This window comes from Bradyrhizobium neotropicale, assembly GCF_001641695.1.
GTDB lineage: Bacteria > Pseudomonadota > Alphaproteobacteria > Rhizobiales > Xanthobacteraceae > Bradyrhizobium > Bradyrhizobium neotropicale.
This window is the reverse complement of the sequence record NZ_LSEF01000032.1, coordinates 1-90,000: the sequence shown is the minus strand read 5'-3', so window position 1 is coordinate 90,000 and position 90,000 is coordinate 1. Positions and strand designations below refer to the sequence as shown.

75 protein-coding genes, 2 tRNA genes, 1 rRNA gene and 1 pseudogene are annotated in these 90,000 nt (G+C 62.2%); 23 read left to right on the top strand and 56 right to left on the bottom strand.

Annotated elements, in window-relative coordinates; genetic code table 11:
* Nucleotides 1–292: 292 nt before the first annotated feature.
* From AXW67_RS08100 to AXW67_RS45005, 16 genes and pseudogenes are all read right to left on the bottom strand, one after another.
* Nucleotides 293–368: transfer RNA gene (locus AXW67_RS08100), tRNA-Ala, on the bottom strand.
* A 33-nt stretch (nucleotides 369–401) separates the two neighbouring features.
* A tRNA-Ile gene (locus AXW67_RS08095) sits at nucleotides 402–478 on the bottom strand.
* Nucleotides 479–707: 229 nt separating this feature from the next.
* Nucleotides 708–2,198: ribosomal RNA gene (locus tag AXW67_RS08090) — 16S ribosomal RNA — on the bottom strand.
* Between the two features lie 1,023 nt (nucleotides 2,199–3,221).
* Nucleotides 3,222–4,700, bottom strand: a complete 1,479-nt coding sequence (locus AXW67_RS08075) for an aldehyde dehydrogenase (RefSeq protein ID WP_063677438.1) — start codon at nucleotides 4,698–4,700, stop codon at nucleotides 3,222–3,224.
* A gap of 67 nt (nucleotides 4,701–4,767) precedes the next feature.
* Nucleotides 4,768–5,571: an N-acyl homoserine lactonase family protein gene (locus AXW67_RS08070; protein WP_063677437.1), complete on the bottom strand. Its 804-nt coding sequence runs from the start codon at nucleotides 5,569–5,571 to the stop codon at nucleotides 4,768–4,770.
* Between the two features lie 8 nt (nucleotides 5,572–5,579).
* The gene (locus AXW67_RS08065; protein WP_063677447.1) at nucleotides 5,580–6,536 is read right to left on the bottom strand and encodes a Bug family tripartite tricarboxylate transporter substrate binding protein; all 957 of its coding nucleotides are present in this window, start codon (nucleotides 6,534–6,536) and stop codon (nucleotides 5,580–5,582) included.
* A 108-nt stretch (nucleotides 6,537–6,644) separates the two neighbouring features.
* Nucleotides 6,645–7,532 (bottom strand): NAD(P)-dependent oxidoreductase, encoded by an 888-nt coding sequence (locus tag AXW67_RS08060; RefSeq protein ID WP_063677436.1) that lies wholly within the window; start codon nucleotides 7,530–7,532, stop codon nucleotides 6,645–6,647.
* 35 nt (nucleotides 7,533–7,567) lie between these two features.
* Nucleotides 7,568–8,275 (bottom strand): ABC transporter ATP-binding protein, encoded by a 708-nt coding sequence (locus AXW67_RS08055; protein ID WP_063677435.1) that lies wholly within the window; start codon nucleotides 8,273–8,275, stop codon nucleotides 7,568–7,570.
* Nucleotides 8,268–9,023, bottom strand: a complete 756-nt coding sequence (locus AXW67_RS08050; RefSeq protein ID WP_082907825.1) for an ABC transporter ATP-binding protein — start codon at nucleotides 9,021–9,023, stop codon at nucleotides 8,268–8,270. Before AXW67_RS08050 ends, AXW67_RS08055 begins: the two co-directional genes overlap by 8 nt.
* 2 nt (nucleotides 9,024–9,025) lie before the next feature.
* On the bottom strand, nucleotides 9,026–10,012 hold the full coding sequence (locus tag AXW67_RS08045) for a branched-chain amino acid ABC transporter permease (protein ID WP_063677433.1): 987 nt from the start codon (nucleotides 10,010–10,012) through the stop codon (nucleotides 9,026–9,028).
* Nucleotides 10,009–10,878 (bottom strand): branched-chain amino acid ABC transporter permease, encoded by an 870-nt coding sequence (locus AXW67_RS08040; RefSeq protein WP_063677432.1) that lies wholly within the window; start codon nucleotides 10,876–10,878, stop codon nucleotides 10,009–10,011. Before AXW67_RS08040 ends, AXW67_RS08045 begins: the two co-directional genes overlap by 4 nt.
* Before the next feature lie 69 nt (nucleotides 10,879–10,947).
* Complete coding sequence (locus AXW67_RS08035) at nucleotides 10,948–12,105, bottom strand: ABC transporter substrate-binding protein (RefSeq protein WP_063677431.1); 1,158 nt, start codon at nucleotides 12,103–12,105, stop codon at nucleotides 10,948–10,950.
* Between the two features lie 125 nt (nucleotides 12,106–12,230).
* Entirely contained in the window at nucleotides 12,231–13,169 is a 939-nt protein-coding gene (locus AXW67_RS08030) for an MmgE/PrpD family protein (RefSeq protein ID WP_245315474.1), read from the bottom strand.
* 14 nt (nucleotides 13,170–13,183) lie between these two features.
* A complete protein-coding gene (gene tcuA / locus AXW67_RS08025) occupies nucleotides 13,184–14,704 on the bottom strand; it encodes an FAD-dependent tricarballylate dehydrogenase TcuA (RefSeq protein ID WP_063677429.1) in 1,521 nt (506 codons plus the stop codon).
* A 207-nt stretch (nucleotides 14,705–14,911) separates the two neighbouring features.
* On the bottom strand, nucleotides 14,912–15,370 hold the full coding sequence (locus AXW67_RS08020) for a GntR family transcriptional regulator (RefSeq protein WP_245315472.1): 459 nt from the start codon (nucleotides 15,368–15,370) through the stop codon (nucleotides 14,912–14,914).
* Nucleotides 15,371–15,394: 24 nt separating this feature from the next.
* Nucleotides 15,395–15,604, bottom strand: a pseudogene (locus AXW67_RS45005) (GntR family transcriptional regulator); the annotation flags it as partial.
* Between the two features lie 260 nt (nucleotides 15,605–15,864).
* Here AXW67_RS45005 and AXW67_RS08015 point away from each other — a divergent pair.
* The 6 genes from AXW67_RS08015 (at nucleotide 15,865) to AXW67_RS07990 (ending at nucleotide 24,684) form a co-directional block, all read left to right on the top strand.
* Nucleotides 15,865–17,043, top strand: coding sequence for a 2-methylaconitate cis-trans isomerase PrpF family protein (locus tag AXW67_RS08015; RefSeq protein ID WP_063677427.1), 1,179 nt, complete (start codon nucleotides 15,865–15,867; stop codon nucleotides 17,041–17,043).
* A gap of 21 nt (nucleotides 17,044–17,064) precedes the next feature.
* Complete coding sequence (prpB, locus tag AXW67_RS08010; protein WP_063677426.1) at nucleotides 17,065–17,985, top strand: methylisocitrate lyase; 921 nt, start codon at nucleotides 17,065–17,067, stop codon at nucleotides 17,983–17,985.
* A gap of 1,031 nt (nucleotides 17,986–19,016) precedes the next feature.
* Entirely contained in the window at nucleotides 19,017–20,186 is a 1,170-nt protein-coding gene (locus AXW67_RS08005; protein ID WP_063677425.1) for a saccharopine dehydrogenase family protein, read from the top strand.
* Between the two features lie 393 nt (nucleotides 20,187–20,579).
* Nucleotides 20,580–21,332, top strand: a complete 753-nt coding sequence (locus AXW67_RS08000) for a cupin domain-containing protein (protein ID WP_145927481.1) — start codon at nucleotides 20,580–20,582, stop codon at nucleotides 21,330–21,332.
* 125 nt (nucleotides 21,333–21,457) lie between these two features.
* Nucleotides 21,458–22,813 carry an acetamidase/formamidase family protein gene (locus tag AXW67_RS07995; RefSeq protein WP_145927480.1) on the top strand — a complete coding sequence of 452 codons (1,356 nt, stop codon included), beginning with the start codon at nucleotides 21,458–21,460 and terminating at the stop codon, nucleotides 22,811–22,813.
* A gap of 89 nt (nucleotides 22,814–22,902) precedes the next feature.
* Nucleotides 22,903–24,684 (top strand): Rieske (2Fe-2S) protein, encoded by a 1,782-nt coding sequence (locus tag AXW67_RS07990; protein WP_245315470.1) that lies wholly within the window; start codon nucleotides 22,903–22,905, stop codon nucleotides 24,682–24,684.
* Nucleotides 24,685–24,785: 101 nt separating this feature from the next.
* On the opposite strand, the gene AXW67_RS07985 is transcribed toward AXW67_RS07990, so the two are convergent.
* The 21 genes from AXW67_RS07985 to AXW67_RS07885 all read right to left on the bottom strand — a co-directional run bounded on the left by AXW67_RS07985 (nucleotide 24,786) and on the right by AXW67_RS07885 (nucleotide 48,986).
* Nucleotides 24,786–26,069, bottom strand: a complete 1,284-nt coding sequence (locus tag AXW67_RS07985) for a S41 family peptidase (RefSeq protein WP_161491239.1) — start codon at nucleotides 26,067–26,069, stop codon at nucleotides 24,786–24,788.
* 229 nt (nucleotides 26,070–26,298) lie between these two features.
* The gene (locus AXW67_RS07980) at nucleotides 26,299–27,165 is read right to left on the bottom strand and encodes a hypothetical protein (protein ID WP_245315468.1); all 867 of its coding nucleotides are present in this window, start codon (nucleotides 27,163–27,165) and stop codon (nucleotides 26,299–26,301) included.
* Nucleotides 27,166–27,236: 71 nt separating this feature from the next.
* Nucleotides 27,237–27,704 carry a metallophosphoesterase family protein gene (locus AXW67_RS07975; RefSeq protein ID WP_063677420.1) on the bottom strand — a complete coding sequence of 156 codons (468 nt, stop codon included), beginning with the start codon at nucleotides 27,702–27,704 and terminating at the stop codon, nucleotides 27,237–27,239.
* 776 nt (nucleotides 27,705–28,480) lie between these two features.
* Entirely contained in the window at nucleotides 28,481–28,699 is a 219-nt protein-coding gene (locus tag AXW67_RS07970; protein ID WP_245315466.1) for a hypothetical protein, read from the bottom strand.
* A gap of 26 nt (nucleotides 28,700–28,725) precedes the next feature.
* The gene (locus AXW67_RS07965; RefSeq protein WP_063677418.1) at nucleotides 28,726–29,841 is read right to left on the bottom strand and encodes a WD40 repeat domain-containing protein; all 1,116 of its coding nucleotides are present in this window, start codon (nucleotides 29,839–29,841) and stop codon (nucleotides 28,726–28,728) included.
* Between the two features lie 24 nt (nucleotides 29,842–29,865).
* Entirely contained in the window at nucleotides 29,866–30,174 is a 309-nt protein-coding gene (locus AXW67_RS07960; protein WP_063677417.1) for a hypothetical protein, read from the bottom strand.
* A complete protein-coding gene (locus tag AXW67_RS07955; protein WP_063677416.1) occupies nucleotides 30,171–30,617 on the bottom strand; it encodes a hypothetical protein in 447 nt (148 codons plus the stop codon). Before AXW67_RS07955 ends, AXW67_RS07960 begins: the two co-directional genes overlap by 4 nt.
* Before the next feature lie 14 nt (nucleotides 30,618–30,631).
* A complete protein-coding gene (locus tag AXW67_RS07950) occupies nucleotides 30,632–32,674 on the bottom strand; it encodes a sigma-54-dependent Fis family transcriptional regulator (protein ID WP_245315464.1) in 2,043 nt (680 codons plus the stop codon).
* A 118-nt stretch (nucleotides 32,675–32,792) separates the two neighbouring features.
* Nucleotides 32,793–33,287 (bottom strand): hypothetical protein, encoded by a 495-nt coding sequence (locus AXW67_RS07945; RefSeq protein WP_063677414.1) that lies wholly within the window; start codon nucleotides 33,285–33,287, stop codon nucleotides 32,793–32,795.
* A gap of 133 nt (nucleotides 33,288–33,420) precedes the next feature.
* On the bottom strand, nucleotides 33,421–34,101 hold the full coding sequence (locus AXW67_RS07940; RefSeq protein WP_063677413.1) for an MIP family channel protein: 681 nt from the start codon (nucleotides 34,099–34,101) through the stop codon (nucleotides 33,421–33,423).
* Between the two features lie 149 nt (nucleotides 34,102–34,250).
* The gene (groEL, locus tag AXW67_RS07935; RefSeq protein WP_063677412.1) at nucleotides 34,251–35,882 is read right to left on the bottom strand and encodes a molecular chaperone GroEL; all 1,632 of its coding nucleotides are present in this window, start codon (nucleotides 35,880–35,882) and stop codon (nucleotides 34,251–34,253) included.
* An 84-nt stretch (nucleotides 35,883–35,966) separates the two neighbouring features.
* Nucleotides 35,967–36,803: a metal-sulfur cluster assembly factor gene (locus tag AXW67_RS07930; RefSeq protein WP_063677411.1), complete on the bottom strand. Its 837-nt coding sequence runs from the start codon at nucleotides 36,801–36,803 to the stop codon at nucleotides 35,967–35,969.
* A 5-nt stretch (nucleotides 36,804–36,808) separates the two neighbouring features.
* On the bottom strand, nucleotides 36,809–37,831 hold the full coding sequence (locus AXW67_RS07925) for an amidohydrolase family protein (protein ID WP_063677410.1): 1,023 nt from the start codon (nucleotides 37,829–37,831) through the stop codon (nucleotides 36,809–36,811).
* Between the two features lie 119 nt (nucleotides 37,832–37,950).
* On the bottom strand, nucleotides 37,951–38,322 hold the full coding sequence (locus tag AXW67_RS07920) for an MmoB/DmpM family protein (RefSeq protein ID WP_027550986.1): 372 nt from the start codon (nucleotides 38,320–38,322) through the stop codon (nucleotides 37,951–37,953).
* A 6-nt stretch (nucleotides 38,323–38,328) separates the two neighbouring features.
* The gene (locus AXW67_RS07915) at nucleotides 38,329–39,399 is read right to left on the bottom strand and encodes an aromatic/alkene monooxygenase hydroxylase subunit beta (protein ID WP_063677409.1); all 1,071 of its coding nucleotides are present in this window, start codon (nucleotides 39,397–39,399) and stop codon (nucleotides 38,329–38,331) included.
* A 56-nt stretch (nucleotides 39,400–39,455) separates the two neighbouring features.
* Nucleotides 39,456–40,496: a 2Fe-2S iron-sulfur cluster-binding protein gene (locus tag AXW67_RS07910; protein WP_063677408.1), complete on the bottom strand. Its 1,041-nt coding sequence runs from the start codon at nucleotides 40,494–40,496 to the stop codon at nucleotides 39,456–39,458.
* An 82-nt stretch (nucleotides 40,497–40,578) separates the two neighbouring features.
* A complete protein-coding gene (locus AXW67_RS07905) occupies nucleotides 40,579–42,249 on the bottom strand; it encodes an aromatic/alkene/methane monooxygenase hydroxylase/oxygenase subunit alpha (protein ID WP_063677407.1) in 1,671 nt (556 codons plus the stop codon).
* Nucleotides 42,250–44,126: 1,877 nt separating this feature from the next.
* On the bottom strand, nucleotides 44,127–45,179 hold the full coding sequence (locus AXW67_RS07900; RefSeq protein ID WP_063677445.1) for an NAD(P)-dependent alcohol dehydrogenase: 1,053 nt from the start codon (nucleotides 45,177–45,179) through the stop codon (nucleotides 44,127–44,129).
* A gap of 781 nt (nucleotides 45,180–45,960) precedes the next feature.
* On the bottom strand, nucleotides 45,961–47,064 hold the full coding sequence (locus AXW67_RS07895) for an ABC-type transport auxiliary lipoprotein family protein (RefSeq protein WP_063677406.1): 1,104 nt from the start codon (nucleotides 47,062–47,064) through the stop codon (nucleotides 45,961–45,963).
* 3 nt (nucleotides 47,065–47,067) lie between these two features.
* Nucleotides 47,068–47,847: an ABC transporter ATP-binding protein gene (locus AXW67_RS07890; protein WP_063677405.1), complete on the bottom strand. Its 780-nt coding sequence runs from the start codon at nucleotides 47,845–47,847 to the stop codon at nucleotides 47,068–47,070.
* 2 nt (nucleotides 47,848–47,849) lie between these two features.
* Complete coding sequence (locus AXW67_RS07885) at nucleotides 47,850–48,986, bottom strand: ABC transporter permease (protein ID WP_063677404.1); 1,137 nt, start codon at nucleotides 48,984–48,986, stop codon at nucleotides 47,850–47,852.
* A gap of 166 nt (nucleotides 48,987–49,152) precedes the next feature.
* Here AXW67_RS07885 and AXW67_RS07880 point away from each other — a divergent pair, with 166 nt between their 5' ends.
* The 3 genes from AXW67_RS07880 (at nucleotide 49,153) to AXW67_RS07870 (ending at nucleotide 50,949) form a co-directional block, all read left to right on the top strand.
* Nucleotides 49,153–49,428, top strand: a complete 276-nt coding sequence (locus AXW67_RS07880; RefSeq protein ID WP_063677403.1) for a hypothetical protein — start codon at nucleotides 49,153–49,155, stop codon at nucleotides 49,426–49,428.
* Nucleotides 49,429–49,890: a phage holin family protein gene (locus AXW67_RS07875; protein ID WP_063677402.1), complete on the top strand. Its 462-nt coding sequence runs from the start codon at nucleotides 49,429–49,431 to the stop codon at nucleotides 49,888–49,890.
* Between the two features lie 75 nt (nucleotides 49,891–49,965).
* On the top strand, nucleotides 49,966–50,949 hold the full coding sequence (locus AXW67_RS07870) for a zinc-dependent alcohol dehydrogenase family protein (RefSeq protein WP_063677401.1): 984 nt from the start codon (nucleotides 49,966–49,968) through the stop codon (nucleotides 50,947–50,949).
* Between the two features lie 9 nt (nucleotides 50,950–50,958).
* On the opposite strand, the gene AXW67_RS07865 is transcribed toward AXW67_RS07870, so the two are convergent.
* Nucleotides 50,959–52,785, bottom strand: coding sequence for a PHA/PHB synthase family protein (locus AXW67_RS07865; protein ID WP_063677400.1), 1,827 nt, complete (start codon nucleotides 52,783–52,785; stop codon nucleotides 50,959–50,961).
* A 143-nt stretch (nucleotides 52,786–52,928) separates the two neighbouring features.
* Here AXW67_RS07865 and AXW67_RS07860 point away from each other — a divergent pair, with 143 nt between their 5' ends.
* Together AXW67_RS07860 and AXW67_RS07855 are read left to right on the top strand one after the other, a co-directional pair.
* The gene (locus tag AXW67_RS07860; protein WP_347336746.1) at nucleotides 52,929–53,780 is read left to right on the top strand and encodes a universal stress protein; all 852 of its coding nucleotides are present in this window, start codon (nucleotides 52,929–52,931) and stop codon (nucleotides 53,778–53,780) included.
* On the top strand, nucleotides 53,780–54,130 hold the full coding sequence (locus AXW67_RS07855) for a c-type cytochrome (protein ID WP_035684245.1): 351 nt from the start codon (nucleotides 53,780–53,782) through the stop codon (nucleotides 54,128–54,130). The genes AXW67_RS07860 and AXW67_RS07855 overlap by 1 nt, the downstream gene beginning before the upstream one ends.
* Nucleotides 54,131–54,196: 66 nt before the next feature.
* On the opposite strand, the gene AXW67_RS07850 is transcribed toward AXW67_RS07855, so the two are convergent.
* On the bottom strand, nucleotides 54,197–56,890 hold the full coding sequence (locus tag AXW67_RS07850) for a bifunctional acetate--CoA ligase family protein/GNAT family N-acetyltransferase (protein WP_063677399.1): 2,694 nt from the start codon (nucleotides 56,888–56,890) through the stop codon (nucleotides 54,197–54,199).
* 64 nt (nucleotides 56,891–56,954) lie between these two features.
* Entirely contained in the window at nucleotides 56,955–57,779 is an 825-nt protein-coding gene (locus AXW67_RS07845) for a universal stress protein (RefSeq protein WP_063677398.1), read from the bottom strand.
* Nucleotides 57,780–58,028: 249 nt separating this feature from the next.
* On the opposite strand from AXW67_RS07845, the gene AXW67_RS07840 reads away from it, so the two are divergent.
* From AXW67_RS07840 to AXW67_RS07830, 3 genes are all read left to right on the top strand, one after another.
* A complete protein-coding gene (locus tag AXW67_RS07840) occupies nucleotides 58,029–59,561 on the top strand; it encodes a bifunctional aminoglycoside phosphotransferase/ATP-binding protein (RefSeq protein WP_063677397.1) in 1,533 nt (510 codons plus the stop codon).
* 10 nt (nucleotides 59,562–59,571) lie between these two features.
* Complete coding sequence (locus AXW67_RS07835) at nucleotides 59,572–60,555, top strand: CHAD domain-containing protein (RefSeq protein ID WP_063677396.1); 984 nt, start codon at nucleotides 59,572–59,574, stop codon at nucleotides 60,553–60,555.
* Between the two features lie 161 nt (nucleotides 60,556–60,716).
* Nucleotides 60,717–61,445, top strand: a complete 729-nt coding sequence (locus AXW67_RS07830) for a CBS domain-containing protein (RefSeq protein WP_063677444.1) — start codon at nucleotides 60,717–60,719, stop codon at nucleotides 61,443–61,445.
* A 14-nt stretch (nucleotides 61,446–61,459) separates the two neighbouring features.
* Here the strand turns inward: AXW67_RS07830 and AXW67_RS07825 are convergent, their stop codons facing one another.
* From AXW67_RS07825 to AXW67_RS07815, 3 genes are all read right to left on the bottom strand, one after another.
* The gene (locus AXW67_RS07825; RefSeq protein ID WP_063677395.1) at nucleotides 61,460–61,921 is read right to left on the bottom strand and encodes a RidA family protein; all 462 of its coding nucleotides are present in this window, start codon (nucleotides 61,919–61,921) and stop codon (nucleotides 61,460–61,462) included.
* 15 nt (nucleotides 61,922–61,936) lie between these two features.
* Entirely contained in the window at nucleotides 61,937–63,628 is a 1,692-nt protein-coding gene (locus tag AXW67_RS07820; RefSeq protein ID WP_063677394.1) for a benzoate-CoA ligase family protein, read from the bottom strand.
* Between the two features lie 149 nt (nucleotides 63,629–63,777).
* Nucleotides 63,778–64,269: a MarR family winged helix-turn-helix transcriptional regulator gene (locus tag AXW67_RS07815; RefSeq protein ID WP_063677393.1), complete on the bottom strand. Its 492-nt coding sequence runs from the start codon at nucleotides 64,267–64,269 to the stop codon at nucleotides 63,778–63,780.
* 277 nt (nucleotides 64,270–64,546) lie between these two features.
* On the opposite strand from AXW67_RS07815, the gene AXW67_RS07810 reads away from it, so the two are divergent.
* Together AXW67_RS07810 and AXW67_RS07805 are read left to right on the top strand one after the other, a co-directional pair.
* The gene (locus AXW67_RS07810; protein ID WP_063677392.1) at nucleotides 64,547–65,722 is read left to right on the top strand and encodes an ABC transporter substrate-binding protein; all 1,176 of its coding nucleotides are present in this window, start codon (nucleotides 64,547–64,549) and stop codon (nucleotides 65,720–65,722) included.
* A 33-nt stretch (nucleotides 65,723–65,755) separates the two neighbouring features.
* Nucleotides 65,756–66,211, top strand: coding sequence for a cupin domain-containing protein (locus AXW67_RS07805; RefSeq protein ID WP_027551008.1), 456 nt, complete (start codon nucleotides 65,756–65,758; stop codon nucleotides 66,209–66,211).
* Nucleotides 66,212–66,298: 87 nt separating this feature from the next.
* Here the strand turns inward: AXW67_RS07805 and AXW67_RS07800 are convergent, their stop codons facing one another.
* From AXW67_RS07800 to AXW67_RS07785, 4 genes are all read right to left on the bottom strand, one after another.
* Nucleotides 66,299–67,549 carry a flavin-dependent oxidoreductase gene (locus AXW67_RS07800; protein WP_063677391.1) on the bottom strand — a complete coding sequence of 417 codons (1,251 nt, stop codon included), beginning with the start codon at nucleotides 67,547–67,549 and terminating at the stop codon, nucleotides 66,299–66,301.
* Nucleotides 67,550–67,600: 51 nt separating this feature from the next.
* Nucleotides 67,601–69,952, bottom strand: a complete 2,352-nt coding sequence (locus AXW67_RS07795) for a bifunctional salicylyl-CoA 5-hydroxylase/oxidoreductase (protein ID WP_063677390.1) — start codon at nucleotides 69,950–69,952, stop codon at nucleotides 67,601–67,603.
* A gap of 101 nt (nucleotides 69,953–70,053) precedes the next feature.
* A complete protein-coding gene (locus AXW67_RS07790) occupies nucleotides 70,054–70,890 on the bottom strand; it encodes an enoyl-CoA hydratase family protein (RefSeq protein WP_063677389.1) in 837 nt (278 codons plus the stop codon).
* Nucleotides 70,891–70,932: 42 nt separating this feature from the next.
* Nucleotides 70,933–71,694: an SDR family NAD(P)-dependent oxidoreductase gene (locus tag AXW67_RS07785; RefSeq protein WP_063677388.1), complete on the bottom strand. Its 762-nt coding sequence runs from the start codon at nucleotides 71,692–71,694 to the stop codon at nucleotides 70,933–70,935.
* A gap of 216 nt (nucleotides 71,695–71,910) precedes the next feature.
* On the opposite strand from AXW67_RS07785, the gene AXW67_RS07780 reads away from it, so the two are divergent.
* The 5 genes from AXW67_RS07780 to AXW67_RS07760 are packed head-to-tail and all read left to right on the top strand — an operon-like array spanning nucleotide 71,911 to nucleotide 77,627.
* Entirely contained in the window at nucleotides 71,911–72,723 is an 813-nt protein-coding gene (locus AXW67_RS07780) for an alpha/beta fold hydrolase (protein ID WP_063677387.1), read from the top strand.
* Nucleotides 72,720–74,009, top strand: coding sequence for an acyl-CoA dehydrogenase family protein (locus AXW67_RS07775; protein ID WP_063677386.1), 1,290 nt, complete (start codon nucleotides 72,720–72,722; stop codon nucleotides 74,007–74,009). Before AXW67_RS07780 ends, AXW67_RS07775 begins: the two co-directional genes overlap by 4 nt.
* A gap of 2 nt (nucleotides 74,010–74,011) precedes the next feature.
* Nucleotides 74,012–75,547, top strand: a complete 1,536-nt coding sequence (locus tag AXW67_RS07770; RefSeq protein WP_063677385.1) for a class I adenylate-forming enzyme family protein — start codon at nucleotides 74,012–74,014, stop codon at nucleotides 75,545–75,547.
* Nucleotides 75,544–76,638 (top strand): NAD/NADP-dependent octopine/nopaline dehydrogenase family protein, encoded by a 1,095-nt coding sequence (locus tag AXW67_RS07765; RefSeq protein WP_063677384.1) that lies wholly within the window; start codon nucleotides 75,544–75,546, stop codon nucleotides 76,636–76,638. The genes AXW67_RS07770 and AXW67_RS07765 overlap by 4 nt, the downstream gene beginning before the upstream one ends.
* Entirely contained in the window at nucleotides 76,635–77,627 is a 993-nt protein-coding gene (locus tag AXW67_RS07760) for a 3-hydroxybutyryl-CoA dehydrogenase (protein WP_063677383.1), read from the top strand. The genes AXW67_RS07765 and AXW67_RS07760 overlap by 4 nt, the downstream gene beginning before the upstream one ends.
* On the opposite strand, the gene AXW67_RS07755 is transcribed toward AXW67_RS07760, so the two are convergent.
* The 6 genes from AXW67_RS07755 to AXW67_RS07730 all read right to left on the bottom strand — a co-directional run bounded on the left by AXW67_RS07755 (nucleotide 77,624) and on the right by AXW67_RS07730 (nucleotide 83,979).
* Nucleotides 77,624–78,670 (bottom strand): 2,5-dihydroxypyridine 5,6-dioxygenase NicX family protein, encoded by a 1,047-nt coding sequence (locus AXW67_RS07755; RefSeq protein ID WP_027551018.1) that lies wholly within the window; start codon nucleotides 78,668–78,670, stop codon nucleotides 77,624–77,626. The genes AXW67_RS07760 and AXW67_RS07755 overlap by 4 nt on opposite strands.
* Nucleotides 78,671–78,708: 38 nt before the next feature.
* Nucleotides 78,709–79,476, bottom strand: a complete 768-nt coding sequence (locus AXW67_RS07750; RefSeq protein WP_063677382.1) for an ABC transporter permease — start codon at nucleotides 79,474–79,476, stop codon at nucleotides 78,709–78,711.
* Nucleotides 79,473–80,258: an ABC transporter permease gene (locus AXW67_RS07745; RefSeq protein WP_063677381.1), complete on the bottom strand. Its 786-nt coding sequence runs from the start codon at nucleotides 80,256–80,258 to the stop codon at nucleotides 79,473–79,475. Before AXW67_RS07745 ends, AXW67_RS07750 begins: the two co-directional genes overlap by 4 nt.
* On the bottom strand, nucleotides 80,255–81,100 hold the full coding sequence (locus AXW67_RS07740; protein ID WP_063677380.1) for an ABC transporter ATP-binding protein: 846 nt from the start codon (nucleotides 81,098–81,100) through the stop codon (nucleotides 80,255–80,257). Before AXW67_RS07740 ends, AXW67_RS07745 begins: the two co-directional genes overlap by 4 nt.
* Nucleotides 81,101–81,227: 127 nt before the next feature.
* Nucleotides 81,228–82,922, bottom strand: a complete 1,695-nt coding sequence (gene ilvD / locus AXW67_RS07735; RefSeq protein WP_063677443.1) for a dihydroxy-acid dehydratase — start codon at nucleotides 82,920–82,922, stop codon at nucleotides 81,228–81,230.
* Between the two features lie 76 nt (nucleotides 82,923–82,998).
* The gene (locus AXW67_RS07730; RefSeq protein WP_063677442.1) at nucleotides 82,999–83,979 is read right to left on the bottom strand and encodes an ABC transporter substrate-binding protein; all 981 of its coding nucleotides are present in this window, start codon (nucleotides 83,977–83,979) and stop codon (nucleotides 82,999–83,001) included.
* 156 nt (nucleotides 83,980–84,135) lie between these two features.
* Between AXW67_RS07730 and AXW67_RS07725 the strand changes: the two genes are divergently transcribed.
* Nucleotides 84,136–85,044 carry an NAD(P)-dependent oxidoreductase gene (locus tag AXW67_RS07725; protein ID WP_063677379.1) on the top strand — a complete coding sequence of 303 codons (909 nt, stop codon included), beginning with the start codon at nucleotides 84,136–84,138 and terminating at the stop codon, nucleotides 85,042–85,044.
* A 26-nt stretch (nucleotides 85,045–85,070) separates the two neighbouring features.
* Here the strand turns inward: AXW67_RS07725 and AXW67_RS07720 are convergent, their stop codons facing one another.
* The 3 genes from AXW67_RS07720 to AXW67_RS07710 all read right to left on the bottom strand — a co-directional run bounded on the left by AXW67_RS07720 (nucleotide 85,071) and on the right by AXW67_RS07710 (nucleotide 88,251).
* Complete coding sequence (locus tag AXW67_RS07720; RefSeq protein WP_063677378.1) at nucleotides 85,071–85,634, bottom strand: flavin reductase family protein; 564 nt, start codon at nucleotides 85,632–85,634, stop codon at nucleotides 85,071–85,073.
* Nucleotides 85,635–85,643: 9 nt separating this feature from the next.
* Nucleotides 85,644–86,873, bottom strand: coding sequence for an acyl-CoA dehydrogenase family protein (locus tag AXW67_RS07715; protein WP_063677377.1), 1,230 nt, complete (start codon nucleotides 86,871–86,873; stop codon nucleotides 85,644–85,646).
* Between the two features lie 109 nt (nucleotides 86,874–86,982).
* Nucleotides 86,983–88,251 carry a CaiB/BaiF CoA transferase family protein gene (locus AXW67_RS07710; RefSeq protein WP_063677441.1) on the bottom strand — a complete coding sequence of 423 codons (1,269 nt, stop codon included), beginning with the start codon at nucleotides 88,249–88,251 and terminating at the stop codon, nucleotides 86,983–86,985.
* A 239-nt stretch (nucleotides 88,252–88,490) separates the two neighbouring features.
* Between AXW67_RS07710 and AXW67_RS07705 the strand changes: the two genes are divergently transcribed.
* Nucleotides 88,491–89,696 (top strand): integrase core domain-containing protein, encoded by a 1,206-nt coding sequence (locus AXW67_RS07705; protein ID WP_063677366.1) that lies wholly within the window; start codon nucleotides 88,491–88,493, stop codon nucleotides 89,694–89,696.
* The last annotated feature ends 304 nt before the right edge of the window (nucleotides 89,697–90,000 follow it).

Below are 90,000 nucleotides of genomic sequence, written 5' to 3'. Positions count from 1 at the left end.
CATTGACTAGAAAGACCAGCTTGCTTCGTAAGATCGTTCCGATAGCGAGGCGGTCAAGCTTCGCTAAAAGGATCATTTACAACTCGCAACCAACCTCACGGCCGGAAGCGAGCGCCGAAATGATCCGGAGATAATGAAGGCTCGCGCAACAATTGCTGCACGACCCAACTCGGATCGATCTCCTCTTTACGATGTCAGAAAACACGCACGTCACTGTCCATCCGGACTAGTGGGTGCGAAGTGATGTTTCGCGGACGATTTCGGTACAAGCTGCGCCGGCAATCAAACCATCTGGTGGAGCCAGACGGGATCGAACCGACGACCTCATGCTTGCAAAGCACGCGCTCTCCCAGCTGAGCTATGGCCCCGTAACCAGAAGACGAATGCTCACTCGATGAAAGTGGTGGGCCTGGGAAGACTTGAACTTCCGACCTCACGCTTATCAAGCGCGCGCTCTAACCAACTGAGCTACAAGCCCCTAACGCATATCCTTCGGAGGACAAGGGATCTTGCTCGCGTGCAGCCGGCCACTAGCGCCGAATGCAACCGCACAGCGCAGCCCCTGGCGCGTGTTCGTCCGCGAAGAAAGAGAAACGTAGACGGCGAAATCCCGCCAATGGAGCTCAACGATCTGGCGATCTGTTGGCCCCTGATGTTTCTAAAACGGTCCGATAGTGAGCGTGAGCTCTCTGAAGGACCATCCTTAGAAAGGAGGTGATCCAGCCGCAGGTTCCCCTACGGCTACCTTGTTACGACTTCACCCCAGTCGCTGACCCTACCGTGGCCGGCTGCCTCCATTGCTGGTTAGCGCACCGTCTTCAGGTAAAGCCAACTCCCATGGTGTGACGGGCGGTGTGTACAAGGCCCGGGAACGTATTCACCGTGGCGTGCTGATCCACGATTACTAGCGATTCCAACTTCATGGGCTCGAGTTGCAGAGCCCAATCCGAACTGAGACGGCTTTTTGAGATTTGCTAGGACTTGCGTCTTCGCTTCCCATTGTCACCGCCATTGTAGCACGTGTGTAGCCCAGCCCGTAAGGGCCATGAGGACTTGACGTCATCCCCACCTTCCTCGCGGCTTATCACCGGCAGTCTCCTTAGAGTGCTCAACTAAATGGTAGCAACTAAGGACGGGGGTTGCGCTCGTTGCGGGACTTAACCCAACATCTCACGACACGAGCTGACGACAGCCATGCAGCACCTGTCTCCGGTCCAGCCGAACTGAAGAACTCCGTCTCTGGAGTCCGCGACCGGGATGTCAAGGGCTGGTAAGGTTCTGCGCGTTGCGTCGAATTAAACCACATGCTCCACCGCTTGTGCGGGCCCCCGTCAATTCCTTTGAGTTTTAATCTTGCGACCGTACTCCCCAGGCGGAATGCTTAAAGCGTTAGCTGCGCCACTAGTGAGTAAACCCACTAACGGCTGGCATTCATCGTTTACGGCGTGGACTACCAGGGTATCTAATCCTGTTTGCTCCCCACGCTTTCGTGCCTCAGCGTCAGTATCGGGCCAGTGAGCCGCCTTCGCCACTGGTGTTCTTGCGAATATCTACGAATTTCACCTCTACACTCGCAGTTCCACTCACCTCTCCCGAACTCAAGATCTTCAGTATCAAAGGCAGTTCTGGAGTTGAGCTCCAGGATTTCACCCCTGACTTAAAGACCCGCCTACGCACCCTTTACGCCCAGTGATTCCGAGCAACGCTAGCCCCCTTCGTATTACCGCGGCTGCTGGCACGAAGTTAGCCGGGGCTTATTCTTGCGGTACCGTCATTATCTTCCCGCACAAAAGAGCTTTACAACCCTAGGGCCTTCATCACTCACGCGGCATGGCTGGATCAGGGTTGCCCCCATTGTCCAATATTCCCCACTGCTGCCTCCCGTAGGAGTTTGGGCCGTGTCTCAGTCCCAATGTGGCTGATCATCCTCTCAGACCAGCTACTGATCGTCGCCTTGGTGAGCCATTACCTCACCAACTAGCTAATCAGACGCGGGCCGATCTTTCGGCGATAAATCTTTCCCCGTAAGGGCTTATCCGGTATTAGCACAAGTTTCCCTGTGTTGTTCCGAACCAAAAGGTACGTTCCCACGCGTTACTCACCCGTCTGCCGCTGACGTATTGCTACGCCCGCTCGACTTGCATGTGTTAAGCCTGCCGCCAGCGTTCGCTCTGAGCCAGGATCAAACTCTCAAGTTGGACTTGAACTTTGAACCGGCTGATCACAACGTTTGACGAGGTCCCACCATTGTCGACCGAAATCGACTTGCTGTCTGCGATTCACATCGCGGACAACGATGGTGTTTCCTTTGAAACGTGTACCGCCGAAGTCTTTCGTCCTCTCTCAGTACTCAAAAGCCGAAGCTCTTAAGTGGTCCGAGAGGCGCAAGGACTCCGCCGTCCACGTTTCTCTTTCTTCATCTTCACTTGTCAAACAGCCCGGGACCGGAGAGGTCCCAACCTTCCTGAGAGGAAGGGTTCCGACACCCTTACCGACGATGAATGACTCCAACCGACTGGTGTCGATTGTTGTGTCACTCAACAAGGTGAGGAGCATCAGTGACGCGTTCGCTCGCCTTTGCCTCAAAGCCAAGGGAGCGCCCGACAGGCGGGCAACGCGGAAAAGGCTTTAGATGCTCACTCACCTGACTGCAAGCAGAAAAGTGAAATTTTCACTGCGCTAATTTTCTGGCGTCCGCGGAGTGCCCCATGTGAAGCATTTTCGACTTCCCCCGACCAAAGCCCGGCCCGTCATCTACGACAATGCGATCACGCAACTTGGGAAAGGCAAATTGGCGTCGCGCCGCTCAGCCTGATCGACGTCCAGTCCGCTGGCGCCGTTCGACGCAACTTGTCGATATCGTCATCCCGGTAAAGGTTGCTCGCGGCTTAGTTCAATCAGCAGTTGGCGCAAGTGGCTCGTCAGCTGCCGCTTTCGCTCGCTCTCCATGAAACCGATTTCCCGCCTCCCGTCGGGAAAGCCGAGACGCTCGATCCTGAGCCTGGGATTCTCCTCAAAGAGAGACCCACCTTCTCCGCTGCGGCAGCGAAACTGCCGTACTGCGATACGCATATGAATGTTCGCAGAGCCCGGATCGTCGCCATGCTTGCCCATCGACATATTTGAATTGTTTACTTGACAATAACTTCTAGTTTTTCTTTCGACGGCGCAAGCGCTAGCAACGCGCAGGACGACGAGACGCGGCTGGATCTGGCACCACCTCACATCTTGAGGGCAAACGGATCACGCTCTTCGTTTGAAAAATCGATCATCACGTTCTTGGTCTGCAAGAACTCATCCAGCGCCGCGACGCCGCGCTCCTTGCCGAAGCCGGACTCCTTGAATCCGCCGAACGGCGCCATCGCACTAGAGGCGCGGTAGGTGTTCACCCAAACCGTTCCGGCGTGGACAGCCCGCGACACGCGCAAGGCGCGCGACAGGTTCGTCGTCCAGATTCCGGACGCGAGGCCATATTTGCTGTCGTTGGCGATGCCGATCGCTTCATCCTCCGTGTCGAAGGGAATGATCGAGAGCACAGGTCCGAACACTTCTTCCTGGGCAATCGCCATCTTGTTCTCGACGCCGGTGAAGATAGTCGGCTCGATGAACAGGCCGTTGCCAAGGCCGTCGCCGGTCGCGGGCTTTCCGCCACACGCGAGAACCGCCCCTTCCTTCTGCGCATCGCCGATGCATTTGAGGATGCGCTCGAACTGCAGCTCGTTCGCCACCGTCCCCATGTCCGTCGTCTTGTCCAATGGATTGCCCAGCCTGATCTTGTGCGCCCGGGCAACGAGACGTTTCACGATGTCATCGTGAATGGAACGCTGAACCAAGAGCCGCGAGCCCGCGATGCATGTCTGCCCGGTTGCGCCAAAAATGCCGGCGAGAGCCCCGACAGTCGCCTTGTCGAGGTCGGCGTCCTCGAAGATGACATTGGGAGACTTGCCGCCCAACTCCAGCGTGACCGGGACAAGAGACCGGCCCGCTTCCGCCGCGATCTGGCGGCCGACATTCGGGCTTCCCGTGAAACTGACACGGTCAATTCGGCCGCTCGAGAGCAGCGCCTGCCCCGTCCTGTAATCGCCGGTGACGACGTTGACCACGCCTGCGGGGAAGCCCGCCTCGCGGACCAGCTCGGCGAATTCCAGCGTCGTCACCGACGCATGCTCGGACGGCTTGATGACGACGCAATTGCCCGCCGCCAGTGCCGGCGCGAGCTTGTTGGCGAGCAGCCCCATCGGCGAATTCCAGGCGGTGATGAGCACAGCGACGCCGATCGGCTCCCGGCGAGTGAAGTCGAACACATCGCGCTGGTCCAGCGGAATCGTATCGCCGAAGATCTTGTCGGCGCAGCCCGCGAAGAACCGGTAGGCACGTGCGGCAAAGTGCATCTGCCCGTGCGTCTCCCGGATGATCTTTCCGTTGTCGGTGCTCTCCATGATGGCGATGCGTTCGGCCTGCGCATCGAGCAGATCGGCGAGCTTGTTCAGCAAATTCGCGCGAGCCAGACCAGTGGTTTTGCCCCAGACGGATTCATAGGCTCGTCTCGCCGCCGCGATCGCATCGGCGACCTGCGCGGGCGTTGCCTGCGGCACCAACGCCCAATCCTCGCGGCTATAGGGGTTTATGGCGGCAAACCATTCCTGGTTCGGTGCACTCACCGTTTCGTTGGCAATGGCAATTCCGTACTTCTTCGGCATGGTCGATGGTCTCCGCAACTGGCGAATTGTGTGTCTGATCCGGATGGTGCGTCTGGCGGCTGGTGCTTTAGGCGGGGCTTCCGCGGGGATCGGCGTCCAATCGCGCAATCCCGTCGATCCCCTCGCGCGCGGCGGGAAACAGCGAGAGCACCTGCCGGTCGTGACCCGGAACAATGTGCGACGGGCTATCGGCCAGTTTCCGGATGACCGCAAAGCCGTTCAGCATCTGGTTCGTGTCGAACAACACCGGGAATGGCCGGCGTTGCAAGATGTTGGCGTAGTAGTGCGAGGCGTCCGAGGCCAGCACCACGTAACCGCGGCGCGTCTTCACCCTCACGACCTGAAGTCCCGCGGTATGGCCGCCCAGCCAGTGCAGGGATATTCCATCGTCGAAATCGGAGTTAGGATCGTGAAGGGTCGCGCGCCCTTCGAAGTTTCGCCTGACGATATGGCTGACGTCCTCTGCGTTGTAGGCCTTCTTCTGCTCGGCGTCGCACATGCAGCGGCCCGTGCAGAAATGCATCTCGCGCTCCTGCACGTGATACCGCGCCCGCGGAAACAGGTCGTGGTTGCCGGCATGATCCCAATGCATGTGAGTGAGTATGACGTCCTTGACGTTATCGGGGTTGATGCCGATCTGCTTGAGGCCTTCGGCGACCGGCCGTGTGACGGCATAATTACGCGGCCTACCCGCCTTCTCGTCGAAGCCGGTATCGACGATCACCGTGCGGTCCTGACCAACCAGCGCCCAGACGAAGAAATCCAGCGGCATCGGCGTATCCGGCACATCGCTGTTGTCGATGAAGTTCTCCGATGCGCGGCGCTCGTCTTTCCTGGCGTATCGGATCGCATAGATTTCATACTCGGACATGTCGGTACCTACTGGCGTTCGATGCCAGCTTCCTTCGTTGTCGTGGCCCACAATTCGATGTCGTCCTTGACGTGTTTGGCGAAATCCGCCGGGCCGATCCATTGGGCTTCGAAGCCGATATCGGCGAGGCGGCTCCGGATCTCGGGTTCTGCAAGGACCTCGCGCACCCCTTCCGAGAGCTTCGCGACGATTTCCGGCGGCGTGTCCTTTGGTGCGAACAGCCCGGACCATGCGGAGATATTGATGAACGCGAGCCCGCCCTCCTTCATGGTCGGAATGTCAGGGAATTGCGAACTGCGGGCCGGGTTCGTGGTTGCGATCGCACGCGCCTGGCCTGCCTCCACCTGCGAGACCGCAGGCGCCATATCCATGAACGTCATCGATACACGCTGCGCGATGATGTCGGTGACGACCTGCGGGCTGTTCCGGTAGGGCACGGCGGCGATATCGATGCCCGCGCGGCGCTTGAACGCCTCGCCGGACAATTGGCCAAGCGCGTTGGCATAGCCGAACGTCAATGTGCCCGGCTTGCTCTTGGCCAACGCCACGAGATCGGCAACGCTTTTGACGGGCAGGCCGGGATCGACAATCAGGAAATAGGGAAACAAGCCGAACTGCGAAATCGGAACGAAGTCGGCGATGGGATCGTACTGGATCGACTTCAGAATGCTGGGATTGGCAGCATGCGTGGAGGTGCCGCCGACCAGCAAGGTGTATCCGTCCGGCGCCGAGCGTGCCGCGGCCGTCGCGCCCAGCGCTCCATTAGCGCCGACGCGATTGTCGATGACGATCGTCGTCTTTAACAGCTCGGACAGCCGCTGAAACACGATCCGCGCAACGCCATCGGTCCCGCTGCCGGGCGCAAACGGCGCGATTACCGTAATGCGTTGCGAGGGATAGTTTTCCGCCGCTGCGTGGCTCCAGCCTGAAAGAAGCAGCGCGATCGTTAACACCAACACCCGCACGAATCCCTCCCCTTGATTATCTATCGCTCTTGCGTCGACCCTGATGTCGGCGCCGGGATGGCCGGTCGGCAAGCATTGCCGCAGGCCATCTTCACGCATCCGTCGTCGCTATTTGGAAGAACGCTCGATGATCTTCACGATCACCGGCCAGTAGTTCGCTCCGAAACCGCTCCGCGAGGCCTCGGTCAGAAGACTGGCGCCGAGCGCGGCTTCTTTCGCGTCGATTCCGGCATCCCGCGCCATGTCGAGCGCGTAGGAGATGTCCTTTTGCATGTAGTCGGTCGAGAAGACCCGCTCGGGAAATTCGCGCGCGGCAACCGCCTTGTAGCCGTGATTGCGCAGCGCAAAGCTGTCCGCGGAGCCCTTGGAGAGCGCATCGAACAGGGTCTTGGTCGACACGCCGGCCGATTCCGCGATCGCGGCGGCCTCGCACAGCGCGGTCACGGTCCCCACGACCACCATGTTGTTGAGGATTTTTACGACCTGCCCCGATCCGACCTCGCCGCAATGCGTGACCTCGCTGGCAAAGCAGCGGAGCAGCGGCTCGATGCGGGTGAACACCTCCGGTGTCGCCCCGACCGAAATCGCAAGTGTGCCCGCCTCGGCCGCCGCGCGGGTGCGGGCAACCGGGGCATCCGCATAGTCAGTTCCCTTCACGGTGAACCTGCCGGCGAGTTCCCGCGTCAATTTCAGCGGGCTGGTGGAGAGATCAACGATGGTCTGGCCAGCGCGCGCGGACTCGAGCAGCCCACCGGGCATCTCGCATATCTTCTTGAGGTGCTCGCCGCTGGGCATCGAAATGAAGACGATGTCGGCTTTCGCCACCGCGGAGACCGACCCGACATCGACCGCACCGACCTGAACCAGGCGCGCCACAGGTTCGGCGTTGATGTCGTGGATCAGCACTTTCTGCTTCGTTTTCTGCACGAGGTGCCGGCACATGGGTTCACCCATGACGCCCAAGCCGATGAAACCGAAGGTGAAAGAGGCAGTCATGTCGTTACTCCGGGATTTCCAGACAGAGAAAGCATTCAGATACCGAGATAGGCGCGCCGCACATAGTCGCTGGCCAGCAGGTCTTTGCCCTTTCCGCTCAGCGCGACCGCGCCGGCTTCGAGCACGAAGGCCTCGTTGCAGAGATTGAGTGCCAGCTTTGCGTTCTGCTCGACCAGGATGATCGACATGCCGATATCGCGATTGATCTCAACGATGATGCGCGCAATCTCGTCGACGATGATCGGTGCAAGCCCCAGCGAAGGTTCATCCAGCAGCAACAGGCGTGGCCTCGCCATCAGGGCGCGGCCGATGGCAACCATCTGCTGCTCGCCCCCCGACAACGAGCCCGCCATTTGGGTGCGTCGCTCCACGAGGCGCGGAAAATATCCGTAGATCTGGTCCAGCGTCTTCTTTTGCTGTGTCGCGTCACGCTGCGAATAAGCCCCCACCAGGAGATTGTCGAGCACGCTCATCTGCGGGAAGACGCGCCGTCCTTCTGGCGAAAGCGCGATACCGCGGCCAACGCGCTGCGGCGCCGGGACGCCGTCAACGCGTTCGCCGTCCAGATAGATCTCACCGGAGCTGACCGCCTTGAGACCGATGATGGCCTTCATCGTGGTGGTCTTGCCTGCGCCGTTCGAGCCGATCAGGGAGACGATGGCGCCATTGGCGACGGTCATGCTCAGATTGCGGACCGCCGAGAGGGCGCCGTAGGCGACGCTGATACCACGAACCTCAAGCATCGACCGCCTCCTTGCCGAGATACGCCTCGATCACGAGCGGGTTCGACACGACGTCCGCGGGAGTTCCGTCAGCGATCAACGTGCCATGATCCAGCACCACGACGCGATTGCACAGGCCCATGACGGTACGCATGTGATGTTCAACCATCACCATGGTGACGCCGCGCTCCGACTTGACCCGGCGAAGAACCGAAGCAAGTTCTGCTGCCTCCTCGGGATTGAGTCCCGCGACCGGCTCATCCAGCATCAGGAGCTTCGGTTCGCTGGCAAGGGCAATCGCGACGCCGAGGCGGCGCTGCTCGCCGTAAGAGAGTTCGCGCGCCTTCAGATCCGCACGGCGCCTCAGCCCGAACAGGTCGAGAACATGATACGCCTTCTCTTCGGCCGCGACCCGCCATTTGCGCGAGAGAAACCCGCTCCACAGGCCGGTCAGGCTTGTGCCCAAGGTGCCGCGAGCGACATTTTCGATGACGGTGGCTTCCGGATAAACGGTTGCGGCCTGGAAGGTCCGCGACAGACCTTGGCGAACCGTTTGATTGGCCGGTTGCCCCGAGATGTCGCGGTCCAGAAACCGGACCGTCCCTGCCGACGGTCTCAGCACGCCCGAAATCACATTGAACAACGTGGTCTTGCCCGCGCCGTTCGGACCGATCAGGCCAAGAAAATCTCCCTCGGAGACTTTGAAGGATACGTTGCGGACGGCGACAAGCCCGCCAAAGGACCGCTTCAGGCTCTCGACTTCGAGCATGCTCACGTCACTTCCTCCGCCACGACCGCGGCGCTGGTCCTCGCCACCCGCTGGCGCGAGCGCCAGGTCTGGACGAGGCTTGCCAGACCGTTCGGCACGAACATCAGGCAGAGCACGAGCATGGTCCCGTAGATGATGTGCTGCAGCCCTTCGGTGGATCGCAGCAGCTCCGGCAAGGGTGTCAGGACGAGCACGCCAACAACCGGTCCCAGCACACCGTCACGCCCGCCGACGACCAGCATGGTCAGGTAGGATACGGACTCCCAGAACGTATATGAATCCGGCGAAATGAAGCGGAGATAATGCGTGGACAAGGCTCCGGCGAAGCCCGCGATGCCCGATCCGATCGTAAAGGCGATCACCTGGACCCGATGCGTGTCGATGCCGCTCGATTCCGTGAGGCGCTGGTTCTCGGCGGTCGCCGCCATCATTGTGCCCAGCGGCGAGCGGTAGAGCAGCCAGGTCAGGAGCAGCGTCGTCAGAGCGCAAGCGAGCGCAAAGGGATAGAATTGCGGCTTGGCGCGAAGAACGCAGCCGAAGATCGAGATCGGGGGCACGCCAACGAGCCCGTTCGCGCCGCCCGTGATCGAGCTCATGTCCAGCGCCAGCAGCACTACAATCTGGCTGAACGCAAAAGCCACCAGCACGAAGTACACGCCGCGCAAACGCAGGATGATCCAGCCAAGGGCGGCGGCGATGACGGCTGCGGTCAGCCCTGCGATGAACAGGGTCAGCAGAGGCGGCCATCCCTTCATCGACAATAGAGCCGAAACGTATCCGCCGACCAGCGCAAAACCGCCATGGCCCATGGATAGCTGCCCCGCGCGCGCAATGATGGCGAGGCCCAGCACGAGCATGAGGTTGATGCAGCCGACTGTCGCGAGGTGGATGTAGAATTGGTTCGGCGCGAACCAGGGCAGCAGCACGGCAAGAAAGACCGCCACCGCAACCGCGACGTAAGACATCGGCTTTGTCGTGGACGGATTCATGCCTCGCGCTCCTTTCGACCCAACAAGCCTTGCGGGCGCAGCAGCACGACGCCGATCACGACCAGGAATTGCAGGATCTCGGAGAGCGAGGCGCTGACGAAAGTGCCTGCGAAGCTTTCGATCAAGCCGATGAGCAGTCCGCCAACCACCGCGCCGGGAACACTGCCAAGCCCTCCGATGACGACGATCACGAAGGCTTTCAACGTCGGCGCCAGACCGATGAACGGCGAAACCGAGAGGACCGGCGCCATGAGAACGCCGGCGAATGCCGCAAGGCTGACGCCCAGCACGAACGCGGCGGGAAAGATCACGTCGACGCGAATGCCCTGCACCTGGGCAATCTCGGCGTCCTGGGCCACGGCCCGCATCGCGCGGCCAATTCGGGTATGCCCGATCAACAGGTTGAGCAACACGACGGCGACGATCGCCCCGATGATGACAACAAGCCGTGACCAGGGGAATACGATGCCGCCGACGGACAGAACCCCGGAGAGGACAGGCGGCACCGTGCGGGCCGAGGATCCCCACAACAGCAACGCGCTATTCTGCAGGATAAGCGCGACGCCAACGGACGCAATCATGCCGTTCAGCTCGTTGCCGCGAAACCGGCGAAAGACAATTCGCTCCATCAGCAGCCCGAGCAAGGCCGTGGCGCCGATCGCGAGCAAAACGCTGACGGCGAACGGCATGCCGTTGCTGCCGTAGAGAATGGCGAACAGGAAAGCGCCGACCATGTAGAACTCACCATGCGCAAAATTGACGATGCGCATGATGCCGAACACCATGGTGAAGCCTATGGCCATCAACACATAGATCATGCCGACCATAAGGCCGTTGACGACCGTCTGGGCCAAAATGATGTCCATGCTCACGGGATGACGACTCCAATCATATCGGCGAGGCGCGGAAAGCGCCTCGCCTGTTTCAGCGATCGCTTACCGGCACGCGTTGACGTCGCAGGTCGCCACCTTCGTGACAACGCCGTCCTTGATCTGTCCCACGTAGAACGGAAGATCGATCTGGTGCTTGATTCCGTATTTCTGCTGACCAGTCCAGCCGGCCTTGCCCATCGCTGTCGGGACGTCTGACAGTCCATCGAGCGTCGTTGCGATCTTCGTCGTGTCGTCCACGGTGGCGGCCTTCTTCATGGCCGTGAACAACATCTGCAGGCCGGCATAGAAGAATGGGCTGAAGCCGTTCATGTTCTGCCCATACTTGGCCTTGAAGCGGGTCACGTAGGCCGCCGTATCTGGCAGGCTGGTGTCGATGGGCAGATGAACGTAGGTGCCTTCGGCCGCATCCTTGCCAGCGACCTTCAGCATTTCGGCGGCGACATCGCCGCCGGTGACGAATACCGGACCGCGGTATCCGAGCTCGCGAGCCTGCTTGAGAATGAGGCCGGCGGTGGTCGGCGAGTTGCCGCCGAGCTCGAGGCCGTCGGCCTTCATCAGGATGCGCGTGAGGATGGGCACGAAGTCGACGCGCTCGCGCTCGAAATACTCGACCTGCAGCTTGGCTCCGGCCTTGGCGTAGGAATTGAAGTTCGCTACACCGATTTGCTGCCCGGTCTCATCATTCGGAAGCAGCGACACGACCTGCTTGGCTGCTGTATTCTTCGCAAGCCAGGCAACCTGTGGGTCAGAGAACTCGCCGGTGGTGATCACGGGCCGATAAGCGAACGGCGCGTCGGCCCCAAGAGCGCGCGGCGTGAAAGCCAGCGTCATGGTGATGACTTTCCCGGAGGTGGTCTGGTCCTTCGTCGCCACTGCCGCCGCCGAGCCCATCGGACCGACCACGAAGTGAATTCCGTCCTGGATCATGAGGCGATCCATGGCCGTGACCGCGTCCGCAGCGCGATAGCGGTCGTCATATTGCTTGATCAGGATCTTGTAGCGCTTGCCAGCGACCTCGAGGCCGCCGTCCTTGTTGACGTCTTCGGCGGCAAAATCAGTGGCAGCGAGCATACCTTCGGCAAACGCGGCGCCTGCACCGGAAAAGCTGGCATGCACGCCAATCGTGACACTGTCTTCGGCCCGGGCGGCGGAACAGACGACCGACGCGGCCAGCACGGCAACCAACTCAAAACGCTTCATTCCAATCTCTCCCCAGATGTTGCTCTTGTCTGCCTTGCTCGTTTCTTTTCAGGCTCGGCTTTTTGTTGTCAGGTGATGCTTGTCATTTGCGATGGCGGCTTGACGCCATCGTCCTCATTCGCGGGTCAAGGAACCCAGTTGGTCTCCTCCGGCTCATGCGTTCCGCGCGGCGCGAAGACGACCTTCTTTGGCGCTGCTCGGGTGCCGCGTCCCTGTAACAGACGCGAAACCGTCGCGAGATCGTTCACCTTATCGATCGTCTCGAGCCGCTCGAACAGCGGAGCGACGTCATCGCGCCGCAAGACGGCACCGGCCTGCTGATCGAACTGATCCCAGAGATCGGCTCCCGGTGGCGATTGGACCGCAAGAAGATCGAAAGCTTCCGCTCCCGGCAGACCGTCGCCAGCGGCGCGCTGGTCGCCTCCGATCATCTCGTGGCAGGACGCCTCGTCCATCGCTTCGGCCAGCAACGCGGCGAGCAATCCATTTCTCAGGCTTTGGCCGACCATGAGTGCTTCAGGTCCGCCCTGTCCGGCCGCGGAATTGCCGGCATTTGCCACCCCGGCCATGAGCAGCGCGGCTGCAATCTTCGGGCGGCTCAATTCGAGCAATCGGGCCGCGGCTGCGACGCTGCCCAGCAAGGCGGATCCGAGCTGGCCGGCTGACGGCGGTAGCGCGAGCGAACGCGAAATGTCAGCGCCTGAAATCACTGCGTCAATGAACTCTTGTCCGGTTTTCCCGCGCTCCTCGCAGAGCCCGAACAGGGAAACAACAAAGGCTCCGTTCGCAGCATCGGGTGATGCTTCGGATCCGGCTACGGCTGCCGTGGCGTTGATCAACGCGGCATCGACCGCGCTCGTGCGCCGTTCGGTACCGAACACAAGCGACGGGCCGCCGGGCATGGCAACACCGGGGTTCGCCAGCAATGCCGTCGTGATGGCGGCCGGCGCGCCGGACAGCGTCCGGCCAAACGCCGTGATGACTGCTGCCCGCGCTCGTCCCAGGGCCTTCGCATCTCGCGGCTGCGGATCGTAGGCACTGATCCGCTCCGCCAGGCTCGACATCGTGGCGCTGACGCTCATCGCGACGCCACCGCTTTGGCCGGCGCCACGCTCTGCTGGCTCGCAGCGTTTCGTCCGGCGATCCTGCCGAACGTCGCACCCGAGACGAGGCCGGTGCCCGCGGGATAGTTGTCGTAGAACAGGCCGCCGACCAGTTCGCCGCAGCAATACAATCCCTTGATCGGGCGCCAGTCGGTACCGATCACCTCGGCATTTTCGTTGATCTTCAGGCCGCCGAACGTGAAGGTGATTCCGCCGGTCGCGCTGTAGGCGTAATAAGGCGGCTTGTCGAGACGGAGCGCCCAGTTGGTCTTTTCGAGATCGAGGCCGTTGGTCGAGAGGCCGTCCTTTTTCGTGGGATCGAAGCCTTCGTCCGACGCGCGAGCGTGATGGTTGTAGTGCTGGACGGTCTTGAGCGCCTGCACCTTGTCGTCGATATCGAGTTGCGCGATCAGATCTTCGAGCGAATTGGCCTTGATCGGATCGCTGGTCGAATAGCGCGGCTCGAGCAGGTGGATGACCTTGCTGTCGAACAGCTGATACGCCTTGGCACCCGGCTCGGCCAGGATCGCGCGACCGAATTTGGCGTAGGTGAAGAGCGCACCGTCTTCGCCCTCATCGACGAAGCGCTTGCCCTTGCGGTTGATCATCACTGAATAGACGTAGGACAGACGGTTGCTGCGGTCGGTCATCTCACGCGGCGCGAAATCGCCCCAGTCCGCGCTGATCGGGGTGGCGTGGCAGCCGCTCCATTGTCCCCACGGCATCGCGCCGATGGCGAGCGCCATCCGCAGCCCATCGCCCTGATTGTGAGGGGTGCCGCGAACCTTCGCGGCGCCGACCAGCGGGCCGATGTGCTGGGTGCGCATCTGGACATTGGCTTCAAAGCCGCCGCAGCCGAGGACGACGGCCTTTGCACCGAGCGATCGAACGCCCTCCTCGTCCTTGGTCTTGACGCCGACGACGCGGCCATTGTCGTCGACAAGCAGCTCCGAGACGGCATTGCCGTATCGCACCTCGATGCCCATGCGCTCGCAGGTCGAGAACCAGCTGCGCGAAAGGCCGACGCCCTCATGCGCCGCGCGCACCACGAGCCCGCGCGCCCAGACCATGACATTGTCTTTCTTGACGGCGGACAGGCTGATCGCCGGCTCCATCTTGATGGCTCCGGTGTCCTTCATCCAGCGAACGGTCGCCTGCGAGTTCGACACGAGAAGACGGGACAGGATCGGATCCGTGCGCCCGTTGGTGACGCGCATGAGGTCGCCGTGAAAGTCTTCCTGCGTGTAGGGCGAAATGCCGTCGTAGAAATTCTCGAATTCGTCCTCGATACCCGGCAGCAGGGCTCCGATCTCGCGCGGCTCGTCATAGGCAAAGCGCAGGACACCACCACTCCAGTGGGTGTTCCCGCCTCGCATTTCGCGGGGAGCCTTTTCGAGAACGACGACACGATCCGCGCCGTTTTCCTTCGCCGAGACCGCCGCAGCCAAAGCAGCGTTTCCAGCGCCAACGACGATCACATCGAACTCTTCGTGCATTTCCGTTCCTTCCCGCCTGGCCTGCGCCTTCTGCGCTTCTGTATTCTTTTGGATACCGATGTATACATCAGAATGCAAGATAATTCGGACGCAGCCGTTTTCAGGAGAAACCTCCATGAAAACAGTCAGATGCAGAAATTAGTGGGTTGGGGGCAGCAATCGGCGTCGCGCCGTGAGCTGCGGCTGAGGTGCAGCTCGCACGTCGACTTAGGCGCCGCCTTGCTCGTGGCGGGCCTCTAGTTCGCGCTCCTTCGCCAGGATGACCCGACGGGTCTCGAGCGCGCTGAGAACGTGCGCCCGCGCCAGGCGATCGGCCTTCTCGCCTTCTCTTTGCGAAATGGCTTGCACGATCGCCGCGTGCTCCGCCTGAGCGACAGCAAACCGGCCCTTCGCGGCCAATGTTGTAGGACCTAGAAGCGCGATCGCATCTTGCAGCGCTGACAGGCTCTTTTCGAGATAGCGGTTGTGAGCGGCGACCTGAATCGCGTCATGCAGCTCCCTGTTGTGCCGATAGAGCTTAACCGGATCGCGATCGAGCTTTTCACCCTCGGCGACAAGCCGGGCCAGTGCGGCAAGATCTTTCGGACTTGCATGCTTTGCCGCCATCGCGGCCGCGGTGCCTTCGAGAACCGCGCGCATCTCGTAGAGCTCGTCGACCGCATCCATGTCGAGAACCGAAACGACGAGCCCCGTTCGCGGCCGAAGGTCGAGCAGGCCCTCGAGCTCGAGCCGTGTCAAAGCCTGACGCGTCGGCGTTCGGCTGATGCCGAGGTGTTCCGCCAATTCGACTTCGCGCATGCGCCGGCCTGGAGCAAAGCGCCCTTCGACGATCTCACGCCGCAACGCCGCGTAAGCGTAATCGGCGGCAGATGCGAACTTCGTACGATCCGGCAACACCATCTCGTCGTTCATAAAGTCATCCCGATCTCATTCGGCAGGAGCCACCTCGTACGAGCGTGACGCGCCAAGCTGTCCATCATTGATTTGCGTCTGATCCTTCCGACCGCACGAAGCACGTAATCGACGCAAGATATTCGGCGTCGCGCCGCCTGTCTGGAACGAGGCCATTGCGTCCACCGATTAGAATAGGGTAGCAGGCCGCCCCAAGAATGTATACACTGGTATCCAACGTTTACAACGGTATGCAATAGAGACGCGTAATGGCACAGAACAAGCTCAAAGCCACTTTCATGCGCGGCGGCACGTCGAAAGCGGTCGTGTTCAACAGACAAGACTTGCCGGAAGATCCCGCGCAATGGGATCCGATCTTCCTGTCCGTGATGGGCTCGCCCGATCCCAATGGCCGTCAACTGGATGGAATGGGTGGTGGCCTGTCATCTCTCTCGAAAGTCTGCGTCGTCGGCTCGCCTACGAGGCCGGACGCCGACATCGACTATACGTTCGCGCAGGTCTCGGTGAAGAGTGCCGAAGTCGACTACAGCGCAAATTGCGGCAACATGTCTTCCGCGATGGGACCGTTCGCGGTCAGCGAAGGGCTGGTGAAGGCGCCCGCCAACGGCGAGGCCGTCGTGCGCATCCACAATACCAATACCGGCAAGATCATCGTGTCTCGCTTCCCCATGAGCGATGGGGAGGTAGAAACCGAGGGCGACATGAGCATCGATGGCGTTGGCGGACAGGGCGCGCCCGTCCGGCTTGAATTCATCGATCCCGGCGGCACCAGAACCGGACGCGTGCTGCCGACGGGACGCGCCTGCGATCATTTCGATATCCCCGGCCTTGGCTCGGTTGAGGCGTCTCTCGTCGATGCCGCCAACCCTTGCGTCTTTATCGCGGCCGCCTCGGTCGGCAAGGACGGCAGCGAGATGCCCGAAGCGCTCGAGGGCGATCCAATTTTCCTCGCGCGGATGGAGGCGATTCGCTGCGCGGCCTCGGTGGCGATGGGCCTTGCGCCTGACGTTGCGGAAGCCGCCAAAATCCCGAGCGTTCCCAAGGTCGCGATGATCGTGCCGCCGCGTCAGATGACGACGCTGTCGGGTCGCCAGCTCGAGCCCTCGGAGATGTCGCTCGGCATCCGGATGATCTCGATCGGTCAGCCCCATCGCGCAGTCCCGATCACCGGCGCGACTTGCCTCGCCATCGCGGTGCGCATCGATGGCACGCTTGCGAACCGGATGGCACGCCCTGGCGATGGCCCGATCACCATCGCCCACCCCTCCGGCACGACCGTGGTCGATGCCGCCGTCGAACAATCCGATGATTCCGCCAAAGCGCGCGCCATTCATGGCGCGGTCTATCGCACAGCGCGGCAGCTGTTCGAGGGGAACGTCTTCTACCGTCCTGTCAAATCCACTGCGCAAGCACGGCGCAGCGCTTAAACGTCCCCGGAGCTATTCACGATGACTTATCTCGTTGCCGCCGACCTTCCCCGCGAATCCGCCGGCCGGCGCTTTCGCGCGCTGTTGAAGCGGCCCGGCATTTTGCAGTTGCCGGGCGCTCACAACGGCATGGCGGCGCTGCAAGCCAAAGCGGCCGGCTTCGAAGCGCTATATCTGTCGGGCGCGGCGATGACCGCGTCGATGGGCCTCCCCGATCTCGGCATCATCACTGTGGATGAGGTCTCTTTCTTTGTTCGCCAAATCACCCGCGCGTCGGGACTTCCGCTGCTCGTCGACGCCGACACTGGCTATGGCGAGGCCTTGAACGTGATGCACGCGACCCGCGTGTTTGAAGATTCCGGCGCGGGCGCGCTTCACCTCGAGGACCAGATCCTGCCCAAGAAGTGCGGCCATCTCAACGACAAGAAGATTGCTGACGCGCATGACATGGCGGCAAAGGTCTCGGCCGCGGCGAAAGCGCGGCGCGATCTCGTGATCATTGCCAGGACTGACGCCGCCGCGAGCGAAGGCCTCGACGGCGCAGTCGCCCGCGCAAAGCTCTACAAGGCCGCGGGTGCCGACGCGATCTTCCCGGAAGCTCTCAACACGGCCGAGATGTTCCGCGCTTTTGCCGAACGCATGCCGGGCGTCCCCCTACTCGCCAATATGACAGAGTTCGGCAAGACGCCGTTCTTCACGGCCTCAGAGTTCGAGGCGATGGGCTATTCGATGGTGATCTGGCCGGTCTCTTCCTTGCGAATGGCCAACAAAGCACAGGCCGAGCTTTACGCGGCGATTGCGCGTGACGGCGGCACGCACAAGGTCGTCGAGCGGATGCAGACGCGGGCGGAGCTCTACGAAACAATCGGCCTGCACGATTATGAAGCGTTGGATTCATCGATCGTTCAAACCATCGTTCCGGCTGGCATGCCGCAACGGTAAGTCAACGCTGCGACTTCGCTTTGGTCCGAAGCGCAACGGGCGTGTGCAATCGCAGAAAACCGTAGTTTGGCCTGTAAAATGGTGGGATTGGTTGCGGAGGAGCCACTCGAACCCCCGACGTCATTTTTGTCCTCACGTCAGATAGCAGCGATATCGACGGTAAGTCGAAGAGAGATCTCGGCTCGTGACGAGCATCATTAGCCTTGCGTCGCCCGCACTTCCCTTGACCTAAAGGCCTGCATCACTCCAAAAAGGCGACCGCTCACGCTTGCCAACAGTAGATTTTTCTTGATCTCCCGGTGCACACATCGTGCACACGCCGTCTTCTAACCGTTTGAAAAATTTTAACTCTCGCTCCAATCCATCATGGGCCAGTTTGAGCGTGCTTGAGCCCACCAGCGGCAATTCGAGCAAGCTCCAAGAAACGACCGAGCGGTCCTGCGCTCATAACGGTCTGGTTGCAGGTTCGAGTCCTGCCGGGCCCACCAATGAGATCAGGGGCTGGAGGCCCCTACCGCCGGAAGCCAAAGGGGCTTGCCACAGTTATCGCCACAGGACGTGCTGTGTCTGCTCCAGCGACATGCCTGGACAAGCCTAGTTGGACGGTTCTTGCTTTTCGATCTCGCGGGCTCCCACGACGCTGAGCAACGCCATAACCATGGCCGTGGCGCGCCATTTCGAAATGCGCTATCGCCGCCTACTCGATAATCTTCATTGCAGCTGATCTCCCCAAGTTCTTGTCGGGCAGTTGCTTCAGCCAACTGCATTTGGGACCAACCAAGCAGCCCTCTCGCCGCTCTGATTTGCTCGACAGAAATCATCAGAAAACTGCTTGACACTTTTTGGATCATTACCGAACCAAGTACTTCGCCCGTGGGATCCAAGGCGGGAACTGTGATATCCTCCGTCAAACGGTTCGATGAACCGGCGGGCTCTCAAATGGCACTTGCGGCTCGTGCTAAGCGTCCTCGTGTCCTGCGATTGCACACGGATCTGAATAGCGCTCCCGAGTCTCGAGGAGGACCAACGTCGTGAAGCGGGACTTCGACCTCATCGTCTATGGCGCGACGGGTTACACCGGCCGTCTCATCGCCGAATATCTGGCGACCTCCTATCGCGACGACGATGCTCCGTCCTGCGCGATCGCGGGACGCTCGACCGACAAGCTCCAGAAGGTGCGTGCCGACATCGGCGCACCAGAGGATTTGCCTTTGATTAAGGCGGATGCCGCCGAGCCGGCCAGCCTGCGTTCGATGTGCGAGCGCACCGCCGTGATCATCACGACGGTCGGACCTTACCAGCTTCACGGTGCCGAGCTTGTGGCAGCCTGCGCGGCCACGGGCACGGCGTATGTCGATCTGTGTGGCGAACCGGCCTGGATGCGGCGCATGATCGACGCCTATCACGAAGAGGCGAAACGGACCGGCGCGCGCATTGTTTTCTCCTGCGGCTTCGATTCCATCCCGTTCGATCTCGGCGTGCTCACGTTGCAGGAGGAGGCGCGTGGGAAATTCGGACGCCCGGCGCGACGGGTCAAAGCCCGCCTGCGCAAGGTGAAAGGCGGCATGTCTGGCGGCACCGCGGCGAGCGCTCAAGCGACGTTGGCCGCGGCCACGCGCGACCCTGCCCTGATCCGGCTGCTGACCGATCCCTTCGCGTTGACGCCAGGATTCACCGGGCCCTCTCAGCCGTCCGGCCTCATCCCCGAATACGACCCGAGGATGAATGTGTGGCTCGTGCCGTTCCCGATGGCGCCGATCAACACCAAGAACGTGCACCGCACGAATTTCCTGTTGGGTCATCCCTACGGCACCGACTTCGTCTACGATGAGATGATGGTCGCACCCCGATTTGGGGAAATCGCAAGCGTGACGACGGAGACGTTCGCCACGATGGTTTCCTTGTTCCGGACCGGCGGTCTCAAACCCGGCGCCGGCCCTACTCGGGAAGAGCGCGAGAAGGGCTTCTACGACATCCTCTTTCTGGGCGAGCTGCCGGACGGCAGACACGTCGAGGCGGTCGTCACAGGCGACCGCGATCCGGGCTACGGCTCGACCAGCAAGATGATCGCCGAGAGCGCTCTCTGCCTCGTGCGCGACGTGGAGGGCGAAGGCGGCATCTGGACGCCGGGCGCGCTGATGGGTCCGGCGTTGCGCAAGCGTCTGAAGGAGCGCGCCGGCCTCACCTTCAGCGCACGTTGAGGGAACGCTCAGAACTGCAGCGGCGTGCTGGAATATGTGGATCGTAACCAACGAAAGTGCGGCTTGGCGAGCGCGAGCCTCAAATCCGGTTCAATGGGGCCCTAACGTGACGAACCCGACCCATGTCCCTGCGTCGGCTCTCAGGGGCTGACCGGAAACGGTCGGGGCGCGACTAAATCGACGCGAATGGAGCTGCCGAGTTCATCGCCTACGGTTTGTCGTCTGGTATCGAGGGCTAAGCTGATAGCCGAGCCCGCGACTTCGGCCGAAGGGCGACGCGATCCCGAATATGCGCATTGATCCGGCCAACAGCAGCTCAAGGCCGCCGGCCATTCCAAGAGGCGCCGGAAGAGCGTATGCTGGTTCGATGATCCCTTGAACTGGGAGGCCGTCATGCTGTCCTTGACGAGAGCACTCCTGCTGCTCGGCGCAATGGCACTGCCCGCTCCCGGAGCAGCACAAACGACGCCCGCCCCATCGGCAATCACCCGGACCGTTATCGCTGCGACCACACTGCCGATTGTGGTGGACGCGCCGCTCCATTTCAAAGCCGTCATTGTCATCCTGCAGCCAGGCGAGAAGGGCAGCATGTCAGAGGCCGACGGCATCCTTTACCAGATGTCGGGATCGACCGAGGTGTTGCTCGATGGCGAGACCAAAATGCTCAACACCGGAGAGGGGCGATTTATCGCCAACGGAAAGACAGCAGCACTCACAGCGGGCACCGGGGCGCCGTCGACTTTCCTCCACTTCTTTCTTGTCTCCGCGGCCGACTTGGGTCGACCTGCCGAGACGCCACCTACCGCCGTAAAAGAACTGTATCGTACGGTGCAGCCCATTCCCGACTTGAAGCCGGGCAGCTATGAGCTCAATCTCACCCGCGTAACATTTCCGGCACAGATGCCGTCCAACCCACCACACCATCGGTCGGGCGCGGCTCTTTATTTCATCATTTCAGGCACCGGGGCGAACACGGTCGACGGTAAGACTGAAACCAGGGGACCGGGTTCCTTGATCTATGAGCCGCACACCCTCGTCCACCAATGGGGAAACCCGGGCAACGAGCCGTTGGTCTTCTTGGCCTTCAACATCAATCCGGAAGGTGTGGCAGCCGTGCTTCCGGTGGCGCCGGCGGAGAAGCAATAAGCCGACGGCGCGGCCCGCGGCATCAGGAGGACCATTCGATTCCAGAATTTCCGAGAAGCGTTCGACTGTGCTCGGAGGGTCGGTCAGGGAGACGAAGACGATAACTTCGTAATGGCGAGCACGAATTGATCGATGTCGCGAGGGGCTCTATTGCGAGGATCATCATGTCAGAACTCGAGCACGCGCACCAACACGCTCACGATCACCATCACGCCTGCGCCAACCTCTTCGGCTGCGGCGAGGAGAAGGGAACGGGTATCATCCGCGAGGATATTAAGGACGCTGCCTTTGACGATCGCGCCTCCGATCGCCTCCTCCATATGGACCACGTCGATCAGGGCACTTTTGATGGCTATTTGTCGACCCGTGGCCGCTGGCGGCGGAAGTTCCTGCAAGCGAGTAGCTTCATGGGTGTGCTCGCTGCTGTCGAGCCGTGGTTCACGAGCCTTGCGCAGGAGTCCGGCGCCGGGCCTATGCGCCTTTCCCAGCCCGACGGTCGCGTACACGTGGTTCCCTCGACCAGAGAAACGGTTCGGCTCGGGGTATTCGACGCCACCCTGCCACCCATTCTCACCATCGAGTCGGGCGACATCATCAGCTTCCCCGATACTTGGTCGCACTTCCTGAATGAAATGCAGCCGGGAGTGCCGGTCGATACCCTGGCGCAGCTGCGCGTGAGCAATCCGGGCCGGGGGCCACATTCGATCATCGGACCGATCGCTGTGGCTGGCGCCCAACCGGGCGACGTGCTGGAAGTCCGGTACCAGTCGATCCGACCCTACGAATGGGGCGCGGTGTTCAACAACCCGGGGGCGCTCGGCACGGGCCTGCTTCCGCAGGACTACGCGCAGGGGCAGATCAAGTATGTCGATCTCGACCTCGGCGCCATGACGGGCAAGTTTATGCCCAACATCAGCATCCCATTGAAGCCGTTCCAGGGCACCTTGGGCGTTGCGCCGCCCGACGGCTATTTCCCGCCCTTGAGCCCCGGCGTGACCAGCTCGGTGCCTCCGGGCCCGCACGCCGGCAATCTCGATCTCAGCGAGCTGTCCGAAGGCTCGACGCTCTACATCCCGGTGTGGAAGCCGGGCGCCCTCATCTATACGGGCGACAGCCACGCGGTGCAGGGGGACGGCGAGATTTCCCTCACCGCGCTGGAGACGCGGCTGAAAGAGCTGCGCATCCAGATCATCCTGCACAAGCAGAAGAACCTGGCCTGGCCGGTGGCGGAAACAGATACACACTGGATCGTCATGGGACTCGACAAGGACCTGAACGCGGCGATGACGCTTGCGGCGCGCAATGCAATCAAGTTTCTGGCGACGCGGGCGAAGATCAGCGAGCTCGACGCCTACGCCCTGTGCAGCATCGCCACGAGCTTCCGCGTGACGCAGGTGGTGGACATCGTGCGCGGCGTTCACGCCCTGATCCCGAAGGCCATCTTCGCTTCCGATCTCAGGCGCGAGATGACCGTGGTGTGAGCTCGCCTGCGCTCTCGCCTTTGCGCGAGAGACTGCCTATGTGATGGAGTACCTGCAGCGCCCCCAAAACGACAATGGGAGGTAAGCTCGTGGACGCGCCCAGCAAGGAATTTGCGCTGGCGGGCAGCCTTGAGGAGCTGAAGCTCAAGGGACGGCTCGTTGTGCGTGGTGACCATCGTCCGATCCTGGTCATCTACGACCGCGGGCGCGTCTTCGCGCTCGACAATCGGTGCCCGCACATGGGCTTCCCGCTCGAGCGCGGCAGCGTCGAAGACGGCATCTTGACCTGTCACTGGCACCACGCTCGCTTCGAGCTCGAAAGCGGCTGCACCTTCGACTTGTGGGCGGACGACGTGCCGATCTGCCCGGTCGAGGTGCGCAATGGTGGCGTCTGGGTGAAGACCACATTCACGCAAGCCGATCTCGCCGCGCACTGGCATCAGCGGCTTGCGAACGGCCTCGCCCATGACCTTGGCCTCGTCATTGCCAAGGCCGTGCATGGTCAGGTTGCGGCCGGCGTGCCGCGGGCCGAGATCGTCCGGCAGGCAGCGCTGTTCGGGGCGCAAAATCGCGACGGCTGGGGCGTCGGTCTTACCATCCTGACGGCACTCGCCAATCTCCTGCCTGTGCTGCCGGAGGAGGAGGCCTATCTCGCCCTCTTTCATGGCGCACGCCGCGTGGCGGCGGACTGCGACGGCGAGGCGCCGCGGCGGGAACGTGCACCGCTTGGAAGCCGGCCGGATGCGGCCGCGCTCAAACGCTGGCTACGGTGTTGGACACACGTGCGCCATAGGGAGGCGGCCGAACGCACCCTGATCACGGCGATTGCGACCGGCTTCTCGCCGGCTGAACTCGCCGATGCCCTGTTCGCCGCCGCGACCGAGCGGGCGTTCGCCGACACCGGGCACTCGCTCGACTTCATCAACAAGGCGTTCGAGTGCCTCGACCTGGTCGGCTGGCAACACGCGGCGGCTCTGCTACCAACTGTCGTCGGTCAGCTGGTAGCGGCCCGTGGCGCCGAGGAATCGACGGCCTGGCGCCAGCCCGTTGACCTTGTCGCGTTGTGCGAGGGATCAACCAGCGAACTTGCGGACCTGTTCGCTGCCGGACCCGGCGTGCGGGACTGGTCGGGCCACGCTGCCCTTGCTCAGGAGCTGCTCGGTGACGATCCGGCTGGGATCGTTGACGCGCTCAAGGCGGCGATCCGCGCCGGTGCCGCGCCTGCGGATCTTGGCCAATCCCTTGCGTACGCGGCAGCGCTCCGGGTGGCGCGCTTCGGCAATGCCAACGAGCACGCCGACTGGGAGACGGCGCATCACGTCTTCACCCACGCCAACGCCGTGCACCAGATGCTGAGGCGCATCGGGACGGCCGACATCGACACTCAAGGCACAGCCGTCCGGGGCGTGTTGCATGGAGCGATGGCGCTCTACCTTGCTCGCTATCTCAATGTGCCGCCGGCGCGTATCCCGGGCAACGGCGGCGAACGGCTCGATGATCTGCCTGCGGATCCAGAGACGATCAGCGCCGCATTGCTCGACGCCTTCGACCGACAGAGACAGGTCGATCTCGCCGCGCGCCTGGTGGCACGGCATCTCACGCTCGGCCATTCGCCGCGCGCGCTGATCACCACGCTCGTACACGCGGTGCTGCGCGAAGATGCCGGCTTCCATGCGTATCAGATGCTGGAGGCGGGAGCCCGGCAGTTCGGCGCCTGGGGCGACACGGCCGAGGGCCGGCACATCCTCATCGCGGTTGGCCGCTATTTGGCGGCCCATTTCCCGACGGAACGCGCGGCGCTGCAGACAGCCGACGTCGCCCGCCGCTTGATGCGTGGGGCCGAGCTGCATCAAGAGGCTGGATCGTCCTGACGTCACGCGCTCAGGGTGCGCTAAGGGTGCCGGCGACCGAGCAGCACTTCCGATCACCACTTTCGCGTTGCCTCCGCTCTGGAATGAACATGACGCCGGGATCAGGCCCCGGACAAAACCGCGACAGCACGGCTCATTTGGGGGTCGTCTGCCCCGGCGGAGGCCGCGCCTGCCGGGACCTCGATCGTCGGCGTCACGCCCACGCCCTCCAGGCGCTCGCCATCGACCAGGACATCTTCGACTGCGAGCAGCAGCAAACCGCTTCCGATGAGAAATGCGGTGGCGGCAAGGACCGCGCCCTCTGTCCGGGTACCGATGAGCTCGCCCAACCTGTACTTTTTGAAGCCATAGGCAAGCACCTCCTTGCCGCTGCGCGTACCGCCGTTGATGAGCATCGCAACGGGCTTGCGCCATTTCACATTCACGAATTCGCTCCTGCCGCTTTTGTCGGTGACCTGCATTGTGGGCGCCCGGGCGTTAAACAGGTCGAGGTATTCGGGTCGCGCGCCGCCCCAGCCATCCCGCAAATCCCAGATCAGCGCATCCGCGTCTTTGAGCGCCCCTTGCGACAGCAGGGCTTCAAGAGCGCGTTGGTAGATGGAGCCGGCGTAGCACCAAACATGCACATAGCCGATGCGTCGTCCGTTGGACTCAATAATCCGCGCGCTCGACTCCAACCCACGCAGGAACATTTTGGTGGGCTCGAGGTCGACCGGCACCACCGGGATTTGCAGCACCGAGGCGCCCCGATGGACCTCCAAGACAACGGCTTTGCCAACCTTCCCTTGGAAGGACCCGACCGGCTCAAATGCGGTCCCGTCAGCCGCAATGATTTCGTCACCGGCACGGAGGCCGGCCTCCTGTGCCGGCGTTCCATCGATGACGCCAGTGATCGCGTTGCGACCAGTCCCTTCGTAGCCTGAAATGATACCGATGCCGGGGTACGAAATGCGGCCGTCTGGAAACGCAGGGTGCAGCCCCCGGCGTCGCAGTGCGCCGGCAAAGATGTCTGCAAGTTGATAATATTCCGGCTCATCCGGCGTATAAAAACGCGTGTGCGAAGCGTGCAGCTCAGACAGCATGGCATTGATGACGCGCGCCAGAGAGTCTAGGGAAGCTGCCCGCTGAACGTCTGGAAGATATCTCTCCCGAACCTCCGGCCAGTCCAGTCCGTTGTGGCGCGGATCGTAAAAGCGATCGCGCACGGTCTGCCAAACGCTCTCGAAGGTCGCGACGCCATCAGCGGAAGCGTAGGAGTCGTTGGCCTCTCCCTTGAGAGGCGCCGCGGCACTCGGGGCCTTCGCAGCCACGGCACACGCCGTCACCATGGCTGCCAGTCGCAACACTTGGCGACGCGAAGGCGATGGATCGATAGCCTCTTTCATCGTCTGATCTCGCGGTGAAGCGCCTGCCGGGCGCATTCGCCGGCGGTACGATGCCGGCGCGTTGCCGAATGCTCGCGCTCCGCTGACGAAAGGAGGCGGTCATTGAGATCAGATCACGATAGCGATCCTGCCACCACGAGGCTACTCCCGCAGAACTTTCGCCTGGGGCTCACGCCCTGTTGAGGATGAAATCGCGGTCAGGACGGGCGTCATGGCGGCGGTTGCGGAATCAATCGTCCGCGATGGCCGCCAAATCCGTCCTCGCATCGAGAAATCGCCCAACCAGCACTGCCCCCCGAACGGTCCGGCTCGAGCTTAAGAGGGAGACGAGCCCCAGCACCATCAGCAGCACGCCGAGCCAGGTTGCCGTCCACCCTCTCCCGCCGTCGCCCGCCTCGGCGATGAGAACGGCGACCGGGGTCGTGGGAGGCACGGAGGCGGTAACCGCGTCGCTGGCCGCCGGAGCGGCCGCCAGAAGCGTCTCCACGTCGACTTGGCGTGGCGTCGGATGGTCGGGCGTGAGCCGATCGCTCGCGGGCTTGGCGACGATGGGTGCCGGCGGCACGAGCGCCGCGGCCGCCATGGCGGAGACGGGAGCGGCATCCGCCACCTGGAGCTCGGGCGCGGGCGGCGTCGGGTGGGGCGCTTCCGCCGGCGCGGAGCGCAGTAGCTCCGCACGTGCATCCAGGATCGCCTTCCGCTTGCGCAGCGCGGTCGCGTTCTCCTCGCGAGTGGCTCCATGATGCTTCGCGGCGTGACGATGAACCGGCTTCTTCACCGTCGCGATCCCCTCGGCGGCGTGGAACCAGCATTTGCGGTTGCCGTCGAAACGATAGACCCAGTGCTGGCCATCGGCCGTCGACTTGCCGGGTTGCGAGAGGCACCCCTCTGCGGCAGGAGCGGGCGCAGTGGCTTGTTCGGGAGACGCATTGAACAAGTCGGCGAAGGGATTCGAAGACGCAGGCGATGTAGAGAGAGCTGCCAAAAGGAGACAAGCGGTGAAGCAAAATCGCAAATGACCGGACATGGAAACCCCGGTGTTGCGCCCCGCCCCGGCACGACCTTTGGCCGCGACCTGGGTCGCAATGCGGCTCAAATCCGGCATCGCGGTGGATTCATTCTGGCCCGGAACTGGGATCCGGGTGCCGACGGCGCGCCTGACTGCACTTATCCACTATCGATCAAATGATGAAGCAGACCCTTGGGACCGCTTGCGGTCAAATCCAACGTCGCCAGCGTGATAGGCAGGTTGAAACGGCGTGGCCCAGCACTTCCAGGATTGAGATAGAGCACCCCACTCGTTGTCTCAATCAGCGGCCGATGCGAATGGCCAGAAATAACCACGTTGATCCCACAGGCCGCCGGGTCGAGTTGCAGGTCGTGGATGTCATGAACGATATAGATCGAGTGGTCGCCAAGCCTGACCGTCTCTGTATCAGGATAATTTTCCGCCCACGGCCCGTTATCGACGTTCCCCCTTATTGCGATAACAGGCGCAATCCGGCGGAGTCTGTCGATGACTTCAGGGCGGCCGATGTCACCGGCATGGATGATATGGGCCACCCCGGCCAGCCGTTGCTCGGCTTCGGGACGCAGGATCCCGTGTGTATCCGAGATGACTCCGATTCTAAGCACGGCGCGTGGTCCCGATCGTTAGAACGGCCGTTTGAGGATTTACGAACAACCTCTGTTTGGTGAATACGCGGTAATCAATCTCAGTCGTGTCGCACCTTCCCGATCCTGCATTAATAAGCCGCTTCGCGCCAACAGCTGCCGCTCTGCTTGTACGCAATTAGCAGAGGCCCTTCCTAGCGAAGAGCGCTGCTCGTGGCGAGCACGAATGCCCGGCCCTTGCGAGTTCATTCTCAAGATCGTCCCATCTTCAGGGGATTACATCGCTCCAATGAGAGGCCGCCCATGCTTGCCGTCTTTGGATTTTTCTTGATCTCCCGGTGCACACGTGGCGCACACGCCGACCTCTAACCAGTTGAAAAACTTAAATTCTCGCTCCAATCCACTAGACGCCACGGAAACGCGATAGCCTTGATATTCCAACAACTTAATCCTGCGTCGCGATCGAAAAAACCATGTCCCTCTTGAACCGGCTCGCTCGTATCATTCGCCCGAATACGCCTGCCATTCAACTACAATAAAGATGAGGGCGAGCCAGGAAGCTCAATGCCGAGCACGAATGCGCTAACGAGATGGATCTGGGTCTAGCGTCGGCACGGATGGTCCAACACTCAACAGAGTGTGAACGACCGGATCAAACTGGACAAACCTTCAGATCGAGCTGACCGGAAGCCCCAAACAGGGCATTGAAGCGCAGAACGCCCGCAGGAAGGTTCATCGTCCCTAAAAAGTCTCTTTAACACATCGTCCCCCTTAATAGCCCACTATAACTTTCACCTTCAGCAGAAGCCCTGCGTTGCTGCGCTTCGCTCGAAGGGCTTGTTTTCAGCGATGAACCTCGCGGCCAGCACCAAAGCGCCCATCGAAAATTCCTTTCCATGCGCAGCGATCATGCGCTCCGAGAGTTCCGCCAACTCCTGAAAGAATTGATCCTTGCTTTCGGCTTCGTTGAGCGATCGAGTGGCTGTCATAACTTTGTCTCCTGATGATGCTGGCAACGCTCTCTGGCGTGGCACCGGGTCAACTATTTGAAAATGTACGGAGGAAACGTCACGATCGCCGCTTCCCCGTCGCTTGTTCCGAATGCAAGATGCTGGCCATCGCCAGACCAACGCAGGGTCTGGACGGCGCCTCTACCAGGCGACCTGACGACCAATTCGTCGGATTGTCCGATCCTCGCGACCGCGACCATGCCGTCGGCATAACCTGCCGCAACCAGGCGACGCTCTGGGTGAATATCCACCGTCTCGACGAGGACGAACCGGGCGCGACCCGTAGCGAGGTTCGTTGGCTGATCGCTTTCGCTATCAAGGCTTGAAACGTCCCATGCGATCATCCGATAGGCCCCACTCGTAACAAGGACGCGGGAGTCCGCGCTCCACGAAAGAGAGGCAACGGTTGCGGGATAGGTCGGAATCCGGACGGTTCGCGCATCGGCAAGACGCACCAGAACAATGCCTGTCTTGCCGGCTGACACGGCCAACCAGCTGCCATCGGGGCTCCACGACAAGGCCGAGACTGAGCCCAATTCAAATGAGGCGGAGGGCTCGGGTCGTGGCCCGAAGCTCCGGACGAGCAGACGACCGTCGGCTGCAATCGCAAAGCGCCGGCCGTCCGGCGATACAGCCAGTGCCGACGCACGCCCTCCGACCCGCTCTTGCAGCCAGGCGACTTCGCCATTGGAATCGTAAAATATGATTGATCCGCCCGAAGCTGTCAGGATGCCTCCCGCCGGTACCGGGGCAATGAGATCGATAGGCGCCTCGTGGCTCGACACCACACGCGTGACGCCGGACGCCGACACACGAAGCAGTCGGCCGTGATCCGTGGCAACAAAGTCCGAGGTCCCGAGTGCAGTAAGATGGGGCGGGCCATCGCTGATGATCACTTTCGTCAATGGCGGCACCGGCTTCCGTCGCGGTGAAATCGTCGTCCGGCCCCCATCGAGCGCCACGCGACAGCGATCTTGCGCCGGCTCGACGTCAGTCAACGGAGCTATCGCCAGCGCGCCATCGGCGAGCGCGAACGCTACACCCTGTCCCGCAGGATCGAAGACCGTATTCGTAACGGCCGTACCCACCGTCCAATGCCGCCCAAGCAATTCATAGAGCGTCGCGCTCTCTGCTTCCATCGTATCCATCGGTCGCCTCACGTTCGGGTAGTCTCATCTACCGGCGGCAATCCGCCTGTCTAGTTCTTCAAGGCGTTGCTCCAGCGCGGCGCATTGAGCGTTACATTCTGCCATTTCGGCATTTGCCATCCGAAAGCGCTCACGCGCATCGGCGAGCGCCTTGGCCAGTTCATGCGAGGCACCGATGGTCGCGATCTCTTGCTCGATGCCCTGAATCTCAAATTCGGCGCCGCCGCTAAGGTGACAGTTGAGCAGGTTGCGCGATTGAACGGCCGATATCTCCTGAACGACCTGCAGCCGCCGGGTCAGCAATTCGACAACGATCAGGGGACCGGCACTCATGCACCGTTCTCGATCTGGAGCAGGATCCGCTGCAAGCCGCCCACACCCGATACAAAGTGTCGCTGCGCATCATTGATGTGACATTGCAGCGAGTCCCATAGATCGACCCTCAACAACCGCGATGGATCGCCGGCCAGGGTCTCGAGCGCCCGCAGACCGAACTGATGCCGCAAACCGATGCCTTGCAAGACGAAGTCCGTCAGTTCGCGTGCATGCGTTTCGATGAATGGACGCAATAGCGGATGCACGCCATAGCTGATGCCGCGCTTCGCAAGTTCGGTCTCGATGAACACTACAAAATGCCTAACCAGCAGATTTTGGCTTTCGCCAACCAGGTGCACCATGAACGTTACGTCGCGGTCCGCACGCGAAAGGATCTGTGACGCGAGCACCGCGGCAGCAGGCTCCTCGCCCTCCTTCCGCCCGTCCCAGAGCGTCGCCATGCCAGATCCCGTCCTCAGTTCCGCGAACGATACTGATGCAATTTGCGATACAGCGTGGCCCGCGAAAGCCCCAGCTTCTCGGCGGCGGCCGCAATGTTGCCGCCAGCGTTTGCGACGGCCCTCTCGATGGCGCGACGCTCCATGTCGTCGAAGCGCGCGATCTCGTCACCTGCCGGCGTCGAACCATGCCCCGTTGGCAAGGGCATCGAGGGTGGCGGAGCCTCCGCCTCCACGAAATCCTCGGGCAAGTCCCTGGGCGTAACCACGCCGGTGAGCGTCATCAGCACGAGGTTCTCAATCAGGTTGCGCAGTTCGCGGACATTCCCGGGCCAGCTATAGCGCCGCAACAATTCCATCGTAGCTGCCTCGAAGCGCAGCGGTTGGGTGCTATAGGTGTCCGCGAATTGTCGATTGAAGTGGTCGATCAGGATTTCGACGTCGCCCAGGCGCTCCCGGAGCGGCGGAATGGTGATCTTGACGACGCCGATCCGGAAATAGAGGTCCTTACGGAAACGTCCCTCCACCACTTCCTGCTTTAAATTCCGATTGGTGGACGCTACGAGCCGGACGTCTACCGGACGCGGCTTGTTGTCGCCAAGGCGGTACACCGCACGCTCTTCCAGCACGCGGAGCAGGTACGGCTGAAGATCCAGCGGCATCTCGCCGATCTCGTCGAGGCTGAGCACGCCACCATTGGCAAATTCAAAGCGGCCGGGCTTCCCCTCTCGCGTGGCGCCGGTGTAGGCGCCCGGCGCATGTCCGAACAGCTCACCGCCAAGAAGCTCTTTCGAGACCGCACCGCAATTGAAGGCGACGAAAGGCTCCTTGCCGGTCTTCTGGCTGGCAGCGTGAACGAGACGAGCAAACAGCTCCTTGCCAACTCCCGTCTCGCCCTCGAGCAGAATAGCCGTCCGGCCGAGTGCCGCGCGTTCAACCTTTTCGACCACATCCTGCAATGCTTCGCTGCATCCGATAATCGCTTCCTTCGCCGACATGAGGGCTGCGCGCGCTATCGGCGAAACTTGGGACGCCGCGGAATTTATCCGCGGCCTCGATGCGAGCACGAGCATTGCCCCCTTCACAATACCGTCGACGAGCAATGGCTCAATCCGCTGTTCGCGCAATTCCTCCGGCAGCCCATTGGCCAGGTCTTGAGCCAAACGACCATCGCTGCTCGGTAGAATCCGATTTCCGATGCTCAAGTCGCCGGACTGCGCGATCCGTCGCCAGCGAACCGACGCCATGTCATTGTGATGAACAACCCTGCCGAACCGGTCGAGAATCACGACTCCGTCGCTGCTGCCCGTTCCCGGCATCCGCGAAATGCTCGCCTCGAGCAGCCGTATTCTTTCAAGGCGGATCTTTTCCGAGAGCGCGAGCTCGATGTGATTGGCCGCAATCACCGCCAGTGCGACGTTGTGCCGGTGAAAGATCGCCTGAGGTCCAGAAAAATCAATGATGCCGATGATGCTGCCGTCGATAGGGCTGCGAATGGGGCTACCGACGCAAGTCCAGGCTTTGATGCCTTCGGAAAAATGCTCGGCAGCATGGACATGGACCGGTTTTCCCGTGATGAGCGCAGTGCCGATGCCGTTAGTGCCGGTCACCGTCTCACCCCAGGCAGCGCCAACCTCGAGGCGAATATCGTGCCCTGCATCAATCGTCCGCTGATCGCCGCCAACATCGAGCACGACGCCGTTCCTGTCGGTGATGACCAGCATGGTCGCGGCGTCGCCGAGCACTTCCGCGACGCGGCGAAAGGTCTGAGCGCTCGAACCCAGCAAGTCATCGTTCTTCAGACGCAGCTCGTAGAGATCATCCGGCGAGGCCACGAGGTTGCTGCCCTTGCAATGCGCATTGACCCCGGACTTGACGCTGCGCTGCCATGATTCCTCAATGATACCGCGCACCAGCGAATTCTCGCGCCTGAGGTCGCCGGACGTCAGGAAGTCTTCCCACGCCCTATTGGTCTCTCGCTCATCATATGGCTGCCCCTGCTCGCCATCCGTGACGCCCGGAACCTTGTAACCTTCCAGGGAAAACGGCGGCTTAGCCATGAGCGTTTCCGTCAGCATTGGAGCACCATACGTAAGTTGGCAAACAACCCGATCGGCAGAAACGACCTGAACCAGGCCTGATCGGGATCGTCACCCCCACAGGCCCGGCTCACGGAGATCATTCGGCCCTTTTGGCGACGGCATCCAAGCCGAGACGGCCCGCGATGACTTGTTCCAGGCGCTGCTCGGACGTCTCGTCGGGCACGCTCGCCCCCTCAAGATCGGCGAGGACTTTCCGGATTCCCTCATCGAGCGGATCGAAGAGCCCGTTCTCCCGCGTTGCCAAGGCGAAGTATCGCGATTGGCCCTTTCCACGCAATTCGCCGACAAAATGGAGTTGCCGTCCCGACGCGAGATCTGCGATCACGACACGGCCGTTGAGGCTGATCCGCACGTAGGGTTCCGCCTCTCTCGGACGGCCCGGCGGCGTGTACCACAGCTTGCCTGATGGCTGGGGCTGAGGAGGAGGCGTGGGATTGCGCAACTCCTGCCAGCGCCCACCGGTCAGATGATTGGCGACCGCGTCGATCTTCGTGCGGTTCTTCTGAATGAAGTCCTTCGCCGCGGCCTCCTCGCGGTGCGGGCCATCGCGCTTTGAAATGATGTGGACCATGGTCTCCTCCTCACCCGATCAGTCGGATGGCCGTGGGGGCTTGTTGTACCGCCTCCTTCGGCGCATGCCGGAGCTTTCAAGATTGTAGCCCGTTCTAGATCATTGTCACCGTCCAATCACGCGATCGCGGAGCTCAAGCTGTCGCCACCATCTCGCGCGTCACGCCGGCCTTGAACGCGTAACCGGACACTGCGGCGCCGACGCACGGCGCCACGAAATAGAGCCACACCTGCGATAGCGCATCAGGGCCGGCGAACAATGCGGGGCCGAACGAGCGCGCCGGATTGACCGATGCGCCCGATACGGCGATGCCGGCGAGATGAATCGCAACCAGGGTGAGACCGATCACCAAACCCGCGTAGATCGACGCCGCACCCTTTTGCGTTGCACCAAGGATCACCGTCAGGAACAGAAAAGTTGCTGCGGCCTCGAACACGAACGCGGAGAGCACACCATACTGACCCCAGCCATTCTGGGCAAAACCGTTCGCCGCAACGTCGTAGCCTCCGACCTTCCCTTCCGCGATCAGATACAGCACGGCTGCGGCCGCGATTCCGCCCATGAACTGCGCGACGATGTAGCCGGAGAAATCCCGCGGCGACATGCGGCCGGCGACGAGCACGCCGAGGCTGACGGCCGGGTTGAGGTGCGCGCCAGAGATATGCCCTATCGAATAGGCCATCGCGACCACCGACAGGCCGAATGCGAACGCCACGCCCAACAACCCGACCTCGGTCCGCATGAAGATCACGGTCGCGCAGCCGAAGAACACGAGTGCGAACGTGCCGATGAATTCCGCAACATACTTACGCATGATTTCCCCTCCTTGATGACGATTTCGATGCCGTGGCGGTTGATCCGCCCGTCTCCGCACGCTCAGGTCGGCAATTGATCCGAGTATCCGGCCACGGTATCGCGCTCGCCGGATCCGGCGCGGCGGAATACGGACCGCATACGCATGCCTCATGCGCGCCCAAGCTTCTCTGCCCCGCCGCCCAGCGCTGGTCCCTGTGTCGGATCGATGTACTCCGGCACGTCTGCAACCAGCGTGTTTGTGGTCAGCACTAGCGTGGCCACGGAAGCCGCGTTCCGAAGCGCCGTATATGTCACTCGCACCGGGTCGACGATGCCGGCCGAGACCATGTCGAGGAACTTGCCGTTGGCAGCGTCGAAGCCGACGCCCGCCGGCGCGCCCTGCAAGTCGGCCACGACCTTTGCCGCATCGTGGCCCGCGTTCCGGGCAATGAACGCGGCGGGACGGGACAGTGTCTCGCGTACTAGTTTGATGCCCTCGCCCAGGTCGCCATTGATGTTGCCGAGCGTGCGGGCGACCACCGGCGCGCATTGTGCCAATGCGGTGCCACCACCCGGCACGATGCCCTCTTCGGCTGCGGCACGTGCCGCACTGAGCGCATCGTCGATCAACTGGATCGTACGCTTTTGCTCGACCGGCGTGACGCCCCCCGCGAAGATCACGGCAGTGCCACCTGAGAGCTTCGCCAGCCGCTCCTTGAGCTTGTCCTGTTCGATGTTCGGTGGTGCCAGATCGTATTGCTTGCCGACCTGCTGGCGCCGCGCTGCGATCGCCGCATTGTCGCCCCCGCCGCGGATGATCACCGTTTCGCGGGCACTGGCCCGAACTTGGCGGGCGGTGCCGAGATCGGCAAGGCCGGCCTCTTCCAGCCTGCCGCCAAGCTCGCGAGCGATCACTCGTCCCCCCGTTATGATGGCGAGGTCGTCCATCATGGCCTTACGCCAGTGACCATAGTCGGGCGGATTGACGACCAGCACCCTGCCGCGGTTGCCGTCGCCAAGCAGCGTCGGCACGACTTCTGGCGCTATCTCTTCCGCGACGATGACAAGCGGCCGCCCGGTCGAAGCGACCGCTGCGCGCACCGCCGACAGCTCGCCTGGCGTCCTAATTTTCAGATCCGTCAGAAGAATGTAGGGCTGATCGAGCACCACCTCCATCTTCTCGACATCGGTCACCATATGGTGTGAAATGTAACCACGGTCGAACGACATGCCTTCGACGACCTCGAGCGTCGTATTCGTCGTCAGCCCGTAATCGGAACTGATGATGCCATCCTTGCCGACGCGCTCCACGGCCTCCGCAATCAGCCCGCCGAGATGTGCATCGGTCGACGCAATCGTCGCTACCGCCTGGAGCGTCTTGCGGTCAGAGACGGCAATTGCCGCGCTCTTCAGGGTCTCGACGACGACCTCGACGGCCCGGTCGATACCTTTGCAGAGATCCACAGCCTTGGCACCGCGCTCCAGGGCAGCAACCCCTCCTTGAATGAGACCGTTTGCAAGCACCATCGCCGTCGTCGTACCGTCCCCCGCGACTTCGTTGGTCTGCATCGAGACCTCGCGCACCACCTGGGCGCCCATGTTCTCGAAGCGATCGGGCAGTTCGATTTCGGACGCGATGGTGACGCCATCGCGTGACACGATCGGCGTACCGATCGGCCTGTCGACCATCGCGTTCATGCCCTTCGGACCAAGGGTCGATTCGACGGCAGCGGCGAGCTTCTGGACTCCACGCGCAAGGGCGCGACGGGCCTCTATGTCATGCAGCAGGACTTTTGGCATTTGCGTTTACTCCCCAGTGGTCTCGTGTTTGTCAGGTCGGGCGGACTTGCTGACCGCTCCATTGTCGGCAGTCGTAGACGCGTCTCACGCGGGCGCGATGGTATGTTTTTCGGCGGCTGCCGCCAGTTTGATGGTCGAGCCGGCACAACCGCTGCCACATGCACCGCAGGTGGATGCCCGTTCCGGACTACCACCATCGAATTCGCGATAGCGGGCGGCTAGAAGGCCCCTGCACAACGAGCTGTTGAACTCCATATTGATCCGTACCCCCCGCAACCGCTGGAGATACGAGACCAGCTCGTGACGTCTGATGGCGAAGCCCTCGTAAGTGACGAAGGCGCGATCGTCGGGGAGATTGGCCAGATGCCGTTCAACCAGGAGCTCACGGTAGCGCAGCTTCTGGCGCGCGACTTCTCCCGGCCCGAAGTCGACCTCGTCGTAGGCGCCTAAGGTCATCCGGCAGATCGCCGAATCCTCATAACCCAGGCCGCGCAACGCCAGCATCATGAACTCCTGGCGCCGCTCGAACGCCTTCCGGCGGAATTTCTCGCGCAAGTCGTCAAGAGATCCTCCAGGCGCAAAGTCCTTGAGTGCTTCGGCGAATGACTTCCCCTCGCTGACGCCACGATTGATCTCCTGGGCGACCATGTGATCCCGGAGCTGCGGTCGCGCTTCGCGAACCCACGGCAACGCCGACACCGCCTGACGCATGTCGTCCGCCATGAGGAACGCGAAGTTCGCCGAACACCAGTAGGTCGGCAGGCGAAAGACGATGTCGACTCCGCCATCGTCATGAACAGTGACGCGCTCGACGAACCCGAGGTCGGTCACGGACTCGTCCAGTTCAGGATCCGTGACCGTTGCGAGGCGCGTCCACACCTCGCTGGTTCTTCGGTCGCGATGTGGAAGGACCTCGTCCATCCTCCTCACTCCGCCGCGATCGCGTGAGCTGTTTTCCCAAGCTTCGCCTTCTGTGCTTCGACGTCGACGCCATAGAGGCGCGCGGCGTTGAGGCCCAGGATCTTCTTTTTCGCCTGCGGGGTGAGATCGACGCCGTGCTCCTGCTTCAGATCCTCCGGCAGCTCGAAGTTCCAGAACTTTTCGACCAACCAGCGGGGCGTCCAGATTGCGTAGTCGCTGCCGAACAGAAGCTTGTCTTCGCCGACCCAGAACAGCAGTTCGCTGATCACTTCGGCGAAATAGCGCGGGCGGCCATGGATGAACGGCAACGCCACCGCCAGGCCACCGTAGACATTGGTCTCCTGAACCGCGATCCAGCAGAAATCGTCAAGCCGCGGCAAGCCACAATGCTCGATGATGAAATTGAGGCCCTGGAAGTCGGTCGCCGCGTGATCCACGTCGTGAACGTCGAACGCATCCTTGTCCAGCGGGATGATCGTCGGCCCCTTGTGGACGTGAATGTTCTTGATACCAAGCTTCTCGCAAAGTTCGAAGCACCGATAGGCATTGGGGTCGGTGAGCTTCCAGCCGCGCGAGTCGCCCTTCCACTCCGCCGTATAGAGCTTGACGCCCTTGATACCGAACGTCTCCTTCATGTAGTGAATGTATTCAAGCGCCCGCTCGCCATCGCGCGGATCGAACGCGCCATTGACGATGAAGCGATCCTTGTACTTCTTCGCCATCTCGGCGTTGCGGTCGATGGTGTTGAAGCCGTTCTTGTAGAATTCCGTCAGGTAGGTCGACTGCACGATGGCCATGTCGTCCGGGCCATCGACGAACAGATCGCGATACATCTGCTCGGCGCTGTATTTTTCGAACTGCTCCTTCGGCCAGAGCTTGTCGGACGGGCTCAGCGAGGTGTGGTAGGCGTAAAAGCAGTCAATGAACTGCTTGCCATGGATGTTGAGTTGGTTCGCCGGGCTACCGTCCCAGAAGTGCGTGTGACCATCGATGACGAAGACTTCTTCGCCGGTGGGGGTTATGAACATGACAATCTCTCCAAGTTTTCTACGTGTTTTTCGACAAATCCGTCACCGACGGCGCGGGAAAGTGGTGGAGCCGCAATCCTCGAAAAGCGGCTCCGCCCAGTCACGAGGGAGGCCTTCGTTCACTCGATGTATTCGAAGACTTCGTCCATGTTGCCGAACAGCGTCACCGTATTGTCATCGATACGCACCATTCGACCGTAGTGGGTCGAGGTATTCACTTCGAATATCTCGGCCGTCATTTCCTTCCCGAGGATCTCGCTGATTTCATCCATCTTGAAGATCAGCTTGCCCTCTCCGTCGATGCGGATCAGGGCCGGCTGATAGGTCACGGTCACGTTCGGCTTCTTCCCCATAAATTCGGCGATGGCGCGTGCCTCGACGCTGTCGTTCATCGTGACGCCGCACTGGTGCGAAATCGTTTGCTCGAAACGGAGGTCTCCCATCTTCTGGAAGATGTTCTGGTTGGTCGCAGATCTGGAAGCAACGGACATTGCAACTTACTCCTTGGGAAGGGTGAGGCCGAGTTCGCCGAGAATCTTCTTGATGCGTTCGACCGACTGCGCGCGGGCGTCGGCGTACTGCACCGGCTTCGAATGCGGCTGCGACCAGATCGGCTGCAGACCTGCTGCCGCCTTGTTCGCGAGCGCCACATGCTTGTTCACCCAGCCCTGGAACAGCTTCTTGTTGTGAGCTGCGTGCTGATTGTCGGTGACCAGCAGATGCATCAGGTCGATCGTATTCGCGAGATTGCGCTCATAGTCGGCCTCCGCCGCCGAGATGACAGGCGGCGTGATGAAGTCGCCATTCGACGAGGCCGCCTGCATGAGGAAGCCGCTGCGGAACAGCTCGCCGACGAGCGGCTCGAACACGATGTTGGTGGCAAAGTACTGCTCGAGGTAATCGGCCGAGCCCATGATCGACTCGATCGCTTCCCGGGTGCCCTGCCAACCCTTGTCCTCGAGCCAGGTGTGCTTGCCGGCTGCGTCGTCGAAGCCCGGAATATCCATTCCGATCTCGGCCAAATAGAGCGTGATATCCTGGGCGAGGCGGAGCTTGTAGGACGAATTGGTCAGCGTCGCGTTGTTGATCATCTGGGTGTAGCCGTAGCGCTGAGCCTGCATCAGCGAAGTGCCGAGCCCGAACTCGACGTGTTTCCACGCACCAAGATGATTCTGCAGGATCTTGATCCACGCCTTGTCGAACGACTTCGGCGCGCCGGACTTGCGGCCGTTGGCGATCACCGCCTGAACCATCGCCTCGATCTTGGACTGTCGCTGGTAATGCGTGCGCTCCCATTCCTGGTCCGGAGCACGGAAGGCATGCCAGTTCGAGCTCAGCGCCGCCGTGTTGTCCTTGGTATAGGCGCCCTTCCCGTTCGGGAAAGAGATGATCCAGTCCTGCAGCAGATAGCGCTCCGGATCGGGCTGCACGTCAACGGTCACGTCCTCGTAGTGCGTGGCCCGCTTGCTGCGTGGCTCGAAATAGCGGTACTTGCGGCTGTCCGAGTCAGGAAATATTGCAGCGCCGGCTGCGCCGGATCCGACTGAAACACTTGGAACGGCAGTCATAGTCTCTCTCCTCCCATTGGTGGCTTTGCATTCGCTAGGTCGACACGCAGAACGTCTCAGTTGGTGGCCGGTGTGAACTTGTCGAAGAAGACGCGGTCCGATTCGACATCATTCATCTGCAAAACTGGTGTCAGTGCTTCGATCATCGGCGATGGCCCGCAGGCATAAACGTCGACGTCTTCGCCATAGCCCGAGCTGCGCAGGTGTGCTCCGACCGCCTCGTGCACGAAACCTTTTTCGCCGTGCCAAGTCGCGTCGTCGGCCGAATGAGAAAGTACCGGCACGAACTTGAACTCAGGATGCTTCTCGGACAGTCTGGCGAAGCGATCGAGATAAAACAGGTCGTTTTGCGTGCGAGCCCCGTAGAAGAAATGTACGGGACGCACTTCGCCGGAGTTGAGGTGATCGTGCAGGATCGACCACAGCGGCGACATTCCCGAGCCGCCGCCAACCAGGATCATGGCTCCGGTTTTGTTTTCTCGTCTGAAGCAGGTGCCGTAAGGTCCCTTGATCCCGACCTTGGTTCCGACGGCGAGGTCTCCGTCGAGCCGGGAGGAGAAGCGTCCGTTCGGGTACTTCTTGATGATGAATGCGAGTTTTTGGCTTTCGCCCGGCGAATTTGCCATGGAAAACGAGCGCGTAATCGTCTCTGCCCCCGAGAGCGTGATGTCGACATATTGACCCGCCCAGAACTTCAGAGGTTGCTCCAGCGAGATTTCGAGCCGCCGAATGTCATGGGTCAGCGCGGAGATGCTCGTCACTGTGCCGGTGAAGTCCTTGACCGGGATCGACTTCGAGAGCACCTCCTCGTCGTAGTTGAGGAGCTCCACCTCAAGATCCGAGTAGGCCAAGGTTCGGCACAGCAGGATGTAATCCTGACCACGCTCCATTTCGTTGAGGGCAAAGGTTGAGTATTTCTTCAGCTCTACATCACCGCCGGTGAGCACGCATTTGCACGCCGAGCATTGTCCCTCCTTGCAACCGTGCGGCAGCGCGATGCCCTGGCGGAACGCGGCGTCGAGAACGGTTTCGTTCTCCTCGACCTCGAATTCTATGCCTACCGGTTGCAGGCGAACGACATTAGCGGGCGCGCCCATAGGGGCCTCCTCAAACCAAGGCTTGCAGATTTGGTCAGTGTGGCGGGAAGGAGCCAGCCAGAGCCGGCTCCTTCCGCTTCGCTTAGTTGCAGGGATTGATGGTGAATCCCTTGCGATAGTCAGCGAGATGCGCCTCTCGGTCGGCTGGGCTCATCTCCCGTAGGGTGAGCAGCGGGCTCTTGAGGATGTGGCCGCGGACATCGTCGAGCGTCCACATTTCCTTCTCGTCGAAGCGCAGGTGCGGCTGGGCGACCAGGGTCTTGCCGTCCGTACGCACGAAGCCCAGATCCTTGATGGCGTCGGCGATATCCACATTGTGATAGACGCTTTCCCACTCGCGACGGCCGCTGAACCGCCCCATCGCTGGGGTCGGACGACCCTGATATTCGCCGGCGAAAGCTTCAACCGCCGTCCAGCGATCGATCTCATGGGCGAACGTGTAGAGCTTGCCATCGATCTCGTCAGTGACGATATCCTCTCGGATCAGGCAAGGCACCAGGCACGACCAGCAACGATGCGGATAGACATAGCCGACATCGCTGTTGAAGAGGATGTTGGTCTGGCCGCGATGCGATAGCTTCTCGTACCACTTCCAGAACTCGCCGAACTGAGCATACCAGCCCGGGTACTTGTGCTCGAACCACTCGAAGTCCTTGTCGGTCTGGGCCTCGATGCGCCAGAAGTTCGCCGACCAGCCGACCGCAAAGAACTGCGCGACCTTGTGGACGTAGTGCTTCTCGGTCAGCCGTTTCCAGGCGGTCTGAACGTCGTCATGATGGATCTTGATGCCGTACTTCTCGAGCGGCAGCATGTAGGTCCGATAGTAATCCTCGAAGATCCAGCGGTGCCACATCTCCGCGTAGGATTCCTTGTTCTTGTCGCGGTTGGTGGTACCGTATTCGATGAACGTCCCGATCGCCGCGTCGACAATGGCGTGGTTCTGCCAGAATGCATACCGCATGTCGCGCTCGAGCAGCAGATGGTTCTCCGGCTCCTTCAGCATCGACATCAGCATCGAGTGGCCGTTGCCGATATGGCGGCTCTCGTCCGACTGAACCGAGAGGAAGACGGTTGGCAGCGCATAGTCGCCGTTGCGGGCGGCTTCCGACGGCATCGCGACGAACAGCGTATTGGTGAACGCGGTCTCGGCAACCACGGTCAGGTAAACGTTTGCTGACGTGATCGCGTCACCGGTGATGAAGCCTTCACCGAACTGACGGCCGATAGTGGTGGCGTAGCACTTGCCGAACGCCTCTTCGGTGATGTCGAACCCGGCCGGATCGATGTAATTCTCCATGTACCATTTCTTCAGGTTCATCTGGATCGTCGAGTGACGAAACTCGTCGACCATCTGCATGGTGAAGCCAGTGCGGAGATCTTCGCCGGGCGCAAGGCGTCCGACCATGGCCATGGACCGCGCAGCGGAGATTTCGGGGAACGGAATGATCGCGAGGAACAGCTTCATCCACTCGACCCATCGCGGCTCGACGTTGCGGAACATGTCGCCGCGCAGGGCAGCATCGAGCGCGCCATAGACGCGGTTGTCCTTTTCTTCCTGCATCGGGAAGTAAGAGCGAAGGACCTGCTTCATCGGATCCTTCGGCGCCTTCGCGATTTTGTAGTCCGTGGGGAAGGTCATCGCTTCCTGGACGTAGGAAGGATTCCACCCGAGGTCTGCAATCTTCTTTGCAGCCTCACCGACGGAAATGCCGCGCTGGGCGGTGATCTTGTTGAGCGTTAACGTTCCAGACATCTAGTCTATCCTCCTGATCGGGTCAGAGACCACTTCGATATTCCGCCTGCCCAGGACCTCGACGGGCCGGGCAGTGCTTACCCGTGCGTTACGGGCCACCTCGCGGTCGCTCGCGCGACCGGACGTTTGATATCGGCAAGGGTCTAGGATGACTGCGGAGCACTCCGGGGATGATCAGGGACGATCTTCGGACCCAGCGGCCCCCGATCGCAATTGTTCCATCCCGCATGAAGCGCGCCTTCAGCTGAGCATCCCCTTCCCTCGTTCTTTTCGCGGCTCGCCCCAGACGGAGCAGTCGGCGTTGTTGTGTCCAGGAGCTTTGCAATGGGCGTGCCAGCGCGTCTTGGGGGCCCAGCCAAGTGATTTCTGATTGGGTGAGTGGGAAAATGAGCGAAGGCAGAGGCGTCGCAAGGCTTGGGTCGCAACGGACTGAGATGCAATTTGCGACACGAATTGCAAAATGAGAATCTCAGCGACGCGATGGGCCTCGATTTTGCACCGCAACGTTTGCGTCGCAATATCGATCGGTCGCTTGCCTGGATACTGAAATTACTTTGTTGGCCGTTGATCGATGCCGCACGTCGAGAGAGAGTGTGTGTGCGTGCGTTTCTAAAGGTCCGCTCTAAGCCGGCCAGCAAGCACTTGTCGGCGATAGATGCAGATCGAAACCAGTCCTGGCATACGCCAGGCGCATCCCTGAATCACGAGCGGACTGCATATTAGGTGACGCGTTTTTCGAACTGCTAACCCGATGCATCTTATCGATCTTGAACCGACGGCGCGACACGCTTCTCCTACGGGCGCCAATGGTCTGGGGCTTGCAAGACCGGGAGCGATCACTCCGTCGCACTTGGCAATCGGCGCTCTTTCGCTCATGCCGGCGGCCCGCGTTGCGAGTTGGCTCATGGTTCGCCCGCTCGCACTAGCGATAGTCTTCCACGCCAGCTGAGGGCTTTGATTGCCCAACTCTCGACATCCAGCGACCGGAATAGAGGGCGTAACAATCATGATCGCAAAAGGGCAGTCCGGTACTGAATTCTCTCAGATAGCTTGCGTGAATTGGCTCACAGCAAAGCATGCAGAATGTCCTCGGACATGGGGTCCTGCCGTTCACCAGAATAAACCTCACGTGGCGCCTCCCAATGCGAAGCATTACAATGCCACCATGTCGTCGTTGAACACCTAAGCGGCTCGCAACCAGCGGAGCCATCTATGATCGTCCTCCCTGCGCACTCTGAACCGGTCGACGCACGTCCTCGAGCAAAGCGCCGTTCGCCAGCAGTAGTAGCGAATAAGCCCAAACTTTCCGCCGCAGACGGCGCAGCAACTCGCTGAACCATGGTGGGGATTCTTGGAGCTCTTGCCCATTCTGGCCTCCTGTCGATATCGCGTGAATTCTCCGAGCCTCCACACAGCACCGCGACCTCACGCGAAGTGCGGCGTCGGCGATGGCGGTCGCTTGCAATGTCTCGCGGCGGATACGGACGCCAGGCGCAAGAGTTTGCCACTGATGTGCGCCTAAGGGCGAAGCGGCTCGTTCTTGGTCGTATCGGTGTGCTTCGCCGGCGAGAACCTGCACAGGAGGTGTGCAACGGCCGTGCCAAATCGTTCGAGAGCCTCGTTCAGATCGTCTTCTGAGCAGCAGACGACAGAGCCGGACGACACTGGGTGATTGCGGATATCGGCCTGAGACCGGTCGCGTTGCAAATTGCGACGACGACGCAAAATGAGACTCTGTGCGACCCGTGCGAGTATTCGTCCAGTCCCGCAGCGTTTGCGCCGCAACATCAGCAGTCTGCACGGATGCCCGGACAGACGGAGGGACGTCAAATCCATCGCGAGGAGTGCATTCTCGCGATGGATGACGTGGTTCTGAATCAAGGAATTAAAACAGCACGTCCATGAATCTTGCCGGCGTTGAGATCGTGCAACGCCTTGTTCGCATCCGCCAGGCGATATTCGGCGGTCGCGAGTTCAACCAAGCCCCGATCCGCGAGTGCCATCAATTCCATTAGCTCGGCCCATGTGCCCACCAGATTTCCGATGATGTTTTTCTCGGTAATCACCATGTCGACGGTCGGAACACGGATGTCCTCACCATAGCCAACCACGTAATAGCTGCCCATCGGACGGGTCATCGCCAGGCCCTTGGATGTCGTGCCCTTCTCGCCGACGAAATCGATCACCGCTTCGGCGCCGTTTCCGGCAGTCAGAGCCAGCACTGCTGCCACTTCGTTGCCGTCAGCTTTCACCAGATGATCGGCGCCGGATTTTTCGGCCAATTTCAGCGACGCTTCGGACTTGTCGACCACGATAACGTCGGCCGCACACATCGCCTTGAGACACTGGATTCCGATGTGGCCCAACCCACCCGCTCCTATAACGACGCAGGATTCGCCTGGCAGAAGGTGACGCGTGGCCTTCTTGATTGCGCGATAGGCCGTAAGGCCCGCATCCGCGTAGGGCGCCACATCCTTCGGAGCAAGCGTCCGCGGCAGCGGCACGATATTGCGTTCCGAGGTGCAAAGGAATTCTGCGTAGCCGCCGTTGCAATCGAGACCGGGAAACGTGCCGGGACCGTGCATGTCGAAGCCACGGCGACAGGCGAGACACGTGCCGCCGGTGATCTTCGGATGAACGATGACCGGGTCACCTTTCTTAAGGCCGTCAACTTCCTTGCCGACCTCTTCGATCCAGCCCGCATTTTCGTGTCCCATGATGATGGGTAGCAGTTTATCGCCGGTGGGATCCATATGCGGCTTCCAGACGCCTTCGATGATATGAAGATCGGTCCTGCATACGCCCGCGCCGCCGATACGGACGATGACGTCCGTCGATTTTGTCAGCTTGGGATCCGGCACTTTTTCCTCGCTGACCCACTGGTCGTTGGACAGCTTTTCGTCATACGCTCTCAATACTTGGGCTCTCATGTTGTCCTCCGTCTGCCCAGCGAACTTCGCGCTCGCCATCGCCGAGGCGCCTCAGCATTTTTCGTGCCAGCGGATTCGTTATTGCAGCGCAAACGACCGTTCCAACTGTCGACAAGCCGCGCATCGATGTAGCAGCCGTAGATCGCTCGCGCTTCAACGGATGCACCTCGGGCGCCGGCTCAGGATGTCCGAGAGACGATCTTGAAGTGGTTTGACCGCATTGAGTTGATCGGTGGGTTGAAGCGGGTCTACTCAAGAGATCGCGCGCGGATGATGAGTCTTGCCAGTACGCATCTGGGCTAGCGTCTCATGGTCTGATCGTCGCCTATTTGACTGACCACCAAGCTCAAGTTGGGAAGATCTATTCGCGATAGCTGAAAGGCCAACGTCATGTCGCATGCCGACTTGCACCGATACAGCTGAAAGACTCGAAAGCACAGCGACTACGAAGATCTCTCAAGGGTTGGAGACAGAACCCGATCTCTGCAGATCACGTCCACAGTTTGCCCTCTATGGATTTTTCTGTATCTCCCGGTGCACACGTCGTGCACACGCCGCCTTCTAACCAATTGAAATACTTCAACTCTCGCTCCAATCCATCACTGGACAAATCGCATTACCGGTTGCGGTGCTCGCGGACGACTCTGAAGGCAACCTTGGAGCAAAATCCATCGCCTCAAAATGACCGTTTGAAAAGTCAGATGCTCAAACGGTCTTGCTGGCTAAGGCATTGATTTGGTGGGCGCACCAGGGCTCGAACCTGGGGCCCGCTGATTAAGAGTTAGACCGCCTGCACGGTCCAACCGATCAGCTCCTTTGCGATGCGGGCGAAGGCAGCGTCGAATGCCGCGACTGCGGCAGATGGCTCGATCTTGTCGAGCTTCTCGCTCGCTTCCACGAGACGTGAAGCGATCACCTTGCCGCTCTTGTCGACGATCCTCGCCGACATTCCGATCTCGACGCGCGGCTCGCCTTCCGTGGCGATGCGGAAGCGCCTGATATCGATCAGGAGCTGATAATCCGCCTGGCCGAGGTCGGTCGTGCGCAACGGAGCGTGAGCGATGTCGAGGTTCTCGAAGCTGTCGATCAGGCGCGCCTGCACCAGCTTTGGAATGCTGTCGGCCCACAGGAACTCGGCAAAGCCGGGATTGTCCCGAACCGGCGAGAACAACATGCGCTGCGTCTGGAGCATCGCAACCGCGGTCGGCTCGGGAATCGCCAATGAGGCAGAAAGAGCCTTGCCGACCGGCCCGAGATCCTGCGGCGCGCGCAGGTCGTAAGTCAGTTTCGGCACTGGCGTTCCGCCGCCCGTCATCTTCTCAAGTCCGGCAAGGATGCCGTCGAGCTTGCCGGTGTTGCGCGCAAGCCCGTCCGAGAACGTCTTGAAATTGGCGACCGTATCCTTGAGTGGACCGGCGTTGTCCTCCAGCACGGAATCAACCCGCCGCAGCGCATCGCGCGCCGCCTGCGTCATGCTCTGGCCGGCGCCCGCCTCGGCGATCAAGGTCAAGGGCACGTCCGATTTGGCGGCGATCGTACCGCCCTCCAAAGCCACCACCGGCACGCCGGTCAACCCCTGGAAATCGAGCCCGACCCTGGTGTCGGTGCGCACGGGGGTCGCGGACGCGACCGAAATCGTCGCGTTGACGAAACGCGGGTTGTCCTGCGCGAGACCAAGCTCGGTCACCTCGCCAACGCGGATGCCGTTGAACAGCACGCCGGCGCCGACCAGGAGCCCCGGCACCGGTCCCTGAAACTGCACGCGGTAGGACGTTCGCGGCCCGATGCCGCCCGTATTGTTCAGCCAATAGACGAAGCCGAAGACCGCGAGGATCGCAGCCATCACAAAGGCGCCGATCAGTACGTAGGGAGCGCGGGTTTCCATGTCTCATCTCATGTGAGGTTGCAGCATCTGGGAGCGCTTGCCGTGGAAATAGGCCCGCACCCAGGGATGCTCGGATTGAAGAAGTTCGCGCATCGGACCGATCGCCACGATCTTGCCGTCAGCGAGCGCGGCGACGCGGTCGCAAACGGTGGTCAAGCTCGCGAGATCATGGGTCACCATGAAGACGGTGAGCCCCAGGGTCTTCTGCAACGTCTTGATCAGGGTGTCGAAGTCACCGGCCGCGATCGGATCGAGGCCGGAGGTCGGCTCGTCCAGGAACAGGATCGGCGGATCGAGCGCGAGGGCGCGCGCCAATGCCACGCGCTTGGTCATGCCGCCGGAGAGCTCCGACGGATATTTGTCGGCGTCCTCCGCCCGCAGCCCAACCATCTCGAGCTTGGCGATCGCGATCTCGTCCATCAGCTCCTGGGGCAGCACGAGGTTTTCGCGCAGCGGAAACTGGACGTTCTGCCGGACCGTCAGCGAGGAGAACAGCGCGCCCTGCTGGAACAGGATGCCCCATTTTCCGGCCGGCCCCTGCCTGCTGCGGTCGTGCACACTACCCATCGGCTGGCCCATGACTTCGATGGTTCCGCTTCGCCGCGGGACGAGGCCGATGATGGTCCGCATCAAGACCGACTTGCCGCCGCCGGACGCACCGACCAGGCCAAGGATTTCCCCACGGCGGACGTCAAGCGAGAGGTGGTCGAGCACAATCTGACGGCCGAAACCCACAACGAGGTCGCGCACGCTGATCGCCAGCTCCTGTGCCAATCCCGACATCGTCACATTCCGATCGAGGCAAAGAAGATCGCGAACAGGCCGTCGAGCACGATCACCAGGAAGATCGACTTCACCACGGAAGTGGTCGTCTGTCTGCCGAGCGATTCGGCGCTGCCTTTCACCCGCAATCCTTCGCTGCAGGCGACGATCCCGATCACCAGCGCCATGAACGGCGCCTTCAGGATGCCGACCTCGAAATGGGTGACGGAGATGGACTCATGCAGGCGCGCGATGTAGATCGCCGGACCCATGTCGCCGTAGAACTGCGCGACCAGGCCACCGCCATAGAGCGCAGCGATCGAGCCGATGAAGGCAAGGATCGGCAGCGCGATGATCAAAGCGGCCACCCGCGGCAAGATTAGAACGTCGACCGGATCGAGCCCCATTGTCGAGAGCGCATCAATCTCCTCGCGCATCTTCATCGAGCCGAGCTCGGCGGTATAGGCGCTCCCCGAGCGGCCGGCGACCATGATAGCGACGATCAGGACACCCAGCTCGCGCAGCACCAGGATGCCGACCATGTCGACCGTATAGGACTCCGCGCCGAACCTGCGGAAATGAAAAAATCCCTGCTGCGCGATGATCGCGCCGATCAGGAAGGTGATCAGCATGACAATCGGAATTGCCTGCCAGCCGATCCGATAGAGCTGATAGACCAGCGATGTCAGCCGCAGCGACCGCGGCCGGCGCAACACGCCGATCAGGGACATGAACAGCGCGCCCAGCATCCGAAGGAAGATCGTGATGTCCTCGCGCGCGTCGACCGTGGACTTGCCGAGATCGTGCAACCTGTCCAAAAGCGGATTGGGCACAGGTGCCGGCTCCGGATTGTGCCGGTTGACCTGACGCACTTCGTCCATCAGGCCGCTGAAATTGTCGGCTATTCCGACCACCTCGGCCGCGCGCCCGGATGATGCCGCCCTGCGCGACAGTTTCTCCAGAAGCCAGGCGCCGAGCGTGTCGAGCTCGCTGACACCGGCCATATCGAGCTTCACGGCCTTCGATCGGTCGACGGCGGTCCAGACGGAGCGGGAAAGCGCGTCGAGCTTCAACACATTGGCAGCGGTCCACGGTCCTTCCGGCCGCAATTCAAGCGCGTCGCCGGACGGCGTTGCCAGCAGCAGAGGTTCCGAATTCACACCTGTATCCTCATGGATCGACTCCGATCCGGTTTGGGTTTCTAGGTCGCCGCGACGCAACTGGATTGACTTGCCTCAAACCGAGGCCCGGGAAAGCTCCCTTGACGCAAATCAATGGCCATCGAGCCGGGTCGCATAGGCTTGTTCCATTGAATGGAGACCGCCAATGTTCGACACCGGCAGGCTGAACGACGAGCTGAAAGCGATGAAGATCGATGTCGCGCGCCTGCTGAACACAGCCGCCGAGCAGACGTTCGAGACGTCGAAGGACGGTGCCGAAGCCTTGGCTGACCAGATCAAGGCCGCGCTGGCCGAGCTCGGCGAGACCGTCAGTGAGGAACGGGAGCAGCTCCATGACCTTGTCGCGGAACGTCCGGCGGCGTCCCTCGCTTCAGCCTTCGCACTCGGCGTGGTCGTCGGCTTCATGCTGCGGAGGCACTAGGTGAACACGGAGAATATCGTCAAGCACCTGCGTGTGCTCTGGCGCACCGACCGGATCATCGCCGATATCAGGCTGCGCCATCTGCTGATCGGACTGGGCCTGCGCGCCTTCGCGGCGCTGATCGCCGCCTTTGGCCTGCTCCTGTTCGAATTGGCGGCCTACTTCGCCCTGGTCCAGATCTGGAGCGCCATCGTCGCAGCGGCGATTCTTGGTGCGATCAATTTCACCATCGCGGCAATCCTCTTCGTCGTCGCGGGGCGTCCGCCGTCAGGACGCGAGGTTGAGCTTGCCAATGAAATCCATGACGCAGCGATCGAAGCCATTCAACTCGAGGCGCGCGCGCTCCATGCTCAAGTGACGGGCGCGGTCCACCACCCGCTCAGCGGCCTGCTACCGCTGCTCACGCCGCTCGTGGCAATCGTCGTGAAGAGCCTGCGGAAGTCGCCTGTTGCGTCCTCTTAGCGACGGCCGCACACTGGCCGCAGAACCGGCGAGGCACGCCTGGAGATGCACTACGAGCCGTAACGGGAATGCGACATGTACGCGATGGTTCTCTCCGCGCGCGGCGCGCCATTGACGTTCGAGCAACGACCCGACCCGATCCCCGGCCCCGGCGAGGTCCGCGTCAGGGTCAGCGCGTGCGGCGTGTGCAGGACCGACCTCCACGTCGTGGATGGCGAGCTACCCGGCATTCGCTATCCAATCATCCCCGGGCACGAAGTCGTCGGCCGCATCGATGCACTGGGCGCAGGCGTCGATCACCTGGACCTGGGCATGCGTGTAGGTGTTCCCTGGCTCGGCTTCACCTGCGGCGAATGCCTCTATTGCCGCACTGACAAGGAAAATCTCTGCGATCGTCCCGAGTTCACCGGCTACACGCGCGACGGCGGCTTCGCCAGCCATCTCGTCGCTGATGCCAGATATTGCTTTGCGCTCGGTGAGCACGGCGAGGACACAGCGCTCTCGCCCCTGCTCTGCGCCGGGCTGATCGGCTGGCGATCGCTGGTGATGGCCGGCGACGGCAGAACGATCGGGATCTATGGCTTCGGCGCGGCCGGCCATATCGTGGCGCAGGTGGTGCGCGCGCAGGGACGGACAGTCTACGCCTTCACCCGTGGCGGCGACCAGGAAGCACAGCAACTTGCGCTTTCGCTCGGCGCGGACTGGGCCGGCGCCTCGGAGGACATCCCGCCAACCGAGCTCGATGCCGCCATCATCTACGCGCCGGTCGGAGCATTGGTGCCGCTTGCCCTGCGCTCTGTGCGCAAGGGCGGCCGCGTTGTGTGCGCCGGCATTCATATGTCCGACATTCCGACGCTCCCCTACCATATTCTATGGGGTGAACGGCAGATCATGTCGGTCGCGAACCTGACCCGAAAGGACGGCATCGATTTCCTCGCCGCCGCGGCAAAGGCCAACATTCAGACACACACGACGGTATTCCCGCTCGCCGAGGCCAACGAAGCGCTCGCCCGCCTGCGGGACGGCAAGCTCGTCGGCGCAGCCGTTTTGCGGCCCTGATCCCCGCGTCTACTGCTCGAGCACGTAAGAGCCCGGCGCATCACCCAAAGGCCCGCCTTTTTGTTCCGCGCCCGCCGCCGACGCCGAAACAGGCTGACCGGAATGTGCGGCGAGAAATCGCGTCCACTCGGTCCACCATGATCCCTCGTGAGACGGCGCACGCTGGATCCACTCGTCCGCGCCGACATAGGGATCATGGGCCTTCTTGGTGAGCATCTGATAGCTGTGGCCCTCCTCGGCTGGAGGCGCGACAATGCCGGCGTTGTGGCCGCCGCTCGTCAGAACGTAGGTGATGTCTGCATCGGCTAGAAAATTGATCTTGTACGTCGATTTCCAGGGCGCGACATGGTCGCGCAACGTACCAACAACGAACATCGGCATGTGAAGATCCGAGAGAGCGACCGGCCTGCCGTTGACCTGATAGCGCCCTTCGGCGAGATCATTGTTGAGGAACAGCCGCCGCAGATAGTCGGAATGCATTTGATAGGGCATGCGCGTGGCATCGGCATTCCACGACATCAGTTCGTTCGGCGCGGCGCGCTCTCCGACCATATAGTCCCGTACGACGCGCGACCAGAGCAGGTCGTTGGTACGCAACATCTGGAAGGCCCCGGCCATCTGCGCCGTTCCGAGCAAACCTTGCCGCCACATCATGTCCTCCAGGAACGCGACCTGGCTTTCATTGATGAAAAGCGTAAGTTCGCCAGCTTCCGTGAAATCGGTCTGCGCCGCGAGCAACGTCACTGTTCGCAGGCAGTCGGGGCGCTCGCGAGCCAGCCTGGCCGCCGCGATCGACAACAGCGTGCCGCCAAGGCAATAGCCCGCGGCATGGATGGCCTGCCCAGGCCGAAGCGAGTTGATGGCGGCGATCGCGGCATCCACTCCGAGTTCGCGATAATCTTCGAGACTGAAATTGCGATACTCGGGCGTTGGGTTCTTCCACGAGATCATGAAGACGGTGAAGCCGCTTTCGACCAGATAGCGGACGAGAGAATTACGCGGCGACAGATCAAGAATGTAGTACTTCATGATCCAGGCCGGCACGATCAGAACCGGTTCGGGCCGCACGGTCGGCGTCGTCGGAGAATACTGGATGAGCTCGATCAGCTCGTTGCGATAGACGACCTTGCCGGGTGTGATTGCAACGTCCTTGCCCACCACATGGGTCCGATCGCTCCTCAGCCTTGCGCCGGCGAGCAGAGCCTGCCAATCCTCGACAAAGTTGTGCAGGCCGTAGACGAAATTGCCCCCGCCGGTCTCCATGATCTTGCGCAGAACCTCGGGATTGCTGATGGCGAAATTGGTCGGGGCCATCGTGTCCAGGCATTGGCGAAGCGCGAAATCGGCAATTGCTGCGTTCGAATGGGCCAATCCGTGAATGCCGGTCGTCGTCGAATGCCACCATTGTTGGGTCAGCAGGAAGGCCTGGGCCAGGAGATTGAAGGAAGGCAGCTCCCAATCCGTGCCAATGAAACGGCGGTCGTTCTCCGGCGGTCTGATCGCGGTCCAAGGATGGAACGTTGCGTGCCTCGGCACCATGGCGTCGACAAAATCAAACCCGCTCTGGATTGCCCGACCGGCAAGACTGGCCTGCTTTCCGGGCGAGGCCAGGAGATGCAATTGCCAGTCGGCAAAAGCCAGCGCGAGCGCGGCCGGCGAGAGGCCGCCAGTGAAGCGCGCCAACGCCGCGTGGAAGGATCGGTCGATGGCATCGACGGCGATCTCGGAGGCGGGCGGCGGTACCGGCGTCGTTCCCACGTTCGGCGGAGCTCCCGCAAGGACCTCGTTGGAATTCGAAGCGGTGGGAATACGGCCGACGGATGCTGGAGACGACATGGTGAACTCCCTTGGCCCCAGCAATCTACCCCCATCGGCCGTCGGCGGATTGAGCTGCGTCAACCCTGGCCAATACCTCCGGCACTGCTTTGACGTGCGTCAAGGCCCTCGATGACGACATGTGCTGCTCTTGAGCATCGAGGTTGGAACGGGAGGCACACATGTTCAAGGACCTACTGGTGCACATTCCCACAGAGCGGTCACCGCGGCCGGCCATTCATGCTTCCATCTCCCTCGCGATGCGCGCGGGCACGCACCTGGATGCAATTGCGACGGGATATGCATCGACCAATGTTCCTTTCGTTGCAGAAGGCGGCGCGGCCGTCGCATCGTCCCTGCAATTCGAGTACGAACGCGCGATCGAACGAGCCGACGCGGCATTGCGCGTTTTCGAGATTGAAGCGAAGCACGCCCAGATCAACTATGGAAAATACGCACTGAGTGGAACTATCGCCGAGATCGTTTCGCGAGTAGACGCCGCGGCGCGGCTCTACGACCTCACGATCGTGTCCCAAGCGGATCCGGATTGCGACACGTTCGACAACCAGCTCCCGCAGGAACTGCTCTTGCAGGCGGGCGGGCCGCTGCTGTTCATTCCCTATACTTTCCGCGGTGCTTTCAAGGCCTCGCGCGTCGGCATCTGCTGGGACGGCAGCCGTCTCGCCGCCCGCGCGTTGCGGGACGCGACGCCATTCATCACCGAAGCGGACGCGCTAACGATCATCACTCTCAACGCATCCGACGTGCCGGCCGACGCGTCGCCCGACCGGCTGGTGAAACACCTCGCGCGCAAGGGCCTGCCGGCGAAGACCGTTTCGCTTCAGTCCGACCGCGGCAATCTGCAGTCGAGCATCCTGTCGATTGCCGCGGATGAAAGCCTCGACCTCCTGATCATGGGCGGCTACGGGCATTCTCGGCTTCAGGAGACGGTGTTCGGCGGCGTTACACGGGAGATGTTCCGCAGCATGACCCTCCCCGTCCTGATGTCGCACTGATGGAGCTTGATGTGAGGACGCATCTCCGAATCAAACGCGCCATCGCAGGCAGCATCGTCGCAGCGGCTCTTCTTCTCCTCTCAGGCCCAACTGCGGCTTCGAACGTCGAGCAGGGACGACATCTTGCGCTGCTCTATTGCGCAAAATGTCACTCGACCGACAAAGTCAGCCCCAGCCCTCTCAAGATCGCTCCCCCGTTCCGCACATTGCACGAGCGATACCCGGTCGAGCAGTTGCAGGAGGCCCTTGCCGAGGGCATCGTCACGGGGCACCCGACGATGCCGGAATTCAGCTTCGATGCAGATCAGGTTGGCGATTTCATCGCGTTCCTGAAGACGTTGGAGAAATAAGGCTTGTAGCGCGGCACACGCGGCCGCGAGTCGAGCGGAGCAAGCTCCTAAACGCGGAGCCCTCGCTCAGAGCTTCAGCCTGACGTCGCAGATGTCCGGCTCGGTCCGATCCGGCTTCACCTCGAAGCCGAGCTGGCGGCACATGTCGAGCATCACGGTGTTCTCCTTGAGCACGTCGCCCGATATCGTCTTCAGACCCTCCGACTTCGCATATTCGATGATCATCTGCATCAGGGCCCATCCAAGTCCTTTGCCCTTGAGGTCGGAGCGCAGCAAAATGGCGTATTCACCGGTCTCGTAGATCGAGTCCGAATGGATCCGGACCACGCCCACCATCTCGTTGGTGGCTTCGTCGAACGCGATGAACGCCATCGCGCGGGCGTAGTCGAGCTGGGTCAGGCGCGCGATGAATTCGTGGGTAAATTCCTTCATCGGCGCGAAAAAGCGGAGACGGAGATCGTTCGGCGTCACGTGACGCAGAAACTTGTGAATCGCCGGCTCGTCCTCGGGACGCAGCGGCCGGGCGAAGATGCGCCGGCCGTCCTTGAGCGCGAAGTGGCGCTCCCACTGCGACGGATAGGCGCGAACGGCGAAATTGGCAGGGCCGGAGCCTGCGAATTTCCGTTGCGGCGGCCCCACGATGACGCGCGCATCGACCGCCGTCACGCCGGTTTCGTCCGCGAGCAGCGGGTTGATGTCGAATTCGCGGATCTCGGGAATGTCGGCGGCCATCTGCGCCAGCTTGACCAGCACCATGGCGACGGCGTTCTCCTTGACGGCGGGCACGTCCCTATAGGCGCGCAGCAAGCGCGAGACGCGCGTGCGTTCGATCAGGTCGCAGGCGAGCTGTAAATCGAGCGGCGGCAGCGCGAGCGCCCTGTCGTTGATGATTTCCACGGCCGTCCCGCCCCGGCCGAAAACGACCACGGTGCCGAAAGTCGGATCGTCGGCAAGACCCAGGATCAGCTCGCGCGCCTTCGCCTTGACGACCATCGCCTGCACGATGACACCGGAGATGCGGGCTTCCGGACGCAGCTTCCTCGCCCGGGCGAGAATGTCGGCTGCGGCTACGCGCACGGCCTCGGGCGTGGTCAGGTTGAGAACGACACCACCGACATCGGACTTGTGGACGATGTCGCGCGACATGATCTTGAGCACGACGGTGGCGCCTTGCGCGAACATCTCGTTCGCATAGGCAACGGCCTCGTCGACGTCCGCGGCCGCATAGGTCGGCACCATCGCGATGTCGTAGGCTTCGAGCAGGCGTTTGATCTCGACTGGCTCGAGCCATTTGCGTCCATCGGCGATCGCGCCTACGACGATCCGCCTGGCAGCCTCGGCGTCAGGCACGAACGTGTCTGGCATCGCCGGCGGAACCTGGCTCAGCTCCTCCACCACCTCGCGATGCCGGACCAGATGCATGAAGCCGCGCACCGCATCGTCTTCGGTCGGATAGTTCGGAATGCGGGCGCCACTCAGCGATTCGACGATCTTCTGATCGGCGCCGACCCAGGCAGCGAGCACCGGCTTGGCCCAACTGCGATGCCGATCTCGATATGCCCTGACCTGTTCGGTGACAGTCGCTGCGATGTCGGCTGCCGAGGCAATCGCGGTCTGCACGTTGAGGACCAGGACCGCATCGTTCCCGGGATCGGCAAGCAGAACTCCCAGCGCCGCGGCATAGCGCGATGCATCGGCATCGCCCACGATATCGACTGGATTTGCACCCGACCAGGTCGGCGGCAACACCGCATCGAGATTGCGCCGCGTATCTTCCGTCATGGGCGCGGGGATTCCGCCAAGCTCCACCAAGCGGTCGACGGCGAGGACGCCGATGCCGCCGCCATTGGTCAGGATGGCGAGGCGCTTTCCCGTCGGCGATTCGACACGGCCAAGCGTCTCCGCACAATCGAACAGCTCGCGCAGATCGGAGACGCGGAGGACGCCGGCGCGGCGGAATGCCGCGTCATAGACCGCGTCCGCGCCTGCGAGAGCGCCGGTATGCGTGGCCGCCGCCTTCGCGCCCTGCGCCATGCGGCCGGACTTCACCACCACCACCGGCTTCACCCGCGCTGCGGCGCGCGCCGCCGACATGAACTTGCGCGCATCCTTGATGGCCTCGATGTAGAGCAGGATCGCGCGCGTCTTGTGGTCCATCGCGAAATGATCGAGCAGGTCGGCAATATCGACGTCGATCTGGTCACCGATCGACACGATGCCGGAGAAGCCGACGCCGCGCTGCGCAGCCCAATCGACCATGCCGGCTGCGATCGCGCCCGATTGCGAGATCAATGCAAGATTACCCGCGCCCGGCATGTGCGCGGCGAAGCTGGCATTGAGGCTCACGCCCGGTATCATGATGCCCAGACAATTGGGCCCGATCAGCCGCATGCCATATTTCCTGGCAGCCGTAATCGTCGCCTCGTGCAGAGACCCCGGTCCGTGGCCGAGCCCGGCCGATACGATCAGGGCACCCGCCGAACCGAGGCGGCCGGCCTGATCGACGATTGCGGGAACCTCGCTGGCGGGAGCGGTGATCACGACAAGCTCGGGAACGAAGGACAGCATGTCCAGGCTTTTGACCGGGGCGACGCCGCCGATCTCCGCATAACGCGGGTTCACCAGCCCAAACTGTCCCTTGAACTGCGCCTTGCCAATATTCTCCAGGACGGCGCGTCCGACCGAGACCTGACGGGGGCTCCCTCCGACGAGCGCCACCGAGCGCGGCGACAGCAGATTTTTCAGACGGTAGGTCGACATGAATGCGGTGCGTCCAATCGGGGCGCTGGTTCCGAAGATTGAAGATCCGGCTCGGAAGAAGCAATCAGTGGGAGATCATAACCCAGCACGGTGGCTGACCGATGACAGTCTTGGTAACGCCGCCCCAGACGATTTCGTTCAGGCGGGAATGACGGTAGGCCCCCATGACGATGGCATCAATCGCCTGGGACTGAGCCCAGCTTCCGAGCACCTTGCCGATCGAACTGCCTCCGGCCTGCACCGTCTCGAACGAGGCATAGGCCCCATGCTCCCTGAGATGGTCGACGAGGTCCATCCCGGATCGGTTGATCGCCTCGGTCTTGTCGTCCGCCACCGTGACGATGCGGACCGAGGCGGCGGCCTGAAGGATCGGCAGCGCATCACCAACCGCGCGGGCCGCACGCGCGGAGTGATCCCAGGCGATCATGACGTTCTCGAAATCCGTGCGCAGCTCGCTGACGAGGTGCTCCGGACAGAGCAGGAGCGGTCGGCCGGATTCGAACAGGAACGTCTCGATGACGGCCTCCGTACGACTGTCGTGCGGCTTCACCGGGATCAGCGAGAGATCGCTGAAGCGGGCGTGCTCCGCCAAAGTCACTGCGACCTGGTCCGCCGGTACCTTAGCCGATCGGCTTTGGGCGCGGATGCCCGCGCGTGAAGCGGCATTGTTGAACGCATTCAGGAGCTGCTGCACGTCGCCGGCCTCGGCGGCGGACTCCAGATCATCCGGGAGCACCGCTTTCGGCCGCGCGAAAATATCTTCCTCCAGCGCAAGCCCGGTGATCCGGGCGCCGAGATCGGCGGCGACGGCTACGCATTTTTCGATCGCGGCAAGCGTCGGCTCGCGCGGCTGACCGATAAGCGGAAGAAACACATCCTTGATGGGCATCGGAATTCTCCTTGGTGGCAGGATAGGCCGCCCCTCCGTCGGGGCGCTTGATCCTCGTCAAGTCGGGAACACCTGCAGCCAGCCGATGACAGCGCTTGACGGAAGTCAAGGACTCGCTCGACCGCGCTTCTACGGTTAACTTGATTGGAGCCGCCTGCCCCGAAGCGCGGACGCGCCTGCTGGTGCCCCGGAGAGACAACCAGCGGCTCCGACCCGGGTGAGTGATCGTACCTGCACATGACATTCTCAATGACGGACGACGCCGCGACCCAGGACCGGATCTTTGCAGCACTCAGCGATCCCGCCACACGTCATGGCGCAGTGAGGATCGATACGCATGCTGCCTCGGTCTTTCTCGACGGGCCGCGTGCGCTGAAGATCAAGCGGGCCGTCCGGCTTCCATTCCTTGACTATTCGACCCTCGAAAAGCGCAAGGCGGCCTGCGAGGAGGAGATCAGGATCAACCGGCCCCTGGCGCCGCAGATCTATCACCGCGTCGTGGCGATCGCGGAGGGGCCGGATGGCGCGGTGGAGGTCGGCGGGCCCGGCAATCCGATCGAATACGCGGTGGAGATGTCCCGCTTTGACGAAAGCCGGACGCTCGATCATCTGGCGAAGGCCGGAGTGCTCGACGCGGACCTCGCCTCAGCGATCGCCGACGCCATCGCGAACTCGCATAGGGTCGCGCCGCCCGCGGAGGGCAGCGCATGGGTCTCCTCGATCCCGGCGCTCATCGAGGGAAACACCGCTGGCCTACGAAACGGCAATCATTTTGCAGCAATGGAGATCGAACGACTTGATCAAGCCTCGCACGAGGCGTTCCAACGCATCCGTGTCCTGCTGGAGAAACGCGGCCGTCAAGGCTTCGTGCGCCGCTGCCACGGCGACCTGCATCTCGCCAATATCGTGCTGATCGACGAACAACCCGTGCTGTTCGACGCCGTCGAGTTCGACCCCCGACTTGCAACCGTCGACGTGCTCTACGATCTAGCGTTCACGCTGATGGATCTGCTGCGTCACGACCAGCCACTGGCGGCCAATGCCGTTCTCAACCGCTATCTCGCCTCTATGCCGCTCGACCATCTCGACGCGCTTGGCGCTCTGCCGCTATTCATGTCGATCCGGGCTGCGATCCGCGCCCAGGTGGCGCTGGCGCGGCTGAACCGGCCTCATTCCGATCGTCCCGGCATTCTCGACGGCGCAAGCCGCTATTTCAACCTCGCCCAGGCGCTGATCCAGCCTCCCGCGCCCCGTCTGATCGCGGTCGGCGGATTGTCGGGTACCGGGAAGTCGGTGCTGGCCCGCGCGCTTGCGCCGATCGTCAAACCACAGCCAGGGGCTGTCGTGCTGCGCAGCGACGTCATTCGCAAGCGGTTGTTCGGGGTCGGGGACACAGACCGGCTGCCGTCATCCACGTATCAGCCCGACGTCACATTGCGCGTTTACGAGACTTTGACCGAGCATGCCCGCCGCGTGCTGAAGCAGGGCCATTCCGCCATTGTCGATGCCGTCTTTGCAGGCGAATCCGAGCGCGATGCGGTCGCAGCACTTGCCCGGGACTGCGAGGTCCCCCTGGCCGGGCTATTCCTGGTCGCGGACCTCGCGACGCGGCAGGCCCGAATCGGCAGCCGGCGAGCGGATGCGTCCGACGCCACGCAAGAGGTTGCTGCGCTGCAAGAGCACTATAATATCGGCCATGTTGGTTGGGCGACCATCGATGCATCCGGGACACCTGAGCAGACACTGCAGCGCTGCCGGATGGCGATCGCCGAGGGCAGGTAAGGTAATCTGATTGGCGCGGGCAAGGACGGCGCGACCCAGCACGACTTCGACCGCGCCCGCCAAGCCGGCGGCGAAACGCAATGCCCTGCCCGGCCGGCTCAGCCCGGGTATGGCCTGTGATACGGCCTTTCGGATCATCGCGCGGCGACACCTCGACGCCGTCCTCGCCCGGCACGATGGCACCTGCCGCGGCGACCCCGAGGCGCTGCATCAGATACGGATCGCGCTGACGCACTTGCGGACCGCCATCCGCTTCTTCTCGCCGGTGGTCGACGACGCCGTGCGGCCGGTGGTCTGGGCCGAGCTGAAATGGCTGAATAGCCAGCTCGGCATGGTGCGGGACCTCGACGTCGCGATCGAACGCGTCGTCGCGGCCACCGGCGATGAGCTCGCGGTGATCGCCGAGCTTCAGTCCTGGGACGAAAAGCGCGCCGAGAGCCATCGCCTCCTGGCCCGGGCGCTGCAATCGGCGCGGTATCGGCGCCTGATCGAGCAGACCTCCTTCTGGATCGAGAGCGGCCCCTGGTCGACCAGGCGCAGCAAGGAGGCCATCCGTCTGCGCCGCTGCCCGCTCGCCGACCATGCGGCGGCTCAACTCACCGAATGGGAGAAGACGCTCCTCAAGAAGGCCCGCAAGCTCGGCAAGCTCAGCGTTGAGAAACGGCACAGACTGCGGCTTCTCAACAAGCGGGTGACCTATTCGATCGAATCGCTGGAGGACCTGTTCTCCGACGATTCGCTCACGAAGCAGAAGTCGGTCCTCAAGCAATTGCGCAAGGCGCAGAGATCTCTCGGGCAGCTCAATGACGATGCACGAGGTCAGACTCTGGCTGACTCACTGGGCGGAGCGGGATCCGACGCGGGTGTTCGCTTCCTCGATCGCAAGCGGGAAAAGCGGCTGCTGCGAACTGCAAAGGCTGCCTATCGGAAACTGGACAAGGCCAAGCCGTTCCGCTCGTCCGACCTCGCGCGCAGTCCCGAAGCCGACGACTAGACAATCCGAGTGCGCTCCGCGGGCTGGATCAAGCCAGGCGGCCATCGCATTTGGTCAACAGGATTGATCGACTTCGTTGGCTTGACCTGAGTCAAACCAGGCCCCCCCCACCCGGACTAAAATCCGCGCATCGGAATTCATTGGAACTTGCGGAGTTCGCCATGCGCGCCCATCAGATCATGACCCGGCCGGTCATTTCGGTCACGCCCGAGACCAGCATCGTGGAGGCAGCGAACATCATGCTGCAACGGCACGTCAGCGGCCTCACGGTGGTCGACGATGCCGGCAAGCTGATGGGCATCGTGTCGGAGGGGGATTTCATCCGCCGCAGCGAGATCGGAACCGGGCGCAAGCGGCGCGGCCTGCTGCGCTTCATCCTCGGCCCCGGCAACTCGGCCAGCGATTTCGTCCAGGAGCATGGTCGCAAGATCTCGGAGGTGATGACGACATCGCCCGTGACCATCACCGAAGATACCGCGCTCGCCGAAATCGCCGATCTCATGGAACGGCACAACGTGAAGCGCCTGCCGGTGGTTCGGGGTGATGAGCTCGTCGGCATCGTATCTCGCGCCAACCTGTTACAGGCGGTGGCGAGCCTCGCTCGCGAGGTGCCGGATCCGACGGCCGACGACGATCACATCCGCAGCCGCATCATCGCGACCATGGAGAAGTACGATTGGTGCCCGTTCGGCCTGAATGTCATCGTTCGCGACAGCATCGTTCACCTCAGCGGCGTCATCACGGAAGAACGCGCGCGCAAAGCCGCGATCGTCGCCGCAGAGAACGTCGAAGGCGTGAAGAAGGTGCATGACCATCTCTGCTGGGTCGACACCATGTCCGGCATCTACCTGAACTCGCCCGAGGACGATGGCCTCGCCAAGGCAAGCTGATCGGCCTTGCACAATCAGCGAGGAATGACGGCGGTGGCCTCGATTTCGACGCGTGCCGCCTTCTCGACGAGACGAACGACCTGGACCAGCGCCATCGCCGGATAGTGCGTACCGAAGATCGTCCGGTACGCCTGCCCCAGCTCCTTCAGGTTCGCGAGGTATTCGTCCATGTCGACGACGTACCAGGTCAGGCGCACGAGGTGTTCGGGCCGCGCACCGGCTTCGGCGAGAATCGCCTTGATGTTGCTCAGGGCCTGGCGCACTTGCGCGACGAAGCCCTCCGCCAGACGCTCCTCCGCATCCCACCCGATCACCCCGCCGGTGACGACGATGCGGCCGTCCGCAGCCACGCCGTTGGCGTAGCCCTTCGGCATCGGCCAACCGGAGGGCTGGAGGATTTGCGGCGCTGAAGGCGCCTCATCCTCAGCGGCGATGGGCAGCACCGCAAGCTGCGGAGCTTTCGGGGTCACGGACAATTCTCTATCCTTCTCTCATTCTGCCGCGACGCCCGAGGACGCCGCCGCGGCCTGTGCCAGTTGTCGAAGAGCGAAGCGCTTCAATTTTCCCGTCTCGGTCTTCGGCAGCTGCGTCACAAACTCGATCGCGCGCGGATACTTGTAGGGAGCGATCTCGCGCTTCACGTGCTCCTGTAACTCGGTGACGAGCTGCGAGTCCGGCGTCACACCCGGCGCGGCAACCACATAGGCCTTCACGATCATGCCCCTCGCCTCGTCGGGTGCTCCGACGACACCGCACTCGACGACCGCAGGATGCGTGAGCAGCGCCGTCTCGACGTCCGTGCCTGCGATGTTGTAGCCGGCCGACACGATCATGTCGTCGGAGCGCGACTGGTACCAGAAGTAGCCGTCGCTATCCATCAGATAAGTATCGCCGGTGATGTTCCAGCCGTTCTGGACATATTTGCGCTGTCGCTCGTCGGCCAGATAGCGGCAGCCGGTCGGCCCACGAACGGCGAGCCGCCCCATGGTGCCGGCCGGCACGTCATTGCCGTCGTCATCGACGATTTTCGCCTCATAGCCCGGGACCGGCTTTCCGGTCGCACCGGCGCGGATCTCGTCCTCAGTCGCGCTGATGAAGATGTGCAGCAACTCGGTCGAGCCGATACCATCCATCAGCTTGATGCCGGTGGCCCTGAGCCAGGCGTCGAATGTCGGCTTGGGCAGTGTCTCGCCCGCAGAAACGCATTTCCGCAAGGAGGAGATGTCGCGGCCGGCGAGCTTGCCGAGCATGGCCCGGTATGCAGTCGGCGCAGTGAAGCACACGGTGGTCTTGTAGTTCTCGATCGCCGCCAGCACATCGTCCGGCGTCGTCTTTTCCAGGACCACGAATGAGGCGCCGATGTGCATCGGAAACAGCACGCCGCCAAAGCCGAACGTGAACGCAAGGGGCGCCGAACCAATAAAGCGATCCTTCTGCTCGGCCCGCAAAATATTGCGCGCATAGCCGTCGCACACCGCCAGCATGTCGCGGTGGAAATGCATGGTGCCCTTGGGATCGCCGGTCGTACCCGATGTGAAGGCGATCAGGCAGATATCGTCGGCAGCGGTATCGACCGCCCTGAACTCCGGACTTGCATCCGCGATCAACGCCTCGAGCGAGTCCGCGGCGCCGTTGCCCCAATAGACGACGCGCTTGAGACCAGGCGCGGCGGCCTTCGCCTTCTCCATTTCTTCCGAGAGCTTGCCGTCGCAGAGCGCGAGCGCGATATCCGCTTTCTGGATCGGATATGACAGCTCCTTGGCGCGCAGCAGCGGCATCGTCGCAACGACAATGCCGCCGGCCTTGATCACGGCGAGATAGGTTGCGACCATCATGGGATTGTTGGCCGAGCGCAGCAGAACGCGCCCGCCCGTCACCAGACCGAGCCTGCCAACAAGTACGTTGGCGATGCGATTCACGAGCTCCTGCAGCTCGCGGTAGCTGTAGCTGACGGCGGGACTGATGACGCACGGCGCGTCACCATGGCCCTGCTCGACCCAGCGATCGAGAAAAGAGCTGACGCAGTTCAGTCGCGGCGAATAGTGCAGCTCCGGCCGGGTGAAGATGAATTCGGGCCAAAGATCGCGCGGCGGCAGATGTTGCCGGGCAAATGGATCGACGTGGGCGGTCGCAGCGTTGCCGTCATGCGAGCCCGACACTTGAATCTTGGCGGCGTTGGCCATCGCACGCTCCTTTCAGCATGGAAAGCACCCGGCAGCACTCTTGAGAAACATTTTAGGCTTAAAATAATTTGGCGCAATAGAGGATTTTGAGCACACCCTGCTTTTTCGTGCGGCAAATTGGGATTGGGGAACAGGGCCCGCCCGCAGGCCTAGGCCCGGCGGCGACCGGCCGATTTCTGCGCCGATGCCTTGGTCTTGGCCAGGAGACGCATCAACTCGCGCACGTCTTTCGGCGTGAGATCGGCAAAGAGATCGGCGATCCAGGTCTCGTGCTCCGCGGCCATCCTGCGAAACTCGGCGCGGCCGAGTTTGGTGAGCCGGATCACCTGGACGCGGCGATCCGTATCCGAGGTACGGCGGTCGAGATGGCCGGATTCGACAAGGCGTTCGACGAGGCCGGTCACGTTGCCATTGGACACCATCATGCGTTTGGAGACGTCGGACAGCGTCATGCCGTCAGGCGCCTTGTCGAGCTGCGCCATCAGATCGAAACGGGGCAGAGTGACATCGAACCGCTGCCGCAAGCGGCCACGGACTTCGCCCTCGATCAGGGTCGTGCAGGTCAGCAGCCGCAGCCACAGCCGAAGCTCTTCGGCATGGTCCTCCGGAAGTTCGACGGCCTTGGTCTCGGAATCAAGCATCTGGTGCAGTCACTGACGGCTGGCATTGGCGCCGGCGCGGATTCACCTATCGTTTTGAGCTTCAAATATATTCAAGCCGGCTGCAAGTCCAAACCTGCAACAAATCAACCGCACGCGATATTCTTTAGGCTTCAAATAACTGGCGCGCGGCTTGCATGCGCTGCCCCGCTCGATGGAGGCGGCGGGGCTTTGCTTGCCGCGGGCGCCATCATCGGCATAAGCTCGGATCGGAGTATGCGGCTTGCAGCGCAAGCCCGATAGTCACGGGGGACAAATCATGAAGAAGCGATCGACATTTGCCGCAGTCGCCCTGCTGCTCGGCACCACGATGAATCCTGCTCTCGCCCAGGAGAAGATCAAGATCGGCGTGATCCTCACGCTGTCGGGTCCCGCCGCTGCTCTTGGCCAGCAGGTCCGCGACGGCTTTGCGCTGGCGGTCAAGGACCTCGGCGGCAAGATGGGCGGCCGCGATGTCGAGGTGATCGTCGCCGACGACGAGTTGAAGCCGGACGCAGCCGTCACCAAGGTCAAGGGCCTGCTCGAGCGCGACAAGGTCGACTTCGTGGTCGGGCCGATCTTCTCCAACATCCTCCAGGCGATCCACCGCCCCGTCACGGAATCGAAGGTTTTCCTGATCAGCCCCAACGCCGGCCCGTCGACCTATGCCGGCAAGGACTGCAATCCGTTCTTCTATGTGACGTCGTATCAGAACGATCAGGTTCACGAGATCCTCGGCAAGGTCGCGCAGGATCGCGGCTACAAGCGCATGTACCTGATGGTGCCGAACTATCAGGCCGGCAAGGATTCGGTGGCGGGCTTCAAGCTCGACTACAAGGGCGAGATTGTCGAGGAATCCTATATGCCGCTCAACACGCTGGACTTCCAGCCGGAGCTCTCCAAGATTTCATCGCAGAAGCCCGATGCGCTCTTCACGTTCATGCCGGGCGGCCTCGGCGTCAATCTCGTCAAGCAATATCGGCAAGCCGGCCTCGCCGACACCATTCCGGTGCTGTCGGCCTTCACCGTCGACGAGTCAACGCTGCCGGCGCAGCAGGACGCCGCGGTCGGCATGTTCGGCGGCGCGAACTGGGCGCCCAATCTCGACAATCCGCTGAACAAGAAGTTCGTCGCGGCCTATGAGGCCGCCTACAACGGCGTGCCCGGCACCTATGCGTTCCAGGCCTATGACGCCGCGATGCTGATCGACAGCGCCGTCAAGGCGGTGAAGGGGGACCTCTCCAACAAGGACGCCGTCGCGGCGGCGTTGAAGAAGGCCGACTTCACCTCGCTGCGCGGCGCCTTCAAGTTCAACACCAACGGCTATCCGATCCAGGACTTCTATCTGACCAAGGTCGCCAAGCGTCCGGACGGCAAGTTCCAGACTGAGATCGTTCAGAAGGTTTTCGAGAACTATGGCGATCGTTATGCCAAGGACTGCAAGCCGGCGAACTAGCACGGCGCGCGAACGAGTTACGGGAGGACTTCAATGAAGAGCGAAATTACCGGCATCACGCGGGCCAATGAGGGGATCCAGGGCATTTCCTGGAACATCCTCGGCCAGACCTATGTGCCGAAGAGCTACGCCGAGCACAGCTTCTCCTGGCACGCGACGCTGCCGCCGGGCACGTTCGTGCCGCCGCACATCCACCCCGACCAGGATGAGTATCTCTACATGCTGGAGGGAAAGCTCGACTTCATGCTTGGCAATTCCGAGGCACAGGCGACCACGGGCGATCTGATCCGGCTTGGCATGGGCGTGCCGCACGGCATCTTCAACAAGTCGGAACAGACCGCAAAGGTGCTGTTTTGGGTCTCGCCAAGCCGCAAGCTCTACGAGCTGTTCTGGGGCCTTCACAACATGAAGGAGCAGAAGCCGGAGGACGTGGTGGCGATGGCCGCCGAGTTCAACATCCACTTCCTGCCGCCGCCCCCCGGCGGCTAGCAGCACGACCCCGGAAAAGTGTGCAGCGGTTTTCCGGAAGGGTCATGCTCAATCAAAAGTTTTAAGGGTGATGATCATTCATCGCCCTTAAGCCCGCACTGCCGCGAGGCCGGGCACCGCGGCGAAGCCGGCCTTGGTGGCGTAGCCGCGCACGATCGCCTCGCGCTGGGAGTAGCTGAGGACGTTGTCGACATTGTCAAAGCCGTCAGGCGCAAGCTGCTCGACGGCGTCGATGACGCCTTCCGGACCGCCACGCCGGTTGGAGCGGACGATCTCCGCGGTCATCGGCAGGCGCTTCTTCTCGTATTCGACCAGCGCCTGGCGCGGATGCTCGGCGCGCACCAGCGCGTCCGCGAGACAGCGTGCGTCGAGGATCGCCTGCGACGCGCCGTTCGAGCCGACCGGATACATCGGATGCGCCGCATCGCCGAGCAGCGTGACCCGGCCCGACGACCAATAGGGCAAGGGATCGCGGTCGCAGGTCGGATATTCATAGAATTCGGGCGTGGCCGAGATCAGGCTCTTCACATCGATATAGGGCACGGAGAAGCGTGCCACATGCGGCATCAGTTCCTCACGCCGGCCCGGCCGCGACCAATCCTCCTTGCGTGGCGGCGGCGCATTACCCTCGCCGACCTTCACCAGCACCGCCCAGTTGGTGAGACGGCTCGCCGGGCTCGATCCTTCCGCGATCGGATAGATGACGACCTTGGCGTTAAGGCCGCCGGCGACAATCATGGATTTTCCGGTGAGGAACAGCGGCCAGTCCCGTGCACCGCGCCACAACATCAGGCCATTCCAGCAGGGCGGCCCTTCATTCGGGAACAGCGTTTCGCGCACGCGCGAATGGATGCCGTCAGCGCCGACCAGAATGTCGCCGCGCGTGGTGTGGACGTGTGCGCCCGACCGATCGAAGAAGTAGGCCGTGACGCCGCCCTCGTCCTGCGTGAAGGCACCGAGGCGACAACCGGTATGAATCGACTGAGGCCCAAGCCGCTCCTCGACAGCGCGATGGATGACGCCCTGGAGGCGGCCGCGATGGATCGAGAATTGCGGCACATCGTGGCCGGCGTCGATGCCACGGGCCTCGCGCCAGACCTCCTGGCCGTGGCGATTGAGATAATAGAGCTGGTCGGTGCGGATCGCGACGTCGTCGAGCTTCTGCAGCAGGCCAAGCCCGGCGAGCTCACGCATCGCATGCGGCAGCGTATTGATGCCGACACCAAGCTCGCGGATGGTATCGGCCTGCTCGAAAATCTCGCAGCCAATGCCGCGCGAGCGCAGCATCAAAGCCGTGGTGAGACCTCCGATACCGCCGCCGACGATAATCGCCTTCATCGCCCCAACTCCACTCGAAACACAGGCAATGGGTTAACGTCGCACGGGCGGTCACTCCGCCGCAAGCGGCTTTGTCGCCTCCGCCTTGAGCTCGGCCCGGGTCTTGGGCTTAGCCTTAATTCTCAGCTCCTCGAGATCCTGCCGGTCGCGCACGCTGTTGCGGAAGATCTGGTCCTTGCCCGGCAGATATTGCGGCGGGCAGAACGTCTCGTCCGCCCCATACCAGGCGGCTGCCTTCATGGTGAAGAAGGGATCGACCAGATGCGGCCGGCCGAGCGCAACGAGATCCGCGCGGCCGGCGGCCAGGATCGTGTTGGCCTGATCCGCGGTCGTGATGTTGCCGACGCACATGGTGGCCACGCGCGCTTCGTTGCGCACCTGATCGGAAAACGGCGTCTGGAACATGCGGCCATAGATTGGCTGCCCATCGCGCACAGTTTGCCCGGTCGAGACGTCCACGAGGTCGACACCGGCCTCGCCGAAGGCGCGCGCGACCTCGACCGCGTCATCGCCATTGATGCCACCCTCAGCCCAATCCGTTGCAGAAATGCGCACCGACATCGGCTTGTGCGATGGCCACACCGCCCGCAGCGCTTCGAAGACCTCGAGCGGGAAACGCAGGCGGTTGGCGAGCGGGCCGCCATATTCGTCTGTGCGAGTGTTGGTCAGCGGCGAGATGAAGCTCGCCAGCAGATAGCCGTGGGCACAGTGCAATTCGAGCATGTCGAAGCCGCAGCGCTCGCCGCGCTCGGCCGCCGCGACGAAGGCGTCTCTCACGGCGTTCATTCCGGCGCGGTCGAGTTCGCGCGGCACTTGGCTGTCAGGGAAATACGGCAGCGGCGATGCCGAGAACACCTCCCAGCCGCCCTCCTCCAGCGGTCGGTCCATGCCGTCCCACATCAGCTTGGTCGCGCCCTTGCGGCCGGCATGTCCCAATTGCAGGCAGATCTTCGCAGCCGAATTGGCGTGAACGAAATCCACAATGCGCCGCCAGGCGGCCTCTTGCTCGTCATTCCATAGGCCAGCGCAGCCGGGCGTGATCCGGGCGTCACGGCTGACGCAGGTCATTTCCGAGAAGATCAGTCCGGCTCCCCCGATCGCACGCGATCCGTAATGCACCAGATGGAAATCGGTCGGAACACCTTCCTTCGCCGAATACATGCACATCGGCGACATCACGGCACGATTGGCAATCTCCATCTCGCGCAAGCGGAACGGCTGGAACAGCGGCACCAACGGCCTGTCGGCGTCGACATCGAAGCCACTGTCGCGAACCCGCCTGGCGAACGACTTGTCGACCTCGGCGACGAAATCGGGCGCGCGGAGCTTGAGGTTGTCGTAGGTGATCGCCTTCGAGCGCGTCATCACGCCGAAGGCGAACTGCACGGGGTCGAAATCCCAGAAGCGGTCGACATGCTCGAACCAGACCAGCGAGACGTCGGCGGCGTGCTGCGTCTTCTCCACCTCCTCGCGGCGGCCGTGCTCGTAAAGCTCGAGCGCGGCCTTGATGTTGGGCGCGGCCCGCATCGCGTCGGCGAGCGCGATCGCGTCCTCCATCGCGAGCTTGGTGCCCGACCCGATCGAGAAATGCGCGCTTGCCTTGGCGTCGCCGAGCAGCACCATGTTGTCCTTGACCCAGCGCTTGCTGCGGATCATCGGAAAATTGCGCCACATCGAGCGGTTGGTGAGCAGTTGATGCCCATCGAGGAACCAGCCGAAGATCTCGGCCATCCGTGCGGCGGACTGGCTCTCGTTCAGTCCCTTCAAGCCGGCTCGCTCGAACGTCTCCGGATCGGTTTCGAAGATCCACGTCGAATGACCGGCTTCGTATTGATAGGCGTGGGCGATAAAGGGTCCCCACTCGGTTTCCTGGAAGATGAAGGTGAAGGCGTCGAGCGGCTTGGTCGACCCCATCCAGGCGAACATGTTGGTGCGAACGTCGATATCCGGCTGGAAATGATCGACATGTTTTTCGCGGAAGCGGCTGTTGATGCCGTCGGCAAGCAGGATCAGATCGGCGTCTGCGAAGCGGGATTCGTCGTCGATATCGACTTCGAAACGCAGGTTGACGCCGAGCTCGCGCGCCCGCTCCTGCAGGATCAGAAGCAGCTTGCGCCGCGAGCAGCCGCAAAAGCCGTTGCCGCCGACGCGGTGCACCGTGCCGCGAAAATGCACGGCGATGTCGTCCCAGTAGGCGAATTCCTGGGTGATACGGCGATAGCTTGGAAGATCGTGCTTCTCGAAATTATCCAGCGTGGCGTCCGAGAACACCACACCGAAGCCGAAGGTGTCGTCGGCGCGGTTGCGCTCATACACCGTGATTTCGGCGCTCGGGCGCTGCTTCTTGAGCAGGATCGCAGCGTAGAGACCCGCAGGTCCGCCACCGATGATCGCGACTTTCATGGGAGCCTCGCCAATCTATCCGGCAATGAAATTATTTTAACCCTAAAATAATTTCTGACAAGCCCCCGTGGGCGGATTAGTGGCGGCCGGTAGCCGCCGGCTCAGTCGCCCCTGAAGACCGGCTTGACCTTGTTGGCAAAAGCCTCGAAGGCGCGCTCGAAATCGGCCGTGGTCATGCACAGGGCCTGCGCCACGGCTTCCGCCTCGATCGCTTCCTCCACCGACATCGCCCATTCCATGGCCAGCATCCGCTTGGTCATGGTGTTGCCGAAAGTCGGGCCTTCCGCGACCTGCCTTGCCAGCGCCTGCGCCTGCGCCAGCACTTGCTCAGGCGTGACGATGCGGCTGAAAAAGCCCCAGCGCTCGCCCTCCTCCGCGGTCATGAACCGCCCGGTGTAGAGCAGCTCGGAAGCGCGGGACTGTCCGATAATCCGCGGCAGGATCGCGCAGGCGCCCATGTCGCAGCCGGCAAGGCCGACCTTGTTGAACAGGAACGCCACCTTGGCCCCGGTTGCCGCGAGCCGCATGTCCGACGCCATGGCGATGATCGCGCCGGCACCGGCGCAGATGCCCTCCACCGCGGCAACAATCGGCTGCGGGCACGCCCGCATGGCCTTGACGAGATCACCGGTCATCCGCGTAAACGCGGTCAGCCCCTTGGTGTCCATTTTGACCAGCGGGCCGATGATCTCGAACACGTCTCCGCCCGACGAGAAATTGCCGCCAGCGCCGGTGACGACGATCGCCTTCACCGCGTCGTCGAACGCGCAGGCGCGGAAGAAATCGGTGAGTTCCCGATAGCTCTCGAAGGTCAGCGGATTTTTCCGTTCGGGACGATTGAGCGTCACCGTCGCAACACCGTCGATCACGGCCAGCAGGAAGTGCTGCGGCGAATAGTCCGCGAGCGGCACGGTCACGGGATTGGCTGGTCTGCTCATGCGATCTCCTTACTTCCTTGTTCCGCACCTGTGCCGCGCAGGCTAAATCTCGCCGCCGGCCACGGCAATCGCCTGCCCGGTGATCGCGCCAGCAGTCTCACCGCACAACCAGAGCACCGCGTCCGCCACTTCTTGAGGTGTGATCAGCCGTCCCTGCGGATTGTGGCGTGCGAGCTCGGCGATGGCCTGCTCGCGGCTTCGACCCGTTTTCTTCATGATGTTCTCGATGCTGCCGGCGACCAGATCCGTGTCGGTGAAGCCTGGACACACCGCATTCACCGTCACGTTGCTGCCTGCCATCTCAAGGGCGAGCGAACGCACCAGCCCGATCACGGCGTGCTTGGCGGCACTGTACGCGCTGACATAGGCATAACCCTTGAGCCCAGCCGTCGACGCGATGGCGACGATCCGCCCATAGGGACGGTCCTTCATCCCGGGCAAAACGGCCCGGACGGCGTGAACCACCCCCATGAAATTGACGTCCATCATGCGCGCGAAAAGGGCGCTGTCCGATTTCACGAACGGCGCCGATTCTGCGCTGCCGGCGTTGGCGACGAGGATATCGATTGGTTGGCGCGCGCTCGCTTCCGCGATTGCAGCCTTCAACGCAGCTTCATCCGAGACGTCGGCCACGACTGCAAAATGTGCGGCCCCTGCGCCAACAGCCTCTTGCAGCGCGACCGCATTCCGACCAAGCACCGTCACCGTGGCGCCGGCACCAGCGAGCGTGGCGGCGATTGCACGACCAATACCTCGACCGCCACCAGTCACGAGCGCGTGCGGCGAATGCGGCAATCCGGACATGCGCTTGCTCCCTGGGCAACTGCGACCGTTCACTCCGATATATTTTAACCTTCAAACATTTGCAAATGAAGCCGCGTCCGTCGCAGTCGCCGACGCACGTCCAGCCTGCCCGGCCCGAAAATTGCTTTAGGTATAAAATTATCGCTTCCCATCACCGACAAGCCTGTTAGCATCACCTGGCCAAGCAAAGGATATCGCGTGTCGCAGCCAGCGCCGATGATAACGAAAGACGGTCGCTTCGCCTACGAAGCTGCGGGCGATCCTGGCGCGATACCCCTGATATTCCTGCATGGCATTGGCGGCGCGGCACGGGCTTGGCGGCATCAGCTCGCGGCATTTGGCGACCGCTTCCGCGCAATCGCGTGGGACATGCCGGGCTATGGCGGATCGGCGCCGCTTGCCAGCGTCAGCATCGCTGCCCTGGCGGAGGCTCTCGAGCAATTCACCGTGCAGATCGGTGCGGCAAATCCCGTTCTCGTTGGACATTCGATCGGCGGCATGATCGTACAGAAATTGCTGGCTCAGTCTCCTCGACTGGCGCGCGCCGTCGTGCTCGCGCAGACCAGCCCGGCCTTCGGCAAGGCCGACGGCGACTGGCAGAAATCGTTCCTCGCTGCGCGGCTCGGGCCGCTCGATCGCGGTGAGACGATGAAGTCATTGGCGCCTTCCCTGGTGCGCGAGCTGGTGGGCGATGAGCCGGATCCGAACGGGATGGAGCTCGCGCACGAGTGCATGGCGAGTGTGCCGGAGGCGAGTTATCGCGCCATGATGCTGGCCTTGATCGGGTTCGATCAACGCAGCACCCTCAAGGATATTTCGGTGCCGACACTGCTGCTGTCCGGTTCCAAGGACAACAACGCGCCGGCGCCGATGATGGCCAAGATGGCAACCTACATTCCCGCGGCCGAATATGTCGAGATGGCCCACGTCGGCCATCTCGCCAACCTCGAACGTCCCGGTGCTTTCAATGAGGCTATTCGCGGGTTCCTGGAGGCTGTCGTGACCAAAACACAGGTGACTGCGCAATGACCATGCAAGTCAGCAAGACCATCGGCAGGACTGACAAGGTTGCGCTCGATGCACCGATCTTCGATCCCGTCGCATTCCGCTTGAGCGACGAGCAGGCCGGCATCATCGCGCGGGCACGGGAGATCGGACAGACCGTGTTTGCCGGTCGCGCCGCCACCTATGATCGGGAGGCGACGTTCCCGACAGAGAACTATCGCGACCTGCATCGCGTCGGCCTGCTCGGCATCGCCGTCCCCAAGAAGCATGGCGGACTTGGCGCGAATTACCAGACCTATGCCTTGGCTGCCGCCGAGATCGGCCGCTACTGCGGCGCAACGGCGCTCACCTGGAACATGCATGTGTGCTCGACCCTGTGGTCGGGTCCACTCGCGGACGATCTCGACATGGACGCGGAGACCCGCGCGGAGCACGAACGTCGACGCGCCATCCATTACAAGCGCATCGTCGAGGACGGCGCGATCTATTCCCAGCCCTTCTCCGAGGGTGGCGCTGCGGCCGCGGGCGGCGTTGCCTTTGGCACGGAAGCGAGGCCGGTCAACGGTGGCTGGGTCATCAACGGCAAGAAGATCTTTGCCTCGCTCTCCGGCCATGCGGACTATTACGGCGTGCTTTGCACCGAGATCGAGGAAGGCGAAAAGGCCTCGCGCCGCAACACGCTCTACCTGGCCATCCCCGCCCAGTCGGAAGGTGTTTCCGTCGTCGGAGACTGGGATCCGCTCGGCATGCGCGGGACCGTATCGCGGACGCTGCTGTTCAAGGACGTATTCGTACCGGACGACGCAGCCCTGATGCCGCGCGGCGTCTACTTCCAGGCGGCGATGCGTTGGCCGCACATGTTCCTGACGTTGTCGCCGACCTATCTGGGCCTCGCGCAGGCGGCCTATGATTTCACCGTACGCTATCTGCGCGGCGAGGTCCCGGGCATGCCGCCGGTCAAACGCAGGATGTATCCGACCAAGCAGATCGCGGTCGCCCAGATGCAGATCAAGCTCGAGCAGATCAAGGCGGTCTGGTTCCAGGCGGTCACGGAGGCCCGCGCCAATCCAAGCAAGGAGCAAGTCTTACGCGCCTATGCCGCGCAATATTCGGTGATGGAGGGCGCCAATGAGCTCGCGGCTCTGGCGATCCGCACCTGCGGCGGCCAGGCTATGCTCCGATCGCTACCGCTGGAGCGCATCTACCGCGACAGCCGCTGCGGTTCACTGATGCTCCCCTGGACGGCCGAGCTCTGTCTCGACCGTATCGGCCGCGAGGCGCTCTATGAGGCCGGCGAAACGGACGATTGACGGTGGATCTCTGTAGTCTGATCGAACGCAACGCGGCATTTGCACCAGACAAGACCGCCATTGCCTTTGAAGGGGAGAGGCTGAGCTATGCGGCGTTCGCCGCGCGCATCGATCGCACAGCCCGTGCATTGAAGAATCAACTCGCCGTCGGCCGTGGCGACCGCGTCGCGATCCTGAGCCTGAACCGGCCGGACTATCTCGTTCTGCTCTACGCATGCGCGCGGCTCGGCGCGATGTTGGTGCCATTGAACTGGCGGCTGGCCGTCGCCGAGCAGCTCTTCATTCTCTTAGATGCAGGTGCGAAAGTTCTGGTGCTCGAGCAGGCTTTTGGCGGCGTTCTGCCTGAGCTTGAGCGCGCTTCACCGGGAATGGCCGTTGTCGGGTTCGACTTCACGCCGCCTCGTGGAAGGACATTCGAATATCTGTTGGCATCTGGCGACGGTGGCGGACGCAATCCGCATACCGATCTCTCCTGCCCGCTGCTCATCGTCTACACATCGGGAACGACGGGACGGCCGAAAGGCGCAGTGCTGCGTCAGGAGGCATTGTTCTGGAACGGCGTCATGAGCCAACACATGCACAACATGACGTCCAACGATCACGTGCTGACCGTATTGCCGTTATTCCATGTCGGCGGGCTCAACATTCAGACCACACCGGCGCTTCAGCTGGGCGCTACCGTCACGATCCACGCACGCTTCACTCCGGATACGGCACTCGCTGCCATCGCACGCGATCGCCCGACACTCACGGTGATGGTACCGGCGATCATCCAGGCCGTCAGCGATCATCCAGCCTGGGGGAATACCGATCTATCGTCCCTCAAAGCTGTCGCGACCGGCTCGACCATCGTGCCGCCGCATCTGATCGATCAGATCGTCGCACGCGACGTTCCCGTGCTTCAGGTCTACGGCTCGACGGAAACCTGCCCCATCGCGGTCTACACGCGACTTGGCGGCGATCTTTCGCGCGCGGGATCGACTGGTCTTGCCGGCCTGTGCTGCGAAGCCAGGGTGATTGATCAAGCCGGCGCCGAAGTGCCGCCGGGCACACCGGGAGAAATCGCAGTGCGCGGTCCCAATGTGTTCTTCGAATATTGGGGCAATGCGAATGCCACCCGCGATGCCCTGCACGACGGCTGGTATCGCACCGGCGATATCGGCCTGTGCGATGCGGATGGCTACTTCTGGGTCCGCGACCGCAAGAAGAACCTGATCATTTCCGGCGGCGAGAACGTTTATCCGGCCGAGGTCGAACGGGTCTTGCTGGAACATCCGGATGTCAGCGAATGCGCCGTCATCGGCCGGCCGGACCCGCGCTGGGACGAGGTTCCGGTCGCCTATGTGATCCGGCGGCCCGGCTGCCGACTCGAGCCGAACGAATTGAGAGCGCACGTTCAGGCCCAGCTTGCTCGCTACAAGGTTCCGCGCGACATCATTTTCGTCACCGACCTGCCGCGTACCGCGTTGGGCAAGGTTCAGCATTTCCTGCTGAAGCAGCTTGATGCCCAGTCGCGCACGCAAGGAGAGACATCTTGAAGATTGCGGTTCTGGGCGGCGGCAATGGCTCTTTCGCGGCCGCTGGCGACTTTGCACTGTCGGGGCATGAGGTTCGACTCTGGCGTCGCGATGCGGATCAGGTCGCTGCACACCGCGCCGCCGGCTCCCGCATCCTGGTGAATGATCACAACGGTCGCCACGACGTCAAGCTTGCGCTGGTCACGACCGACATTGCCGAAGCTGCCGGCGGCGCAGAGCTGGTGCTGTGCCCCGCCCCCGCCTTCGCGCAGTCTGATATTGCCCGCCTGCTCGCTCCGCACCTGCAAGACGGGCAGGTCGTGTTTCTGCCCCCGGCTACATTCGGCTCGATGATCTTTGCCCAGGCCGGGAGAGATGCCGGCAACCGTGCCGAGGTGAGCTTTGCCGAAACCGGCACGCTGCCCTGGCTGACCCGCAAGCACGGACCGTTCGAGGTCGCGATCACGATCCGCGCCAAACGTCTGCCGGTCGGCGTGTTTCCGCTCGACCAGGCGCCGCATGCGCTTGAGGTGATCGGACGTGCCTTCCCCGGCGTGATCGAGCCGTGCGGAGACGCGCTCTCGGGCGCCCTGATGAATGCCGGCCCCATCATCCACCCGCCCCTGATCGTGATGAATGCGGGCCCGATCGAGCATTTCGATCGCTGGGACATCCACAAGGAAGGAACGCAAGCCTCGATCCGGCGGGTCACCGATGCGCTGGATGCCGAGCGAATGGCGGTGCGCGAAGCTCTCGGATACGGCGCACCGCATTTCCCGCTTGCTCATCATTACGCCAAGGAAGGCGAGATCTGGATGTATGGCCGCGGCTCGCATGACCGCCTGACCGATTCCGGCGACTGGCGCGAACGGATCGTGCTGACCGAGCACCGCTACATGCGCGAGGATCTGCGGCTCGGACTTTCGCTCCTCGTCTCCGTTGCCGGGCTGGCGGGCGTGCCTACGCCGCTTGCCAGCGCATTTCTGGCGATCGGCGGTGCGATCTGCGGCGAGGACTTCGCGCATGATGGCCGAACGCTCAAAACGTTGGCTCTCGACGATTTCAGCAAAGCCGAGTTGCAAAAACTCCTGCGCAAGGGGTTTGGCTCATGACGATCCGTGCCAACATCGCCTGCCTCGGGGCCGGCCGCATGGGACGAGGCATCGCCGTCGCGTTCGCCTACGCGGGGCACACGGTCAAAATGATCGACGTGAAGGATCGTCCCGCGGAGGACTTTGCCAAGCTGGAGGCGGACGCGGTCGGCGAGGTCAGAAAGACCTTCGCCAGTCTTGCAAGTCTGGGGCTGATCGCCGAGACGGACACGAATGTTCTCATCGAGCGGGTTTCGGTAGTGCCGGCCGGTCAGAGCCGTGCGGCGTTGTCCGACGCCGGCATGGTCTTCGAGGGCGTCCCAGAAGTTGTCGAACTCAAGCGCGAGGTGTTGGCGTCCGCCTCACGTCACGTGGGCCCCGATACGATCATTGCGTCCACGACGTCCACGATCCTCGTCGACGATCTATCGGGCGCAATCGAGCATCCCCGACGCTTTCTCAATGTGCATTGGCTCAATCCGGCCTATCTCATCCCACTCGTCGAAGTTTCGCCCGGCGCGGCAACCGACCCTGCAATCGTCGACGCGGTCAAAAGGCTGCTCGAAGAGATCGGCAAGGTCCCCGTCGTCTGCGCGGCAACGCCCGGCTTCATTGTTCCGCGCATCCAGGCGCTTGCGATGAATGAAGCTGCACGCATGGTCGAGGAAGGCGTCGCCAGCGCGGAGGAGATCGACAAGGCGATCCGCTACGGCTTTGGCTTCCGCTATGCCGTGCTCGGGCTGCTCGAATTCATCGACTGGGGCGGCGGCGACATTCTCTACTACGCAAGCCGCTACCTCGAAGGTGCCCTCGGCAGCGACCGCTATCGGGCGCCCGACGTGATTTCGCGCAACATGAACGAGGGCAGGATCGGCCTGCGCACGGGCGCCGGCTTCCTCGATTATTCCGGCCTCGATGTCGACGCCTATCGCACCGAACGGCTCAAGGCCATGGTCGACCTGCTTCGGCACTTCAGACTGGCGCGACCGCCCGTGCTCGATCGCAACTAGCCGAAGACATCCTGGAGTACGCCTTCCCGCACCACCGCGACGCCATCGAGTTCGATGGTGGTTCCCATCATCGGCAGGTCGAAATGGCCCGCCGTGTAGCGTCCCGCGAATTCATTGGCTCCGGTCGAGAACAGGAAGTTGCCGGAAACGGCGCGCAGCTCGGTGCCGTTGGTGTCACGCTGATCGTACATCGACAGAGCTTCATAACGTGCGCCCGGGTTCATGCCGAACCCCACATGCGAGACCGCATAGGCTTCGCGATCGCCCCACGCGGCCAGATAGGACCGCATCATCGCGGCGTCCGTGCCCTCGCCTTCCAGCTCGACGACATAGTCGTCCTTCAGCGTCATCTTCACCGGCGAGGTCAGGTAGCGCTTGAAGGTCAGATTGATGTCGCCCGGCGCCATCACCAGCGTGCCATTGATCGTCCCGCTCTTGGGAAAGCTGACCACAATGCCGCCCGGCCAGTGCGCCAGCGTGCCGGGCTTGTCGGTCCAGCCCCACACGCCGACCGTCGAAGCCCCCAGCATATCGACGTCGAGCGCCGTCCCGGCCTTCGACGTGACCCTCATGCGCTTGGTTCCGCGCAGCATCTTGGCTGCCGCCCGGACGCGCTTCTCGAGCGCGGGATCCGGCACCATCCGCTCCAGGGCTTCAGGATGCTCGTTGGAGATCACCAGGATCCGCGCACCCGATTTCAGGATCTCGGGCGTCTCCACTGCATGCATCAGACCCTCGATAGTGCAATCCACCACAAAGCCGGCTTGCTGAAGCGCGCTAACGACCGGCGTCAGCCGCTGGATCGCCTCGCTCGCCCCTGTCGAGCGCACCGGCACAATGTGGCGGTTGCGCGGGGTCGGCACGACCACATGGAACGGCCGCGCCCCCATGCGCAGCAAAGCGAGCTCAGCGAGATGCACATTCAATGCACGCGACTGGGTCTCCGAGAGGATGGCGGCGGTGTCGCCGGCCTTGACGGCGCATCGCTCAAAAATCTCGCAAAATGCGTCGATCCATTTTGCCTCGATGCGATCTGCCAGCATGGTCCACTCCCGGTGTTCTGGTTTTTTGTTCGGTCAGTTCACGCTTCGGGGAAGCCCCGCAAGAGGTACGATCGGACAGCCCCCAACAGACCATTCAGGATCAAACCCAGCAGCGAGATCGTGATCAGCGGCACGAACATGTCGACGGCCTGGAACGTGCGGGCCGCCGTGACGAGGACGTGACCCAGCCCGTCCGTCGACGTGATCATTTCGGCCAGAAACACCACGATGCAGGAAATGACAAGGCCGATCCGGCAGCCGGTCAGGATCGACGGCATCGCCGCCGGCAGCACCACCTTGAAGAGGATTTCATAGCGCGGCGTTCCCGCCGCCATGGCTGACCAGATCAGCTTCTGCTCGACCGTCGAGGCACCATAATAGGTAGACAGCAAAATGGGGAACAATGCGTCCGCAGTTACCAGCGTGATCTTCGATCCGTGACCGAAACCAAGCAACAGCAGCAACGCTGGATAAAGCGCGACCTTGGGCAGCGGCGCCAAAACGCGCACGATCGGCCGAACCGCGGCATTGATCGCGGGACTGGCCGCGGCCGCGATGCCGATGCTGACGCCGAGCACGACCGCGATTGCAAAGCCGGCAAACAGCCGGACCAAGGTCGCCGCGATCTCTTGCTGGAACGTTGCAGTCACGAGCTGCTGGAGCAGGCGACCGAAGACATATCCGGGCGGCGGCAGCAAGGTCGCAGGCGCAACACCGAATGACACGAGGCCTTGCCAAACTGCGATCAACAGCGCGATCGGCGCGAGCCCAAGGATGACATTTATGGGGGAAAGGCGCGAAGTCATGAGAAGCTCAAGGGTATGTCGAACTGGGGCTCAGACCACCGCACGAGCTTCGCGCGGACGCGTTCGAACAGCGCATCGAGGCCAATTCCCATTGCTCCCACGATGATGATCATGGCGAAGACGGTGTCGTATTGCCCCATGTCGAGTGCGTTGAAGAGGATGTTGCCGGCCCCTGACTGACGGGCGATCATCTCGCTGGTGATCATCGTGATCAGTGCCAGCACGAGTCCGGTGCGGCACCCGGTCAATATCTCCGGCAGCGACGCCGGCAGCACGATCCAGACCATGCGTTGTGCGGCGGAAAGCCCCATGGCCGCCCCGGACCACAGCATCTTCTCTTCGACGGCCTTGGCGCCCTCGAAGCTGTGATAGATGACCGGGAGGCTGACGCCGAGGAAGATCACCAGCGTCTTCGTGATGTCGCCGACACCCAGCCACAGCATGATGATGGGCATCAAGGCCGCCTTTGGCACCGGGTAGATCACCATCAGAAGCGGATTGAAGAAAGCCGCAACCGCCCGGCTGCGGCCCATCATGAGGCCCAGCGGTATCGAGACAAACACCGCGACGCCAAATCCGATCGCCATGCGGCGGAGCGATGCGATGATGTTGATCAGGGCCTCCTTGTCGCCAAGAATTGACGGGATCGCCCGGATCGCTTCAATCGCGGTCGGAAAGCTGTCGTTCTTCAGTGCGAGGGCGGCAACCTGCCACAGCGCCAACAGCCCGATGCAGGCAAGCACCGGAGCAGCGCGTCGGGCCAGGGTTGTCGGCGGCATCATGAGCGAGACCCGACTTCGTCGCTCTCGTCGAACATGCGCTCGATATCGACGACGTATTTCTGGTAACGCGGATCAAGCAGCAGCTCGTTGCGGCGACGCGGCCTTGGCAGATCGATGTCGATGACCTGCCGAATGCGGCCGGGAGACTTCGACATCATCACGACCTTGTCTGAGAGGAAGACGGCTTCGTCGACCGAGTGAGTCACGAACAGCACGGTCTTGCGATCACGTTCCCAGATGTTCAGAAGATCGTTCTGCAGGCGTGTCCGGGTATGGGCGTCGAGCGCGCCGAAAGGCTCGTCCATCAGCAGGACTTCGGGATGATAGGCAAGCGTTCGGGCCAGCGCGACGCGCTGCTTCATGCCGCCGGACAGCTCCTTGGGATAGAAGCTCTCGTAACCCTTGAGACCGACCATTTCGATAAGGGCCCGGCTCTGCGCGTCCGCCTCGCTAGCCGACATACCTTGCTGACGCGGCCCGTACGTCACATTGCCCAGCACGGTCTTCCAAGGAAACAGCGCAAATTCCTGAAACACCGGTCCTCGATCCGGGCCTGGCCCGGCGATCGTCTTCCCCTTCATCTTCGCCGCGCCACCGGTTGGACTGACGAAGCCTCCGACGATGTAGAGCAGCGTCGACTTGCCACAGCCGGACGGACCAAGGATGGAGACGAAGGCTCCCTCTTCGATCGTCAGGGAGATGTCCGATAGGGCCTGATGATCCTTGCGCGCCGACGTCTGGAATATCTGCGAGACATGCTCGATCTCGATGATCGAGGAAGCCGGCTTTCGTGTCGCCACGGGCTCCGCCATTTCGCTTGATCTCGAAGGCGTCACCTTCATTTCCGTCTCTCGCCTCACCCGTGTGCGACTATCGCGCGACCGACCTGCTGAATGTTCTCCATCAGCGGCACGAGCTTAGCAAGAAACCTGCCAAGCGGCGCGCCGTTTTCACGCGAGCCGCGACGAGTCATTCGAACCAGGGCCATTCCGCCGGGCCCTCATGCGTGACGGCTCCGCCGGGCGCTTGGCCAACCAGCCGCGCGTATTTCGCGAGCGCTCCGGCACGATGTCGTGGCGGCCGCGGTTTCCAATCCCGTCGTCGTGTCGCAAGTTCCGGCTCGTCGACCAGCAAGTCCATGCGGCGGCCGGCCGCGTCGATCCGGATCCTGTCGCCGTCGCGCACGAGCGCCAGCGGGCCGCCCACGAACGCTTCCGGAGACACATAGCCGATACACATGCCGCGGGTCGCACCGGAAAACCGCCCATCCGTGATCAGCGCGACCTTTTCGCCCATGCCCTGGCCATAGATCAGCGCGGTGACGCCGAGCATCTCGCGCATGCCGGGACCGCCGACCGGCCCTTCATTGCGGATCACCAGAACCTCGCCGGCCTTGTAGCTGCGGTTGCGAACGGCTTCGACGCAGGACTCTTCGTCCTCGAAGACGCGCGCCACGCCTTCGAAGCACTGGCTCTTCAGACCGGCGACCTTGATCACCGCGCCGTCCGGACAGAGGTTCCCCTTCAACACCGCCACGCCCCCATCGGGCATGATCGGCGCGCGGGTTGGATAGACAACCTCTCCATCCGGCGCGTTGGCTGCGCCGTATTCTTCGGCGAGCGTGCGCCCAGTGACGGTCAGGCAGCTCCCATCGATGTGCCCGCTGTGAATCAACTCTCGGATCACGACAGCCGCGCCACCGATGTCGTATACGTCCTTCGCCGTATACGTGCCCCCGGGCCGCAGATTTCCGATCAGCGGCGTCCTGGCAAAAACCTCCCCGACGTCGTCGATCGTGAACGAGATGCCGGCTTCATTCGCGATCGCTGGCAAGTGCAAAGCGGCATTGGTCGAGCCGCCAGTTGCCGCGACGATCGCGGCGCCGTTCTCCAGCGCTTTCCGCGTCACGATGTCGCGCGGCAGTGGCCCGCCACATTCCAGCATCTCCATCACCAGCCGGCCGGCACGTCGGCATATCTGGGCGCGTTCGGCGTAGACGCCGGGCACCATCGAGACATTGGGAATGGTGAGGCCCATCGCCTCCGACACCATCCCCATGGTGTTCGCAGTGAACTGGCCAGCGCAGGCACCGATGGTCGGCAGGCAGGCGCGCTCGATCCGCTCGAGCGTGACCGCGTCGATCTCCCCTGTCATGAAGCTGCCGACGGCTTCATAAGAGTCCAGCACCGTCAGCATCCGGCCGTCCAGACGGCCCGGCAGCGCACTGCCGCCATAGATGAAGATGGATGGCACGTTGCAACGAACCATTCCCATCATCACGCCAGGAAGCGTCTTGTCGCAGCCACCAAAACCGATCAGAGCGTCGTAAGCGAGGCCTTGGACGACGGCCTCGATCGAGTCCGCGATCAACTCACGCGAAAACAGGGAGAACTTCATCCCCTCGTGATTCATGCTGATGCCGTCGGAGACGGAGACGGTCGAGAACTCGCGCGGTGTGCCGCCGCTTTCCTCGATTCCGGCCTTGGCCGCATCCACCTGGAAATCGTGGGTCATGTTGCAGGGCGTCTGCTCGCCCTTCATGCTGACGACGCCCACCATCGGCTTGGCGAGAGCTGCATCGTCCAGACCCATCGCGCGCATGAACGCACGATGTGGCGCTCGGTCCAAACCTTCTCTCGTGACCCGTGATCGCAATTTCTTCATACGTGCATCGTCTTCATGCGACGTCCCGGATATGCCGGACGTCGCGATCTCCTTGATCAACGAACAGCCTGATCGCCTATTGCAGCGGCGCGACGATCGTCGGGTGCTTGAACTGCGCGACATCCAGCTTCGGCAGCATTCCCGTGTCGGCGTAGATGTCCAGCATCTTCTGGATAGCGGGAAAGTTCGGTGCAGCGCCGGGGTCACGGCCGAAATCATTGTCCTTGAGCAGATAGGTGTCGAGCACCGGAACGGGCGCTTTCAGAACCTCCGAGACCACCTTCAGCGTCTCTTCACGGTTTGCGAGCGCCTTCTTCATGCCCGAGGTGATATCGCGCACATAGGCCTTCACCAGTTCCGGGTTCTTGTCGACGAAATCGGCGCGGCAGGCCTCCAGGATGTGCACGATGTTCGGCATAGCCTGAGACAGCGAGAACAGCTTTCGGGTGCCACCCTTCGCCTCCGCACGCGCGGCGAACGGCTGGTTCATGTTGACTGCATCGACACGGCCCTGGCGCAGCGCATCCTCGGAGACGGCAAAACCGACTTCGACCAGCTTGATGTCCTTCGCCGGGTCGACGCCGTTCTGCTTCAAGAGCAGATTGAACGGCCCCTGCGTGCCGCCCCCGATCACGGAGATTCCGACCGTCTTACCCTTGAGATCGGCAATCGTCTTGATTGGCGAGTCGTCCATGACCGCCCAGTACACCGAGAAGCCGCCGGGCTTTTCGAAGACGTGCTGGGCCACGATGTAGGCCTTGAGATTGCCACCGACCACGCCATTGGCGAGCGACAGCGGCGCCTGCGTCGCGCAATCCAGCGCGCCGGCCGCGAGCGCCTGCGTCATCGGCGCGGTGCCCTGGAATTGGGTCCATTCGATATTGTAGGTCTTGCCGATATCGGGAAATTCGGCCGGGCGGCGCATCATCCAGTATTTGGACTCCTCCGCCGGGATCGTCCAGCCGACACGGATCGTCTGCTGCGCCCGCGAGGGGCTTGCGCCCGCCACCACGGCGGCGGCCCCCAATGCCAGGATCCACCTCGAAACGGTTCGCATCGTGCCCACTCCGCTGCTTCGGCGCCGACTGGCGCCACCCAACCCGACCGCCCCAAATGTTTCATGGTTCAAACACCCAGGCAAGCCATGCAAGCCGCCCCGCTTTCGCGTCAACATATGCGATGTATGGTGCCGCTGCGATAGAAGGAGCAACCAATGGCTGAATCAAGCAGAACAAACCCGCAGAGCGTCGAGAGGCTCGGCTACATCGGCCTCGGACTGATGGGGACACCCATGACCCGCCGCCTGCTCAATGCCGGTTATGAGGTCACCGTCTGGAACCGCTCACATGGCAAGCTCGCTCCGCTGATCGAGGCCGGCGCCAAACGAGCGGCCGCGCCGCGCGACGTCTTGGCAACCGCGGGCATCGTCTTCACGTGCCTGACGGATGCCGCCGCCGTGGAAGAGGTGATCTTCGGTCCCGAGGGCCTTGCAGCGGCACCCGGCGCCGGAAAGCTCGTGGTCGACTTCTCCTCGATCCATCCGGATTCCGCACGCGACCTGGCCAGCCGGTTGAAAGCCGCGAACGGCGCGGGCTGGATCGATGCGCCGGTGTCAGGCGGCACCAAGGGCGCGGAGGAAGGAACGCTCGCGATCATGGCCGGCGGAGAAGCAGACGACATCGAGAGGGCGCGGCCCTATGTGCTGGCGATGGCACGCAGGTTCACCCACATGGGCCCGATCGGGGCAGGCCAGACCACGAAACTCTGCAATCAGGTAATCGTCGGATGCGCGATGGCCGTTCTCGCCGAGGCGACGCGCCTTGCCGTGAACGCGGGAATTGACGCAAACCGGTTGCCCGAAGCCCTCGCCGGCGGCTTTGCGGATTCGATCCCGCTGCAGATTTTCGTGCCGCGGATGGTCCAGGAAATCCACTCGCCACCGCTGGGCCACATCGCGACGATGCTCAAGGACCTCGATACGATCGCTGACGTCGCGCAGGCAACATCAACGCCGGTGCCGATGGCTACGCTCGCCGGGCAGCTTTTCAGGCTGGCCAAGGCCGCGCGTGGCGCGGAGGCCGACGCCATCGAGATCTACAAGCTGTCCGCAGCCAATCGCTGAGCCGACGAGCATGCCATTGAAGCGCCTTATGACGACTTCTTGGGTTCATGATCGGCGGTGAATCGACCATACGTCCCACGCGCGAAGAGCAGCTGCTCTTTCGAATTATAGGCGTACGCCTCCACAGCGCCGAGAAAGATCACGTGGTCGCCGCCATAGTAGCGATTGACGGAGCGGCATTGAAAGTTCGCGATACTTTCGGCGAGGACCGGAGCGTTGCCAAGGCCCGGCGTCCAGTCGACGCCCGCGAACTTGTTATCGGCGGACTTGGCGAATTTGTTGGCAAGCGCCTGTTGCGAAGCACCGAGCACGTTGACGGTAAAATGGCTGGCGTTCTGAAACACGGTCAGGCTCGACGAATAGACGACGAGACTCCAGAGGACCAACGGCGGATTCAGAGAGACCGAGGCGAACGAGTTGCACGTCAGGCCGTAAGGCTTGCCGTCCGGCGCCGCGGCCGTGATGATCGTCACGCCGGTTGCATAGGTGCCGAGCGCATTGCGAAAATCGCGAGGATCGATCGGCGAGCTGTCGCTCGCGAATTCGTTGGCGGGATCGCGTACGGCCGGCTGCTTTGGTAGATCATTCATCGGCCGGCCTCACAGCGTGAGATTCTCGGATGGCAGGCCAAGCGCCACACGTCCGTAGTTGGTTCCGGCCGCATCGAAATTGAACGCGAGGTGAGAGTTGATCGCGTGAGCATCGCGGAACTGTCGCTGCAGGACGCCCGTCGTGAACAAGCCGCGCGCCCCGCTCGCCGCAAACAACATCGAGACTGCGTCGGTGCACAGATTGACCGAGAAGGCGCCATCACGCCGATACCTGGTCTTGATGGCCATACCCGGATTACGGCCATGTCGCGCATCCTCCATGGCATCGGCGCACGCCGAACGCATGATCAAACGCGCAGCGTCGATCTTGGCAGAGGCTTCCGCAATCTTGACCTGGGTACTCTGAAAGTCGCTCAGCTTGGCGCGGTTGTAGGTCGAAATGCGATGACGGACGACTTCGACATAGTCGTCGAGACACGCCTGCGCATTGCCAAGCGCAACCCCGGAAAGGACGTAAGGAAATAGCGAGAACACCGGCAATGCGTAGAGCGGATTGGGATTGACTTTGCTTCCCGGTGTCCGACCGCCGGCAAGGTCGCCGACGGCGACCGTCATGTGATCGGGAACGAAGGCATCCCTGACTTCCACGTCGCATGAACCAGTGCCGCGCAGCCCGGCGACATTCCAGGTATCGAGGATCTTGTAGTCACTCTTGGGAAGCAAAAAGATCCGGTACTCGATGCCGTCCGCCTCATCATCGGACGAAACGATGCTTGCCAGCATGTTCCATGCACAGGAGGCAACGCCCGAGGAGAACGGCCAGCTCCCGTGCAGCCGGTATCCACCTTCGACCTTCGTGGCGCGGCCGGCGGGAAAGATGAACGACGACGCAATCAGCGTGTCTGGATCCTTGCTCCAGACCAGATCCTGCGCCTTGGGCTCGAACATGCCGAGCATCCAATGGTGGCTTGCCAGGTTGGCGAGATTCCAGGCAACCGATGCATCCGCCTGACCGAGCAAGCCCGCGCAGTCGATCAGGGCGACATAATCAAGCTCGGCGCCGCCAATGCGCTTGGGCTGGAGCATCCGAAACAGGCCCGCATCGTGTAGATCCCGCTCGGTCTCCGGCGGCAGGTGCCGCAACTCCTCCGTCCGGGCTGCGCGCTCGCGCAATTGCGGCAGGAGCGCCCGGGCACTTGCGATCATTGCCGCATAGGCACGTTCATCGGTGTCCGGCCCTGTAGGCTGGCCCGTGCTCGGCTCTCGACCAGGCGCCATTCATGTCCCTCGCTTCGAGATAGTTATGCGGCGGGAACCTCGCCAAATCAAGCTAACGCAAGCTTAACGGTACGCAAACCGCAACCTCCAATCAGACCAAGCGTTCGGTTCAGACCGGCGTCGGGACCCTGCGCGTGCCAAAAGCGTCCTTCCCGACCAACTCCGCAATCCTGCGCTCATCATAGCCAAGCGTATCACGCAAGACGTCCTCCGTATGCTCGCCCAACAGCGGTGCAGCAATCGGATCTACCGCCGCCGTCAAGCTCATGGCTATCGGCGGCTCGATGTTGGGCACCCATTCTGCCGTACGATGCGGAATCCGGCTCAAGCGATGACGCTCGCGCGCTTCGGGAGCGTTGAACCCCTCCTCGACGGTCCGCAGATAGCCAACCGGGATATTGGCGAGCTTCATCTTCGCCATCCAGTTCTCGAGGCTGTCGCTCGCAAAGACCTCCGCAATGGCCGCGCGCAGGAGCTCCTTGTTCTCGGAACGCGCCTTCCGCGTGGCGAATTGCGGATCGGAGATGAGATCGGGCCGGTTCAGCACCTCGACCGCCAGGCGGCGATACAGCCGGTCGTTGGCGCAGGCCATGTAGAGCGGCCCGTCGGATGCCTCATAGACGCCAACGGTGGGAGACCCGTTCGGCGAATTGCCGAACCGTCCCGGGTTCTGGCCGTTAATCAAATAGGCCATGCCATAGAAGCCGGTCATCGCCATGGCGATGTCAAACAGGGCGACCTCGACATGCTGCCCGCGGCCAAGCCTCTCCCGCGCAAGCAGGGCCAGCAGGATGGCATTGCATGCGGCCATGCCCGTCGCCATGTCCACGATGGGCGGTCCGGTGCGAACCGCGGGACCGTCCGCGAATCCGTTGAGCGACATGAAGCCGCTTTCCGCTTGCGTGATGGGGTCGAAACCGGGACGCGAGGCGAACGGTCCGCTGCGTCCGTAGGCCGAGATCGAGCAGTAGACCAGTCGTGGATTGCTCGGCGCGACCGCCTCATAGTCGAGGCCGAACTTCTTCATGACCCCGCTTGAAAAATTCTCGACAACCACATCCGCCTTGCGGATCAGATCGCGCGCGACCTCGCGCGCCTCCGGTACACCGAAATCGAGAGCGATACCGCGCTTGTTCCGGTTCAAGCTGAGATAGGCTGCGCTTTCACCCCCGATTTGGGCGTGCTCATAGGCGCGCGTGTCGTCGCCGCCATCCGGATTCTCGATCTTGATCACGTTCGCGCCGAAATCGCCGAGCGTCTGCGTGCACGCCGGGCCGGCAACCACCCGCGTGAAATCCACGACCAGCAGGCCATCCAGTGCACTGGGCCCTGCCGTCGCCCGCGACGAACGTTCCGGCAATTTAGGCCTGGTGGACATGGGCAGCGCTCCCGACATCGGCTTGTGCTCGCCGAATTTTCATACGCGACCAACTTAAAGCCCGCCGCCGACTTCGCAAGGGCCCTCGGCTTGCTCAGTTCCAAAACGAGAAGGAGGCCCGGCAGCCTCAGGCTGCCGGGCCTCTTCAAGAGCGCATCCTGAGCGGCCCGAGACATAGGTGACAGAACGTACCGGACACATGGGTTACACTTTCCGCTTTTGTTCTGCGGGAGGTGTGGATGCCGTGGAAAGCGAGTTCGGTAATGGAAGAGCGCCTTCGCTTTGTCGCCCGGCTTCTGGATGGAGAAGCCATGGCCGAGGTCTGCCGGGAGTTCGGCATCTCCCGCAAAACTGGCTACAAGATTTTCGATCGTTACAAGGAGCACGGGCTTGAAGCGTTAAGCGACCGCTCCAGGCGGCCGATCCGTTACGCCAACCAGCTCCCGCAGCAGGTCGAGACCCTGATCGTTCGGCTGAAGGGCGAGAAGCCACACTGGGGCGCCCGCAAGATCCGCGAGCTCCTGGTGCGACGGCTCGACGGCGACGTCCGGGTGCCGGCCAAAAGCACCATCCATGCGATCCTCGACCGCCATGGCCTGGTCAAGCGCGGCTGCGTGCCGCGCCACCGCGCGCACGGCACGCCGCTGTCGCAGGGCACGCTTGCCAACGATCTGTGGTGTGCCGACTTCAAGGGCGAGTTCAAGCTCGGCAATGGCCGATACTGCTATCCGCTGACCGTCACCGACCATGCCTCGCGCTTCCTGCTGCTCTGTGAAGCGCTGGATTCCACGCGGGAAGATCCTGCCATTACTGCCTTTGAACGGCTGTTCCGCGAGCGCGGTCTGCCCTTTGCCATCCGCTCCGACAATGGCGTGCCCTTTGCCAGTCCAAACGCGCTGTTCAACCTCTCGAAGCTGTCGGTGTGGTGGCTCAGACTCGGCATTGCGATCGAACGCATCAAGCCGGGCCATCCGCAGCAGAACGGCCGTCACGAGCGCATGCATCTCACGCTGAAGAAGGAGGCCACCCGGCCGCCGGGGTTCAACAGCTTGCAGCAGCAGGCACGCTTCGATGCCTTCCTCCGCGAGTTCAATTCTGAACGTCCCCACGAGGCGCTCGACATGAAGTGCCCCGGAGAGCTCTACACAGCCTCAACCCGCCGCTACGATGGTCTGCCGGAACTCACATATCCGTTCCACGACCGCGACGGTGTCATCACCGCCTGCGGCCGCCTCTGCCTCCATCGCAAGAAGATCAACATCTCCACCGTGCTGGCCGGCCAGAAGCTCGGCATCAAGGAAGTCGACGACGGCATTTGGCTCGTCAGCTTCATGCATTACGATCTCGGTTACTTCGACCTCGAGCAAAAGACCTTGCAACCCCTCGACAACCCGTTCGGCCCGAAGCCCGCCACCCATGTCTCAAGTACGGCCTCGGCGCTCTGACCGAGACGCGCTTTCCTGCATTCTTGGCATGGTGGCCAGTTGCTTGGCCGCGCTGAGCCGTCACCCCCCCGAAGCCCGCAGGGGCGCGGCCTTTGCCGCGCGGGGTTGACGGCGAAAGCGCGGACCGAGCAATAATGGTCATGCCATGAACGCGTCTCGCCGTAACACACCAAATCGGATGCGTTGCGCGTCGGCGGGATCGACCTGGAGTAAATGACCTTGCAACCAATCGGCAACCCGCTCGGCACGAGGTTGTCACCTATGTCTTAGGTACGATCTGTTACCGATGTCTTCGGTCTGGACA

What these genes read in the sequence shown, in the direction of transcription:
- AXW67_RS07815 (WP_063677393.1), bottom strand. Translation starts at nt 64,269, where the DNA reads ATGCTTGATTCCGAGACCAAGGCCGTCGAACTTCCGGAGGACCATGCC.
- AXW67_RS07840 (WP_063677397.1), top strand. Translation starts at nt 58,029, where the DNA reads ATGACGGACGACGCCGCGACCCAGGACCGGATCTTTGCAGCACTCAGC.
- AXW67_RS07985 (WP_161491239.1), bottom strand. Translation starts at nt 26,069, where the DNA reads ATGAAAGAGGCTATCGATCCATCGCCTTCGCGTCGCCAAGTGTTGCGA.
- AXW67_RS07710 (WP_063677441.1), bottom strand. Translation starts at nt 88,251, where the DNA reads ATGTCCACCAGGCCTAAATTGCCGGAACGTTCGTCGCGGGCGACGGCA.
- AXW67_RS07845 (WP_063677398.1), bottom strand. Translation starts at nt 57,779, where the DNA reads ATGCCCATCAAGGATGTGTTTCTTCCGCTTATCGGTCAGCCGCGCGAG.
- AXW67_RS07940 (WP_063677413.1), bottom strand. Translation starts at nt 34,101, where the DNA reads ATGCGTAAGTATGTTGCGGAATTCATCGGCACGTTCGCACTCGTGTTC.
- tcuA (WP_063677429.1), bottom strand. Translation starts at nt 14,704, where the DNA reads ATGCACGAAGAGTTCGATGTGATCGTCGTTGGCGCTGGAAACGCTGCT.
- AXW67_RS08040 (WP_063677432.1), bottom strand. Translation starts at nt 10,878, where the DNA reads ATGGACATCATTTTGGCCCAGACGGTCGTCAACGGCCTTATGGTCGGC.
- AXW67_RS07960 (WP_063677417.1), bottom strand. Translation starts at nt 30,174, where the DNA reads ATGAGTGCCGGTCCCCTGATCGTTGTCGAATTGCTGACCCGGCGGCTG.
- AXW67_RS07925 (WP_063677410.1), bottom strand. Translation starts at nt 37,831, where the DNA reads ATGTTCATAACCCCCACCGGCGAAGAAGTCTTCGTCATCGATGGTCAC.
- AXW67_RS07910 (WP_063677408.1), bottom strand. Translation starts at nt 40,496, where the DNA reads ATGGGCGCGCCCGCTAATGTCGTTCGCCTGCAACCGGTAGGCATAGAA.
- AXW67_RS08055 (WP_063677435.1), bottom strand. Translation starts at nt 8,275, where the DNA reads ATGCTTGAGGTTCGTGGTATCAGCGTCGCCTACGGCGCCCTCTCGGCG.
- AXW67_RS07720 (WP_063677378.1), bottom strand. Translation starts at nt 85,634, where the DNA reads ATGAATGATCTACCAAAGCAGCCGGCCGTACGCGATCCCGCCAACGAA.
- AXW67_RS07800 (WP_063677391.1), bottom strand. Translation starts at nt 67,549, where the DNA reads ATGAAGGCGATTATCGTCGGCGGCGGTATCGGAGGTCTCACCACGGCT.
- AXW67_RS07915 (WP_063677409.1), bottom strand. Translation starts at nt 39,399, where the DNA reads ATGACTGCCGTTCCAAGTGTTTCAGTCGGATCCGGCGCAGCCGGCGCT.
- AXW67_RS07705 (WP_063677366.1), top strand. Translation starts at nt 88,491, where the DNA reads ATGCCGTGGAAAGCGAGTTCGGTAATGGAAGAGCGCCTTCGCTTTGTC.
- AXW67_RS07775 (WP_063677386.1), top strand. Translation starts at nt 72,720, where the DNA reads ATGACCATGCAAGTCAGCAAGACCATCGGCAGGACTGACAAGGTTGCG.
- ilvD (WP_063677443.1), bottom strand. Translation starts at nt 82,922, where the DNA reads ATGAAGAAATTGCGATCACGGGTCACGAGAGAAGGTTTGGACCGAGCG.
- AXW67_RS07745 (WP_063677381.1), bottom strand. Translation starts at nt 80,258, where the DNA reads ATGATGCCGCCGACAACCCTGGCCCGACGCGCTGCTCCGGTGCTTGCC.
- groEL (WP_063677412.1), bottom strand. Translation starts at nt 35,882, where the DNA reads ATGCCAAAAGTCCTGCTGCATGACATAGAGGCCCGTCGCGCCCTTGCG.
- AXW67_RS08030 (WP_245315474.1), bottom strand. Translation starts at nt 13,169, where the DNA reads ATGTCGAGCCTGGCGGAGCGGATCAGTGCCTACGATCCGCAGCCGCGA.
- AXW67_RS07830 (WP_063677444.1), top strand. Translation starts at nt 60,717, where the DNA reads ATGCGCGCCCATCAGATCATGACCCGGCCGGTCATTTCGGTCACGCCC.
- AXW67_RS07950 (WP_245315464.1), bottom strand. Translation starts at nt 32,674, where the DNA reads ATGGCTAAGCCGCCGTTTTCCCTGGAAGGTTACAAGGTTCCGGGCGTC.
- AXW67_RS07790 (WP_063677389.1), bottom strand. Translation starts at nt 70,890, where the DNA reads ATGAGCAGACCAGCCAATCCCGTGACCGTGCCGCTCGCGGACTATTCG.
- AXW67_RS08035 (WP_063677431.1), bottom strand. Translation starts at nt 12,105, where the DNA reads ATGAAGCGTTTTGAGTTGGTTGCCGTGCTGGCCGCGTCGGTCGTCTGT.
- AXW67_RS07755 (WP_027551018.1), bottom strand. Translation starts at nt 78,670, where the DNA reads ATGCTGGCAGATCGCATCGAGGCAAAATGGATCGACGCATTTTGCGAG.
- AXW67_RS07750 (WP_063677382.1), bottom strand. Translation starts at nt 79,476, where the DNA reads ATGACTTCGCGCCTTTCCCCCATAAATGTCATCCTTGGGCTCGCGCCG.
- AXW67_RS07945 (WP_063677414.1), bottom strand. Translation starts at nt 33,287, where the DNA reads ATGGTCCACATCATTTCAAAGCGCGATGGCCCGCACCGCGAGGAGGCC.
- AXW67_RS07965 (WP_063677418.1), bottom strand. Translation starts at nt 29,841, where the DNA reads ATGGATACGATGGAAGCAGAGAGCGCGACGCTCTATGAATTGCTTGGG.
- AXW67_RS07730 (WP_063677442.1), bottom strand. Translation starts at nt 83,979, where the DNA reads ATGCGAACCGTTTCGAGGTGGATCCTGGCATTGGGGGCCGCCGCCGTG.
- AXW67_RS07895 (WP_063677406.1), bottom strand. Translation starts at nt 47,064, where the DNA reads ATGGAAACCCGCGCTCCCTACGTACTGATCGGCGCCTTTGTGATGGCT.
- AXW67_RS07725 (WP_063677379.1), top strand. Translation starts at nt 84,136, where the DNA reads ATGGCTGAATCAAGCAGAACAAACCCGCAGAGCGTCGAGAGGCTCGGC.
- AXW67_RS08015 (WP_063677427.1), top strand. Translation starts at nt 15,865, where the DNA reads ATGGCACAGAACAAGCTCAAAGCCACTTTCATGCGCGGCGGCACGTCG.
- AXW67_RS07780 (WP_063677387.1), top strand. Translation starts at nt 71,911, where the DNA reads ATGATAACGAAAGACGGTCGCTTCGCCTACGAAGCTGCGGGCGATCCT.
- AXW67_RS08045 (WP_063677433.1), bottom strand. Translation starts at nt 10,012, where the DNA reads ATGAATCCGTCCACGACAAAGCCGATGTCTTACGTCGCGGTTGCGGTG.
- AXW67_RS08020 (WP_245315472.1), bottom strand. Translation starts at nt 15,370, where the DNA reads ATGGATGCGGTCGACGAGCTCTACGAGATGCGCGCGGTTCTCGAAGGC.
- AXW67_RS08050 (WP_082907825.1), bottom strand. Translation starts at nt 9,023, where the DNA reads ATGCTCGAAGTCGAGAGCCTGAAGCGGTCCTTTGGCGGGCTTGTCGCC.
- AXW67_RS07715 (WP_063677377.1), bottom strand. Translation starts at nt 86,873, where the DNA reads ATGGCGCCTGGTCGAGAGCCGAGCACGGGCCAGCCTACAGGGCCGGAC.
- AXW67_RS07785 (WP_063677388.1), bottom strand. Translation starts at nt 71,694, where the DNA reads ATGTCCGGATTGCCGCATTCGCCGCACGCGCTCGTGACTGGTGGCGGT.
- AXW67_RS07930 (WP_063677411.1), bottom strand. Translation starts at nt 36,803, where the DNA reads ATGGACGAGGTCCTTCCACATCGCGACCGAAGAACCAGCGAGGTGTGG.
- AXW67_RS07920 (WP_027550986.1), bottom strand. Translation starts at nt 38,322, where the DNA reads ATGTCCGTTGCTTCCAGATCTGCGACCAACCAGAACATCTTCCAGAAG.
- AXW67_RS08070 (WP_063677437.1), bottom strand. Translation starts at nt 5,571, where the DNA reads ATGTCCGAGTATGAAATCTATGCGATCCGATACGCCAGGAAAGACGAG.
- AXW67_RS07850 (WP_063677399.1), bottom strand. Translation starts at nt 56,890, where the DNA reads ATGTCGACCTACCGTCTGAAAAATCTGCTGTCGCCGCGCTCGGTGGCG.
- AXW67_RS08000 (WP_145927481.1), top strand. Translation starts at nt 20,580, where the DNA reads ATGCTGTCCTTGACGAGAGCACTCCTGCTGCTCGGCGCAATGGCACTG.
- AXW67_RS07855 (WP_035684245.1), top strand. Translation starts at nt 53,780, where the DNA reads ATGGAGCTTGATGTGAGGACGCATCTCCGAATCAAACGCGCCATCGCA.
- AXW67_RS07905 (WP_063677407.1), bottom strand. Translation starts at nt 42,249, where the DNA reads ATGTCTGGAACGTTAACGCTCAACAAGATCACCGCCCAGCGCGGCATT.
- AXW67_RS07880 (WP_063677403.1), top strand. Translation starts at nt 49,153, where the DNA reads ATGTTCGACACCGGCAGGCTGAACGACGAGCTGAAAGCGATGAAGATC.
- AXW67_RS07955 (WP_063677416.1), bottom strand. Translation starts at nt 30,617, where the DNA reads ATGGCGACGCTCTGGGACGGGCGGAAGGAGGGCGAGGAGCCTGCTGCC.
- AXW67_RS07900 (WP_063677445.1), bottom strand. Translation starts at nt 45,179, where the DNA reads ATGAGAGCCCAAGTATTGAGAGCGTATGACGAAAAGCTGTCCAACGAC.
- AXW67_RS07740 (WP_063677380.1), bottom strand. Translation starts at nt 81,100, where the DNA reads ATGAAGGTGACGCCTTCGAGATCAAGCGAAATGGCGGAGCCCGTGGCG.
- AXW67_RS08060 (WP_063677436.1), bottom strand. Translation starts at nt 7,532, where the DNA reads ATGACTGCCTCTTTCACCTTCGGTTTCATCGGCTTGGGCGTCATGGGT.
- AXW67_RS07820 (WP_063677394.1), bottom strand. Translation starts at nt 63,628, where the DNA reads ATGGCCAACGCCGCCAAGATTCAAGTGTCGGGCTCGCATGACGGCAAC.
- prpB (WP_063677426.1), top strand. Translation starts at nt 17,065, where the DNA reads ATGACTTATCTCGTTGCCGCCGACCTTCCCCGCGAATCCGCCGGCCGG.
- AXW67_RS07890 (WP_063677405.1), bottom strand. Translation starts at nt 47,847, where the DNA reads ATGTCGGGATTGGCACAGGAGCTGGCGATCAGCGTGCGCGACCTCGTT.
- AXW67_RS07870 (WP_063677401.1), top strand. Translation starts at nt 49,966, where the DNA reads ATGTACGCGATGGTTCTCTCCGCGCGCGGCGCGCCATTGACGTTCGAG.
- AXW67_RS07805 (WP_027551008.1), top strand. Translation starts at nt 65,756, where the DNA reads ATGAAGAGCGAAATTACCGGCATCACGCGGGCCAATGAGGGGATCCAG.
- AXW67_RS07865 (WP_063677400.1), bottom strand. Translation starts at nt 52,785, where the DNA reads ATGTCGTCTCCAGCATCCGTCGGCCGTATTCCCACCGCTTCGAATTCC.
- AXW67_RS07810 (WP_063677392.1), top strand. Translation starts at nt 64,547, where the DNA reads ATGAAGAAGCGATCGACATTTGCCGCAGTCGCCCTGCTGCTCGGCACC.
- AXW67_RS08075 (WP_063677438.1), bottom strand. Translation starts at nt 4,700, where the DNA reads ATGCCGAAGAAGTACGGAATTGCCATTGCCAACGAAACGGTGAGTGCA.
- AXW67_RS07760 (WP_063677383.1), top strand. Translation starts at nt 76,635, where the DNA reads ATGACGATCCGTGCCAACATCGCCTGCCTCGGGGCCGGCCGCATGGGA.
- AXW67_RS07795 (WP_063677390.1), bottom strand. Translation starts at nt 69,952, where the DNA reads ATGAAAGTCGCGATCATCGGTGGCGGACCTGCGGGTCTCTACGCTGCG.